Origin of the sequence: Serratia sp. BNK-23 (assembly GCF_047456145.1) — a bacterium.
GTDB lineage: Bacteria > Pseudomonadota > Gammaproteobacteria > Enterobacterales > Enterobacteriaceae > Serratia > Serratia nematodiphila.
Window position 1 is genome coordinate 3,518,319 of sequence record NZ_CP179900.1, and the last position, 110,706, is coordinate 3,629,024.

Genomic DNA, 110,706 nt, shown 5'->3' on the forward strand with positions numbered 1-110,706 from the left:
TTCCATCGTTATGGAACAAGGGGTTCAGCATGCTGAACCCCTTCATTCGGGCGGCCGAGGCAGCCGGGAATCAACGGTCGCCTTTGGTCAGCTCGCGCTTCATATCGATGATGGTCTGGTATTCCGCCAGGGTGGTGTCGCCGATGTGCTGTTTGCCGCCCATCGCTTTGATAAAGCACGCGTGATCGTCTTTATCCAGCTTCTTGATGGCGGTGACCACTTTGGCCTTAAAGTCGGCCGGCAGCGAGTTGCTCACCAGGATCGGGCCGTTCGGGATCAGCGGCGACCGCCAGATGATGCGGATCTGTTTCATCAGGTCCGGGTGATCCATGCGGATCATGCGGGTGAACGCGCCGCTGGTGTAGCCGGTGTTGTAGTCGCCGATCATCGACGCCCAGGTCACCGCGCCTTCAAACTGGCCGTTCAGCACGCCGAGGATGTCCTGCTCGTGGCCGCCGGAGAAGGTGACGCTGGAGAAGGTGTTGTTGTATTTGTTGTCGACCGTGCCGCCGAACAGCTTTTTAAACGCCTGGTTCGGGATCAGGAAGCCGGAGGTGGAGTCCGGATCGGCGAAGCCGATGGCCTTGCCCTTCAGGTCTTCCAGTTTCTGGTATGGGCTGCCGGCCTTCACCACCACCACCGAATGGTAGCCGCGCGACTGGTCGACGTCGTCGACCGCGATGCCGACGATGTCCACCGCTTTCGGATCCTTGATGTAGACCGAGGCGAACGACGACGGCGACATGCTGAGCACCAGGTCAATCTTGCCGCCCAGCAGGCCCTGGATCACGCCGGAATAGTCGGACGAGTTGCGCAGCTTGGTATCGACGTTCAGCTCTTTGTCCAGGAACTGCTTCACGCACTGGTTATCGCCGATCTGCTGGGTGGCGTTCTGGCCGCCGAGAATGCCCAGGTTCAGCTCTTTCGGCGCATCCGCTGCGGCAGCATTAAAGACCATCATCGCGCCGGCCATCAGGGTGGTCAGACTCAATACTTTTTTCATTAGGTGTGCCTTGTGTGTAAAGGGTAAAGGTCAAAAGTGCTTCAATGGATCTGATTGGCTTCTTCGCCATACAGCTGGTGCAGGATCCGTTCGTTCAGTTGCGAAGGATGCACGTCAAACACGATCTTCCCGTGGGCGATGCCGATCACCCGCGAGCAATACTCTTTCACCAGTTCGACCGAGTGCAGGTTCACCATCACCGCGATGCCGTCTTCGCTGATTTTCTGCAGCGCATCCATGATGCGGCGGGTGTTTTTCGGATCGAGCGACGCCACCGGCTCATCGGCCAGCAGGATTTGCGGGTTTTGCATCAGCGCACGGCAGATGGCGACGCGCTGCATCTGGCCGCCGGAGAGGTGCTCAGCGCGCTGCAGCGCATGCGGCAGCATGTTGAGCCACTGCAACAGCTCGATGGCGCGAGCGCGGTCGGCGTCATCGAACAGTTTGAAGAAGGATTTCAGGGTGGAGGTGTGGCTCAGGCGCCCCAGCAGCACGTTGGTCATCACGTCCAGCCGCGGCACCAGGCAGAAGTCCTGGAAGATCATGCCGCAGCGCGCGCGCCACTGGCGCATCTGGCGGCCGGCAAGCTGGGCGATATCCTGCGCCACGCCATCGTCTTCGAAGTGCAGCATCTCGCCGCAGCTGGAAGGAATGGTGCCGTTGAGGGTATGCAGCAGCGTGGACTTGCCTGCGCCGGAACGGCCGATCACCGCCACGAACTCGCCGGCGTGCAGATCGAAATTGATGTCATCCAGCACGCGCTGCTGCGCTTTGTAGGCCTTGCCGAGCCCCTTTACCGATAACACTTTGCGGGATGCGGCGGCGTGCTGCCCTGGGAACTCGTGCTGCGCCAATTTTAACAGTGCCTGAGCCATATGATTTCTCTGGTTTCAGTGGCTAATCATTATGGGCACCTATTAACGGATAAGTTTATGACAGTGGGATGATGGTTTTATGGCCGGGGCGTGACGCGTGCCGCCCCGGCGTGCGCATCATTCCAGGCTAAAGAAGTCCAGCCCCAGCGCCGCCTTGACCTGCTGCAGCGTCTGCTGGCTGACCTGATGCGCGCGGCGGGTGCCGTGCTGCAGGATGCGCGTCAGCTCGCCTTTATCGGCGATGAATTCGGCGCGGCGGGTGCGGATCGGTTCGAGCAGGCTCTGCAGGCAATCCTCCAGCAGCCGTTTGATTTTCACGTCCCCCAACCCGCCGCGCCGGTAGTGCGCCTTCAGCTCCGCCACCAGCGCGGCGTCGTCGCAGAAGGCGTCCAGATAGGTGAACACCATGTTGCCCTCCACCCGGCCGGGATCGCTGACGTTGAGATGACCGGGATCGGTGAACATGCTCATCACCGCCTTGTGCACCTCGTCGGCGCCGGCGCCAAGCGGGATGGCGTTGCCGCGCGATTTCGACATCTTGCCCTGCCCGTCCAGCCCCGGCAGACGCCCGACGTTGCTCAACAGCGGCTGGCACTCCGTCAGCACCGGTTGGCCGACGATGTGGTTGAAGCGCCGCACGATCTCGTTGGTTTGCTCCAGCATCGGCAACTGATCCTCGCCGACCGGCACGTGGGTGGCGCCAAAGGCGGTGATGTCCGCCGCCTGGCTGACCGGATAGATCAAAAAGCCGGCCGGCAGGCTGCGGGCGAAATCCTTCTCGGCGATTTCACTTTTCACCGTCGGGTTGCGTTCCAGCCGCGCCACGCTGACCAGATTGAGGTAGTACATCGTCAGCTCGGCCAACGCCGGCAGCGCCGACTGCAGGCAAATGGTGGTCTTGTGCGGATCGATGCCGACCGCCAGATAGTCAGCCACTACGTTGAGCACGTTGGCGCTGATTTTTTGCGGATTGTTGCCGTTGTCGGTCAGGCCCTGCAAATCCGCCACCATCACCGTTTGGTTATGCTGGTGCTGCAGTTCCACGCGCTGGCGCAGCGAGCCGACGAAGTTCCCTAAATGCAGTGGGCCGGTGGCGCGATCGCCGGTAAGAATGGTGTAGCTCATGACAGTGCTCCTGAAGGTCTGTAGACCGCCGGATCAACGCCACAAAAAATAATGCCGCCAAACCGGCGGCATTAAAAAGAGATGTGAATACTCGTGCCGCCTCAGAAGAGGCGCCACCATGACTGATTGTGGGTGGAGTGCATCGATATATTCATGGCATCAAGGTATACCCGCTGCGGCAGCGCGTCAATAACCCGCCGCCGATGCGTAAGACGACGTTACATTCCGGCATTTGCGTTCCTGGCTCGGCGCGCTAGGGTAAAACCTTCAACCTGAAAAAGGAGCGCATGATGAAGATCGGATTTGCCGGACTGGGTGGGATGGGCAGCGCCATGGCGGCCAACCTGTTGCAGGCGGGCTTCGCCTTAACGGTATGGAACCGCTCGCCGCAGGCGGCGCAGCCGCTGGTGAGCGCCGGCGCGCGGCAGGCCGAACGGCCGGAACAGTTGGCCGATGTCGACGTGCTGATCACCATGCTGGCCGACGATGCCGCCACGCAACAGGTGGTGGTGGACAGCGGATTGCTGCAACAGATGAAACCGGGCGCGCTGCATATCAATATGGCGACCATCTCGGTCGAACTCGCCAAACGCCTGACGACGCTGCATGCGGAACACGGCATCGGCTATCTCGCCGCGCCGGTGCTGGGGCGGGTCGACGTGGCGGCCGCCGGCAAGCTGAATATTCTGGCGGCCGGCGATAGCGAGCGGCTGAAGCAAGCGCAGCCGCTGTTCGATGCCCTTGGCCAGAAAACCTGGCACTTCGGTGCCGATCCGGCGCAGGCTAACGTGGTCAAAATCGCCACCAACTTTACCTTGGCCAGCGCCATTGAAGCGATGGGGGAAGGCAGCGCGCTGGTACGCAACTACGGCGTGTCCGGCGCCGACTACCTGCAGATGCTGAGCAGCACCGTCTTCGCCGCCCCGGCCTATCAGGGCTATGGCGCGCTGATCGCCGCCGAGAAGTATTCACCCGCCGGATTCCGGCTGGCGCTGGGGCTGAAGGACGTCGGGCTGGCGCTGGCCGCCGGCGCCGACAGCCATACGCCGATGCCTTTCGCCGGGGTGCTGAAAGACAACTTCCTCGACGCGATGGCGCAGGGGGATGCGGATCTGGACTGGGCGGCGCTGGCCAAGGTGGCGGCGCGGCGGGCGGGCCTGAAATAACGAACGGGGGCCTCGGCCCCCGTTTTTCCGTTATCAGAACACGATGTCCGCCGCGGGCACCGCGCGGATCGGCACGCCGAAGCTGTCGATGTTCGACAGCGTCTCGTTATGGTGGGTGCGGATCAGCAGGCCGTCGGCATAGGATTTGTCGTGGCAGGTATGCGCATCCGCCGCCAGCGTCACCGGATAACCGCGCGCCGCCGCGCTGCGCACCGTGGTATCGATGCAAAACGGCGTGGAGTAGCCGCACACCACCAGCTGCGATACGCCGTTGGCGATCAGTAACGCGCCGAGCGAGGTGCGCAGGAACGAGTCCGGCGTGGTTTTCTCCACCCGATGGTCGCCCGGCGCCACCGTCAGCGCCGCGAGCACTTGCCAGGCGGCGCTGCCGTGCGGCAACTCATCGTCCGGCGTATGGTGCTGAATGACGACAACCGGCGCACCGGCCCGGCGGGCGCGCTCGCTCAGCTGATTGATGCGCGCAACGGTGCCCGCGGCATCCGCCGGCGGCGGCGTAAACAACCCTTCCTGCACATCGATAATCAACAGCGCGGTGGTCATGGCGGCTCCTGAAGAAAAGATAAGCGCGTCAGCACACCGGCTGGCGCGGGCGGAAAATATGGTCGACGCCCTGCTCGCGCAGCCTGTGCACCAGATCGTGCCCGCCATTCGGCGTGGCGTGCGCCAATTGGCGCTCGGCGGTAAACACCGGGCTGGCCCAGAACAGGTTAACCGGATCGCCATACTGCTGCGGCAGAGCCAGGTGCGCGTGATGCGGGTAGAAGGACGACGATAGAATATAGCCCTCATAGCCCAGCGGCGCCACGTCGGACTCCAGCGTATGTCCTTCGCCGATCCAGGTCAGCCGCGCCCACGGCGCATGAGCGAAACCGGCCAGCGCGCTGGCCATCTGCACCGCGTTGTCTTCGGTCATGTATTGACTGTCGATGGCGATCGCCATCTCCATGCGGCGATAGCGCGAAGCCTCGTCGTTGAACAGGATCTCCACCCACGGCATCGGCCGGATGCTGACCCCCATGGTGAGGAAGTAATAGATGCCGTCGCGTTCGTGCTGGGTGATGGCCATCGGCGGCCACTTGCCCTGATCGATGGCGTAGTATTTTACCGAAGGGCCGAAATGCGGCTCATAGCGCGCCTGAAAATCGCGCTGCATCTTCGGCCACGGATTGCCCTCTTCACGCTGCCAGCTGCGCCAAAACTGGCGGGTGCTTTCCGCCAGCGCATATTGGGTGTTGGTCGAGGCCGAACCGAGCGGATAGGCCAGTGGGCTCTCCTTGATGCAGCTGGCCGAATAGCACACCGAATGGTCGATATACAGGCTCCAGCCGGGGATCACCGCCAACAGTTGGCCGTAATACCACAGAGCCGCGCCGTCGTCGCTTTCGCTCCACACCACCATCAGCCCTTCCGGGTTCAGCGGCGCTTCCCCTTCCAGGTTGCGGCAATACTCCGCCGCCAGCATCGGCGGCTGCCCTTGTTCCAGCGCGGCGCGATCTTCCTGCAGCGGCGCGGCGGCCAGATTGCGCAGCCAACAGGCGCGCACCTGATAGCGATCGCTGTAGGCTTCGGCGGGATAGATATAAAAATAGGCTGCCCGGTGATCTTGCTGAACCACCGCGACCAGCGTCTGGTTCTCATTGCTGACTTCAGCAAGTACGTATGACTCGTTCATATCACCTCAATAGGGTCAGGGCGCGGCAGAATCGGCTGCGCGCCAAAAATGGAATGTGGCTTTGCCCCAAGTGTAAAACGCATTACTGGCCGGATCACCCGTAAAAGTCTCAAAAACGGCCGTAAACGAAGATATACAAAGGCTAATTATAGCGGCTGCGGCTCATGACGGCTGAGTGATGCGCCGCACCGCACGCTGATAGGAACCGTTGCGCATCGACGCGCCCAGCACCTTGCCCAAACCGGCGGCGCCCGTTCGCACCAGCCGCCGCCGCAGCGCGCCCGGATGAAAACCAAACTGCCGCTGCGCCCAATCGGGTAACAGATCGATGCCCGCCTGCATCACCACCCCGCCGAGGGGGCGCGCCAATGCGCTCGGCGCCGGCGCCTTCAGCAGAATGCGCGCCACCTCTTGCGTGCGTTCATCGCACACCAGCTGCGGCCGCATCGCCTGCAGGTATTCTTCGACCTCCGCGCAGGACTGAGGAATTGCCGTCGCCCCCAGCGCGGCGGCCACGCGCGCCGCTTCACGATAGTATTGATCCTGCAAATCGCGGGAAAGATGGGGGTTACGGTAGCGCAGGTGGCTGGCCAGAAAGCGGCTGCTCTCCGCCACGTGCACCCAGGTCAGCAGCGCCGGATCGCTGGCGGCATAAGGCGTGCCGTCGCCGCCGACGCCGGTTACCCGCAGATGGATGGCTTTGACTTTGGCGATCAGCCGCTCCGCCTCGGCGGTCGGGCCGAAGGTGGTGACCGAAACGAACTGGCTGGTGCGGCGCAGGCGGCCGATCATATCGTCGCGAAAATTGGAGTGATCCCATACGCCGGCCAGCGCCAGCGGGTGCAGCATTTGCAGCAGCAAGGCGCTGACGCCGCCGCACAGCATCGGCGTGAAATCGCGATGTACCTGCCAGATGACAGACTGCGGGCCGAACAGCCCCGGATCGCCGGGCGGATTCTCAAAATCGACGCCGCCGAGCGCCAGCCCGGTCAGGCTGAGCACCTGTTTTTCTATCGCTGCGCGTACCGCTTCCATCCTGCCGCCCTCTTGCTGGTTCAGCGGCCAGTGTATCACGCGACGAACGCCTCATTGCGCCCTGCGGCGGTTGAAAGCATTAACTTGCTGAATTACAGTTGTTATACCGCTTGCGAGAAGGCGGGCCTATTCGATCCACTGCAGAGGCGCTTTGCAGGGCGTTAACCCACGTTAATTCGGCACTAACCCCACAAAACCTCTATCTAGTTTCTTTTCCTTCAACTTAGATAGCAGAGAGTTCGATGATTACCATCAGAGCACGCGCGGCGGAAGACAACGCGCAATTGGCAGATATCTGGCTGCGTTCGGTGCGCGCCACCCACCATTTTTTAACCGAAGACAACATCGCGCAGCTGTTCCCGCTGGTGCTGAACGACTACCTGCCGGCGGTCAACGTTTGGGTGGCCGAAGACCGACCGGGGCATCCCTGCGGCTTTATCGGCCTGAACGGCAACAAGGTGGAGATGCTGTTTATCGACGCCGATCAGCGCGGCCAAGGCGTGGGCAAAGCGCTGTTGACCCACGCGGAAACGCTGCACGATGAGCTGCAGCTGGACGTGAACGAGCAAAATCCGCAGGCCAGCGGCTTCTACCGCCACTACGGGTTTGTCATCACCGGCCGCTCGCCGCTCGACGGCCAGGGCAACCCGTTTCCGCTGCTGCACATGAAGCTGGACAAACGCTAGCCCTCCGCCGGCCGCCCTGCGGCCGGTCAGTCTATTGACAAAGAGGGGAAAAAGCGTGATTTTTCCCCTCTTTGTGGTGATCAGCCGAAAATCAATAAATTGATTTTCCTTGTTTTTTATTCGGTGCTCTCTGCCAACCCGGCAAGGGTATAAGGTTTGTCATCAATCTCGCCGGCCGCCCTGCGGCCGGTTTTCTTCCCCCGCCTCCCCCGCCGCCTTATATATCAAATCAGAATAAGTAATAGATTTTACATTCTTCCTGTCACTATCAACCCTCGGTAGGATTGCCCGGTATTCACCCGCAACAGAGGTTCCGTCAGCCGAAAAGCCGAACGATCTCTGTCCGGCGCACCGCGCTCTGGACGGAATGCTGTGATGTATCGATAAGGATCCGCTTCGCTATGATCGTTCTTTCGAACGTTTGCAAAACTTTTGACAGCACACAGGGCCGCGTCGTAGCGGTAGACAACGTCAGCCTGGCGGTAGAGGCCGGGCAAATTTACGGCATCATCGGCTACAGCGGCGCCGGCAAAAGCACCCTCATCCGCCTGCTCAACGGCCTGGAAACGCCCACCAGCGGCCGCATCGACGTCGGCGGTTTCGATATCGCCCGCGCCAAAGGCAGCCATCTGCGCCAGGCGCGGCTGAAAATCAGCATGGTGTTTCAGCACTTCAATCTGCTGTGGTCGCGCACCGTCAGCCAGAACATCGCGTTTTCCATGCAGATCGCCGGCGTGCCCAAGGCGCGGATTGCGCCGCGCGTGGCGGCACTGATCGCGCTGGTCGGCCTGCAGGGGCGCGAAAACGCCTACCCGTCGCAGCTCAGCGGCGGCCAAAAGCAGCGCGTCGGCATCGCCCGCGCGCTGGCCAATAACCCGAGCGTGCTGCTGTGCGACGAGGCCACCTCGGCGCTCGATCCGCAGACCACCGACGCCATTCTCGACCTGCTGTTGGACATCAACCGTCAGCTGAAATTGACCATCGTGCTGATCACCCACGAGATGCACGTGGTGCGCAAAATCTGCCACCGCGTGGCGGTGATGGAAAACGGCCGCATCGTCGAAGAAGGCCCGGTGCTCGACGTGTTCACCCGGCCGCAGCAGCCGATCACCCGGCAGTTCGTCAAACAGGTGTCGCAGTATGCGGACACCGAAGAGAGCTTCAACCCGCAGCTCACCGCCCACCTGCCGGGGGCGATTTTCAAGTTGACCTTCGTCGGCGTGCAAACCCATCAGGCGGTGATCTCTGAAGTGATTCGGCGCTACGCCCTGACCATCAACATTCTGCACGGCAAGATCAGCCACACCCTCAACGGTTCGTTCGGCGAACTGTACATCCACGCCGAAGGCAACGAACAACAAGTCGCCGACATGCTCAAGTTGCTGAACGAAAGAAACATCGCCGTCGAGGTTATCCAACATGATTGAATCCCTGTTCCCCCACCTGCGTCTGGACCAACTGTGGGACGCCACCTGGGAAACGCTGTACATGACCGGCATCGCCGGTTTGGCCACGCTGGTGCTGGGCATCGTGCTCGGCGTGCTGCTGTTTTTAACCTCGAAGGGCCAGCTGTTGCAGAACCGGGCGGTCTACTCGCTGATCTCCGTGTTGGTCAACGTCTTCCGCTCCATTCCGTTCATCATTCTGATCGTGCTGCTGATCCCGTTCACCAAGTCGCTTATCGGCACCATTCTCGGCGCAGATGCGGCCCTGCCGGCGCTGATCGTCGGCGCGGCGCCGTTCTATGCCCGGCTGGTGGAGATCGCGCTGCGCGAGGTCGACAAAGGAGTGATCGAAGCGGCGCGCTCGATGGGCGCCAAAAACCGCACCCTGATTTTCCGCGTATTGCTGCCGGAAAGCTCGCCGGCGCTGGTTTCCGGCATCACCGTCACCCTGATCGCGCTGGTGAGCTACACCGCGATGGCCGGGGTGATCGGCGCCGGCGGACTGGGCAACCTGGCCTATCTGGAAGGCTTCCAACGCAACCACAGTGACGTGACGCTGGTGGCGACGCTGACGATCCTGCTGATCGTTTTCGTCATTCAGTTCATTGGCGACACCCTGACAAGAACGCTCGATAAACGTTAATTAACCAAGGAAAACGATGATGAAAAAGCACCTACTGATGTTGGCTTTCGCCTCCGTCGCCACTCTGGCTTCTTTTGGCGCCGCCGCGGCGACCAAGCTGGTGGTCGGCGCCTCCAACGTGCCGCACGCCGAGATCCTCGAACAGGCTAAACCGATACTGGCGAAGGAAGGCATCGATCTGCAAATCAAGCGCTTCCAGGACTACATCCTGCCGAACACTGCGCTGGCCAGCCATGACATTGACGCCAACTATTTCCAGCACGTGCCTTACCTGAACTCGGTGCTGAAAGACCACGCCGACGACAAGAGCTACGACTTCGTCAGCGCCGGCGCGATCCATATTGAGCCTATCGGTATCTACTCGAAGAAGTACAAGAGCCTGAAAGATCTGCCGGAAAACGGCAAAATCATCATGCGCGACGCGGTGGCGGAAGAAGGCCGCATCCTGTCTATTTTTGAACGGGAAGGCGTGATCAAGCTGAAGCCGGGGGTGAGCAAAGTGGACGCGCGCATCACCGACGTGGTGGAAAACCCGAAACACCTGAAGTTCCAGGCCAACGTTGAGGGCGCGCTGCTGCCACAGATGTATAACAACAACGAAGGCGACGCGGTGGTGATCAACGCCAACTACGCCATCGACGCCGGGCTGAATCCGACCAAGGATCCGATCGCGGTCGAAAGCGGCGAAAACAACCCGTACGCCAACATCATCACCGTGCACAAAGCCGACGTGAACAAGCCGGAGATCGTGGCGCTGGTCAAAGTGCTGCACTCAAAACCGATTCAGGACTTTATTCGCGAGAAGTACCAGGGCGCGGTGATCCCGGTCAATCAGTAATGGGTTAAACGGCCCGGTAAAAGCCGGGCCGGTTGTCACACCTTATTGCCAATCTGGCTGAGCCGCGGCCACACCAGCATCAACGCCTCCAGCAACCGCAGCAGATCGCTGCGGCTTGCCCCTTCGCGCGCCTGCACCGACATGCCTTCAATGGTGCAAATGACGTATTTCGCCAGCAGCGCGGTGTCGGTCTTCGCCAGCAGTTCCCCCTGCTGCACCTTGCGATCGAAACAGGCTTTCAGCGCCGCTTCCTGGGCATGATGTTTTTTGCGCAGCATCTGGGCGACGTCGTCGGACGCGGACGACAGCGCGGCGGAGGCGCACACCATAAAACAACCTGACGGCGTATCGGGATCGGTAAACACTTCGACGGAAGAACGCACGTAGGCCTCGACGATCTCGGCTACCGGCAACGCCTGTTCCAACAGTTGGTTGGTGCAGGTGGTGTATTTTTGCAGATAGCGTTCCACCGCCGCGCGGAACATCCCTTCCTTGTTGCCGAATTCCGCATACAGCGTTGGCGCTTTGGCGCCGGTCACTTCCACCAGATCGGCCAGCGAGGTGGCTTCATAGCCGTGCCGCCAGAACAGATCGAGCGCGCTTTCCAGCGCCCGGTCGCGATCAAATTGTTTCGGCCTGCCACGGCTCTTTTTGCCGCAGACCTCTTCATTGATGCTCATCATTCTCTCCTGTCCCGCTCCACAGCAGGGTTAGCACAAATAACTTAACGATCATTATAAAAAAATATTGCGCCCTCGTCGAGAACCGATTAGCATTTAGTTATCGATCGTTAAGATAATTTAGCGAAGCGGATTAAACCCCTCTATTCACCGTTATCGGAAAGGAATTAACATTATGAAAAACTTAAAATTAACCTTAGCAGCCCTCACTCTGGCCAGCATTTCCTTCGGCAGCTTCGCCGCTGATTTGGTCCAGAACCAACCGGCTGACCAGCAGAAAGTGGGCGTCATTACCGTCAGCGGCGCATCCGATCTGACCTCGCTGGAAAGCAGCCTGGCCGCCAAAGCCGATCAGGCCGGTGCAAAATCCTTCCGTATCATCGGCGCCGGCGGTAACAACCAGCTGCACGGGACCGCAGAAATCTATCAATAACAATGAATTAAACCAACAGATCGCGATAAGTTGTGCTCCCGACGCCAGGGCGTCAAAAAAAATTAATTAACGAGCATTAAAAAAATACTTGCAATCCGTCAAACCGGCATCTAACATTAAATTATCGATCGTTAATTAATTTAACGACCTTACAAAACAAACATCGTAAAGAACAAAGATAGGAAATAAGACCATGAAAAACCTGAAAATGACCATCGCCGCCATCGCACTGGCTTCCGTCTCCTTCGGCAGCTTCGCCGCCGAACTGGTTAACGCACAACCCGCCGACCTGCAAAAAGCCGGCGTCGTCACCGTCAGCGGCGCGTCCGACCTGAGCAGCCTGGAAAACAAACTGGCGGCCAAAGCCGATGCGGCGGGCGCAAAATCCTTCCAGATCATCGCCACCACCGGTGACAATAAACTGCACGGCACCGCGATCATCTACAATTAATGGCCGGATCGGCAATCGTGCAAAAGGGCGGCTCAGGCCGCCTTTTGCTTGCTTTAACGCCAACGTTCTGTTGTAAGCTGTAGCGACCTTTTTCCGCTGAGCCGAGCAACGCCATGACTCCCCTGCTGTTCCACAAATATCACGGTCTGGGCAACGACTACCTGGTATGCCACCGTTCGGTCGCCGATCGGCTGAGCCATGAACAGATCCGCCTGCTGTGCCACCCGCATTACGGCATCGGTTCCGACGGCCTGCTGATCGACAGCGGCGACGCCGTCAATCCCACCTTGCGCATCATCAACCCGGACGGTTCCGAAGCGGAGAAGAGCGGCAACGGCCTGCGTATCTACGCGCGCTATCTGTTTGACAGCGGCCGCGTGGGCCATCAACCGTTTTTGGTGCACACCGCCGGCGGCGACGTGCGCTGCCAGGTGGCGCAAGACGCGCATCAGATAACGGTGGAAATGGGGCGCGCCAATTTCAGCCCGGCGGCGCTGCCGGCGTTGATCGATCTGCCGGAGGCGCTGAACTATCCGCTGCCCCTGAGGGAGGAGACGTTAAGCGTTTCGCTGGTGTCGATGGGCAACCCGCACTGCGTGGTGCCGGTGGAAAAACTGGATCTGGCGCAGGTGCATCGGCTCGGACCGCAGATTGAACGCCATCCGCTGTTCCCGAAACGCACCAATGTACAACTGGTGGAAGTGGTCGATCGCCAGACGCTGCGCATCGGCATCTGGGAGCGCGGCGCCGGTTTTACCCTCGCCTCCGGCAGCAGCAGCTGCGCCGCCGCCAGCGTGATGCGCAAGTTGGGACGAGTCGGCGATCGGGTTAGCGTGCGGATGCCGGGCGGCGAGCTGCAGATCGCCTTCAGCGGCGATTTTCAGGTCAGCATGCGCGGACCGGTGCATAAAATCGCCACTCTGACGCTGGACGAAGATTGTTTTGCCGGCGGCGCAGGGCTGTTTACGGGATCCACCCCAGCAGTCTGAACCACAGATAATCCAACGGCACCAGCAGCGCAAAGCTGAGCGCGGCCAACAGCAGGCACAGCTTCAGCCCCTCGCGCGCCGGCACTTTGCCCATCCCCATCGCCACCACGATCGGCGAAGCCTGATACGGCAGCAGCGGCGTGGCGTAACCGATTACCTGGGTCATCAGCACCGTCAGCAGCGGCAAGCCGCTGCCTGCGGACAACGCCTGCGCCAGCGGAGTAAACAGCGCCGGCACGCCGTTGGCGGTCACCACGAAATTCAGCAACGAGGTGATCCCCACCAGCGAACCGAACGCAGCGAACGGTTTGCCATGCAGATCCGGCATCATCGCCAGCAGCGCACCGCCCAACCGATCGCCGAGCCCCGAGTGGCTGACCAATGCGGTCAGCCCCAGGATCCCCGCCACGTAGATACAGGTGCGCACGTTAACCCCGGCGGCGAACTGCTCGCCGTTGAGAAACCCGATACGCGGCAACAGGCAGAAACACGCTGCCGCCAACCCCACCCAGGCGGGAGCGATGCCGTGCCAGCTGTCGGTCATCCACAACAGCACCGTGGCGCCCAACAGCGCGATCAGCCGCCATTCGGCGGCGCTGAGCGGGGTTTGCGCCGCCTCGGCCGCCACCGGCTGCGGCCGCGCACGGAACAGGCCGCAGATGCACAGCGTCAGCAGCGCGCCTTTGGCGATCCCGAGCACCGGGGCGTGCAACAGCAGGTAAGAAAGATAAGCGAAGTGGCTGCCATAGGCGCTTTCCGCCGCGCCGCTCATCACCAGATTGGGCACGTTGGCCGGCAGGATGCTGGCGGAGAGCTGGAAGGTGCCGAACCCCACCGCCAGCGCCAAACCGATGCGGCCGCGCGAGCCTTCCGCCAGACCGGCGCGATTGGCCAACGCCATAACGATCGGCATCAGCAGCGTAATCCGCCCCATATTGGATGGCATGACAAACGCCAGCGCGTAGCTTATCGCCACCACGCCGCCCACCAGCCGGGGCCAGGAACCGGCCAGATGCGGCAAGAGTCGGTTGGCCAGGCGATCCGCCAAACCGGTGCTGCGGATGGCGGAGCCCAGCACAAAACCGCTGAGCACCAGCCAGAATGCGGAAGACGCGAAACCGGAAAAGGTCACCGCGGCGGGCGCCAGCTGCAAGACCATCACCGCCGCAAAGAACAGCAGCGCGACCACATACTCCGGCAAGCGGGCGCTGGCCCATAGCGCGATGACCACCAGCGTGACCAGCGCGGGCAGCGCCATCGGATCCCCCAGCATAGTTTCCTCCCTGATAAAACGTTGTGATTGTTATCAAACGGTTAACAGGGTGACACAAGGCGCGGGCGCTAACCTTGAAACCGCTCACATATCGTCGCTCTGGAGATTTTTCAGCATGCATACGTTGCAGCCGTGGTGGCCGGTATTGCCGCGCCGTTCCGTCAACAGCGTGAACCCCAGCGCATAGTACAACCCGATTGCCTCTTTCAACTGTTCGGTGGTTTCCAGGTAGCAGTAGCGATACCCCGCCGCCCGCGCCGCCTTCAGCGCCTGCACCACCATATGGCGCGCCATGCCCAGCCCGCGCGCGCCGGGTTTGAAAAACAGTTTTTGCAGCTCGCAATAGCCGGGCTCTTCGCCGGCCAGCGGCGCCATGCCGACGCCCCCCACCACCTGTCCGTCCCGCTCCAGCACCCAGTAGTGGCCGCCGTTGTCGCGATACAGACCGGTCAGCCGATCGAGATCCGGATCGTGCAGACTGACCCCTTCCATTTTGTCCATGCCGTACTCGCGAAACACGTCGCGAATGATCGCCGCCATCGCCGCATCGTCGCGCTCGGCGATCGGCCGCACCCGCAGATTGGCGTCGCGCTGTTTGCGCGCGCTGCGCAGCGCCGCGGTCATCTTTTTCATCGCCGCAGTGGTGCTCGCCAGCTCATCGTCGTCCAACTGCGCCAGCGCCGCCTGCATAAAACCGTCGGCGTCGCTCTCGATGCCGGCCAGCGTCTTGCCGCCCTGTTTACTCAGCCGATGCAGGTTGTGCCGCTTGTCATCAGGATGATCCACCGTTTCTATCACGCCGGCGGCCACCAGGCTGCGCAGCGCCCGGCTGGCGCTGGCCTTGTCGATGCAAAGCCGGGCCGCCAGCTCGGTGACGCCCAGCGGCTGCTCGCTGACTTCGATCATCAGATGGATCTGCAGCGGCGAAAAGCGCGAGCCGTTGCTCTGCTTGTTCAACATGCCGAATTCTCTGACCAAATTGCGCGCCAATGCTCTGAAATCCCTGATGTTCACGGCGTTATGCTCCCCTGTTCTCCCACCTTCAGGCTACGTTGGATGGGTTATTGGTTGATAGTGTTATCTAATTTTGAACATAACGATAACGCATAAACAATTGCGAATGAATAACCAACCCGGCACCTGAATATGTCAAAATATTTCATATAACAGCATTTAAATCCAATTTAAAACAAATTAATAAAATTAAAAATCATACTAAGATTTAAAGTTGAAATAAAAATCCAATAAAAGTGAGCATAAAAACGGCAAAAGTGGGTAAAACAAAAAATAAAATAAATATCCATTTGAAATTTAAAAGATAAAATTTAAAACGTAAAAACTTGATAGCAACAACTCAAGCGCTACCTCGTCAACGTCGGTTACATATTTACGCCTGCCTTCGCGCGCTTCCCTGCACCATTGTCCCTTTTGCCAAAAGTAGCCCATGCTTTAACTGCTTCTCTCCTTCTGGCTAACCGGGACGCTGGCTCATGACGAAAAAAACCACCCTGCTGCAATTCTTCCACTGGTACTACCCCGACGGCGGCAAACTGTGGCAGGAGGCCGCCGAGCGCGCCCCGCACCTGGCCAAACTGGGCATCACCGATCTGTGGCTGCCGCCCGCCTGCAAGGGCGCTTCCGGCGGCTACTCCGTCGGCTACGATACTTACGATCTGTTCGATCTGGGCGAGTTTGACCAGAAAGGCAGCGTGGCGACCAAATACGGCGACAAGGCGGCGCTGGAACATGCCGCCAATACGCTGCGTGAACACGGCGTGGGCGTGCTTTACGATGTGGTGTTCAACCACAAGCTCGGCGCGGACGAGAAAGAACGGGTGCACGTGTTCAAGGTGGACGCCAACAACCGCAACGACATTGACGATCAGGGCTTCGACGCGCTGGCCTACACCCGCTTCACCTTCCCCGGCCGCCAGGGCGTGCATTCCGAATTTATCTGGGATTACAAATGCTTCAGCGGCGTCGACTATGTTGAGCAGCCGGACGACAAAGGAGTGTTCAAAATCGCCAACGATTATGGCGACGACGGCTGGAACGATCAGGTCGACGACGAGAAAGGCAACTACGACTATCTGATGGGCGCCGACGTGGAGTTCCGCAATACCGCCGTGACGGAGGAGCTCAAATACTGGGCGCGCTGGCTGTTGGAAACCTTGCCGTGCGACGGCTTCCGCCTCGACGCTGCCAAACACATTCCCGCCTGGTTCTTCAAAGAGTGGGCGGATCACGTGCGCGGCAGCGCGCAACGCGACCTGTTTATCGTTGCCGAATACTGGTCGCACGATCTCAGCGCGCTGCAACAATACATCGAGTTGGTGGACGGCAAGGTGATGCTGTTCGACGTGGCGCTGCACCTGAAGTTTCATCAGGCGTCGAAGCAAGGCGACGGCTTCGACATGGCGCAGATCTTCACCGATACCCTGACCGCCGCCGATCCGGCCCACGCGGTGACGCTGGTCGCCAACCACGATACCCAGCCGCTGCAATCGCTGGAAGCGCCGGTGGAACCCTGGTTCAAACCGCTGGCCTACGCGCTGATCCTGCTGCGCGAACAGGGCGTGCCCTGCGTGTTTTACCCCGACCTGTATGGCGCCAGCTACCGCGACAAGGGGCGCGACGGCGGTGAATACCAGATCGACATGCCGGCGATCCCGGAGCTGGAGAAGCTGATCGCCGCGCGCCAGCGCTTCGCCAACGGCCCGCAAACCGACTACTTCGACGACAGCCACTGCGTGGCCTTCAGCCGCGCCGGCACTGCCGAGGCTCCCGGCTGCGTGGTGGTGCTGACCAACGGCGGCGAGAGCGGCAAGACGGTTACGCTCGGCGCCGATCTCGCGCACACCGCCTGGCGCGATTTCCTCGGCAACCGCCCGGAGGAAATCACCGCCGACGACCAGGGCAGCGCCCATTTCCCGGTTAACGCCGGCAGCGTCAGCGTCTGGGTGCCGGCCGCCAGCCTCTGATCGCCCGCCGCCGCGTAATGATGACGCGGCGGCAAAACTAATGTTTGCCTTTCGGGTCTAACTTACGCTATCAACTGCGCAAGCCATTCACACCGGAGCCTAAATAAGGTACAAGGCTGCATGAAAATTCCAAAACGACTCCAGCCGCTGGTGGATGACGGGTTAATCGACGACGTCATCCGCCGGTTGAAAAGCGGCAAAGAAGCCGACGTGTTTATCGTGCGCTGCGGCGATGAGATCCGCTGCGCCAAAGTGTACAAAGAGGCCGAGAAGCGCAACTTCAAGCAGGCCGTCCACTATCAGGAAGGGCGCAAGGTGCGCAACAGCCGCGACGCGCGCGCTATGAGCAAAGGCTCCAAATTCGGCCGCCAGCAGCAGGAAGAAGCCTGGCAAAACACCGAAGTGGACGCGCTGTATCTGCTGGCCAAGGCCGGGGTGCGGGTGCCGCAGCCGGATATCTGCCTGGACGGCGTGCTGCTGATGGAGCTGATCACCGACGAAGAAGGCCTGGTGGCGCCGCGCCTGAGCGATGTCATCCTGACGCCGGAACAGGCGCGCGCCGATCACGCCCTGATGATGAACTACGCGGTGCGCATGCTGTGCGCCGGGCTGGTGCACGGCGACCTGTCGGAATTCAACGTGCTGATGGATAAAGACGGACCGGTGATCATCGATCTGCCGCAGGTGGTGGACGCCGCCGCCAACAACCACGCCAAAAGCATGTTCGAGCGCGATATCGGCAATCTGGCCGAATATTACGGCCAGTTCGCGCCGGAACTGCGCGACAGCCAATACGCCAAAGAGATTTGGGCGCTGTATCAGGAAGGCAACCTGACGCCGGACAGCGCCCTCAGCGGCCAGTTCAACGAAATCCAGAAGCGCGCCGACGTCGGCTCGGTGCTGGAAGAAATCCAGGCCGCCAGCGAGGAACACCAACGCCGCCTCATGGCGCGCAATACGGAAGAGTAACGGCCGCGCTATTCGACGCGAAACACCTCCGGCCGCTGCGGCGTCGCGGCCTCGTGATAAATATCCCCCAGATAGCCGGCGATCTCCTCTTCGCGCAGATCCGCCGGCAGCACGATATCGTAGCTGGGAGCATATTTGCGCTCCGGCAGCGTCACGCGGAACAGCCGCCATTCGTCCCCGATGCGCTTCACGCCCAGCAGACGGCCGAACACGTTAAAAATCATCATCCGCCATTCCCCCACTCGTCGCTTTCAGGCTATAACACTGTGATGCCGCCGCAGTGAAAAGGAAAGCGTATGAGTGAAAAAACGCCGCAGTTCTGGCGCGATCCGCAGTTGCCGTTCGTCGAAGCCCGCGCCATCGCGGATGGCCGCCAGGTGTGCTACAGCCTGCACAGCCACGAATTCTTTTCCATCGGCGCCATCACCGGCGGCGTCAGCACCTATGTCAACGGCGAACGGCGCATGCAGGTCAGCGCCGGCGATCTGGTTGTCATCAACCCGCAGCAGGCGCACGCCTGCAACCCCATCGCCGATCGCCGTTGGTCGTACGTCATGTTCTATCTCGATCTCGCCTGGCTCGGCGCGCTGCAGCAGGAGCTGCTCGGCGGCGAGGGCGACCGTTTTGTTCCGTTCAGCCAGCCGCTCAGCAGCGATCCGGCGCTGTTCCACGGGCTGAACCGGCTTTATGCGCTGCTGACGGATCCGCTATGCAGCGCGCTGGAAAAACAGATCGCCATGGTGGAGTATTTCAGCGCCCTGCAGCTCGGGCTGGGCGATGTCCGCCAGCCGGAGACGCCGCCGCATACCCGGCTGGAAGCGGCGGCGGCGTTTATCGACGCGCACTGCACCCGGCCGCTGACGCTGGACGACATTTGCCGCGCCGCCGCGCTGTCCCCTTCTTACCTGATCCGCGCCTTCCGCCAGCGTTACGGCATGACGCCGCACGCCTATCTGGTCAACCGCCGCGTACAGCACGGCCATCGGCTATTGAAAAGCGGCCTGCCGATCGCTGCGGCCGCCAGCGAAAGCGGCTTTGCCGATCAGGCGCACTTTCAGCGCACCTTCAAACAGCTGTTGGCCGCCACGCCCGGCCAGTATCAAAAACCCTCCGCCAACAGATAGCAAGCGCTGGCCGCCAGCAACGCCGCCATCGCGCGATTAAAGCGCTGTACGTTGCGCGCCTGCCTCAGCAGGCCGCGCAGCATCGCGCCGACATAGGCCCAGCAGGCTACCGAGGCATAGCAAATCACGAAGTAGAGCCCGGCGAACTGCCACAGCAGCCGAATGTCACCGTCGCCGACAAAGGCGCCGAGGCTGGCCACCGACGCCAGCCATGCCTTGGGATTCAACCATTGCATCAGCGCGCCGTACCAACAGGAAGGCGCCTGCGCCGCGCCGTTGCCCAGTCTGCCGTCGTCAAACGCCAACCGATAGGCCATAAACAGCAGAAAGGCCACGCCGGCCCACTGGATCAAGCGGGTCAGCCCCGGCCACAGGATCAGCAGTTGGTGCATGCCCAATCCCAGCAGCACCAGCAACAGGGTAAACCCCAGCGTGGCGCCGAACACATGGCGCTGGGTTGCGCCAAAGCCGAATTGCGCCCCGGCGCTCAATGCGACGATGTTGACCGGGCCGGGAGTGATGGAGGCCGCCAGCGCAAACGCGGCCATGGAAAGGTAGATATTCATGATGGACACCTGAGAAAATATTCACAGGCGCCAGAATGCCGACCGCCGCCGACAGCGTATTGAACAGAATTACCCTATTCGGTTTAGCGCACGGCGACGGCCCGGCGGCGCGGCAGCCCGAAGGTGTTGACCGCCATGCCGGCCAGCACCAGCAATGCGCCGCCGAACTGCGCCGGCGACAACGCTTCGTCCAGCAACAGCCAGGCGGCGAACAGCCCGACCAGCGGCACCAGCAGCGTCAGCGGCGCAACGCGCCAGGTTTCATAGCGCCCCAGCAGGCTGCCCCACACCGAATAACCGAACAGCGTGGCGGCGAACGCCAGATAGGCCACCGCCAGCCAGGTGCCAACCTGCACATGGCTCAGGCTGCTCAGCACCACCTCAGGGCCGTCGAACAGCCAGCTGCAGGCCAGGAACGGCACGACCGGGATCGGCGCGCTCCACACCACCAGCGATAAGATATTACGCTGCGGGAAACCGGCCAGGATCTTCTTGTTGGTCAGGTTGCCCAGCGCCCAGGAAAACGCCGCCGCCAGCGTCAACAGCAGGCCCGCCAGAGGGACCGCGCCGCTGCCCGGCTTATGCAGGCTGGCCTGCGCCAGCACCAGCATGCCGCCGCTGGCGATAGCGATGCCGACGAAATGGTTGATCCGCAGCTTTTCGCCCATCAGCACAACGCCCAACAGCAGGGTGAAGAACACCTGCGCCTGCAACACCAGCGAGGCCAGCCCCGCCGGCATGCCCACCTTGATGGCGACGAACAGAAACGCGAACTGCGCGAAGCTCATGGTCATGCCGTACAGCAGCAGCCATTTCCACGGAATAGTCGGGCGCGGGATAAAGAAGATCGCCGGCAACGCCACCAGTAAAAAACGCATCCCGGCCAGCAGAAACGGCGGCATACCCTGTAAACCGAACTTGATCACGACGAAATTCACGCCCCAGATCACCACCACCAACAGCGCCAACAGCCGATCGCGCAATGTCATCCTCGCCCCGCTTATCCCATTGAAAATTCGCTTTGCCTTGCAGGTTACAACCAAACCGGGCGCATGGACACCGGCAAACGCCGGCGATTATTCAGGCATCAGGCCGATAAAGGTGGTCTTCTTGCGCGGGCCGGTCATCAGCGCTTCCAGCTTCTCCACGCACTGCAGGTAATGCGGGGTCTGCTTGTGCGCCGCCACCGCCTGCTCGTCGCGATAGGCTTCGTAGATGTAAAACCGCGTCGGGATCTGTTCATCCTGCAGCACATCGAAGCGCAGGTTGCCCGGCTCTTCGATCGCGCCCAGGTGATTGGCGCGGAAAACATCGATAAATTCGTCGATTTTGTCTTGTTTAACGTTGATCTCAACCAATGTGACGTGCATGGCAACTCCTTGTTTAAACGGCGCGCCGTAACATGGCGCTTTCCAACCATAGGTTTATTCCCGTCGATTGCCCTGCCGCAACGGCAATTTTGCCGCCTGGCTCACAAATCGCGTCGGCGACGCCCACTCCTCCCCCGGCGGGGTAAGGCGGCGGCATCTATAGTTAACATTCCTCCCCCTGAGAGCATAGGCTATGGATAACTACTTGATGGCGCTGGACGCAGGAACGGGCAGCATTCGCGCGGTGATCTTCGATCTGGCGGGTAACCAGATCGCGCACGGCCAGGCGGAGTGGCAACACCTCGCGGTGCCGGGCGTGCCCGGCTCGATGGAGTTTGACCTCAGCCGCAACTGGCAGTTGGCCTGCCAGTGCATCCGCCAGGCGATGCAACGTGCAGGATTGAGCGCTCAGGCGATCCGCGCGGTGGCCTGCTGCTCGATGCGTGAAGGCATCGTGCTGTACGACCGCAACGGCGTGCCGATCTGGGCCTGCGCCAACGTCGACGCACGCGCCAGCCACGAAGTCAGCGAGCTGAAAGAGCTGCACAACCACGGCTTCGAACGCGAGGTGTACCAGCACTCCGGCCAGACGCTGGCGCTGAGCGCCATGCCGCGTCTGCTGTGGCTGGCGCACCATCGGCCGGACATCTACCGCCAGGCGGCGACGCTGACCATGATCAGCGACTGGCTGGCCAACATGCTGAGCGGCGAACTGGCGGTCGATCCTTCCAACGCCGGCACTACCGGCATGCTGGATCTGACCAGCCGCGACTGGCGGCCGGCGTTGCTCGACATGGCCGGCCTGCGCGCCGATATTCTGTCGCCGGTGAAAGAGACCGGCAGCGTGCTGGGGCGCGTCACCGAACAGGCGGCGCAGGAGAGCGGGCTGCTGCGCGGCACCCCGGTGGTGATGGGCGGCGGCGACGTGCAGCTCGGCAGCCTGGGGCTCGGCATCGTGCGCGCCGGGCAGACGGCGGTGCTCGGCGGCACCTTCTGGCAGCAAATCGTCAACCTGCCGGAGCCGGCCATCGATCCGGAGATGAACATCCGCATCAACCCCCACGTCATTCCCGGCATGGCGCAGGCAGAATCCATCAGCTTCTTTACCGGCCTGACCATGCGCTGGTTCCGCGACGCCTTCTGTGCGGAAGAAAAACTGCTGGCGGAGCGGCTGGGGGTCGACGCCTACAGCCTGCTGGAAGAGATGGCGGCCAGAGTGCCGCCGGGCGCCTACGGCGTGATGCCGATTTTCTCCGACGCCATGCATTTCAAAACCTGGTATCACGCAGCGCCGTCGTTCATCAACATGTCGATCGACCCGGAGCGCTGCAACAAACAGACGCTGTTTCGCGCGCTGGAGGAGAATGCCGCCATCGTCTCCGCCTGCAATCTGGAACAAATCGCCGCCTTCTCCGGCGTGCAGGCCCGTTCGCTGGTGTTCGCCGGCGGCGGGGCCAAGGGCAAGCTGTGGAGCCAGATCCTCAGCGACGTCACCGGGCTGACGGTGCGGGTGCCGGTGGTGAAAGAGGCCACCGCGCTGGGCTGCGCGATCGCCGCCGGCGTCGGCGCCGGGCTGTACGCATCGCTGGCCGAAACCGGCGAGCGCCTGGTGCGCTGGGAGCGCGAGCATCAGCCGGACATGACCCACCACGCGCTGTATCAGGAACAGAAAGAAACCTGGCGGCGGGTCTACGCCGATCAGTTGACGCTGGTGGACAACGGCCTGACCACCTCGCTGTGGAAAGCGCCGGGGCTGTAAGCGCCTCGCGGCATTCGGTCATAACCTTATGCCGTTTTATTCCTTTCCCCTCGGCGCGGCGCAAGCCGCGCTTTAACTCACTGCCGCGATTGTTCCCCCTCAGAAACAGTGTAACCACCGAAGATGGATTTATCCGCCGCTCTCGCCTGCCGTAAATTGTGATTTCGGTCACGCTGCGCCCCGCGCGCGGCCTGCGCATTCACCTGAGACGAGCGGCATTATGCTGAATAATAAAGATAACCCTGCATCATCCCCGTGGCCGGCGATCTTCTCGCTGACGGTTGCCTGTTTTGTCATGGTCACCACCGAGTTTCTGCCGATCGGTCTGCTGACCAACATCGCCCCCTCGCTCGGCGTCAGTACCGGCAGCGCCGGGCTGATGGTCACCATGCCCGGCATCGTGGCGGCGGTGGCCGCCCCCGCATTGAGCCTGATGTCCGGCCGCCTGGATCGGCGTTTATTGATGCTGGGGCTATCGTTGCTGCTGGTGGTATCCAATCTGGTGGCGGCGCTGGCCGTCAACTTTCCGATGATGTTGCTCGGCCGCGTGCTGCTGGGCGTCTGCGTCGGCGGCTTCTGGTCGTTCGCCGCCAACTATGGCCGCCATCTGGTGCCGGAAGCCAGCCAGGGGCGAGCCACCGCGCTGATCCTCAGCGGCGTTTCGGTCGGCGCGGTGTGCGGCGTGCCGATTGGCGCACTGGTCGGCGATCTGTTCGGCTGGCGCGCCGCCTTCTTCGGCGGCGCGGCGCTGGCGGTCGGCGTACTGTTGGCGCAGCTGCGCTTACTGACGTCGGTGCCGCCGTCCCGGCCGGTCACGCCGCGCGATCTGGTGCTGCCGCTGCGCCTGCCGATGGCGCGCATCGGCCTGATCGCCATCGTGCTGCTGTTCATCGGCCACTTCGCCGCCTATACCTATCTGCGCCCCCTGCTGCAGCAGGTGTTCGTGCTCAGCCCGTCGGCCATCTCGCTGCAGCTGTTGGCCTATGGTGCCGTCGGCCTGCTGGGCACGTTCCTCGGCGAACGCCTGGGGGAATACAGCCTGCGCGCCACCTTTATCCTGATCGCCGCCATGTTGGCAGGCATCCTGATCGTCTCACCGCTGCTCAGCGGCCTCGGCGGCGCCACGCTGATGGTGATGGTCTGGGGGCTGGCCTTTGGCGCCGTGCCGGTGTGCGCCACCAACTGGATGTTCGCCGCGGTGCCGCAGGCGCCGGAGGCCGGCCAGGCGCTGCTGGTGTGCGTCGTCCAGATCGCGCTGGCCTCCGGCGCATTGCTGGGCGGCGAGGTGGTGGACTGGCAGGGCGTCAGCAGCGCCATGCTGTTCGGCGGCGCGCTGATCCTCTCCGCCACGCTGGTGTTCGGCCTCAGCTTGCGCTCCGGCGCGATTGGCGCTAAACAGTGTTAATCATTATCTATCTGCAGAAACATGCCCCGGTCACCGCCGGGGCATGGCGTTGAGAACCCTATGGACCATCATTTGCTCGCTATCCGGGTATTTAACCGCGTGGTGGAAACCGGCGGCTTTACCCGCGCCGCCGATTCGCTGGGCATGCCGAAAGCGACGGTCACCAAGCTGATCCAAAATCTGGAGGATCACCTGCAGACCAAGCTGTTTCAGCGCACCACTCGCAGCGTGTCGGTCACCCGCGAAGGCGAATGCTATTACCAAAATACGGTGAAATGGCTGGCGGATTTGGAGCAGATGGAGGGCTGCCTGACCGAGTCGCAAAGTTCTCCGCAGGGCGTGCTGCGCATCGACACCGGCAGCGGCACCGCTCGCCAACTGCTGTTGCCGGCGCTGCCCGGCTTTTTGGAACGCTACCCGCAAATCCAAATCGATCTCAGCATCGGCGATCGCGTTATCGATCTGATCAGCGACAGCACCGACTGCGTGATCCGCAGCGGCCCATTGGCCGACTCCAGCCTGATCGCCCGGCGTCTGTTCGATCTGGACTGGGTCAGCTGCGCCACCCCGGCCTATCTGGCGCACCACGGCACCCCGCGCCACCCGTGCGATCTGGAACAGGGCTTTCCGATGGTGCACTACCGCCATCCGGTCAACGACCGCATCCATCCGCAACGCTATGTCGAGCGCGGCAAAGAGATCGCCATCCAGCAGCGCTACCCGGTCAGCATCAATGAAGGCAACGCGCTGCTGGCGGCGAGCCTGGCCGGATTAGGCATCATCCAGATTTATCGGTTTATGGCGCAGCCACACCTCGAGCGCGGCGAGCTGATCAGCCTGCTGCACGACTGGCAGCCACCGCCGGAGCAGATGTACGTGGTCTACCCGTCCAATCGCCACCTCAGCGGCAAGCTGCGGGCGTTCATCGACTGGGCGGTGGAGACGTTTCATTAACCGATCGCCCCGGCTATAGTGGCTTCTCTTACGGACAATAAAAACGGGCAAACCATGCATATCGAACCGCTGCTTGCACATCGTCAGCGCATTGACGAACTGGCCGAATTACTGCATCAGGAATGGGGCGCCTTTGCGCAGTGGAGCAACCGCGACGCCATCAGCCGGCGGCTGGCTGAACGCTGTGCGCCCGAGAGCCAAGGCGTCGTGTTGCTGGCGCTGTCGCCGCAGCAACAGATCGTCGGCACCGCCAGTTTGACGCGGTATGAATTGACAGATAAACCGGAGCGCCAATACTGGCTGAGCGAAGTCTTTACCCACCCGCAGCACCGCGGCCAAGGCATCGCCCGCAACCTGATCGCGCGCTGCATCGAGCACGGCCGAACCCAGAGCATCAGCGAACTGTATCTGTATACGCCCGACCAGCAGACGCTGTATCAGAAACTCGGCTGGCGCCCTCTGGAGCAACGCCAGGTCGCCGGTGAAACCGTCACGGTGATGAGCCGCACGTTGTAGCCGCACGCACTGTGGTATTATTGGCCGCATATTGATTCCCGACGGACGACCACCATGGCCTATATCCCCAAAAACTATGCGAAGCTGGAAACCGGCTACCGCGAAAAAGCGCTGAAACTGTTCCCCTGGGTATGCGGGCGCTGCTCACGCGAATTCGTTTATTCCAACCTGCGCGAGCTGACGGTGCACCATATCGATCACGATCACAGCAACAACCCGGAAGACGGCAGCAACTGGGAAATGCTGTGCCTGTATTGCCACGACCACGAACACTCGAAATACACCGAGGCCGATCAATACGGTTCGACGGTGGTGGCCGGTGAAGATGCGCAAAAAGATATCGGCGTCGCCACCCACAACCCGTTCGCCAACCTGAAGGCGATGATGAAGAAATAATGTCGACAACAGCTTAATGAGTCACTAACTTATTAAGCTGTTAAATTAATAAAATCCTCCTCCGCATCGCCACTTCCCAGAGAATTCCTACTTACCCATCCGGGCCATCCAGCGCAAAATAAGCTGCACAGTTAACGACATACTGGCTTGGCAAGCCGCCGCAGTTGGTGCATATTGTTCGCGAGTTGTTCTTGTTAACCTGTTTGATTATCAACCTAATAAGCACATTAACTTAATAAGTTACCTGCTTAATAACTTGAGAGATGGCAGCATGATTGTTCTGATTGGCTCGCAAAAAGGCGGTGTCGGCAAGTCGACGAAAGCGGTGAATATCGCCGGGTATCTGATTCTTAAGCAAGGCAAGACGGCGATCATCGTCGATGCCGACGACCAGAAATCGATCATGACCTGGTACAACGACCGTCAGAACGTCGAGGGGCTGCCGCACATTCCGGTGGTGGCCGCGTCGGGCAAAATCAAGGAAACGCTGCTGGAGCTCGATCGCCATTACGACTACGTGATCGTCGACACCGCGGGCCGCGACAGCGCCGAACTGCGCTCCGGCCTGCTGGCCGCCGATCTGTTCCTCTCGCCGCTGCGCCCTTCGCAGATGGATCTCGACACCATCGGCTACCTGTCGGAGATGTTCTCCACCGCGCAGGAATACAACGAGAAGGTCAAAGGCTACATTGTGCTGAACATGTGCCCGACCAATATCTTCATTAATGAAGCCAACGAAGCGGCGCAGGTGCTGAGCGAATACCCGGAGTTCACCCTGGTGAGCCACCGCCTGTGCGACCGCAAAATTTACCGCGACGCCTGGGGCGAAGCCATCACCGTGCATGAGGCGAACAACGAAAAGGCGCAGGCCGAGATCGAATGCCTGGTGAAAGAGGTGATCCTGTGAAGAAGCGCACCCCCACCCACCGCATGTCGGAAGATGAATTCATCAACAGCGCCACCTCACACACGTTGCCGGTTGCGGCGCCCGCGCCGGAAGCCAAGCCGGCCGGCCGCAAGCGCACCTATAAGGCGATTTCCGTCAGCCTGACGGACAACCACATCGAAGCCATCGATGAGGTGATCGTGCAGGCGGCGCGCAACGGCATCGTGCGCATCACCCGCTCCGACATCATCAAGCTCGCCATCGACGGGCTGGCGGAGAAAAGCGAAACGCAGCTGCTGGCATTGCTGAAAAAACTCTGACCGCACGGCAGCCGCCGGCTGACCACGCCGGCGGGCCGTTATCATCTTGAGTTCCCCGCGACCTCGCACCGGTAGTCCTGAATTTCGCCGGCCGAGCCCAGGTTCAGATCGGTCAGCTTCAAACGGTTCGCCAACAGCAGCATCTCGCCCTGCGGGCTGACCGCCAGCGCCAGGCCGTAATTGCCAATGCTGTCGCCCTGCTCGACCACATAGTTCTGCAGTAAACGGAAAGGATCTTCCTGGGTTAAATCGGTGCCCGCCAATTTTCTGGCCAGATATTGGTGACCGAGCAATTTCACCGCCAGCGGCCGCCACTGTTGATCTAATTGTTCCGCCTGCTGCCCCAGCGCGTTATAGACATCCTGGCGCAAGCAGGCAACGTGAATATGCAGCTGATTCTGAGAGCGACCATATTTCGAATTGACCGCCAGAGAAATCCACGCATCTTTTAACGGTTTACCCAGCTCGCCGGATATATGTTCACGGTTATTCCAGGCCTGGGCGAAATAAGGCGGCGCGTGCTCTGTCTGCAATGCCGGGCTCTCGATACCGCTGACCTTTTCGGTCGGCATCACCAGATCGTGATAGGGGCCTTTGCTGTCCTTAAACAGCACATAACCCTCGGTTAAATCAACCTTTAAACAAGGCGCCGGATCGTTGTTCTGCTGCTGATTGGGCACGCACTGTTGGCTGACGATTTGCCACAGCGCATTCGGATTGCCGCGCCCGAAGAACCACCACAGCACCGCCGTCAGCAGCAAAATGACAAGCAAAATAATTAATAGTCTGAAAAGTCTTTTCATCGCGACGCCCTGTTTATCTATTCCATACCGAAAGGAGCGACAGCATAAACCAAGGCTCCGCTCACCACCAAAATATTAGCCTTAGCGTCACCTTTTATTGACGTCTTGTTAGCAATGCAAATTAAAAAACCCGCGTCCACCTGAGTAATTTAAAGTAAATTAATACCGTGGGTTGAATATGAGTGTGATATAAGCAGCCGAACTCTCTTTATATAAGGAACCGACAAGATGCCAACGATGGGCAAATCCCTGCATTATCTCGACGTGGGCTCAGGCTTTCCGTTGTTGCTGGGCCACAGCTATCTGTTCGATCTGAACATGTGGGCACCGCAGTTCGAGGCGTTGGCGAAACGCTACCGCCTGATCGTGCCCGATCTCTGGGGCCACGGCGACTCCCCGGCGCTGCCGCCTGGGCGAAACAGCCTGTCGGATATCGCCGCCGATCATCTGGCGCTGATGGATCATTTGGATATTGCAGAGTTCGGCATCGTCGGCCTGTCCGTCGGCGGCATGTGGGGCGCGGAACTGGCGGCGCTGGCGCCGGAACGGGTGAAAGTGCTGGCGCTGCTGGACAGCTACCTGGGCGACGAAACACCGGAGGCGCGGCAGCGCTATATGGGCATGCTGGCCGCCGTGGAACAGGCCGGCGCCATCACGTCACCGCTGCTGGAATATATCGCGGCGCAGTTCTATTCCGACGAAGTGCCCGCTGCGCTGTCGCAGCCTTTGCTGGCCCATCTGCAAAGCCTGCCCGCCGATCGGCTGCGCGACAGCATCGTGCCGCTGGGCCGGATGATCTTCGGCCGCCCCGACAAGCTGGCGCTGCTGGAAAACATCACCGCCGCCAGCATCGTCATCACCGGCGCGCAGGATAAACCGCGCCCGCCGACGGAAGGCCAGCGCATGGCGGATCTTCTCGGCTGTCGGCATGTGCTGATCCCCAACGCCGGCCATATCAGCAACAAAGAAAACCCGACGGCGGTCAACGAAACGCTGCTGGCGTTTTTGGCTGAAAACACCACCCCGCTGTTTTGGTGAGATTCTCCGGGCCGTCAGGCCCGGAGATTCCCTTCAGACGAAGCCTTAGGGAGGGGGAGGCTACATCCGGCGTTTATTGGCCGATAGACGTCAGACCCTGGCGGATCCCTTCGTCAGCCTGCTGGCACCATGTCTGCAGACCCTGTGGCGCTTCCTTTTCCAACGCAACCACTTTGCCGTCGTCGTTCAGCACATTGCCTTCACGGCCCATCGCTTCACGCTTGTCACCGTCGCGGGTGTCGACACCGCCGGGAATGGCGGCCACGTAGGCCACCATTTTCTTGGCGTTGTCGATACTGTCCGCTTTCAGAAAACCTTTATCGACGCAGTAAGACATCAGCCCGCTGGTATTACGCGTAATGTCATAGACGTTTTTCAATGCAGCAGGGTCCATCCCTTCGGCATTAGCGGTATTGAACAGGCCCAGAGTCGCGGCAATCATGCCGGTCAGAATGCTCTTTTTCATTGTTATCTCGTTTTAATAATGAATTATTTAGCTTTGAATTATTCACAAAAAATAATGTGAACGTCGGTACGGTATAACGGCGGCTCAGATTAACACAACCCTAACGCGTTAATAACTGTGATTAAGTTAACCTCCAGTAAAATAAAAATGCATGATGGGGTTATTACTCCGCCCGACGTCAGTTTTTACGTTCGACATTAACCGTACCCCATTCAATTTTAAAATAGTATCACCAGGGAATTATTTACAACGTAAGCGTTGGCCTGCGGTCAATCGCGCCCCCGCCCTTTGCTAAAACCACAGGCGTAACATAGCCTGTTAAGACGCGCCATGCCTTAGTGGGAGGGGATTCACATGAACCATTCCGTCCGGCCGCCGCCATGCGACGACAAAACCATTCTCGATATCACGATGAATTTATATCTCTATCCGGCGGCGCTTATTGCGCACCGCCTGGGCATCTTTGAATTTATTGCATTGCGCCCCCGCAACCTGACCGATATATGCGCTCAGGCCAATGTGGAAAGACGCCCGGCAGAGACGCTGGTCATGGCGCTAGTGGCATTGAAATTGATAGACAGAGACGGCGAAACATTCTCTCTGACGCCGGAAGCGGAAACCTTTTTGATAAAAAACAACCCGCATTATTTCGGCTATTTTTGGGATTTGATGATTGAAAACAGCGAGATTTTCACGCTGAAAAACCTGGAAAGCGCCATCAGAAAGAATGCCTCGCAGGTGTACGGCGAGCAGGAGCTGTTTGAAACCCATACGCTCGACGCCGACAGAATGCGGCTGTTTACCCACGCCATGCACAGCCTGAGCATGGGCTCGGCCAGCGTTTGGCCTACGCTGTTGCCCCTCGGTGCCTGCCGCACGGCGCTGGATATCGGCGGCGCCTCCGGCGCCCATGCCATCAGTCTGGCGACCCACTGGCCGGCGCTCACGTGCACCGTGTTCGATCTGCCGGAGGTGTGCCCGCTCGCCGCCGACTACGCGCACGATCACGGCCTCAGTCAGCGCATCGGCACCCACAGCGGCGATATGTGGCGCGATCCCTACCCGGCGGCGGATCTGCACCTGTACTCCAATATTTTCCACGACTGGCCGATGAACAAGAACCGCTTCCTGGCGCAAAAGAGCTATGCGGCCCTCCCGCCCGGGGGCAGGATCGTGATCCACGAAGTGCTGTACAACGATGACGGCGACGGGCCGCCTGCCGCCGCGGGGTACAGCCTGATGATGATGGGATGGACGCAGGGCCGCCAATACTCCGGCAAGGAAATCGGCGACCTGCTGCGCGACGTCGGCTTCGGGCCCGCTCAGGTGCTGCCGTCGCTCGGCTATTTCAGCATCGTCACGGCGCAAAAACCCCAGGCTTAGCGGTTCACCGAGCGCGCCATGCGGCTGTAGGTGTGGCGCACGCCGCGGATCGCCACGCTGTAGGCGAAGATGTTTTCCGGCAGCGCCAGCCCCAGATAGCCGGTATCGCCGATATGGTGCAGGTCCGCCCCGGCCATTTTGCTCATCAGCGCAATCTGCCGCACGGTCTGCACGTCGGCCCCCTCTTGCGAGGTGCCGATCGCCGTCATCGCCAGCGCCCCCTGCCGCTGGGCAAAGGCGATCAGCGCCGCCACTTTCTCCTGCGACATGCCGGGAATGGTGCCCGGCGCCGGCAACAGCACGATGTCCGCGCCGTTCTCCACGAACAGCGCGATGTCCTGCTCGCCGATCAGTTGGCTGCCGCTTTCGCGCACGATGCCGGCGCCGTGCATTTTGCCGGTCACCAGCACCATCTCGTCGCCCACTTCCTCGCGGATCGCTTTCAGCGCGGCGGCGATCGCCTGATTGCTGACGCCGTTGTTCGGGTTGCCGGTCAGCACCAGCATGCGCGCGCCGAGCTGATACAGCTTGCGCGCATTCTCGGCGGTGGCGGCGCGGCCCGCCGTCACCTGCCAGAAGTCGTTATGTTCGATGGCGAAGGCCGGATCGACGGCCTCCAGATTCACCCCGATCACTCGCCCGGTCAGCCGCTGCAGCGTGCGTAGCGCCTCCTGCGGCGGCACGTCGGCGGGCAGGCCCGCGATATGCGGATGATCGACGTCGAACAGGTTCAACAGCAGCAGATCGGCGCCCTGGCTGGCCGCCAGTTCGGCGTTGGTGACGTTATTGAGCAGCGGCTGAGTGACCGCAATGGTTTCGCTGACCAGAATGCGCCCTTCACTGGCGCGGATGGCATAGAGCAGATCGGCTTTGCCGATATCGGCCAGATCGCTGGCGCTGCAGTCCAGATACCGTTTCATGAGGCAAGCTCCGGTGACATGAGCGGAAAGGGATAGTGCCCCTCTCCCACCGCAGTGAAAGAGGGGGAAAAGGTTACTTCAGGGTAAAACTTTGCGCCTGCACGTTGTCGGAATCCAGGCCGACGAACACGTTGAATTTTCCCGGCTCCGCCCCCCATTTCAGGCTGGCGTTGTAGAACTTCAGATCCTCTTCGCTAATCGGCAGCTCAACCTGCTGCGACTGGCCGGCCTTCAGCGTCACTTTCTTGAAGTTGCGCAGCTCTTTCACCGGCCGGCTGACCGAGGCGGTGACGTCCTGCAGATACAGCTGCACCACCGTGGCGCCGTCGTACTTGCCGGTATTCTTCAGCGTAACGCTGGCGGTTAGCTTGCCGTTGCGCGCCATCGTCGGGCTGGACAATTTCAGATCCGACAGGCTGAAGGTGGTGTAGCTCAGGCCGTAACCGAACGGATACAGCGGGCCGTTCGGCGAATCGAAGTAGCGTGAGGTGTACTTGCCCGGATTCTCCTTGCCGAACGGACGGCCGGTGTTCAGGTGGTTGTAGTACATCGGGATCTGGCCGACCGAGCGCGGGAAGGTCATCGGCAGCTTGCCCGACGGGTTATAGTCGCCGAACAGCACGTCCGCCACCGCGTTGCCGCCCTCGGTGCCGCTGTACCAGGTTTCCAGCATCGCGTCCGCCTGCTCGCTCTCCCAGCTCAGCGCCAGCGGCCGGCCGTTCATCAGCACCAGCACCAGCGGCTTGCCGGTGGCTTTCAGCGCGGCGATCAGATCGCGCTGGCTCTGCGGGATCGTGATGTCGGCGCGGCTGGAGGCCTCATGCGCCATGCCCTGCGATTCCCCCACCACCGCCACCACCACGTCGGCCTTGTTCGCCGCCTGCACCGCTTCGTCGATCATCTGCTGCGGCGAGCGGGTGTCGAACGCCACCGCCGGCTCATACTCGTTGAGATAGTCGATGATGCCTTTATCCTGCGTGACGTTGGCGCCCTTGGCGTACAGAATGCGCGCCTTGTCGCCCACCGCCCGCTCCAGCCCTTCGCGCAGGGTGACCGACTGCTTGACCACCCCGGCGGCTGACCAACTGCCCATCACGTCGCGCTGGCTGTCGGCCATCGGCCCGACCAGCGCAATGGTCGCCTGCTTGCTCAGCGGCAGCGTCTGCTTATCGTTCTTCAGCAGCACCATCGTCTTGCGCGCCACCACCCGCGCTTCGGCGCGGTGCAGGCGGCTTTCGGCGTTGGTGTCCTGCGGATCGGAACCCGCCGGGCCCAGATGCACATACGGATCCTTGAACAGCCCCATGTCGTATTTGGTGTTGAGCACGTCGCGGCAGGCGCGGTCGATATCGCTTTCAGGCACCAGCCCGTCCTTCACCAGACCCGGCAGGTATTTGTCGTAGAACTCGTCGCTCATGCTCATGTCAACGCCGGAGGTGATCGCCAGGCGCACCGCGTCGCGCGCATCGGCGGCCACGCCGTGCTTAATCAGTTCCTTAATCGCGCCGTGGTCGCTGATGGTGATGCCTTTAAAGCCCCACTGCTCGCGCAGCAGATCTTTCAGCAGCCACGGGTTGGCGGTGGCCGGTACGCCGTTCACCGAGTTGAGCGACACCATCACCCCGCCGCTGCCGGCGTCCACCGCCGCTTTATAAGGCGGCAGATAGTCCTGATGCATGCGCAGCGGGCTCATGTCGACCGTGTTGTAATCGCGGCCGCCTTCGACGGCGCCGTACAATGCAAAGTGCTTGACGCTGGCCATCACCGAACCGGGTTTGGCCGGGTCGCCGTTCTGGAAACCGTCGACCATCACCTTGGCGATTTTCGATACCAGCCAGGTGTCTTCGCCGAAGCCTTCGGAGACCCGGCCCCAGCGCGGATCGCGGGTGATATCGACCATCGGCGCGAAGGTCATGTTCAGGCCGTCGTCGCTGGCCTCCTGCGCCGCCACGCGGGCGCTGAGCGCGATGGCTTCCAGATCGAAGCTGGCCGCCAGCCCCAGGCTGATCGGGAACACGGTGCGCTGGCCGTGCACCACGTCATAGGCAAAGAACAACGGGATTTTCAGGCGGCTGAGCTGCATCGCCTGATCCTGCATCACCCGGATATCCGGCCGAGTGACGGTATTGAAGATGGCGCCGATCTGCCCTTTGCGGATCCCCTCGCGGATCGCTTCTTTCGGGTTATCCGGCCCGACGCTGATCAGCCGCAGCTGGCCAATCTTCTCTTCCAGCGTCATCTGCTTCATCAAATGGGACACGAAGGCGTCGCGCTGCTGGACGTGAATGCCCTGCGTTATCGGCGTTTCCTGCGCAAAAGCCGGGCTGAGGGCCAGACCGGACAACATACTCACCACACAAAGCCATTTCATCTTGTTTTATCTCAGGCGTGTTTCCGCCGCCAACGCCGCGGAGTTTAATCGGAGTGAAGAAACAGTTTGCCACACTCTGTTTCATCGCCAAGGGAATTCGCATCGCTAATGTTTACAAAGCATTACAGGTTATCGGCAGGTAATTCTGCAGCCGGGCGCGGCTGTCGGCGGCCTCCGCCGCCAGAAAATCGACCAGCGCGGTTAACGTCGGCGGCGCCACCGTGCGTTCAGGATAGACCAAATAATAGGCCGCGCCGCTGCTGACGCAGAGCGGGAACGGCGTGACGATGCGCTGCGCCTGAATATCCTCCTCCAGCAGGCACAGATCGCCGATGGCGATGCCGAATCCCTGCAGCGCGGCGCTCATCGCCAGATCGAGGGTATCGAAATGCTGGGCCTTGCCGGACGGCAACGCATCGGCGCCCGCCGCCTTCAGCCAGCGCAGCCAGTCGCGCCGATCGCGCGTCGGGTGCAGCAGAGTTTTGTCCGTCAAGTCCGTCAACCGGGCCGCCGGCGGCAGAAACGTCGGCGTGCAGACCGGCGTGAGAATTTCATCGAACAGCAAGTGCGCGGTCAGCTTTTTACCCGGCGGCCGGCCGAATACCACCGCGGCGTCAAACTGCTCGGTACTGAAATCCAGGCCGTGCGACACCGAGGCGGTCAGCTCGATATGCATGTCCGGCCGTTCATTTTGCAGGCGAATGATGCGCGGCAGCACCCAGCGCATGGCGCAGGTCGGGCATTTGATGCGCAGCGCCCCCGGCGGAGCGGCGGCCCGCGTCAGGGCTTCATCCAACTGCCCCAGCGCCTGCTGTACCGGCGCCAGCAGCTGCGCGCCCTGCGGCGTCAGCGCCAGACCGCGCGCCTGGCGGCTGAACAGCGGATAGCCCAGACGCTGTTCCAGCCCGAGGATTTGCCGACTGACCGCCCCCTGCGTCAGGTGCAGCTGCCGGGCGGCATGGGTAAAGTTGAGGCGTTGCGCCACCACCACGAAGGTTTTCAACACGTCGAGCGACGGCAGGGATATCGGCATAGCGAGCCTCGATTAGCTATGATCACAGTGCATGGCAAGTATGACAAACTTTCCCTTGTCCGCCTACGCCGGCTGATGCTTAATCGCTCAACACTTCCCTGTTTGCCTGGAGCCCATCATGCAGAGCGCCTGCTCATCCCGCTCGAAGCTGCCGGACGTCGGCACCACTATCTTCACCGTCATTGGCCAACTCAGCGCCGAACATCAGGCCCTCAACCTGTCGCAGGGCGCGCCCAACTTCGCCGGTGACCCGCAGCTGATCGAGGCAACGGCGCAAGCCATGCGCGCAGGTCATAACCAATACGCGCCGATGAGCGGCGTGGCGGCGTTACGTGCTGCCCTGGCGGAAAAAGCTGAACGATTGTATGGCGCGCGCTATGACGCCGACGAAGAAATCACGGTGATCGCCAGCGCCAGCGAAGGGCTGTACTCGGCGATCAGCGCGCTGGTGCATCCCGGCGACGAGGTGATCTATTTCGAACCGGCATTCGACAGCTATGCGCCGATCGTGCGCCTGCAGGGCGCCACGCCGGTGGCGATCAAGCTGTCGCTGCAGGACTTTCGCGTCGACTGGGACGAAGTGGCCGCCGCCATCAACGGTAAAACGCGCATGATCATCGTCAACACGCCGCACAACCCGACCGGCGCGGTGTTTGACGAGCACGACATCGAACGCCTGACCGCCCTGACCCGCGACACCGACATCGTGCTCCTGTCCGATGAGGTCTACGAGCACGTGGTGTTCGACGGCGATATTCACCACAGCATGGCGCGCTACCCGCAGTTGGGGGAACGCAGCGTGATCGTGTCGTCGTTCGGCAAAACCTACCACGTCACCGGCTGGCGCGTCGGTTACTGCCTGGCGCCGGCGGCGCTGATGGACGAGATCCGCAAGGTGCACCAATTCATGGTGTTCTCCGCCGATACGCCGATGCAGCACGCCTTCGCCGCCGCGCTCGCCAACCCGCAGAGTTACCTGGGGCTGGCGGCGTTTTACCAACAAAAGCGCGATCTGCTGGCCAGCGCCCTGCAGGATTCGCGCTTTGAGCTGCTGCCCAGCCGCGGCAGCTTCTTCATGCTGGCCCGCTTTAGCGGCTTCAGTCACGAAAGCGACAATGATTTCGCCGTGCGCTTGATCCGCGAAGCGAAGGTGGCGACGATCCCGCTGTCGGCGTTCTACAGCGACGGCACCGATACCGGCCTTATTCGGCTGAGTTTTTCCAAAGATAACGAGACCCTGCTGGAAGGCGCGCGCCGCCTGAGCCAGGTGTAATTTTTTGTCCGACCATGGGAAAGGGGCACTGCCTATGAAAGCTTTGAAAACGCTGTTCGCCGCCGGATGCCTGCTGGCCGCCGGCTCTTCTCTGGCGGCGGAAAACAGCCTGCGCTTCGGTCTGGAAGCGCTGTATCCGCCGTTCGAATCCAAATCCGCCAGCGGCAAACTGGAAGGGTTCGACATTGAACTGGGCGATGCGGTGTGCGCCGCCGCGCAGTTGCAATGCAGCTGGGTGGAAACCTCGTTCGACAGCCTGATCCCGGCGCTGCAGGCGCGCAAGTTCGACGCCATCAACTCGGCGATGAACGTGACCGAACAGCGGCGCCAGGCGATCGCCTTTACCGACGCCATCTATCAAGTGCCGAACCGCCTGATCGCCAAGGCCGACAGCGGCCTGCTGCCGGACGCCAAAGCGCTGGCGGGCAAACACGTGGGCGTGCTGCAAGGCTCAATTCAGGAGATCTACGCCAAAACCCATTGGGCGCCGGCGGGCGTGGATGTGGTGTCTTACCAGGATCAGAATCAGGTGTATCTCGATCTGGCGGCCGGTCGGCTCGACGCCACGCTGGTGATGGCGCCGTCGGGGCAAAGCGGCTTCCTGTCGCAGCCGGACGGCAAGGGCTTCGCCTTCGTCGGCGAGGCGGTGCGCGACGACAAAATCCTCGGTGAAGGCATTGCCTTCGGCCTGCGCAAAGGGGATGAGGCGCTGAAGAAGAAACTGGATGCCGCCATCGCCAAAGTGAAACAGCAAGGCACGGTGGCGGCGCTGTCGAAGAAGTATTTCGGCGATATCGACGTGACGGTGAAGTGATGGACGGGGGCGGCACCGCCGCCCCCTGCCGCGTTTAGCGATCGAACACCGAGCTGTTCAGCGCGCGATCCTGCTGGTGGCGCTCCAGCGCCAATTCGATCAGGCGCGTGATCAGCGCCTGGTAGCTGACGCCGCTGGCAGCCCACAGCTTGGGATACATGCTGATGTTGGTGAAGCCCGGCAGCGTGTTGATTTCGTTGATTACCACCTGGTTGTCCGGCGTCAGGAACACATCCACCCGCGCCAACCCGAAGCACTCCAGCGCGCGGAACGCCTTCAGCGCCACCTCGCGGATGTGGTCGCTCACTTCCGGCGCGATCGCCGCCGGCACCACCACCTGAGCGCCCTGCTCATTGATGTATTTGGTGTCGTAGGAGTAGAAAGCGTCGCTCAGCACGATCTCGCCGCATACGCTGGCCTGCGGATCGTCATTGCCCAGAACCGCACACTCGATCTCGCGGCCGACGATCGCCGACTCCACCAGCACCTTGTGATCGAAACTGAAGGCCAGCGCCACCGCCGCGTCAAACTCGGCGCGGTTTTCCACCTTGCTGACCCCGACCGACGAGCCCTGGTTGGCCGGCTTGACGAACAGCGGCAGGCCGAGGCGCTCGCTCAGTTGCTCAAACGTGAACCCGGCGCGATTGGCGCGGGTCAGAGTGACGAACGGCGCCACCGCCAGCCCGGCGTCGCGCAGCAGGCGCTTGGTCACGTCTTTATCCATGCTGACCGCCGAGCCGAGCACCCCGGCGCCGACGAACGGCATATTGGCCATGCGAAGCAACCCCTGCAGTGAGCCGTCTTCCCCCAGCGTGCCGTGCACGATCGGGAAGATGACGTCGAGCTGGCCCAGCGCGCCGGCGCTGCCCGCTTCGATCAGCTGCTGTTTTTCCTGGCCCGGGATCAGCGCCACGTTCTTGTTCGAGCGGTTCAGCGCGATCAACGCCGGGTTCTCGGCATTGAGCAGATAGTTGGAGGCGTCGTTGATGTGCCACTGCCCCTGTTTGTCGATCCCCAGCAGCGTGACGTCAAACTTCTCTTTGTCGATTGCATCCACAATGTTTTTGGCCGACTGCAGCGACACCTCATGCTCCGCCGATTTACCGCCAAAAATCACCCCAACACGTAGTTTAGTCACGCCTTAAATCCTTCTGAAAAATCATGGCAAAAAAGTCGTTTATCACAATAAACGCATTGCCTGGCGGCGGCAATCGTTGTTGCCAGAATCTTCTTACGCCACAGAATGCCACATCGCGACCATCCAAAACGTATACACTTCGTATATTGTTAATTTATGGAGACGCCGATGGGCATCGTAAAAATTTCGGACGCGCTGCATGACGATCTGCGCCTCGCCAGCCTGACCATGACGCGTTCGATCAACGCGCAGGCCGAGTACTGGATCAAGATCGGCATGCTGGCGGAGTTCCATCCGGAACTGACTTACCCGCAACTGGTAAAAAAAATGATGAAAGATAACGCGCTGACGCTGAAGGAGATTGTCGGGTGAAACAGATTGTGATTAAAACGCCGGAAGAGATTGCCAAAATGCGCCATTCCGGCGCTCTGTTGGCTAAAGTGTTTGCTATGCTCGATGAGGTCATCGTCGAAGGCATCTCCACCATGGAGATCAACGACCGCGCCGAGGCGTTTATCGTCGAAGAGCTGAAGTCGCGCCCGGCCAGCAAGGGGCAGTATGATTTCCCCTATGTGCTCAACACCTCCGTGGACGACGTGGTGTGCCACGGCGTGCCGTCGGCCAGCAAAATCCTGCGTTCCGGCATGATCGTCAACGTGGATATCACGCTGGAAAACGGCGGCTACATCGCCGACTCCAGCAAAATGTACTGCATCGGCCAGGTGACGCCGCTGGCCAAACGGCTGGTGAACAACGTCTATGAATCGATGTGGCAAGGCATTCGCGCAGTCAAACCGGGCGCCACTCTGGGGGATATCGGCCACGCCATCCAGCGACACGCCGAACAGGCCGGCTACAGCATCGTGCGGGAATATTGCGGCCACGGCATCGGCCGCGACATGCACGAAGAGCCGGCGGTGCTGCACTACGGTCAACCCGGCAGCGGCATGGCGCTGCAGGAAGGCATGGTGTTCACCATCGAGCCGATGATCAACCAGGGCGACCGCCGCATCAAGCAGAAGAAAGACGGCTGGACGGTGGTGACGCGCGACAAAAAACTGTCGGCGCAGTGGGAGCACACCGTGGCGGTCACCGCCGACGGCGTGGAAATCCTGACGCTGCGCGACGAAGAGCGCCGGGCCGGCTACGCCGAGCGCTACTAAACCCACAAGCCATTAGCTTAATAAGCTGATGGCTTAATAAGTTATTTAATTGATAGCCTCTTAGCTTATTGCGCGGCACCCCGGCGCCGCGGTTAAGGCGACGGGGATGACAGGGAGACAGGCAGCATGCAGTCAGGCAATCAGACGTTTATCAATCAGCTCAAGGACATCGTCGGCGGCCCGCAGCTGTTGACCGGCGATCGCAACACCGAACGGTATCGCAAGGGCTTCCGCTCCGGCGAAGGCCAGGCGCTGGCGGTGGTGTTTCCCACCAGCCTGCTGCAGCTGTGGCGCATTCTGCAGGCCTGCGTGGCCGCCGACAAAATCGTCATCATGCAGGCCGCCAATACCGGCCTGACCGAAGGCTCAACCCCCAGCGGCAACGACTATGATCGCGATATCGTCATCGTCAGCACCCTGCGCCTCGATCATATTCAGGTGCTGGACAACGGCAAGCAGGTGGTCGGTTTTCCCGGCAGCACCCTGCACCACCTCGAGAAATTGCTCAAACCCTACGGCCGCGAACCGCATTCGGTGATCGGCTCTTCCTGCATCGGCGCCTCGGTGATTGGCGGCGTGTGCAACAACTCCGGCGGCTCGCTGGTGAAACGCGGCCCGGCCTATACCGAAATGGCGCTGTACGCCCAGCTAGGGGAAGACGGCCAGCTGCGCCTGGTGAACCATCTGGGCATCCGGCTTGGCGACACGCCGGAAGAGATCCTCACCCGGCTGGAAAAAGGCGACTATCGCCCGAGCGACGTCGAATACGGCGAGCTGCGCGCCTCGGATAACGAATACGCCAGCCGGGTGCGCGACGTCGATGCCGACACCCCTTCCCGCTTCAACGCCGACAAACGCCGCCTGTACGAGGCCTCCGGCTGCGCCGGCAAGCTGGCGGTGTTCGCGGTGCGGCTTGACACCTTCGAGAAAGAGGGCAAAGAGCAGGTGTTCTATATCGGCACCAACGACACCGCGGTGCTGACCGAACTGCGCCGCCACATGCTGAGCAAATTCGAAAACCTGCCGGTGGCCGGTGAATACATGCACCGCGATATCTTCGACATCGCCGAGGTGTACGGCAAAGACACCTTCATGATGATCGACAAGCTCGGCACCGATCAGATGCCGCGCTTCTTCACCCTGAAAGGCCGCATGGACGCCAGCCTCAACAAGCTGCCGCTGCTGCCGCACAACCTGACCGATCGGCTGATGCAGGGCCTGAGCCATCTGGCGCCGAGCCACCTGCCGAAACGCATGAAGGAATACCGTGAACGTTTCGAACACCATCTGCTGCTGAAGATGGCCGGCCCCGGCGTGGAAGAGGCCCAGCGCTACCTGACCGACTATTTCGCCCAGGCCGAAGGCGCCTTCTTCGCCTGCACGCCTGACGAAGGCAAAAAGGCCTTCCTGCACCGCTTCGCCGCCGCCGGCGCCGCGGTGCGCTACCACGCGGTGCACGCCGACAAGGTGGAGGATATTCTGGCGCTGGACATCGCCCTGCGCCGCAACGACACCGACTGGTTCGAAACGCTGCCGCCGGAGATCGACAGTCAGTTGGTGCATAAGCTGTATTACGGCCACTTTATGTGCCACGTCTTCCACCAGGACTACGTGGTGAAAAAAGGCGTGGACAGCCATGCACTGAAAGAAAAGATGCTCGAGATCCTCAACCGGCGCGGCGCCGAGTACCCGGCGGAGCATAACGTCGGCCACCTGTACCACGCCAAACCGGATCTGCAGGCGTTCTACCGCACCGCCGATCCGACCAACAGCTTCAACCCCGGCATCGGCAAAACCAGCAAACGCAAAGGCTGGGCCGAAGACCCCCGCTAAGAGCGCCCGATTGGCCTGCCGAGGCGGGCCACCTCACCTTCCTGTTGACCTTCAATGGCCCATTCAGCGTTCCGCACGCAGCAGCAAGGAGACGATGAACGCGCCCCCCAGCCCCGCCGTAATGATGCCGATGGGCAGCTCCTGATTGGGGATCAGGCTGCGGCTGAGCATGTCGCCGCCGGTCAGCAGCATCGCCCCCAGCAGGCCGCACATCGGCACGGACAAGCGGTGGCGCACGCCCACCAGGCGCCGTGCCAGATAAGGCACCATCAGCCCGACAAAACCGATCACGCCCGTCAGCGAAACGAGAAACGCCGTGGACAGTGCGCAGCACAGAAAGGTCTCGGTGCGCAGGCGCGCGACGTTGACCCCCATCGAATGGGCGGTGTGCTCGCCCGCCAGCAGCGCGTCCAGCGCCCGCCAACGCAGCGCCGTAAACCCGGCCAGCAGCACGAAACTCGCCAACGGAATGAACAGATTATCCCAACGCGCCAGCCCCAGCCCGCCCAGCGACCAGAACAACACCGAGCCGGCCGCCCGCTGATCGCCGGAAAACACCAGGTAGCTGGTGAGCGCGCTGAACAAAAACGAGACCGCCAGGCCGCAGACGATCAGCTGCTCGGCGCGCCTGACCCGGCTGACGCGAAACAGGATCATCACCGCCATCGCGGACAAAATGCCGCCGGCGAAAGCGGACAGCGGCAACGTCAGCGCGCCCAGCGCATCGCCGAAGCGCGTGATGACCAGCACCGCGCCGGCGGAGGCGCCGGAGGAGAGCCCAAACAGAAAAGGATCGGCCAGCTCATTGCGGGTGGTAGTCTGCAGTAACGCGCCGGTCATCGCCAGCCCGGCGCCGGTCAACGCCGCCAACAGGGCTCTGGGCATTCGCAGTTGCACGACGATGGTATCCAGCATGCCGGAGAGGGGCGCCGAACCGAGCCCTAACGCCGCCAACGCCTGCCGCCATGACAGCGCAACACTGCCCAGCTGCAGGCTCCAGACCATTAATCCGCACAACGTCAACAGCGCCAGCGGCGCGAGCAGCATAAATCGCCGGGTCGGCGAGTTCATTCAGCCTCCGGCGCGTACAGCGCCCGCGCCAGCTTTTCCACCGCGCCGATGTTGGCCGGCCCCGGCGTCAGCTCCGCATACTGCAGTTTCAGATAACGGTGGTGCCGTACCGCGGGGGTCAATTTCATCAACGGGTGAGACTCGAGGAAACGCCGCAGCACATCGGCCCCCGAACCGGTCTGGTAATCCAGCAGAATAATGAAGTCGGGCTCGGCCGCCGCCACCGCCTCCCAGGACGCCGTCGTCCAGCTCGCCGGCAAACCGTCCATCACGTTGCGGCCGCCCGCCGCTTCGATGATCGCCGTCGGCATGGCGTATTTGCCGCTGGTAAAAGGCTTCTCCCCCCCGAGTCATAGACGAACACCTTGAGCGGCGTCTGACCCGCCGTCCTGACTGGCAGCGCAGCCAACCGGCGGCGCCAGCCTTCAACCAACGCGGCTGCCTCTTGCGGCTTGCCGAAAATCTTGCCGAGCTTTAGCTCATCGTCATACAGCAGGTTCATATCGGCCTTCTGCGGCCGCCCGCCGGCCTGCACGCAGCTCTCGCTCAACACCAGCGTTTTGATTCCGAACGGGGCGAGCTTCTCCGGCGTGACGTCGCCGCCGATCTTCATGCCGTAATTCCAGCCGGCGAAGAAGAAATCCGGCTGCGCCGCCAGCAACGTTTCCAAAGCGGGATATTTCGGTGCCAGTTCGGGAATGGCGCCCATCGCGGCCTTGAAGTCGGGCGTCAGTTTGTACCAGCCGGTGATGCCGGTCAGCCCGACAATGCGATCCTGCAGATGGAGCGCAAAGACCATCTCGGCCATGTTGATGTCGTTGATGACGGCGCGTTGAGGCGCCTGGTTGAAGGTGATCGGCGAACCGCAGCTGTCTACGGTGACGGGAAATTTTTCGGCCGCCGCCGCCCCGCCGGCCAGCAGCAGGAGCAGGGGGAATACGCGTGTGTTCATATTTCTCTCTGGTTTATCAAGCGCAATGGGGAACGTCAAAAATACGCAGCGTTTTCCCGCTGACGGGGTGCGCCACCTTGAAACTGTTCATGCCGAACACCGGCAGAATAACCGGGGTCTGCAACACCGCCTCGGGCGTACCACAGGCTACCTGGCGGCTTTCGTTGAGCACCAGGATCCGATCGGCAAACGCCTCCGCCACGGGCAAATCGTGCAGCACCGCAATCACGGCGATATCTTTATTTTTCACTAACGACAGCAGCGCCGAGCGCCCGCGCGGATCGAGATGATTGGTCGGTTCATCCAGCAACAACAGCTCGGGAGACTGCGCCAACGCCCGGGCCAGTGCGGCGCGCTGGCGCTGGCCGCCCGAGAGCCGCCCCAACGGGTGGTGCCTGAGCGGCGCCAGCCCGGTTTCCCCGATGGCCTCATCAACGATGCGCTTTCCCGTCGCAGAGCGTTCGCCATGCGGTAAACGGCCCAACGCCACGTAATCCTCAACCGAAAGCCGCAAATCCGGCAGATCGTTTTGCGCCAGAAAGGCGATGCTTCTGGCGCGCTCCGCCGCCGGCCACGCGGACAAGGCGCGCCCTCGCCAGTAAATGCCGCCGCTGTCCGGCCGCGTTTCGCCGATCAGGGTGCGCAACAGGCTGGACTTGCCGCTGCCGTTGGGGCCGATCACCGCCAGCTTCTCACCGGCGCGGAGCGCGAAATGGATGTTGTCGAGTATCAATGCCCCGCCGTGGCCGGTCAGGCTAACTCCATCAACATGGAGGATGTCGTGAGCTGAATTCATCATGCATGAATTGTTATATTATAACATATCAGTGTTTTTACCACGATTGCTCGCCTTCTGCAAAAGCGAATCGCAAACTCTTATGCCGCACGCGCTGCGTGAAGCAAGGCAGAGGGCAAGCCGCGCCCTGCGTCAAAACGGCGTGGTTAAAGCAACATAGCACACCTTTTTATTAATGATAATGATTTTCATTATCATTAATGTCTCTGTGATTTCCGATTGCACGCCCCGCTGAACTTGGTTATGTTTGAAGCGATTCGTCTCATTCCCGATTTTCAGGAACTCACATGACCTACCTGGCGCACAGTACAGATCCGACAAACGCGACCGTTCCGGCCGTCGTTTTGCTGTGTGCTTCCTCCGCCCCACCCGCCGTTTCTTCTGTCGTTTCTGCGGTTGCCGCTTACCCGCCACGCCTTGTGGTTGTGCGTTAAGCCAAACCGACTTTTTACCTCCGGCTTAGTGATCTGTTGCGTTCAGGCGTAGACCGCCGCGCGCGCCGGAGCCTGTAATTTTCACGACAGGTGAAATTGATATGCGATTACCTTCTCTCTGGGCCAATGCCGGCCTGGCTACGCTGTTCGTCCTGCTCTGGAGCAGCGGCGCGATCTTCTCCCGTTGGGGATTGGAGCACGCCTCCGCCTTCGCTTTTCTGTTCTTCCGCTGCGCCATCGCGCTGGCGGTGCTGTTGGCCATCGGCCTGTGGCGGCGCCAGTGCCTGCCCGCCCCCGGCACCCGCCGGCGCGTCGCGCTGATCGGCGTGTTGATGATCGGCAGCTATCAGATCTGCTATCTGCTGGCGTTGGAACAGGGCATTACGCCCGGCGTGCTGGCCACATTACTCGGCGTACAGCCGATCCTCACCCAGTTCATCACCGAACGGCGCTGCACCGGGCTGCGCGCATTCGGGCTGGCGCTGGCGATGGCCGGGCTGACGCTGGTGGTGTACCAAAGCCTGATGGTGGCTCATTTCTCGCCGAGCGGCATGCTGTTCGCCTTTATCGCATTGGGGAGCATGACCGCCGGTACCCTGCTGCAAAAGGGCATGACACAGCCGCCGCTGGCGGTCTTGCCGCTGCAGTATGCCATCGGGCTATTGATGTGTACGCTGGCGCTGCCGTTTGAGCCGCTGCGGGTCGACTGGCGGCCTGAGTTCGTGCTGCCGCTGCTGTGGATGGCGGTGGTGATCTCGGTGCTGGCGACGTTCTTGCTGTATCGCCTGATCCAGCGCGGCAACCTGGTGCAGGTCACCAGCCTGTTCTATCTGATCCCGGCGGTGACCGCCCTGCTGGATTATCTGCTGCTCGGCCACGCGCTGGCCGCGCTGAGCCTGTTGGGGATGGCGGGCATCGTGCTCGGCGTGATGCTGGTTTTCCGCCGCGCATAAAAGCAAAAGCCCCCGCGCCGTTCCACCGGCGCGGGGGCGACAACAACAGCCGTTAACTCAGAATAACCAGGAACCGTACCCCCACAGCAGCACCGTCACCCCAAGCAGCAGCTCGAGCAACAGGATGCCGATAGCGAAGGTCGAGCTGGAGAAGATGAACCCTTCCTTACTGTCGATATTCAGGAAGTGCGGGATCCCCAGATTCAGCAGATAGCCCGAATAGCACAGGCCGATAATGCCGACAAACAGACACAGCCAGACGACCGGATAGAGCGCCACAATCCCGCTGAGGAACATCGGGGTCGCCACGTAGCCGGCGAACACCATGCAGCGGTGCAGGCTGGGGCGCGATTCATAGCGCCGCGCCATCCAGTGAATGACTTTCCCCATGGCCGCTACGCCCGCCAGCATCAGCAGGTAGAACGCCACGGCGGTATAAAGCGCGGTAAACATGTCGAGCCTGATGGCATGTCCCTCGCCGGAGAGCCAGCCCAACTGGGTGGTGCCGATAAAGGCGCAGACCACCGGAATGGCTGCCAAGAGCAACACGTGATGGGTGTATAGGTGCGAGACGCTTTCATTCTCGCTTTTGATCTGTTCGAACTCGGCGCTGGGATGCGCCAGAAGTCCCCAAACATGACTGACCATGAGACACCTCCAATCTCGCCGTAGGCCGCGATCGGCGAACGAATTTCACACCTCTGACGGACTGCTACCCGTGCGAGGATTGCGGCCACGGGGCTCTCTCCCCTGTACTAATTATAGTCTTTCGGCGAAAAAACGTGCGGAAAGCGCAACGCCGCGGCGCTTTGTCTTATACTCCCACCATGAAAACCAGGCTGTGAGGAAGGTCATGTCATCCGTTATCACCACCCGCCAGGCGGGGATCGTCGACGTCGAAGCCGGGCGCAACGTTACCGTGATCGAACCCTGCAATCTGTACGGTTGCCGGCTCGGTGACGATGTCTTCGTCGGCCCGTTCGTCGAGATCCAGCGCCACGTCAGCATCGGCGCGCGCAGTAAAATTCAGTCGCACAGCTTTATCTGCGAATACGTCACCCTCGGCGAAGCGTGCTTTGTCGGCCACGGCGTCACCTTCGCCAACGATCTGTTCAAAGACGGCGCGCCCAATGCCGATCCGGCCAGCTGGGGGCGCACCTGCATCGGCGATCGGGTGTCCATCGGCTCCGGCGCCACGATCCTGGCGGTGGAGATCTGCAGCGACGCGGTGATCGGCGCCGGGGCGGTCGTGACCCGCGACATCACCCGCAAGGGGATCTACGCCGGCAACCCGGCGCGTCTGCTGCGGGAGCTGCCGTAATGACCCCGGCCATCCGCATCGCGGCCATTGAGACGTTGCCCGACGATTATCTGGCCCGCGGCGATTTCAGCTTCACCATCGCCTGTTACGCCCTGCCGCAGTTCGACAGCCCGGTCGACAGCTGGCCAACCCGCCCGGTGGCACCGTTTCGCAAACGCTATCCCCTGGCGCCGTTCGCCAACGAAGACAGCGTGACCTTCCTGGCGTATCGCCAGGACGACGCCGTTGGCCATATTACGCTGAGCAAAAACTGGAACGGTTACACCCTGATCGACGAGATCGCGGTCAGCGCTGACGCGCGCCGTCAGGGCATCGCCGGGGCGCTGCTGGACTGCGCCAAACAGTGGGCGCGGCAGCAGGAAACCTCAGGTATGATGCTCGAAACGCAGAACAACAATCTGGCGGCCTGCCGCTGCTACCAGCATTACGGGTTTATTCTCGGCGGCATCGATCGTTTGCTGTACCGCGCCGAGCCGGAGATCGCCGATCACGAAATCGCGCTGTTCTGGTATTTGCCGTTCAATAGCGAAATCGGTTACTGATTTATCGATTGCCATTGAGGCTATGTTTACTTTTTAACCCCTACCATCGGATGAGAACTGTTATCACTTACTCTGATAAACCAGCGACACCCAGGGAGGGCCGTATGAACAAGAACAAGGCTGTTTTACTGATGTTAGCTATCGCCATGAGCGGATGCGCCGATCGCCCCACCGCCGTCACCCCCGCAACGCCGCCGACCGACGCCGCCGTTTCGCCGCCGAACCTGCAACCGCAGATAGACGCCAGCACCCGCAGCAAGCTGCGTGAGATCCTCGCGCTGCGCGCCGGTTGGCCCGCCGCGCAGCCGCATGGCCGCACCGTCGATTTGATTTCGCGTGAATTCCTCGGCACGCTCTACCTCGCCAACCGCCTGATCGGCTCGCAGAGCACGCCCGAGCAACTGGTGATCGACTTCCGCGGGCTGGATTGCTTCACCTACATCGATTATGTGGAAGCGCTCAGCACCGCCCGCAGCGAGACCGAGTTCGTTCAGCGTCTGGTAGACATTCGCTACGTCGACGGCAAAATCGCCTTCCCGCAGCGCAAACACTTCTTCACCGACTGGGCGCAGCGGCCGAAAAAAGTGGCCGAAGACATCACCGCCCAGCTCAGCCCACACGCCGTCACCCTCGTGAAAAACCTCAACCAGAAGGCGGACGGCAGCAGCTACCTGCCCGGTTTGCCCAACGTACAGCGCAGCGTGACCTACATTCCCAGCGACCGCGTCGACGACAAGGTGCTGGCCCAACTGCGCACCGGCGACTACATCGGCATTTACACCAACCTCGCCGGGCTGGACGTGACCCACACCGGCATCTTCGTGATGACCGACAACGGCCCGGTGCTGCGCAACGCCTCTTCGCGCAAAGCCAACATGCGGGTGGTCGATTCGCCCTTTATGGATTACGTGATGGCTACGCCGGGCATCGTCGTGCTGCGTTCGCTCAGCCGATAACTCCCCGCTGCATAACGGCTATAAGCTATAGCCGTTTATGCTGAACGAGCGTTTGACTTCATCGGCGGTTCAGGCTTAGCTGTAAGAACAAAAACCAACTGATTTTATTGTTCTTTTCAGGGAGACTTCGATGACCTTACGCTGGCGTATCACCCCTCTGGCGGCGGCCTTCGCCGCCGTATTGGCGCTGCAGGGCTGCGATCAAAAAACCGACCAAAACCATATCAAAGTCGGCGTCATCAACGGCGCGGAACAGGACGTGGCGGAAGTCGCCAGGCAGGTGGCGAAAGAGAAATATGGGGTGGACGTCGAGCTGGTCGGCTTCAGCGGCTCGCTGTTGCCGAACGACGCCACCGACAAGGGAGAACTGGACGCCAATGTGTTCCAACACCGCCCATTCCTCGAACAGCAAAACAAAGATCACGGCTACAAGCTGGTGGCGGTCGGCAATACCTTCGTCTTCCCGATGGCCGGCTACTCCAAAAAGATAAAATCGCTGAAAGAGCTGCCGGACGGCGCGGTGATCGCCATCCCGCTCGATCCGACCAACCTGGGGCGCGCCCTGCTGCTGCTGGAAAAAACCGGGCTGATTAGCCTGAAGCCTGGTAAGGGGCTGCTGCCTACCGCGCTGGACATCAGCGCCAACCCGCATCGTTATCAGATCATGGAGCTGGAAGGCGCGCAGTTGCCGCACGTGCTGGACGATCCGAAAGTCACCGTCGCCGTCATCAGCACCACCTACATCAACCAGACTGGCCTGTCGCCGACCAAAGACGGCATCTTCATCGAGGATAAAGACTCGCCGTACACCAACATCATCGTCACCCGCGAAGACAACAAGGACGCGCCGAACGTGCAGAACTTCATCAAGGCCTATGAGTCGGATGAAGTGGCCAAAGCCGCCGAAAAAATCTTCAACGGCGGCGCGGTGAAAGGCTGGTAAATTCGGCCACCATCAAGGCGGATTCTGCGTACGAATCCGCAATATTTCACTTTCATTCCCCGTTTCCTTACGCCACACCTTTCTCTAAAAGCAAAACGCCCGCATGCTCATTCCTCCATAACACGGATTGTTCACAACAAAGGAGTGTCTCGATGCCGATCAAATTTGCCCCCAAGGTCGGGGAAATTCTTGAGTGCAACTATGGCAACTATCCCCTATCAGTCTGCCAACCGCATGAAGCCGGCTTTTATGATGGCCACATTCCACCAGAAATGGTGAAGAACCGTTTAGTTGTTGTGTTAAATGGCAAAATTAACGGCAACGCCTGCATTATCGTACCGCTGTCGACCACCAGAGATTCGAACAAGATCGAACGGGGATTGCACATCGAAATTACGCGTGAACTCATCGAAGATATGAGATTCTTTCATCCGCAAACCCGCTGGGCAAAGGGCGATCTGGTGCAGCAAGTCAGCCGCCAACGGCTGAACAGAGCCCGTAAAGAGAGAGGCTTTCTTACCCAGTGTCTGTCGCGCGAGCTTGTTGCTGACATACAACGCGCCGTCATTAAGTCGATCAACGCCAAAAATATGCTGTTCTGACCAGTACGCTGTTGTTGACAAAACAGACAAATCAGGTGAAATTGTCGCCGTAGCCGATAAAGGCCCTTATGTTATACCCTCCCTTTCAGGGACCTGCGAAGCCCAGCCATCCAGCTGGGCTTTTGCCTATCAAGCGCCCACCGATTTTTAAAACGTCATCTTTTCTTCCCGCTCTTGACCCTTACGTGGCGTCAGGCTTTAGTATCCTGGCACGCACAAGGGAGGAGCTACATATGTTATTGAAAGTCGGCGAACTGGCGCGCCGTTCCGGCATTACCGTTCGCACACTGCATCACTACGACAGCATTGGCTTGCTGGTCCCTTCTGCGCGTTCCGACGCCGGTTATCGTTTATACAACCGGGCTGACATCACCCGCTTGCACCACATCCAGGCGCTGCGCCGGATGGGCGTTTCGCTGGCGGAAGTCGGGGCAATTCTGGCGCGTTCAGGGCTGGCGCTTCCGGCGGTGATTGAGCAGCAGATCGCCATGTTGGACCAGCAGTTGGCACAGATCGCCGCATTGCGCGGCCGGCTGCAATACATGCATGCCCAACTCTCCGCCGGGCACGAACCAGAACTGAACGACTGGCTAACTACGTTGGAGTTAATGACCATGTACGATAAATACTTTACCGCCGATGAGCTGGCGCAACTGCCGTTCTACCAGGCCGATCCCACCCGCAATCAGGAATGGGCTGCATTGGTGAGCAGCGTGGGACAACTGATGGCGGAAGGCGTCGAACCTCAGGCGCCACAGGCACAGGCGCTGGCGCGCCGCTGGATGCTGATGCTGGAGCGCGACACCGCCGGCAACCCGGCCTTTCTCACCCGGCTGAACGCCATGCACGCCGACGAACCGTCGATGCGCGAACAGACCGGCATTACACCGACGATGACGGACTACATCACCCGCGCCTTTGCCGAAACCAAGCTGGCTGTCTATCAAAAATACCTGTCGGCGGAAGAGTACGCCTATGTGCGTCAACACTATTTCACCCGCCTGCAGGAGTGGCCGGCTCTGATCGCTCAATTCCATCAAGCGATGAACGACGGCATACCGTCCGATTCGCCGGAGGCAGTGCGATTGGCGGCCAGTTGGCTGGCGCTGTTCCAATCCTATGCAGGCACCAACCCGGCGACGCAAATGAAGATCCGCGAAGCGATGGAACGGGAACCCTCGCTGACCGAGGGCACCTGGCTGACTCCGCCGCTGCTGGCCTATCTGCGCCAGGCCGTGACCCGGCTGATGCGCGGTTGACGACCCCATAGGGTTTTCTTATCTCACCATAAGAAAACCCGATTTACCCCGGCGGCAAGCGGCGCGCATAATGGCGTTTATCCGCTGATTTTCAAGGTAAACAGCCATCACCATGACGCTCTCCGCTCCCGTACTCAGCCTCCTTGACGCCACACCGGACGATATGGCCGCCGTGCAGCGTATTTACACCCACCACGTGCTGCACGGAGCCGCCTCGTTTGAAGAACAACCGCCGACGCTGGCGGAAATGCAGCTGCGGCTGGCCAAGGTGCAAGCAGCCGGGCTGCCCTGGCTGGTGGCGAAAAGTGAAGGCCGTATTGTGGGCTACTGCTATGCCACGCCGTATCGCCCCCGGCCGGCTTACCGCTTTACCGTGGAAGACTCGGTGTACATCGCCGAAGGGCAGCAGGGCAAAGGCGTCGGCAAGGCGCTGCTGAGCGCACTGATCGCCCGCTGCGAGCAAGGCCCCTGGCGCCAGATGCTGGCGATCGTCGGTGATTCCGCCGCCAACCGCGGCTCGCTGGCGCTGCACCAGTCGCTCGGCTTTACCAGCGTCGGGACGTTAAAGGCCGTGGGATTCAAGCTGGGGGAATGGCGCGACACCCACATCATGCAGCGCGCGCTGGGCGCGGGCGACAATCAGCATCCTTGAAGGCATGGCGACGCACGATAGGGAGTTAGCGTCTATAGTGAAGAGTGATTTCATTGAGTTAGCGCCAATCGCACGCCACCTTTAACCGGTAAGGGAGAATCAAATGAAAATTATTCTGTGGATAGTCGCCATCATCTTTATCGTGGGTTTGTTGACGATTACCGGCGTTCTCAAACTGATCTTTTAATGCGCTTAATACGTCCCGCCCCTTCCGGGGCGAGACTTTTCATCATGCCTTGAAACGCGCGCGTACCGCCCCCAGCGCCGATACCACCGCCAGCACCACGCCGCCGGCCACCAGCCCGAACGCCACGTTCAGCAGGGCCGGAACCACACCCTGCAAAAGATGGCCAAACGTCGGCACCACGGTGGTGTACGAGGCCCAATCTTCGAACAGGTGATGCACCGGCGGCAGACCGTGGGTCAGAATACCGCCGCCGACCATAAACATGGCGACAGTGCCGACGATCGACAGCGTTTTCATCAGATAAGGCGCGGCGCGCACGATGCCGCTGCCGATGGCGCGCGCCAACGCGCTGCCTTTGCGGCTCAGGTACAGCCCCAGATCGTCCAGCCTGACGATGCCGGCGACAATGCCGTACACACCGAGCGTCATCACGACGGCGATGCCGCACAAGACGATCACCTGCTGGCTGAAGGTGGCGCCGGCGACCGTGCCCAAGGTGATGGCGATAATCTCGGCGGACAGCACAAAATCGGTGCGTATCGCCCCTTTCACCTTGCGCTTCTCATAGGCTGCGGCATCCTCATTGGCGCCGGGCCCGTCCGATTTTTCCTCCTGTGCCGCCTTGCCGTGGCTCAGGCTGTGAAACACCTTTTCGAACCCTTCGTAACACAGGTAGGCGCCGCCCACCATCAGCAGCGGCGTAATCGCCCAGGGCGCGAAGGCGCTGATCAAGAGCGCCAACGGCACCAGGATCGCCTTGTTGATCAGCGAGCCTTTAGCGACGCTCCACACCACCGGCAGCTCGCGGTCGGCTTTAACGCCGGTGACCTGCTGCGCGTTGAGCGCCAGATCGTCCCCCAACACCCCGGCGGTTTTTTTCGCCGCCATCTTGCTCATTAAAGAGACATCGTCCAGCAATGAGGCGATGTCGTCGATAAGGGTAAGTAAACTACTTCCTGCCAAAATGATTCATCCTTTTCATATTCACGGGCCATTCTATGTTTAGCATAGCGGTAAAGCGTCATAAAAGGATATGGGAGGATCTCGGAAAACGCCGGGTGGACGTTAAAACCTCTCGCCTGACAGCCTCTCATCGGATCCGATAGCGAACGCGCGCGAGATATGTTGAAGGACAAGGCGATGGGCATCAAAGACGCACGATAAATGCGTACTCCCCTCAAGCAAACCCAATGCCACATGCACGCTGCCATGCTGTTCAACGAAACGCTGCATCGCCTGCGCATTGAACAACTCGTCCTGCGCGGCCGCCAGCAGCAAAGTCGGTAATCGCAGCGCCGCCAGTTGCTTGGCCGGGGCGCGAGGCGTCAACGCGTTAGCCATATTGACACTGTATTGGCAGACAAAATCGGGGGAGGCGGCCAGCACGGCCGGGGGAAAATTCAGGCTGACCGCCCGAGATTGCCCGAACCATCGCCCACCGCTAAGCGCATTGGCCACAAAAGGCCATTGACGCACCTGGGCAAAACGAGCCGCCGCCAGATCGCGGGCTATGCCGGAAAATGGCCCCAGCTCCGGCGCCAGCAGGATCAGGCTGTCCGCCTGCTGCTCGCCAGGATAGCGGGTCAGGTAGTTGAGCAACATCCCGGCGCCGCTCGAATGGCCCAGCAGGTGCCTGCGCGCCAACGGAAACCGGCGGCGCATTTCCGCCAGGATGACATCGACATCGCGCCAAATACGCTCAGGCCGCTCAACCGTCCCCCGCTCTCCCGTGGAATCGCCATGTCCGCGAATATCGACCAGGCACACCGCGAGCGTTGGCTCGGCCGCCAACTGGCGCGCAAGAACGTCATACCCGGCGGCGCTGTTAACCCCGCCGCCGTGATACACCACCATCACGTCTTCATTCGCGGCAGTTTGCCGATACAGGCGATAGCTCAATCCCTCAACGCGACCGGACGACATCTCCACATGCCCGCCCGGCCACTCGCCGTAAGACTTCGCTTGCTCAACATAGCGGTCAAAATCAATCAAAGCGCACCTTTCCATGAATGTTGTCGGTATTGCCCACGGCAGAACTCCCTGCCACCACGGGGGTAAGCATATGAAACAACCGCAGGCGCTACCATCCCTTTTGCACGCCCTTGGCGTCAGGGCAGATCGCCCGCCGGCACATTGAGCTGCCAGGAGAGGCCGAAACGATCGTTCAGCCAACCGAACCGGGCGCTGAAGCCGTAGTCATCGAGCGGCATCAGCACCTTGCCGCCTTCCGCCAGCCGGTGGAACGCCCGCTCCAACGCTTCTTCGTTAGGCAGGTTGATGAACAGCGACACCGCCGGGGTGAAGCTGAAGTCATGGCTGATCGGGCTGTCGATGAACACCAGGTTCTGCCGGTCGAAATCGATGGACGCATGCTTGATCAACCGCCGGCCGTCCGGCGTCGGATCGTAATGCTGCACCTGCATGAGCCGAAAACGCTCGAACACCTGGCTGTAAAGGTCGATCGCCCGCTGCGCCTCTCCCTGGAACATGACAAAGGTCGAAACCTGACTCATAACATCCCCTCCGACAATCGTTGTGGTATTAATGGAGGATAGCGGATTACCGTTGAAGCGGCGGAAAGGAGCAATCATGAGCATCATTCATCGCCTGGCGCAGCCGGACGATCTCAACGGCCTGTTAGCCTTGTATCGCGAGCTGCGCCCGCAGGACGCGCCGCTGCGCGCCGACGACGCGCGCCGTGCCCTGCAACGCCTGCTGGACGATCCGGCGATCCGCCTGGTGGTGGCGGCGGACGAGGAACAGCCGATCGCCACCTGCATGCTGGCGCTGATCCCGGGGCTGGCGCATCAGGCGCAGCCGTTCGGCGTCATCGAGCACGTGGTGACGGCGGAGCCCTATCGCGGCCACGGCGTGGCGCTCGCGATGGTCGAATACGCGCTGCAGCTGGCCTGGCGCAAGGGCTGTTACAAGGTGATGCTGCTGTCGGGACAGCAACGCACCGGCGCGCACCAGCTTTATCTCAAAGCGGGTTTCGACGGCGATCGCGAGCGGGGATTTGTCATCAGGCGGCCCGAGGGCCGATAGCGGCCTGCAGCAAAAGAGCAGGCCGCCAGGCGGGTTATTCGCTGTCGTTCTTCGCCAGACGGGCGTCTTTTTGGCGGCGATAGTCACGCGCGGCGGCCGGGATCGGCGTCACCTTGCCGGTTTCAATCCAACTGCGCAGACGGTTGGCGTCGGCGAAATGGGTGTATTTGCCGAAGGCGTCCAGCACCACCAGCGACACCGAGCGGTTACCGATCACGGTGCGCATCGCCAGGCAGTGCCCCGCCTGGTTGGTGAAACCGGTCTTGGTCAGCTGAATGTTCCATTTCGGGTTGTACACCAGGTGATTGGTGTTGCGGAACGGCAGCGTGTAGTTCGGATCCTTGAAGCTGGCCATGCGCTCGGTGGTGGTGCTGAGCTGGCCGATCAACGGATATTGCTTGGTGGCGATCAGCAGTTTGGTCAGATCGCGCGCCGTCGACACGTTATGAATAGAGAGCCCGGTCGGTTCCACGTAATGGGTGTTGGTCATACCCAGCGCCCTGGCCTTGGCGTTCATCGCTTTGATGAAGGCGTTGTAGCCCCCCGGATAGTGGTGCGCCAGGCTGGCGGCCGCGCGGTTTTCCGACGACATCAGCGCCAGCAGCAGCATATCTTTGCGGCTGATTTCACTGTTCAGCCGCACCCGTGAATACACCCCTTTCATCTCCGGCGTCTGGTGGATGTCCACCGACAGCATCTCGTCGAGCGGCAGGTGCGCGTCCAACGTGACCATGGCGGTCATCAGCTTGGTAATCGAGGCGATCGGCACCACTTCATCCGGGTTGCGCGCGTACATCACCTTATGGGTTTGCATATCGACGACCATCGCGCTGCCGGAGGCCAGCTCAGGCTGGGTGGCGTGCAGGGCGGCAGCGTTGCCGCTGGCCAGCGCGCGCGGCGCAAAGCCTGCGCCCGCCTGCAAAGCGAGCAGGGTCAGAACCAAAACACGTATTTTCACAGGCATTACTCTGAAATGGGGGCTTGAACTCAGCGAATTATATGTGAGGGTTCAGCGCTTGGCACTGGGATTATAGGGCGGATTTGTGACAAATTCTGTCGGCCGAAAATCGGCACAGCCCGCGGGCGCTCTGGGATGAACGCCCGCGTAGAAAAAGTTACAGCGCCGGCTGCCAGGCCGACTGCGGCAACAGGTACAACCCCGGCGTTTGCCGCGCCCCTGCACCGACGATATGGCCGATGCCGGCCGCCATCACCGCCAGCGTGACGTCGAAGGCGTTGAGGCTGTCGCCGTAGCCGGCGGTCAGGTTGAACATCGAACCGTTGGCCAGCAAATAGACCGTCTTCTCATTGAGTTGGTAAGCGTTCACATAAGGCATCGGCTCGTGGTGCGGCAGGCCTTTGAGGAAGCCGACGTCGATCTCTTCCGCCACGTGGCCGACGTTGAGGATAAACACGCCGTACTGCGCCTGCTGCAGATGCTGCGCCGAGAGCACGTTTTTCGCGCCGGTCGCGGTGGCGATCACGTCCGCCTGCGCGACCCCGCTCGCCAGATCCACCACCTGCCAGCCGTCATAACGCGCCTGCAGCGCACGCGCCGGATCGATTTCCGCCACCATCACCTGGCCGCCGTAGGCCCTGGCCGCGGCCGCCGTCCCCTGCCCGACCAGGCCGTAGCCAATCACCAGCACGCGCTTTTCATGCAGCGTCAAATGGGTGGTCTGGAAGAAGGTGTGCCAGGCGGTCAGCCCAACCATATGCCGATTGTGCAGCCCTTCTTTCACCGGCAGATCGTCCCAGTTGAAGATCGGGTAGCGCGGCGCCACGCCGTTTAACCGATTGATGCCCGATCCGGTGGCCTCCAGCCCGGCGACGATCTGCGGGCCGTTCGGCGATTGGTGCAAACGGGTGGTCAAATCCGCTCCCATTTCGCACAGGTGGGTCGGCTGCCAGGCCAACGCGCGATCGAAAGATTCCGACCATTCGCCGGCGCTCATGTCACGCCAGGCATAGGCCTGCGCGCCCCGCCGTTCCAGCCAGGCCACCACGTCGTCCTGCACCGTAGTGGGATTGCAGGTGGTCAGAAAGATCGCCGCGCCCTTGTCCAGCAGGCCGGCCACCAGCGGCGCCATTTTCAGATCCAGGTGCATATTGCACGCCAGCCGCACCCCGTGCAGGTCCGGCAACGCCGCCACCGCCGCCCGGGTGCGCGGCATATGACGCATCGCCCAGCTCAATTCACTGTCAAAATCCTGATACATCCGTTGCTCCTCTGGTGTGCCCCGCCGCCAGGCGTGGCAAAAAAGTTATCCCGCGCGGCCGAGCCGGCGGATCGCCTGCGGCGACAGGCCAAATACGCGGATAAACGCCCGCCTCATGCGTTCCGGATCGCTGAACCCCACCGAGCGGGCGATCGCTTCCAGCGGCTCGGCGCTCTCTTCGATGCGCACCCTGGCCGCCTCTACCCGCAATTGCTCGACCACCTTGGCCGGCGTCTGCCCGGTTTCAGCGCGGAACAGCCGGCCGAATTGCCGCTCGCTCAGGCAGGCGGCGTCGGCCAGATCCGCCACCGACAGCGGCTGGTGCAAATGTTCACGCGCGTACGACAGCGCGGCGCGCATGCGATCCGACGACGGGTTCAACGCCAGCAGCAGCGAGTACTGCGACTGCCCGCCGGGGCGGCGGTGATAGACCACCAGCTGCCGCGCCACGGCCGCCGCCAGGGTGGCGCCCAGATCGTCCTCGATCAGCGCCAGCGCCAGATCGATGCCGGCGCTGATGCCCGCCGAGGTCCAGATATCGCCGTCGCGGATGAAAATGCGGTTGCTGTCGACGCGGATACGCGGATAACTCTGCTGCAACCGCGCCGCATGATACCAGTGAGTGGTGGCGCGTTTGCCGTCCAGCAGCCCGCAGGCCGCCAGAATAAACGCCCCGGTGCATACGCTGGCGATACGCCGCGCTCGTCGGCTTTGGTTGGCCAGGAACGCCACCAGCGCCGGTGACTGCGCCGCCATCACGTTGCCGCTGCCGCCGGCCACTACCAACGTATCGAAACGCTCGTCGCCGCACGGCTGCGTGGCGATTTCCACCCCGGCCGAGCTGGCGACCATACCGCCCTGCGGCGAGATCGCCACGCAGCGGTAGGCCGGCGGGTCAGTGAACTGGTTGACGTTATCGAACGCCGCCAGCGGGCCGGCAAAGTCCAGCAGGTTGAAACCGGGAAAAACCACAAAACCGATCGTTTTCATGATGGCGCTTTTTGAGGGTTATCTGTCATATCAGCCAAATGCAGGGCGGCTATTATGGCTCAGGTCCAACGATAAAAATGAGGCGAATGTCATGTCTGAACCACTCGTGATTGTATTTCCCATCTATCAAGGCGTCACCCAGCTCGATTTCACTGGCCCACTGCAGTTTCTGCGCCGCATGCCGGGCGCGGAAATCATCGTCGCTTCAGTAGACGGCGCGGATGTCGAGTCGGAAGGCTTGCACTTCACCCAGCTGCGCCCGCTGCCGGAGATCGCACGCTGCGATGTGCTGTGCGTGCCGGGCGGCAGCGGCTGCACCCAGGCGCTGCAGGATAAAGCATTCATGCAGCAAATCCGGCGGCTGGGCGCCGATGCCCGCTATCTGACTTCGGTATGCACCGGTTCGCTGATCCTGGCCGCCGCCGGCCTGCTGCCGGGCAAACGCGCCGCCTGCCACTGGTCGATGCGCGACAGCCTGAAGCTGTTCGGCGCCATACCCAGCGCTGCACGCGTAGAGCGCGACGGCAACGTGATCAGCGGCGGCGGCGTTACCGCCGGCATCGATTTCGCGCTGGCGCTGATCGCCGAACTGCACGGCGAAGACACTGCCCAAACGATCCAACTCTATCTGGAATACGCCCCGGCCCCGCCGTTCACGGGCGGCACGCCGGAACTGGCCCCGCCGCACATTTACGCCAGGGTACAGGCACAAATGGCGGAAAGTCTGGCGCAGCGCAGAGCGTTGGTGGCCCAGATCGCCCAAGGCTAGCGATCGGGCGTATACTTGCCCTTATGCGTCAGTCACATAAGGAGTAAGGAATGACCGATTTGGCCCACTACATTACGGACTATGGCTACTGGGCGTTGTTTATCGGCTGCCTGGCTGAGGGGGAAACCATCACGCTGCTGGGCGGCATCGCCGCCCATGAAGGGCTGTTGCACTGGCCGTGGGTGATCGCAGTAGTGGCGCTCGGCGGCATGATGGGAGACCAACTGTTGTACTTCGCCGGCCGCCGGTTCGAAGGCAAAGTCATCTCGCGGCTCAAGGGGCAGGAAAAGCGCATCGCGCGCGCCAGAAGGCTGATCGCCCGCCACCCGATGCTGTTCGTTATCGGGGTGCGCTTTATGTACGGTTTCCGCATCATCGGCCCGGTGCTGATCGGCGCCAGCCGCCTGCCGCCGTCGCGCTTCGTGCCGCTGAACATCCTCGGCGCCATTTTATGGGCGACGATCTTCGTCATGCTCGGCTATTTTGGCGGCCAGGCGATCGAACGCTTCGTTACCGGCTTCGACAAAAAGCTCTCCAGCCTGCTGTTTGTCGCGCTGGCGATCGCCGCTATCCTGCTGGTGCGTTTCTGGTGGCGTAAACGCCACCCGGAGTAAGCAAACGCAGCGGGCGTCAGCTTTCCTGCGGCGCCGCGCGCATCAGCGCGACCAGTTCGCGCGCCGCTTTGTCCAACGGGCGATTCTTAAGCCAGATCAAATGCATCGGCAAGCGCAGCTCGTTCTTGGTGTTTTTGAACTTCAGCCGCACCAACCGCCCCTGCGCCAGCAGCGGCTCGGCCAACGACAGCGGAAAATTGCCCCACCCCAGACCCGCTTCCACCATGTTCAGCGCCATCGGCAGGCTGTCGGTGCGCCAGTAAGCCTCCGCCACCTGCGGACGCAGATCGCCGATCGGCAGATCGCGGCTGGCCACCATGATCTGCCGCACGTTGACCAGATCCTCGAGAAACAGCTCGCCCGCCGCACCGTCCAGCGCCGGGTGCTGCGGTGACAGCATCGCCACCAGCGACTCCGCGCCGACGAAGTGGAACTGTTCCGCGCTGTTGACGTTCAGCCCGCCGAACGCCAGACAAACGCCGATGCGCCCCTCGTGCAGCATGTGCAACACGTCGTCCTGCGGCGCGCTGAGCACTTCGATGTTCAGCAGCGGATAACGCTGCGACAGCGTTTTCACCGCCGCCAGCAGGCCGGCGCCGTTGATATCCGACGCCACGCCGATCGAAAGCCGACTCTCCAGCCCCTGGGACAGTTCGATGGCGTGCACCTGCAACTGCTTGAGCTGCCCGGCGATCAGGCGGGCGTGCGGCGCCAGAGCCAGCGCCAGCGCAGTCGGCGTCGGTTCACGGTGAGAACGGTCGAACAAGGTAAAACCGAGCTCCGCCTCCATGTTGGCGATGGCCATGCTGACGGCGGAGGGCACGCGCCGCAGCGCGCGGGCGGCGGCGGAAAACGAGCCGCGATCGAGCACCGCCAAAAACAGTTCGATATTGTCGCTGGAAAAATTCATTGTTTTATCTGTCAGTAAAACTGACAGCTCCTGACTTTTTCTATCAATGTAATTGACGTTATCTTAGCCGCCGTCGCCACAGAGGCAACTAAAAACAGATCGGGAGAAAACGATGCAAGGCGTCAAACGCAAACTGGTGTATGTCACCGCTTATGAAATCATCGGCATGGCGATCTCGGCGCTGGGGTTGGCGCTGCTGTCGGGTCATGCGCCGAGCAGCACCGGGCCGCTGGCGGTGGTGATCACCACCATCGCGGTCAGCTGGAACTTTATTTACAACTATTTATTCGAGTGGTGGGAAAGCCGCCAGGTGTCGCGCACCCGCACGCTCAAACGCCGCATTTTGCACGCCGTCGGCTTTCAGCTGACGCTGGTGGTGTATCTGATCCCGCTGATCGCCTGGTGGATGGGCATCACGCTGTGGCAGGCGCTGCTGCTGGATATGGCGCTGATCGTCATCATTCCTTGCTACACCTTCCTGTTTAACTGGGCGTTCGACAAGCTGTTCGGCCTGCCCGCATCGGCCCTGCCGGCCGGTGAATCGGCCTAAGACTCGTTACGCCCCCACCGACCCGTTGCTTATCCCATTTTCTGCGCGGGTCGCCATTTCCTTCCTCTTATTTCTCGTCGCGAAATATAAGAACAACACCCTGTAATTTGCACGGTAATTATTATTTTGTGATTTTAATCACTTTTTATTCTTCGATATTTCCGTCTTGATAAAACATCACATCTTTTTGAATAATATATCCTTTTATATTTGGATTAAAAAATAAACACACTTGTTCACGTTTTATGCACAGTATTTTTTGCCACCATTACGGAGAAAAGGTAGCATGCTTCGCCGTTATTTTAATGATGGCTGTATACACAATAAACAGCGGAATGATGCCACGACCTCATTCTCATGACGATTGGTCATAGCAATCGTTTGCTCTCGGTAAGAGCAGGGTTAACATAGACAGGTAAACAGGACGGATAATGCACTCACAAAAACAGTCGGCGGATGACAAACACGCCGCCAGAAGACGCTGGCTAGACTCTCATGAATCCGGTTATCACAAAAGCATGGGCAACCGGCAAATCCAAATGATCGCCATCGGCGGCTCCATCGGCACCGGCTTGTTCCTCGGGACCGGGGGCCGTCTTGAGTTGGCCGGGCCGGCGCTGGCGCTGGTCTATCTGGTGTGCGGGATCTTCTCTTTCTTCATCCTGCGCGCGCTGGGCGAACTGGTGCTGCATCGCCCTTCCAGCGGCAGCTTCGTTTCTTACGCCCGCGAATTCCTCGGCGAAAAAGCCTCTTACGTCGCCGGCTGGATGTATTTCCTCAACTGGGCAATGACCGGCATCGTCGACATCACCGCCGTGGCGCTGTACATGCACTACTGGGGCACCTTCGCCGACGTGCCGCAATGGCTGTTCGCCCTCGGCGCGCTCGGTATCGTCGCCACCATGAATATGATCGGCGTGAAGTGGTTCGCCGAGATGGAGTTCTGGTTCGCGCTGATCAAGGTCGCCGCCATCGCGCTGTTCCTGATTGTCGGCGTCGTCTTCCTAGGCACCGGCACCCCGGTCGCCGGCCACACCACCGGCATGCACCTGATCACCGAAAACGGCGGCATGTTCCCGCACGGCCTGTTGCCTGCTCTGGTACTGGTGCAAGGGGTGATCTTCGCCTTCGCCGGCATCGAGCTTATCGGCACCGCCGCCGGCGAGTGTAAAGATCCGGCCAAAATGATGCCTAAAGCGATCAATAGCGTGATCTGGCGTATCGGCCTGTTCTACGTCGGCTCCGTGGTGCTGCTGGTGCTGCTGCTGCCGTGGAACGCCTATCAGGCCGGCCAAAGCCCGTTCGTCACCTTCTTCAGCAAGCTGGGCGTGCCTTACATCGGCACCATCATGAACATCGTGGTGTTGACCGCCGCGCTGTCCAGCCTCAACTCCGGCCTCTACTCCACCGGCCGCATCCTGCGTTCACTGGCGATGGGCGGCTCCGCGCCGAAGCTGATGGCCAAAATGAGCAGCCAGCAGGTGCCTTACGCCGGCATCCTGGTCACCTGCGGCATCTATGTGATCGGCGTGGTGCTCAACTACCTGGTGCCGGCGCAGGTGTTCGAGATCGTGCTGAACATCGCCTCGCTGGGCATCATCGCCTCCTGGGCGTTTATCATCGTTTGCCAGATGCGCCTGCGTAAAGCCGTGCGCGAAGGCCGCGCGCAGCCGGTGTCGTTCAGAATGCCGGGCGCGCCGTTCACCTCCTGGCTGACGCTGGCGTTCCTGCTGGTCGTGGTGGTGATGATGGCCTTCGACTACCCGAACGGCACCTGGACCATCGCCACCATTCCGGTGTTGGCGGTGCTGCTGACGCTGGGCTGGTTCGGCCTGCGCAAACGCGCGCAGGAAGTGAAGCTGGAACAGCAGGCTCACGAAGAACAGAGCCAACGCTGAATCGACAAACCGCCCTCCGGGGCGGTTTTTTTTATCCGCTATAACCGCCCGTAGAACGTCATTCTGGCGCTTTCCGACAGCATCACGTCCGGCTGCGCATTGTAGGCCAACACCACCAGCATGCGCGTGGTGTCGCCTTCGGTCGGCGTCACCCGGTGCATGGCGTTGCGCCCGCGAAACAGCACCAAATCCCCCTCCTCCATCGCCAGCTGTTTGACCGCCCGCTCGCCGTCGAGCACCTGCGTGACCCCGGCATAGTTCATCTCGCCGCGATCGGCGTCGCGCAGGTTCTCCACGTATTCGAAGCGCCCGCCCGCCTGCGGTTTCTGGATCAGCAGCGTGATGGCGAACGAGGAGTTGTCAAAATGCCAGCCCAGCTCCTGACCGGTATGGGCGTAATGCAGATTGATCGACGACAGCCGATCGGCGTAGGGGTAGAGCTGCGCCTCGCCCAGCACCGCACACAGGAACGCGCGAAACGCCGGGGCATCGTACAGCGCGCGCAACGGCGACTGCGGCGGAATATCCTCGTCGGTAATGCACCCCTTGGACGACACCACCAGCCGGTTGCGCGCGTGATCGGCCGGCAGCGCGTCGTCCTGCGGCCGTAGATACACGTTGTGTTTGCTGGTGGCGTAAAACGCCGCATGGTGCTGTTCAGCGCCCTCCAGCCGCACCGTCGCCAGCGCGGCTTCACGCAGAAATCCCGGCAGCACCAGCGCGCCGGCGCGCGCCAGCGTTTGTCGGCAGCGGGCGCGGAACGCGGCGTCATCGATGGGATGGGCGGACAGATCGATAATATCGGCAAGTGGCGGCATGACGTTCCCCTCGTGTGCGAAAGCCGGATGCCTCTCACTGTAGCGAATGCCGCATTGCCGCCATAACAAAAATACGTTATGGATAAGCTAACGAATTCTTAGCGATAAGCCCTGCTCATGCACTCACCGTCCCGTGCGCGCTTGCCCAAGCTGAGCGCCATTCTGGCGTTCGAAACCGCCGCTCGCACCGGCAGCCTGGCCCGCGCAGCGGATGCGCTGGCGCTGACCGCCGCCGCCGTCAGCCAGCAGATCCGCCAGCTCGAACAACATCTGGGCATCACATTGTTCATTCGCGCCAAAAGCGGCGTCACGCTGACCGAACAGGGCGCGGACTACCTGGCCTATGTTCAGGAGGCGTTTGAAACGCTGCGCGTGGCGCAGCAACACGTCGAACGCCAGCGCGGCAAACAGGCGCTGACGGTGTTCGCCCTGCCGGCGCTGGCGTCTAAATGGCTGAATCCGGCGCTGGGCGACTGGCTGGCGCAGTGCCCCGACGGCGATCTACGGCTGCACGCGACCCATGCGGCGGTCGATTTCGCCCATTCGGCGGCGGATTTCGCCCTGTGCTTCGGCGATCAGGATTACCCGCTGCTGGAAAAGGTGCAGCTGTTTCAGGATCGGGTGCAGCCGGTATGCAGCCCGGCGCTGCGCGATCGCGGCGACTGGACGCAGCTGCCGCTGATCCACGTCGACTGGGGCAAGGAGAGCCAGTTTCTGCCGGGCTGGCACGAGTGGTTCACCGCCGCCGATCGGTCGCCGCCGCCGCGGCGCGGGCTGACCTATAACCTGACCTCGCTGGCCATCGACGCCGCCGTGCAAGGGCGCGGGGTGCTGCTCGGCCAGCGGCGGCTGATCGCCGGTGAACTGGCGGAAAGCCGGCTGGTCACCCTGGCCGAACCGGCGCTGCCGCTCAGCAAACCCTACTACGTGGTTTACCCGCCGCGCACGCTGGAAAAACCCGGCGCAGCGGCGTTTCTCCGCTGGCTGCAGGCGCTGGCTCAGCACGCGGTATAACCGCCGTCGATGCTGTAAAATGCACCGGTGGTGAAACTGCTGTCGTCCGAAAGCAGGAAAGCCACCGTTTTCGCCACTTCTTCCCGCGTCGCCATTCTCCCCATCGGGTGCGAAGCGGCCATCTGCGCCCGCGCCGACGCCGGCAGTTCCCCCATCGCCGGCGTATCTACATAACCCGGCCCGACGGCGTTGACGCGCACGCCGCGCGTAGCGAATTCCAGCGCCGCCGAGCGCGTCAGGCCCAGCACGCCATGCTTGGCGGCGGTATAGGGCGCAATCCCGGCAATGCCCACCACGCCGTTGGCGGAAGAGAGGTTCACCACTGCCCCGCCGCCGCCGGCGACGATCGCCGGCAGGCCGTACTTCATGCCGAAAAACGTGCCGCTCAGGCAGGTGGCGATCACCTCATGCCAATCTTCGACCGCGTACCGATCGATATCCACCTCGTGCGGGCCGGTGATCCCGGCGTTGTTGACCAGCAGATGCAGCGCGCCGCAGCGCCGCACGATCTCTTCAATACCCTGTTGCACCGACTGCGCGTCGCGCACGTCCATTCGCAACGTCATCAACCGCCGGCCGTCGGGATCGAGCCGCGCGGCGGCGGCGGTGAGAGGCGCTGTGTGGCGGCCGGTCATCACCACCGTGGCTCCGCGCCGAAACAGCTCGGCGGCGATCGCTTCGCCAATGCCGGTGGACGCGCCGGTCACCAGCGCCACCCGATGTTTGAAATCTTGCATAGCCGTTCTCCTGCAACGTTGAACTCAGGGGGACAGGCTAGCGCCGGCAAGTGACAGTTTGCGGCAGCAGTGATGCCCAACACGGCGAGGAATAAAAGGAATAATGCTTATCAATATTTTATCTATACGATGGAAGTAAATTGTATAACCATTTTATTTTCATCATTAAATGTATAATGCGCACCCGCTCTGATGCCAAAACTCATTATAACTTTTTATATATTAGTTAGATTAAACCCCTATTTTCCCCGCTGTCACAAAACTGTCATAGATAAATGCATCTTAACTTTTCGGAGCATTTATCATGGCAAAGACTCGCATTATCGCTACCATCGGCCCCGCCTCTCGCCATATCAACACGTTGGCAGCGCTGGAAAAAGCCGGCATGTCCGTCGCCCGATTGAACGGTTCGCACAACACGCTCGACTGGCATGCGGAAACCATCGCCCTGCTGCGTAAAACGTTGCCGGATACGCCGGTGCTGTTGGACATTCCCGGTAGAAAAATCCGCACATTGCAACTGAAACACGAACCCTCATTCACTAAAGGGCAAACGCTGATCCTCACGACCGATACCTCACATAACGGGGAGGAAAAAGTCCCGGTGGGGTACGGCCGGTTGCATGAACGGCTGACGGTGGGTGATAAGGTTTTCGCCGATGATGGCACCCTCTCGTTCCAGGTCGTTGACATCGTCGATCGGGACATCTACCTGCAGGCCGACATGGACGGCCAACTGAAAAGCCGCAAAGGCATCAATGTGCCTGGCATCGATCTCGGGCAGGCGCTGATAACGGAGAAAGATCGCGACATGATCGCCTTCGCCAAAGCGCATCAAGTGGACTACATCGGCATAAGCTTCGTCGAAAGCGCGGCACACATCAACGCGATCAGAACGCTGATCGGAGGCGATACGCCCCGCATCGTGGCGAAAGTGGAAAACAGCGGCGGCATAGAGCATCTGGAGGAAGTCATCGCCGCCGCCGACGTTATCATGATCGATCGCGGCGATCTGGCGGTGGAAACCTCGATCGACCGCGTTTCTCTCTACCAAAAACAGATCCTCCGAGCCGCCTCCCATGCGGGCAAACCCACCATCGTAGCGACGGAATTGCTGCACAGCATGATAGAGAACCCACTGCCAACCAAAGCGGAGGTCAGCGACATCACCAACGCGGTGCTGGATGGCGCCGCGGCGGTGATGCTCTCCGGTGAAACCGCCGTAGGCCGCTATCCTCTGGAGGCCGTTGCCCGTATCGCCAGCGTAGCCCATCAGGCGGAACAGCATTTAGCGCATGCGCCCCACTCATCCCCCCCTGCGCAGGTTGACGATATTCGACAGGCTGTCGGCGCCCTTATCCGCGCCTTGCCGATCTCCCGGGTGGTGGTGTTTTCTCGCACAGGTTACAGCGTGCGCATCGCCGCCATGGCCAACATCGGCATCCCGATCGTCGCATTCGGCAACGATGCGGCGACGGTGCGCAGCTGGAATATGCTGCCAGGCATCACCGGCCTGACATTGCCTCGGATCGATCTGACACAGCCGGAAACCGAGCGTTTGGCTCTGAATGTCCTGTCAGACAATGGATTGATAAATCGGCACGATGTTTTGCTGCTGGTCAGCGCCCAGCAAGACAATCAGCATATCAGCGGGAATATCTTGCGCACGCTCAGCGCCGATGCCTACCTGCAATCTGACGCGGCGCGGGAACCCTACCGGAAAGAAGAGGTGGCCTGATGGATAATCATGCGTTGTTCTATCTGGTGATTGCGCTATTTGCCGTGATCCAATCGGTTTTCGGCATGGGCATCTTGGTATTCGGTACACCGACGCTATTAATGCTGGGCGTTGATTTCTCCTCCGTACTTGGGCTGCTGCTGCCGTCGTCGGTGCTGATCTCTCTGACGCAGACGCTTGGCGCCCGACGAATTGCTTTTCCCGCTCGCGAAAAGGTCAATATGCTGATTTGCGCCATTTTCGTCATTCTGGCGCTGAGCCTGGTCTTGCATTCGACGGTGAAGATGAATGTCGATCTGCTGGTGGGCGCCATCCTGCTGTTTTCCGCCTTGATGCGCTTTCGTCTGTCACTGCAGGAAACCGTGAAGCGTTATCTCGGCAAACATCAGCGCGCTTATATCGCAGTCATGGGCCTGATACATGGCGTCACCAACATGGGTGGCGCCTTGCTGGCACTCTACGCTACCGCCAGCCATCGCGAGAAACTGGAGATAAGAACCACCGTCTCCCGTTATTACCTGATGTTCGGTTTAATCCAATTGGCCACGCTGGCCTGCATTAAATGGCAAGCCCTGAACCTCGACGGTTTCGCCGCGGCACCGCTGGCTCTGCTGGTGTATCTGGTCGTCGGCAATCTGCTGTTCAAGAGAACCAGCGCTCCCGTTTATGAAAAAATGGTAACCGGCTTTATTGCCTTCTATGGCGTGGCCGTTCTCACTAAAGGCTATTTATAGGCTCCCCATGACGACGACTCTCTTTTCTCTGATCCCGGTGATATTTTTAATCGCCATGGGATTCACTCTGCGGCACAAAAACCTGATCGATCGGGCTTTCTGGCTGCCCTGCGAGAAGCTGAACTACTTTTATCTCTTCCCGGCGCTGATGTTTATTCAGGTCGGCAAAGCCGACCTGAGCCAGTTTCCGGTACGGCCGATCGCCCTGTCGGTCCTGGGCGCCGTGTTGATCGGCGCCTTGTCGTTGTACCTCTGGCGAATCTGGCTAAAACAGCCCGGGCCGGTTTTCTCTTCCGTCATACAGGGCGCTCTGCGCCCCAATACCTACATCGGGGTTGCCGCAGCGGCGGCGACTTTCGGCCACACCGGCCTGACGGTGACCTCAATCAGCATCGCCGTCGCCATCCCGCTGTTGAACGTGGCCTCGATTGTCATACTGATGCATTACGGCCAGGGCTCCCGCCCCGGCGGCAGACAGATCGCCAAAGCGCTGGGGAAAAACCCAGTGATCCTTTCGGTCTTGGCCGGTCTGGCCTTCAATGCCAGCGGCTGGTCGCTCGGCACGGCGCTGGAGAACATTCTCACCATTCTCGGCGGCGCCTCTCTGCCGTTGGGGTTGCTGGCGGTCGGCGCGGGGCTGGATATCAAAGCGGCGCGTACGGCACAGGGCCCCGTACTGCAATCGACCTTCGTCAAGTTACTGCTGGTACCGCTGTTGACGCTGGGAATCGGCATCACCCTGGGCATCTCCGGCCCGGTGCTGGCGACTATCGTCCTGTTTAACGCCTTACCCTGTACACCTTCCGCCTACATCATGGCGAAACTGCTGGGCGGCGATCATCGCTTGTCGGCCGGTATCATCACGATCCAAACGTTGCTGGCGGCGGTCACCATTCCTGTTATTTTGCTGCTGACCCAGTTTTCAGCTCATCCAGCTTAAGATGGGCCTCATACTTCCGCCACAACGCGTCGAACCAGCCGTCGTCTCCATGACGATCGTTGATGCGCTCGATCGCTTCCGCACACTGTCGGCGGGCCAAGGCCAACAGGCCGGCCTCGCCCGCCGATAAAACAGCCAATAAGCGCGCCATTTCCACCAGATAGTGACGGGCAAAGGAGACATCGTAATCGGTAATGTTTTTGCTGTTGTCAATCAAGTCGCACAGTTTGATGGTCTGCGCTTCCGCACAGGCCTGCGCGCTGTGCTGCAGATTGGCATTTTTACGGTGCAGACGCTCACCGCCGTAGCTGCGAGGCTGCACGTCGGTCAACATTTCCACATAACGCTCGACCGTCGGACCGAATTCTCGCCGGATATCCGCCAGGGTCACCGCCGTATCTTCTACCGTATCATGCAGCCAGGCAGCGGCGACCATTTCTGGCGTCGGCTCAGCCCGCTGCAGCAAATCCACCACCGCCGCGGGGTGCACGATATACGGCTCTCCGGTGAACTTGCGCCGCTGATTGCAGGCATGGTGAGCGTCATTGGCAAATCGCTGCGCTTTCAAGGTTAAATCCATACTTTCTCCTTATCCATATCGATTCAGTGTAACGGCAGCCATGCTGACATCTGAGTCGATTTGGTTATGAGTTATGCCAACAACGCAGCACGTAATGCGCTCACAAACGCCGCAAAGCCCGCTATTTTATGCCTACTTTTTCTCATGCGAGACACCCTGTGGATACCCAACGCTACCTGCAGCATATCGGCTTTGCCGGCACCGCCCGCCCTGACCTCCCCACGTTGCAACAGCTGCACCATCGCCACATGCTGAGCGTACCGTTCGAGAACCTGAGCATTATTTATCATCAGGGCATTCAGCTGGCGCCGGAGGCGCTGTTCAGCAAGGTGGTCGAGCGTAACCGCGGCGGTTTCTGTTATGAGCTGAACACGCTGTTCGCCCTGCTGTTGCGGGAGATCGGTTTCAAGGTGAGCTTCATCTCCGGCGAGATCCGCACGCGCGACGGCCATTTCGGCCCGCCCTACGACCATCTGGCGCTGCGGGTGGATCTGGCGGGGCAGGCCTGGCTGGTGGATGTCGGTTTCGGCGATTCCTTCCTGACGCCGCTGAAGATCGTCGTCGCCGAGCCGCAACCGCAGGCCAGCGGCACCTTCCACCTGGAGCGGGAAGGCGAGTATTACCTGCTGGAGCGCCGCAACGGCGACCAACGCTCGCATGCCAAAACGCTGTATCGCTTTACCGTTCAGCCGCGCGAGTTGCACGAGTTCGACGAGATGTGCCGATTCCACAGCACCTCGCCGCAGTCGCACTTCACCCAGCGCCTGGTGTGTTCACGGCCGACGGACCACGGCCGGGTGACCCTCAGCGACATGAAGCTGATCGTGACCGAAGATCACCAGCGCCACGAAACGACGTTGCATTCGGAAGAGGAACGGCGCGCCGTACTGTGGCAGCATTTCGCCATCGATGTGGATCGTTAACGCCGCCAGCGGCGTAATGCTGATCAGTTAGCGTTTTTCTGAACGTATTTGTGCAGTTTTCGGTCGATAAAGGTGAGATGCGCCATGAGGCTCATACGCCTCGACCGAGCCAGGGGCCGAAGGCGCGGCCCCTGGCAACCCGCGCCTTTGCCCTATCAGACGGTTGGCTTTGCCAACGTCCCTCTCTCCGCCATACCGCATTGAGGCCGGTTGCGACAGGCGTCCCTGCCTGTCTCACCTGAAACCGCCGTCCATGGAGGTTTCGCCTAATACGCTATGCCTGCGTTCGGCGTCTTCAAGGGCATCCAATACCGCGCTCATCTCCGATTCCTCTTCTCTGCCATGACCTCATAAAGGGCGGGAGCTGCTAGCACGGGGTTGACCTTTGGCGCGCATCACCGGCTGCCGAGCAAGACAGCATTGTCAGGGGCAACCGGCCAGGGAAGGCCGGTTGAGGCGAGACTAACAGGGACGTTTGTCGCAGCCGACCCGCCCGACAATGCAGACGCTGCGAGGGTATCCGCGCAGCGGACAGACGGTGTTAAGCGAAGGCGCGGGTGGAGGGGCCGCGCCTTCGGCCCCTCCAATTGCCGTTCATTGTGGTAACAGAAAAATTCAGGGTATTTACGGCAATTCATCCTGCACATCACGTAAAGATACTGGATAAAAAATACCAGTCAGGCTTAAGTAACCAGCATTACACCGGCGGCGCCCTTTTATTACGATTCTGTTACACCGATTGCATAACCGCGCTTGGCTGATTGCCAGCACCGCGGCGGCAGGCATCATAGGGCCATGATTCGGCAACAGAGTGCGAAAAATGATCCGTGTGATACTGGTGGATGACCATGTGGTGGTGCGCTCCGGCTTTGCGCAATTGCTCAGCCTCGAGGACGATCTCGACGTGGTGGGGCAATACAGCAGCGCGGCGGCGGCCTGGCCGGCATTGCTGCGCGACGACGTCAGCGTCGCGGTGATGGACATCGCCATGCCGGATGAAAACGGCCTGAGCCTGTTGAAACGCCTGCGGGCGCAGAAGCCGCAGTTTCGCGCGATCATCCTCAGTATCTATGACTCCCCGACCTTCGTGCAGAGCGCGCTGGATGCCGGCGCCAGCGGCTATCTGACCAAACGCTGCGGGCCGGAAGAATTGGTGCAGGCGGTGCGCTCCGTCGATATGGGCGGCCATTACCTGTGCGCCGACGCGCTGCGGGCGCTGCGCGGCGGCGAGCAGCCGGCCACGGCGCTGGAAGCGTTGACCCCGCGCGAGCGCGAGATCTTCGATCTGCTGGTCAAAGGCGACAGCGTAAAGGAGATCGCTTTCAAGCTCGATCTCAGCCACAAAACGGTGCACGTGCATCGCGCCAACGTCCTGGGCAAGCTGCAGTGCAGCAGCACCATTGAACTGGTGCATTTCGCCCTCGACCATCAGCTGCTGGCGGGGCATTGATGTCGCCCCGCTTCCGGCCCTGGGTTATCTCGCTGTTTATCCTGTTGGCCTGGGGCAGCGGCTGGCTGATGCTGTGGACGCTCGGTTTCTACCTGACCCACAACGGCAATCAGGCGGCGCTGTTTCTGCCTCACGGCGTCTATCTCGCGCTGCTGATCCTGCTGGCGCGCCGCTATTGGCCCGCCCTGATAATACCGCCGGAGCTGCTGCTGTTCTGGCTGCACGGCGAACGCCTGCTGAGCGGCTACAGCCTGCTGGCCGCGCCGTTCATCACCCTGCTCCCGGCCGCGCTCGCACAGCGATTCTGGCGCCGTTTTCCACTCTACTGGCAGCGGCTGACGCTGCTGCTGGCCGCAGTGACCGCCGCCTCGCTGCTCAATACCGCCCTGCTTGCGCCTTTCGCGCACAGCCCGGCGATGCTGCTCGGCCTGGCGTCATTTACCGGCGGCGTCTTGCTGACCCCGTTCGTCTACCTGATTTTTGAATTTCTGCGCCAGCAGCACCGCTACCATCTGCTGGGGCTGGACACCAGCAACCCGCCGCTGCGCGCGTCCTTAATCATCTGGTGCAGCCTGTTTTTCGTTATCGGCATCGGCACCCAGATGGTGCTGTCGCCGGAAATCGAACGCCTGCTGCTGATCGTGGTGTTTTTGCCGAACGTGGTGATGGCGTGGAAGTTCGGCTGGCAGGGCGGTGTGCTGTCCGGCCTGCTCGGCAGCATGATGATCACCCTCGCGCGGCAGGTCGGCGTGGGGTTCGGCAATCTGGTCGAGCTGGAAATCTTTCTGGCGACGCAGGCGCTGCTTGGCATCGGTCTGGGCATCGCCATCAGCCGTCAGCAGCACCTGGCGCAAAACCTGCACCACTATCGCCGACGGCTGGAAGAAGAGCTGGCGGCGCGGCGGGCGTTGACCGAAAAACTGATCCACACCGAAGAAGACACGCGAAAGAACCTGGCGCGCGAGCTGCACGATGAAATCGGCCAGAACATCACCGCGATTCAAATTCAGTCGCAGCTGGTCAAGCGGGCGCGCGATCCGGCGCAAACCCAGGCCGCCGCGAACCAGATAGCCGATCTCGCCCGGCGCATACATCACTCCACGCGCCAGCTGCTGCGCCAGCTGCGCCCGCCCGCGCTGGACGAGCTGGCGTTCAAAGACGCGCTTCACCACCTGCTGAATGAATTCGCCTTCAGCGAACGGGGCATCCGTTGCCGTTTCGACTACCGGCTCATCGACACGCCCGCCGGCGAGACGGTGCGCTTCACCCTCTACCGGCTGCTGCAAGAGCTGCTCAACAACGTGTGCAAACACGCCGAAGCCAGCGAAGTCGCCATCGTTTTGTATCAACAGGGGGCACTTTTGCACCTCGAGGTGCGGGACAACGGCATCGGCATCCGGGCGGACAAGGCGCCCGGCCTCGGCATTCAGGGAATGCGCGAACGGGTCAGCGCGCTCGGCGGCGAACTGACGCTGGACACGCAGCGCGGCACGCGGGTAATTGTTAACCTGCCCACAAATTTGCAACAAACCGCCGACTAACTAGGAAAAAGTCTTAGCCAGTCCGGACTTTCTCTCATCCCCTTTCCCTTTCACCTTCTTATAGTCATCACCAGGGAGGCGGCTATGCAGACACGCTCGGCATCTGAAATCGATCATCGTTACCGCGCGCTGCGCCCGCGACTGTTGCTGTACATGGTCATCGGCTACGCCGCCTTTTACCTGACGCGCAAAAGCGTGAATTACGTGCTGCCGGCGCTGCAAATGGATTTGGGGCTGGATAAAGGGGACATCGGCCTGCTCGGCTCGCTGTTTTATCTGAGCTACGGCCTGTCGAAATTCAGCGCCGGATTGTGGCACGACGGCCACGGGCAGCGCAGGTTTATGGGGATCGGCCTGTTCGCCACCGGCGTGCTGAACGTGGCGTTCGCCTTCGGTGAATCGCTGACGCTGCTGTTGGCGGTTTGGGCGCTGAACGGCTTCTTTCAGGGCTGGGGCTGGCCGCCCTGCGCGCGGCTGCTGACCCACTGGTATTCGCGCAACGAGCGCGGCTTCTGGTGGGGCTGCTGGAATATGTCGATCAACCTCGGCGGCGCGATCGTGCCGCTGATCAGCGCCTTCGCCGCCCAGCGCTGGGGCTGGCAGGCGGCGATGTTGATCCCGGGGGCCGTCAGCATGGTGTTGGGCCTCTGGCTCACGCGGCGGCTGACAGGCACGCCGCAGGAAGAAGGCCTGCCGTCGGTCGGCCGGTGGCGCCACGATCCGCTGGAGCTGCGCCAGGAACAGCAAAGCCCGCCAATGGGGCTGTGGCGGATGTTGCGCACCACGATGCTGAAGAACCCGATGATCTGGCTGCTGGGCGTCTCTTACGTGCTGGTCTACCTGATCCGCATCGCGTTGAACGACTGGGGCAATCTGTGGTTGACGGAAAGCCACGGCGTCAACCTGCTCAGCGCCAACGCGACGGTGATGCTGTTCGAGATAGGCGGCCTGCTCGGCGCGCTGTTCGCCGGCTGGGGATCGGATGTGCTGTTCGGCGGGCAGCGCGCGCCGATGATTTTGCTGTTCACGCTCGGGCTGATGGTTTCCGTCGCCGCGCTGTGGCTGGCGCCGGTGCATCACTACGCGCTGCTGGCGGGCTGTTTCTTTACGGTGGGCTTTTTTGTCTTCGGCCCACAGATGTTGATTGGCCTCGCCGCCGTGGAATGCGGGCACAAAGGCGCCGCGGGCTCCATCACCGGCTTTCTCGGCCTGTTCGCCTACCTGGGGGCGGCGCTGGCGGGCTGGCCGCTGTCGCGGGTCATCGAAGGCTACGGCTGGTCGGGCATGTTCAGTTTGCTGTCCATCGCCGCCGTTCTTATGGGTTTATTGCTGATGCCGCTGCTGATGGCGAGCGTTACCACCTCTACCGAGAGAAGGATAAAACAATGAAAAAAACGTGGGTCACTACCCTGATAGCGTCCGGCATCGCGCTGGCGACGCTGAGCGGCGCCGCGCACGCCAAGGGCCGCCTGGTGGTCTACTGCAGCGCCACCAATGAAATGTGCGAAGCGGAAACCAAAGCCTTCGGCGAGAAATATGACGTGAAAACCTCGTTCATCCGCAACGGCTCCGGCAGCACGCTGGCGAAAGTGGACGCCGAGAAGAAGAACCCGCAGGCGGACGTCTGGTACGGCGGCACGCTCGATCCGCAATCCCAGGCCGGTGAAATGGGGCTGCTGCAGCCGTACAAATCGCCGAACCTCGAACAGGTGATGACGCAATTCCGCGATCCGGCCAAGCTGAAAGGCAACTACTCCTCGGCGGTCTACGTCGGCATTCTCGGTTTCGGCGTCAACACCCAGCGCCTGAAAGAGAAAAACCTGCCGGTGCCAAAATGCTGGAAAGACCTGACCAAGCCGGAATACAAGGGCGAGATTCAAATCGCCGATCCGCAAAGCTCCGGCACCGCCTACACCGCGCTGGCGACCTTTGCCCAGCTGTGGGGAGACGATCAGGCGTTCGATTACCTCAAGCAGCTGAACGCCAACGTTTCGCAGTACACCAAGTCCGGCATTGCCCCGGCGCGCAACGCCGCCCGCGGTGAAACGGCGATCGGCATCGGTTTCCTGCATGACTACTCGCTCGAAAAGGAACAGGGCGCGCCGCTGGAGCTGATCTCGCCTTGCGAAGGCACCGGCTATGAAATCGGCGGCGTCAGCATCCTCAAAGGCGCGCGCAACCTCGACAACGCCAAGCTGTTCGTGGATTGGGTGCTGTCGAAAGAGGCGCAGGAGCTGGCGTGGAAGCAAGGCAAATCCTATCAGATCCTGACCAATACCACCGCCGACACCTCGCCGAACTCGCTGAAGCTCGACGACCTGAAGCTGATCAACTACGACATGGACAAGTACGGCTCGACCGAGGTCCGCAAGGCGCTGATCAACAAATGGGTCAGCGAAGTCAAGATGGGTAAATAAGCCCACATTCTGCGCCTGTTGCCGGGTAAGCCTCACGGTTTGCCCGGCCTGAACATCCGGGAAACTTATGTCACATACACATGCACTCCATCTCGTGAAAAAACGAGATGCGATATTCCTTTGGGTTTTGCTCGGCTGGCTGGCGTTCGCCCTGCTGCCGAGCTGGAGCCTGGATTACGGCCTGCTGGAGTCCACCGGCGAAGAGATCCTCGCGGCCTACGGCTGGTCAAATCGCAATATCAGCTGGCTTTGGTGCCTGCTGCCGAGCCTGCTGCTGCTGCGCCCTTACGCTGCGGCGGGCGGTGAACGGCGGCGGCGCCACGCGTTCGACGCCGGCTGGGCGCTGCTGTGCATGGCCTTTATCGTCGTCAGCGCCACGCTGGCGGGGCGCGGTTTAGGCTACGCCACCCTGGTGCAGTTGACCGCGCTGGGCGCCATCATGACGTTGGCGCTGACCCGCCTCGACTGGCTGGGCGGCGACCGTTTCGTTATCGGCGCGCTGGTCACCATCGTGGCGCTGATCGGCGTCTTCATCGTCTGGCCGAGCATCGCGATTTTCATTCCGATGTTCACCGACCAGACGGGCGCTTTCGCGCCGCTGGCGTTTATGAATGTGCTGTCGCAGGCGCACATCGTCCAGGTGATCCTCAACTCCATCGCCCTGTCGATCGCGGTAGGCGCCGGCTGCACCTTCTTCGGCCTGGTGCTAGCGATTTACACCACCCGCATCGCCAGGCGCAGCGCCATTATCGGCCGCATCTTCTCCATCCTGCCCATCGTCACGCCGCCGTTCGTCGTCGGCCTGGGCGTCACGCTGATGATGGGGCGCTCCGGCTACGTGACCGAGTGGATGGTGGCCTGGTTCGGCCTGACCAACACCAACTGGCTGTACGGCTTTACCGGCATCTGGCTGGCGCAGGTGCTGGCGTTCACCCCGATGGCGTTCATGATCCTCGACGGCGCGATCAAGACCATTCATCCTTCGCTGGAAGAGGCCTCCTACACCCTGCGCGCCAGCCGTTGGCAAACCTTTAACGGCGTGTTCGTGCCGCTGCTGAAACCGGCGCTGGCCAACGCGTTTCTGATCGTGGTGGTGCAATCACTGGCCGACTTCAGCAACCCGCTGGTGCTCGGCGGCAACTTCGACGTGCTGGCGACGCAAATCTATTTCTACATTACCGGTTCACAGCTCGATTATCAGGCCGCCAGCACCCTCGGCGCCTTCCTGCTGCTGTTCTCGCTGTTGGTGTTCTGCATCCAGTATATGTGGATCGGCAAGCGTTCCTACGTCACAGTGTCCGGCAAATCCTATCGCGGCGACGTACAGCCGCTGCCGGTCACGCTGGTATGGAGCGTGATCGCGCTGCTGGCGGTGTGGGTAGCCTTTAACGCCCTGCTTTACGGCAGCATTTTCTACGGCAGCTTCACCGTCAACTGGGGGGTGGATTACACGCTGACGCTGGATAACTTCATCAAGCTGTTCGGCCAGGGCATGAGCGACGGCGCGTGGCCTTCGCTGCTCGATACGCTGCTGTACGCCGGGATCGCCGCGCCGATCACCGCCGCGTTCGGCCTGCTGATCGCCTGGATCGTGGTGCGCCAGCAGTTCAAGGGCAAAAAGACCATCGAGTTCACCACCATGCTGTGCTTTGCGGTGCCGGGCACCGTGGCGGGCGTCTCTTACATTCTCGCCTTTAACGGCGCGCCGGTGTACCTCACCGGCACGGCCGCCATCGTGATTATCTCGATGGTGATGCGCAACGTGCCGGTGGGCATTCGCGCCGGGATCGCCGGGCTGGGCCAGATAGACAAATCGCTGGACGAAGCCTCGCTCAGCCTGCGCGCCGGCTCGCTGCGCACCATCACGCACATCCTGCTGCCGCTGCTGCGCCCGGCGATCCTGTCGGCGCTGATCTACAGCTTCGTGCGCGCCATCACCACCGTCAGCGCCATCGTCTTCCTGGTGACGCCCGATACCCGCGTGGCCACCGCCTACATCCTCAACCGCGTGGAAGACGGCGAATACGGCGTGGCGATCGCCTACGGTTCAATTCTGATCGTGGTGATGCTGGCGATTATTTTCCTCTTTGACTGGCTGATCGGCGAGGCACGCATCTCCCGTTCAAAAGCCAAAAACCAGGCGTAATGGAGCCCATGATGAGCCAGAAAAATTTCGTTGAACTGCGCAACGTCTCCAAACGGTTCGGCAACAACACGGTAATCGATAACATCACGCTCACCATCCCGCGGGGGCAAATGGTGACGCTGCTCGGCCCTTCCGGCTGCGGCAAAACCACCATTTTGCGCCTGGTCGCCGGGCTGGAAAAGCCGAGCGACGGGCAGATATTCATTGATGGTGAAGACGTTACCCATCGTTCCATCCAGCAGCGTGATATCTGCATGGTGTTCCAGTCTTATGCCCTGTTCCCGCATATGTCGCTGGGGGAAAACGTCGGCTATGGCCTGAAGATGCTCGGCATCCCGCGCGCCGAAGTGAAAGCGCGCGTGCAGGAAGCGCTGGCGATGGTGGACTTGGCGGGGTTTGACGATCGCTATGTCGATCAGATCTCCGGCGGCCAACAGCAGCGCGTGGCCCTGGCGCGCGCGCTGATCCTCAAGCCGAAAGTGCTGCTGTTCGACGAGCCGTTGAGCAACCTCGACGCCAACCTGCGCCGCAGCATGCGTGAAAAGATCCGCGAGCTGCAAAAGCAGTTTGATATCACGTCGCTGTACGTCACCCACGATCAGAGCGAGGCTTTTGCGGTCTCCGACACCGTACTGGTGATGAATAAAGGGCATATCATGCAGATGGGCTCGCCGCAGGATCTCTATCGGCAGCCCGCCTCGCGCTTTATGGCGAGCTTTATGGGGGACGCCAACCTGTTCCCGGCCAGCTTCAGCGCCGACCATGTCGATATCAGCGGCTATCGTCTGCCGCGCCCCGCGCACTTTGCCGCCCAGGGCGCCGGCACGGTGGGCGTGCGCCCGGAGGCGATCACGCTGAGCGAGCATGGCGATGAAAGCCAGCGCTGCGTGATCGAACATGTCGCCTACATGGGGCCGCAGTATGAGGTAACGGTGGCGTGGCACGGGCAGCAAATTTTGCTGCAGGTTAACGCCACCCGCCTGCAACCGAACGTCGGCGAGCAGTATTATCTGGAAATTCACCCCTACGGCATGTTTATGCTGGCGGACGCGGCATAATAAGCATCACTCTTAAGCGTTAGAATAACGGTCATCCCGTATGGGATGGCCGAAAATAATCGCCAAAAACACCGTATTTATCTATTTTTACAATTCCACCCAAGTCCTTGTTCAGCCGAACAATAAATATAGCCACACCCACTCAAAAATAACCACCCAGACCACTCAGGGTGATATTTTTATTTAAATAGGGTAAGCTTGATCCCGCAGTCGAAATTATTTAACGGCCAACTCAAGGAGAAATTCATGAGCAACAATGCAAATGCACAGGCGCAGCTGGATAATTTACGCAACGTCGCTTCCCAGCTGAAGGAAATGCGCCACTACGCGCAGTCGAATATCGAGACGCTCTCCGCACACTGGCTGGCCTTCGATCAGGGGGAATGCAAAAATAAGGCATTCGCCGAAGCCATTAACGACCTGTTGAATAAGCAGGGCGCCTGTCTGGAAGGACTGGAAAAAACCATTCAGGATATCGAGATAGAATTAAACCGTCTTGATAAAGCCGCCTGATAATGCCGATTTAAATAAACCCGCCGCGCGCGGGTTTATTTTCAGCTGCGGCAGATGACGCGCGCAATATCCCCGGACGTCGTCAGCGCGCGTATTTCGCTGAACAGTTCGGTGGCTTCGTCATATTCTTTGCGCAAATAGCCTAACCACTGTTTGATGCGCGCCACGTGATACAGGCCGGTGTCGCCCTGCTTTTCCAGATGGACGTATTTTTGCAGCAGCTCAACCACCTGCGGCCAGGGCATGCGCGGTTCGTTGTACTTCACCACCCGGCTCAGGTTCGGCACGTTGAGCGCGCCGCGCCCCAGCATGATGGCGTCGCAGCCGGTCGCCTGCAGGCAATCCTGCGCGCTCTGGTGATCCCAGATCTCGCCGTTGGCGACAACCGGGATGCTCAGCCGCTGACGGATCTCGCCGATCGCCGCCCAGTTGATGCGATCCGCCTTGTAGCCGTCCTCTTTGGTGCGGCCGTGCACCGTCAGCTCACTGGCGCCCGCCTGCTGCACCGCATCGGCGATTTCAAAGCTGCGATTGGAGGAGTCCCAGCCCAGGCGCACCTTCACCGTGACCGGCAGATGGGCCGGCACCGCCGCGCGCATCGCTTTGGCGCCCTGGTAGATCAATTCCGGATCTTTGAGCAGCGTCGCCCCGCCGCCGCTGCCGTTCACCAGCTTGGACGGGCAGCCGCAGTTGAGATCGACGCCGTAAGAGCCCAATTCCACCGCACGCGCGGCGTTTTCCGCCAGCCACTGCGGATACTGCCCCAGCAGCTGTACCCGCACCAGCGTGCCCGACGGCGTGCGGCTGACGTGACGCAGCTCCGGGCACAGCCGGTAGAACGACTTGGCCGGCAGCAGCTGATCGACCACGCGCAAAAATTCGGTGATGCACAGATCGTAGTCGTTCACTTCGGTGAGTAACTCACGCACCAAAGAATCGAGAACGCCCTCCATCGGAGCCAATAATACGCGCATGACCAATCCCAGCTAAAAAAAGACCCGCAATGATACGGGTGAATGCCCGCGCCAGACAAGCCTCAGCGGGCATTAAAAATGCCGTCAGCCCAGCCGGCGGATCGGTTGGCCGGCAAGGAACGCCGCAATGTCCTCGACCGCCTCGGTGAAGTAGGCGCGGTAATTGTCGTCCGCCACATAACCCACATGCGGCGTCGCCAGCACGTTGGGCAGCTGGCGAAACACGTCGTCGGCCGGCAGCGGCTCCGTCTCGAACACGTCCAGCCCGGCGCCGGCGATCTTACGCTGTTGCAGGACGTCCACCAACGCCGCCCGATCGACGATGCCCGCGCGCGAGGTATTGATCAGGTACGCGGTGGGCTTCATCGCCGCCAATTCATCACGCCCCACCAACCCGCGGCTGCGATCGCTCAGCACCAGGTGAATGGAGACAAAGTCGCTCTGCTCAAACAGCGCCCGCTTGGACGGCGCCAGCTCAGCGCCCTCCTGCGCCGCCCGTTCCGCCGTCAGGTTCTGGCTCCAGGCCAGCACGCGCATGCCGAACGCCTGCGCCACCCGGGCCATCTGGCCGCCGATCTTGCCCAGCCCCAGCAACCCCAGCGTCTTGCCCTGCAGCGTGACGCCTAAGCCCAGCTGCCACGGGCCATTGTTTTGCAGCCCGACGCTTTCCGGCACGATATGCTTCGCCAGCCCGAGCAGCAGCGCCCAGGTCAGTTCCATCGGCGCGGCCGAGCCGCTGGCGGTGCCGCACACCACCACGCCGCGCTCGGCGGCGGCGGCCAGATCGATAGCGGCGTTGCGCATGCCGGAGGTGATCAGCAGCTTCAGCTTCGGCAGCCGCGCCAGCAGCGAGGCGGTCATCGGCGTGCGCTCGCGCATGATGACCAGAATGTCGCACTCCTGCAGATGCACCGCCAGCTCCGCTTCATCGGTAAAGTGCGCGCTGATGGCCGACACCTCCACCCGATCGGCCAGCGCCGACCAGTCCGCCATCTTGAGCGCCACCTGCTGGTAATCATCGAGAATTGCGCACTTTAATTTCATCTCCGTCTCCTGGAATCTAGGGGTAGCCACCGTCCAGCCTAGTACGAAAATGCCGTTCCGCCAGGCAAAAAAAAAGCCGCCCGTATCGGCGGCTTACTCTTTGAGCAATCAGGCTTATTCGGCTGGTTTGCGGTTGCGCGGGCGGCGCGAAGACGGCGCGCCGGAACGACGCTGGCCATCACCCTGCGGGCGGGCGTTACCGTTGCCACGGTTTTCACGCTGGCCGCCGTTCGCGTTACCGCTGCGCTGACCGCCGCCGTTACCGGAACGCTGGCCGCCGCCGTTGCCGCGCGGCGCGCCGCGCCCGCCACCCTGACGGCCGTTGATGATCGGCTCGGCCTTGATGGTCGGATCCGGCTCGTAGCCCGGCAGCGCAATGCGCGGAATTTCACGCTTCAGCAGACGCTCGATGTCGCGCAGCAGCTTGTGCTCATCCACGCACACCAGCGAGATAGCCTCACCGGTACGCTCCGCGCGGCCGGTACGGCCGATACGGTGCACATAGTCTTCCGGCACGTTAGGCAGCTCGTAGTTCACCACGTGCGGCAGCTGGTCGATATCCAGACCGCGCGCCGCGATGTCGGTCGCCACCAGCACGCGGATGCGGCCGTCTTTGAAATCGGCCAGCGCGCGGGTACGGGCGCCCTGGCTCTTGTTACCGTGGATCGCCGCGGCGGTGATGCCGTCTTTGTTCAGCTGTTCCGCCAGATGGTTGGCGCCGTGCTTGGTGCGGGTAAACACCAGCACCTGTTTCCAGTCGCCTTCGCCGATCATCTGCGACAGCAGTTCCCGCTTACGCTTCTTGTCGACGAAGTGCACGCTCTGCTCAATCTGCTCGGACGCGGTGTTGCGGCGCGCCACTTCCACCGAGGCCGGGTTATGCAGCAGCTTGTTGGCCAGCGCCTTGATGTCGTCGGAGAACGTGGCAGAGAACAGCAGGTTCTGACGCTTGGCCGGCAGCTTGGCCAGCACGCGGCGGATGTCGTGGATAAAGCCCATGTCCAGCATGCGGTCCGCTTCGTCCAGCACCAGAATTTCGATTTTGGACAGGTCAACCGCGTTCTGATGCTCCAGATCCAGCAGACGACCCGGCGTCGCCACCAGGATATCGACGCCGCCGCGCAGCTTCATCATCTGCGGGTTGATGCTCACGCCGCCAAACACCACCAGCGAACGCAGGCGCAGGTGTTTGCTGTAGGCATCGACGTTTTCGCCGATCTGCGCCGCCAGCTCACGGGTTGGCGTCAGGATCAGCGCGCGCACCGGGCGACGGCCCTTGACCGGATGGTCATGCTTGCTCAGCAGCTGCAACAGCGGCAGGGTAAAACCGGCGGTTTTACCAGTGCCGGTCTGGGCGCTGGCCATCAGGTCACGACCTTCAAGCACGACAGGGATAGCCTGACGCTGGATTGGCGTCGGTTCGCGATAGCCCTGTTCTTCAACAGCGCGCACAATTTCAGCACTTAAGCCGAGGGTTTCAAATGACATAAAGAGAAAAACTCCAGATCCCCCCTAACCTAACGGTGTTCGGTGCAGTTTCCTGGGAGGATGATCAGACGGGGCATTAAGCATGACCACGAGGGATTGGCACAAACTGCAGTGCACCAGGCGGCGATTGTAACAGAAGTCGCGCAATAAAAAGCACTTTTACGCACCCAGAGCACAATCTGCCGTAAATTCAGCATTGTCTGAAGCCGATCACATAACTCATTGTGGTTAGCGGTTGCGTTTTAGACAATCTGGCATAAAGTTAATCATATGATTGATTAACTTCGAGCGTGACCCATGCCAGCTTCCGTACCTCATCAGGCCGCCGGCCGGGCGCGCGGCGAGCAAACGCGCCGGCAACTGCTCGCCGCGGCGACCGAACTGTTCGGCGAATTCGGCCTGCAGGGCGCCACCACGCGCGATATCGCCCAGCGCGCCGGCCAGAACATCGCCGCCATCACCTACTACTTCAGCTCCAAAGAGGGGCTGTATCTGGCCGTAGCGCAGTCGCTCGCCGATTTCATTCAGCAGGCGTTCGCCCCGTTGGCCGAAGAGGTCGATCGCTTTGGGCAAGAAGTGCCCGAACAACGCTCACCCGACGCGGCGCTACGCTTGCTGCAGCGTGGCCTGCTGGCCTTCAGCGAGCTGATGACCCAGCCGCACACGCTGAACCTGAGCAAAATCATGTCGCGCGAACAGCTCGCCCCGACCGAGGCCTATCCGCTGATCCACCGCCAGGTGATCGCGCCGATGCACGAGCGGCTGTGCCGCCTGCTGTCGGCCGCCACCGGCATTGACGAGCACGCCACTCGCCTGGTGCTGCATACCCACGCGCTGATCGGCGAGGTGCTGTCGTTCCGCGTAGCGCGAGAGACCATCCGCCGTCAGGCCGGCTGGCAAGAGATTGGTGAAAGTGAAGCGGCGCAAATCGCGGCGGTGCTGAGCGAGCATATCGAGATTTTGGTTATTGGGCTGCGCCAACGTCACGGCGCGTAAATTCAGGCAGGGAGTGTTATGAACAAAAAACGCAGTGCCTTGATCGTGTTGTTAATTCTGCTGATCGCGGCCGCCGCTTACGCGGTCTGGCATTACCAACAGCAGCAGGATAAGCCGCTGACGCTGTACGGCAACGTCGATATCCGCACGGTCAACCTCGGCTTCCGCGTCGACGGCCGCCTGGCGTCGCTGACGGTGGATGAAGGCGATGCCGTTCAGCCGGGCCAGCTGCTAGGCAAACTGGACGATGCCCCCTATCGCAACGCGCTGCAGCAGGCCGAGGCCAACGTCGGCAGCGCGCGTGCCAAACTGTCGCTGCTGCAGGCCGGCTATCGCACCGAAGAGATCGCCCAGGTGCAGTCAGAAATGGCGCAGCGCCAGTCCGCCTTCGCTTACGCCGACAGCTTCCTGAAGCGCCAGCAAGGGCTGTGGGCGAAAAACGCTACGTCCGCCGACGCGCTGGAGGATGCGCGCACCGCCCGCAATCAGGCGCAGGCCAACCTGCAGGCGGCGAAGGACAAGCTGTCGCAATACCGCAGCGGCAATCGCCCGCAAGAGATTGAACAGGCCAAGGCCGACGTGGCGCAAAGCGAAGCGGCGCTGGCGCAGGCGCAATTGAATCTGCAAGACGCCACGCTGGTCTCCCCGTCCGCCGGCACGGTGCTGACCCGCGCGGTGGAGCCGGGCACCATGCTCGGCGCCGGCGGCACAGTATTCACCCTGTCGCTGACCCGGCCGGTGTGGGTGCGCGCCTACGTCAACGAGACCAGCCTGAACCAGGCGGTGCCCGGCACCGAGCTGGAAATTTACACCGACGGCCGCCCCGACAAGCCTTACCACGGCAAGATCGGTTTCGTCTCGCCGACCGCGGAATTCACGCCGAAAAGCGTTGAAACGCCGGATCTGCGCACCGATCTGGTGTATCGCCTGCGGGTGATCGTCACCGACGCCGACGACGCGCTGCGCCAGGGCATGCCGGTCACCCTGTGCTTCGCCAAACCCTGAGGCCGGCCATGGAACAGGCGCACACCATCGAACTGGAAGGGCTGGAAAAGCGCTTTCCGTCGCTTGAGAAACCGGCGGTCGCCAGCCTGACCACCACCCTGCGCAGCGGCGCGGTCATCGGGCTGGTCGGCCCGGACGGCGCCGGCAAAACCACCCTGCTGCGCATGCTGGCCGGGCTGCTGCAGCCCAGCAGCGGCAAATTGCGGGTCGCCGGGCTGGATCCGATCGCGCAGGATCGTCAACTGCACGCGATCCTCGGCTACATGCCGCAGAAGTTCGGGCTGTATGAGGATCTGACGGTGATGGAGAACCTGACGCTGTACGCCGATCTGCGCGGCGTTACCGGCGATCTTCGCCGCCAGACCTTTGAACGGCTGTTGAAATTCACCGATCTGACGCGCTTCACCGAGCGCCTGGCGGGCAAGCTGTCCGGCGGCATGAAACAGAAGCTCGGCCTGGCCTGCACGCTGGTCGGCGAACCCCAGGTGCTGTTGCTGGACGAGCCGGGCGTCGGCGTCGATCCTATCTCGCGCCGCGAGCTGTGGCGCATGGTGCACGAGCTGGCCAATGACGGCATGTTGATCCTGTGGAGTACCTCTTATCTCGACGAGGCCGAGCAGTGCCGCGAAGTGCTGTTGCTCAACGAGGGTGAGCTGCTGTTCAGCGGCGCGCCGCAGGATCTGACCCAGCGCATGGCCGGGCGCACGGTGTTGATCGCCGCGCCGCCGGGCAGCCATCGATCGTTGCTGCAGCGGGCGATCTGCCTGCCGGCGGTCACCGACGGCGTGATCCAGGGCAAGTACCTGCGCCTGATCCTGAAAGAAGGCGAAGATCACCGGCAGCTGCTGCAGGCGCTGGATCTACCGGACGCCGAACTGGACGAAGCGGATCCGCGCTTCGAGGATGCGTTTATCGATCTGCTCGGCGGCGGCCCCAACCATCGCTCGGCGCTGGCGGAGATCATGCCGACCGTCAACGGTGAAAGCGGCGAAACGGTGATCGAAGCGGTGCAGCTGACCAAAAAATTCGGCGACTTCGCCGCCACCGATCACGTCGACTTTCAGGTGCGGCGCGGAGAAATCTTCGGCCTGCTCGGCCCGAACGGCGCCGGCAAGTCCACCACCTTCAAAATGATGTGCGGCCTGCTAGTGCCGTCCGGCGGCAAGGCGCTGGTGCTGGGGATGGATCTGAAGACCAGTTCCGGCAAGGCGCGCCAACGCCTCGGCTACATGGCGCAAAAATTCTCGCTGTACGGCAACCTGACGGTGGCGCAGAACCTGAAGTTCTTCTCCGGTGTCTACGGCCTGAGCGGCAAGGCGCAGCGCGACAAAATCGACGAAATGTCGCGCGCCTTCAACTTCACGCCGATCCTCGATCAGACGCCGGACGCGCTGCCGCTCGGCTTCAAACAGCGCCTGGCGCTGGCCTGCGCGCTGATGCACGAACCGGATATTCTGTTCCTCGACGAACCGACTTCCGGCGTCGATCCGCTGACGCGGCGCGAGTTCTGGCTGCACATCAACGGCATGGTCGACAAGGGCGTCACGGTGATGGTGACCACCCACTTTATGGACGAGGCGGAATACTGCGACCGCATCGGCCTGGTGTATCGCGGCAAGATCATCGCCGCCGGCACGCCGGACGATCTCAAACAACAGGTGGCGCGCGACGACAATCCCAGCCCTTCGATGGAGCAGGCGTTTATCGAGCTGGTGCAGGGCTACGACGAGGAGGAAACGCGGTGAGCGATAACCGACCCCCAATCGACGACGGCGGCTTCTCCTGGCGCCGGCTGCGCGCGCTGTGCCTGAAGGAGACGCGGCAGATACTGCGCGATCCCAGCAGCGGCCTGATCGCCTTCGTCATCCCGCTGATGCTGCTGTTTATCTTCGGCTACGGCATCAACCTGGACTCCAGCAAGCTGCATCTGGGCATTCTGATGGAACAACAGAGCGAAGACGCGCGCGATTTGGCCCACGCCTTCGCCGGTTCGCTCTATATCGAACCGACCATCAGCGATAACCGCCAGCAGCTGATCCAGCAGATGCAGGCCGGCACGATCCGCGGCCTGGTGGTGATCCCGGTGGATTTCGACCAGCGCATGGCGCGCCCGCACGACAGCGCCCCTATCCAGGTGATCACCGACGGCAGCGAGCCGAACACCGCCAACTTCGTGCAGGGCTATGCCCAGGGCGTATGGCAAGTTTGGCAACAGCAACGCGCCGCCGATCGGGGGAGCAGCGACCAGCCGCTGATTGACGTGCAGATGCGCTACTGGTTCAACCCGGCGGCCATCAGCCGGCACTACATCATTCCCGGCGCCATCACCATCATCATGACGGTGATCGGCGCCATTCTCACCTCGCTGGTGATCGCCCGCGAATGGGAGCGCGGCACCATGGAGGCTCTGCTGTCCACCCAGGTGACGCGCAGCGAGCTGCTGCTCTCCAAGCTGATCCCCTATTACTTCCTCGGCATGATCGCCATGGCGCTGTGCATGGCGGTGGCGGTGTGGGTGCTCGGCGTGCCCTATCGCGGTTCGCTGCCGATCCTGCTGCTGATCAGCAGCCTGTTCCTCGCCAGCACCCTCGGCATGGGCCTGCTGATCTCCACCCTCACCCGCAACCAGTTCAACGCGGCGATGGTGGCGCTGAACGCCGCCTTTCTGCCGTCGATCATGCTGTCCGGCTTCATTTTCCAGATCGACAGCATGCCGGCCATCGTGCGCGCGGTGACCTACATCATTCCGGCGCGTTACTTCGTCAGCACGCTGCAAACGCTGTTCCTGGCGGGCAACGTCGGCACCGTGCTGGCGATCAATCTGCTGTTCCTGATCGCTTCCGCCGTGGTGTTCATCGGCCTGACGGCCTGGAAAACCCAGCGCCGGCTGGATTAAGGAGAAAGAGCGATGTTTCACCGTCTGTTGACGCTTATCATCAAGGAAATGCAGGCGCTGCTGCGCGATCCGCAAACCCGCGCCATCCTGATCATGCCGGTGATCCTGCAGGTGCTGCTGTTCCCGTTCGCCGCGACGCTGGAAGTCACCAACGCCACCATCGCGGTCTACAGCGAGGACAGCGGCCAGGCCTCGGTGGAGCTGACCCAACGCTTCGCCAAGGCCAAAGCCTTCTCCCATGTGCTGCTGCTGCGCAATCCTCAGGAGATAAAGACCACCATCGACAACCAGCGGGCGCTGCTGCTGATCCGCTTCCCGGCGCAGTTCTCGCGCGATATCGCCGCCGGCCACACCGCGCCGCTGCAGCTGCTGCTCGACGGGCGCAACTCCAACAGCGCGCAGATCGCCGCCAACTACGTGCAGCAGATCGTGCAGGAATATCAGAACGAGCTGCTCGGCAACCGCGCCAAACCCAACAACAGCGAACTGGTGGTGCGCAACTGGTATAACCCGAATCTGGACTACAAATGGTTTGTGGTGCCGTCGCTGATCGCCATGATCACCACCATCGGCGTGCTGATCGTCACCTCGCTGTCGGTGGCGCGCGAACGCGAACAGGGCACGCTGGAACAGCTGCTGGTCTCGCCGCTCACCACCTGGCAGATCTTTATCGGCAAGGCGGTGCCGGCGCTGATCGTCGCCAGCTTCCAGTCCAGCATCGTGCTGTTGATCGGCATCTTCCTGTACCAGATCCCGTTCGCCGGATCGCTGTTGCTGTTCTATGCCACCATGCTGCTCTACGGGCTGTCGCTGGTCGGTTTCGGCCTGCTGATCTCGTCGCTGTGCGCCACTCAGCAGCAGGCGTTTATCGGCGTGTTCGTGTTCATGATGCCGGCGATCCTGCTCTCAGGTTACGTCTCGCCGGTGGAGAATATGCCGGTGTGGCTGCAGGATCTGACCTGGGTGAACCCGATACGCCACTTCACCGACATCACCAAGCAGATCTACCTGAAGGACGCCAGCTTCATCATCATCTGGCGCAGCCTGTGGCCGCTGCTGGTGATCACCGCCACCACCGGCAGCGCCGCCTACGCGCTGTTCCGCCGCAAGATCGCATAAAAAAAGCTCTGCATATCACATGCAGAGCTTTTTGATCGCCAGATACCCTAAGGCTTGAAAGACGACGGATTTAGCGGCGGTTGCCGAAGATGCGCAGCAACATCAGGAACAGGTTGATGAAGTCGAGATACAGCGTCAGCGCGCCGACGATGGCGTACTTGCGGAAGCCGTCTTTATCATCGGCGTTCAGCTGCTCGCCCATCGCCTTGAGTTTTTGCGTGTCGTACGCGGTCAGACCGACGAACACCACCACCCCAATGTAGGTAATCGCCCACATCAGCGCGGTGCTTTTCAGCCAGATGTTCACCAACGAGGCCAGCACGATGCCGATCAGCGCCATGAACAGCATGCTGCCAAAGCCGCTCAGATCGCGCTTGGTGGTGTAGCCGTACAGGCTCATGGCGCCGAACATGCCGGCGGTGACCACGAAGGTGCTGGCGATCGAGCTGTAGGTATAAGCGATGAAGATGCTCGACAGCGTCAGCCCGGTCAGCGCCGAGTAGAGCATGAACAGCGAGGTGGCCACCGCGCCGCTCAGGCGGTTGACCATGCCGGAAATCACGAACACCAGCGCCAACTGGGCGATGATCAGACCGAAGAAGGTGATCTGGCTGGAGAAGATGAAGTTAAGGATCGCGGGCGTATTGGCCGCATACCAGGAAACGAACGCCGTCAGCAGCAGACCGCAGGTCATCCAGCCGTAAACCTGCGCCATGTAGGCCTGAATGCCGCTGTTGGCACGTTCGACGATTGAACCATTAGAGCGTGGATATCGGTCCATGACGGTTACCTTTTGCGTTGTAAACAAGATTCCGAAGCCCCGCGAACGGGGCTTCGCCTGCTATAAGCGTACCACAGAATAGGCCGCGCGAAAGCGGCAAAGGTCTTGATTTGTTTCCGCTGTTGAGGCGTTATTTAGCCGCGTCGTGCCAGCGCTGCGCGGCCTCGCGATCGCTGTCGCGAGCGTCCACCCAACGATCGCCCTGGCCGGTCGCTTCGCGCTTCCAGAACGGCGCGCGGGTCTTCAGGTAGTCCATGATGAACTCGCTGGCGGCGAACGCCATGCCGCGGTGCGCGCCGGTCACGCCAACGAACACGATCTCGTCGCCGGGATACAGCGCGCCAACGCGGTGGATCACCGTCACGCGCTGCAGCGGCCAGCGGCTGCGCGCCTCGGCCACGATCTCCGCCAGCGCCTTCTCGGTCATGCCGGGGTAGTGTTCCAGCGTCAGCGCGCTGACGTCGTCCCCAAGGTTATGGTTGCGCACCTTGCCGGTGAAGGTCACCACCGCGCCGTCGGCATCGCACTGCGCCAGCCACTGATACTCGTCGCCGACGTTGAACGGCGCTTCGCCCACGCGAATGCGGGTGTTTTCCATGCTTACCCCCCGGTGACCGGCGGGAAGAAGGCCACCTCATCGCCGGCGCGCAGCGGATGATCCGCCGCCACCAGCGACTGATTGACCGCCGCCAGCAGTTTGCCGGACTCCAGCGCCAGCGCCCAGCGATCGCCGCGCGCGCACAGCGCCTGGCGCAGCGCCTCGACGGTCGGGTAATCCGCCGGCATCGACAGCGCGCCGGTACCCACCAGTTCGCGCACCTGCGCGAAGAAAAGAATATCGATCATGCGTTCACCTTAAAATCGCCGGATTTGCCGCCGCTTTTCGCCAGCAGGCGCACCGGGCCGATCACCATGTCTTTCTGTACCGCTTTGCACATGTCATAGATGGTCAATGCCGCCACCGAGGCGGCGGTCAGCGCCTCCATCTCGACGCCGGTTTTGCCGGTCAGCCGGCAGCAGGTTTCGATGCGCACCCGGCTGTGCTCCGTTTGCGCCTCCAGCTGCACTTCGACTTTGCTCAGCATCAGCGGGTGGCACAGCGGGATCAGCTCCCAGGTGCGTTTGGCCGCCTGAATGCCGGCGATGCGCGCCGTGGCGAACACGTCGCCCTTGTGATGGCTGCCGTCGACGATCATCGCCAGCGTGGCGGGCAGCATCTCGACGAAGGCTTCGGCGCGCGCCTCGCGCACCGTTTCGGCCTTGGCGGAAACGTCGACCATATGGGCTTCGCCGGCGGCGTTAATGTGGGTTAGCTGTGTCATGACTCAGGGCTTCTTTAAATGGGGCTGGAAGTTGCATGGCCGATGGCGCGCGTCCAACTGCTCTTCGATAATCCGCTCCCAGGCGGTGCGGCAGGCGCGGGTGGAACCCGGCATGGCGAAAATCACCGTGCGGTTGGCCAGGCCGGCCAGCGCGCGCGACTGGATCGTCGCGGTGCCGATCTCTTCGTACGACACCATGCGGAACAGTTCGCCGAACCCTTCCACCTCTCTGTCGAACAGCGGCAACAGCGCTTCCGGCGTGTTGTCGCGCGCGGTAAAACCGGTGCCGCCGGTGATCAGCACCGCCTGCACGTTGTCATCGGCGATCCACGCGGAAACCCGTGCGCGGATCTGGTAAATGTCATCTTTGACGATGGCGCGATCCACCACCTGATGGCCGGCTTCCCGCGCCGCGTCCTGCAGATATTGGCCGGAGGTGTCTTCCGCCGCGCCGCGGCTGTCGGACACGGTCAGGATGGCGATATGCGCCGCAATAAACTCGCTGCTCGCATGGCTCATGGTTCAATAAGCTCCTATTGGCTGTCAGCCGCCGATAAACGACAGGTTCTGGGTGATCCCGCTGTTGCCCTGATGCAGGAAATGGGTCTGCTTCTTGCTCAGCAGCCCGCTCTGGATGCGCGCCTTCAGCGCATCGAGCTGGCCGTCGTCCGCCAGCAGATCGCGCAGGGGCACCCCCTGCTCGCCGAACAGGCACAGGTGCAGATTACCGATGGAAGAAACGCGCAGCCGGTTGCAGCTGGCGCAGAAGTCTTTTTCATACGGCATGATAAGACCCACCTCACCCTGGTAGTCCGGGTGGCTGAACACCTGCGCCGGGCCGTCGCTGCGGCCGCGCGCCTGGCGCTGCCAGCCCTGCTGTTCCAGCTGCCGGCGAATCACTTCGCCGGAAACGTGGTGTTTGCGAAACAGCTCGCCGCCCTCGCCGGTTTCCATCAGTTCGATAAAACGCAGCTGGATCGGCCGATCCTTGATCCAGGCGAGAAAGGCGCCGAGCTGCTGGTGATTGACGTCGCGCATCAGCACGGCGTTGACCTTGACCTTGCTGAAACCGGCGCTGAAGGCGGCATCGATGCCGTCCATCACCTGGCGGAACTTGTCCTGACCGGTGATGGCGTGAAACTGACGGGGATCCAGGCTGTCGATGCTGACGTTGATCGCCGTCAGACCGGCGTCACGCCAGGCGGCGACGTCGCGCGCCAGACGGTAGCCGTTGGTGGTGACCGCCAGCGTGCGGATGGCCGGGTTTTCCCGCACGGCGGCGATGATCTCGGCAAAATCACGGCGCAGCGAAGGCTCGCCGCCGGTCAGGCGCACCTTTTCGGTGCCCAGTTCGGCGAACGCGCGGCTGACGCGGCGGATTTCATCCAGCGACAGGAAGCTTTTCGGGCTGCCGCTCGGCTTGTAGCCATCGGGCAGACAATAGGTGCAACGAAAGTTACACACGTCGGTGATCGACAAGCGCAGGTAATAGAACTTGCGCTCATAAGCATCAATGAGTTGCGGTACCATAACACCTTTCCAAAGTCGGGAGATGCGAGCGTTTCCCCTCTGCACCCTGGTGGCTGACTTCGCCACGGCCCAGGCGCCATATCGTTCCGGATGAACAACGTAGGCGCAGGGGCTAGGAGTTTGATTTCTCTTCCCGCTACCTTGAGTAGCCGGAATGAAACCGTGGTTTTCAGCAGAATTCTAGCGCTAATCGGCAACGATAGCCAACGCGTTAATTCGCTATATAATTGTCTATACAGCGTTTTTAGACGCCGTCTATTCGGGTAAACCATGATAAACATCGCTTGCGTGGACGAATTGACCAGAATCACGCAAATGACACTCTTTATCGCGTTTTTATGCCGGATCCGCTACCTTATGCGGGCAGTTCAGCCCCTTTGTAAGGAAATTTATGCGTAATCGTACCCTGGCCGATCTCGACCGCGTGGTGGCGTTGGGCGGCGGACACGGTCTGGGCCGTGTGATGTCGGCCCTGTCGTCCTTAGGCTCCCGCCTGACCGGCATCGTCACCACCACCGACAACGGCGGTTCCACCGGCCGCATCCGCCGTTCGGAAGGCGGCATTGCCTGGGGCGATACCCGCAACTGCCTCAACCAGCTGATCACCGAGCCGAGCGTCGCCTCGGCGATGTTCGAATACCGCTTCAGCGGCAACGGCGAACTGGCCGGCCATAACCTGGGCAACCTGATGTTGAAAGCGCTGGATCACCTGAGCGTGCGCCCGCTGGAAGCGATCAACCTGGTGCGCAGCCTGCTGAAGGTGGACGCGGCGCTGATCCCGATGTCGGAGCAGCCGGTGGATTTGATGGCGCACGATCACGAAGGCAACCATGTTTACGGTGAAGTGAATGTTGACCAACTGACTCTTATGCCGCAGGAGCTGATGCTGTCGCCCCCGGTCAACGCCACGCGCGAAGCGCTGGACGCCATCGCGCAAGCCGACGTGATCCTGATCGGGCCGGGCAGTTTCCTCACCAGCCTGATGCCGCTGCTGCTGCTGGACGATCTCACCCAGGCGCTGCGCCGCAGCAGCGCCAGCATGATCTATATCGGCAACCTCGGCCGCGAACTGAGCGTGGCCGCCGCGGCACTGTCGTTAAAGGATAAGCTAACGCTGATGGAAGAGAAGATCGGCCGCCGGATGATCGATGCGCTGATTGTCGGCCCGGCGGTGGACACCAGTGAAGTGCAGGATCGGGTGGTGATTCAACAGCCGCTGGAAGCGAGCGACATCCCCTACCGCCACGATCGCCAGCTGCTGCGCCAGGCGCTGGATCACGCGCTGGTGGAGCTGGCTGCCCGCCGCTGACCGAATTTAGCCGTCGCGCCCGCGCAGCCAGGGGTTATCGCTGGCCGGGGCGGGATGGCTGACCATATCGATATACAGATCTTCCACCTCTTTGCGCGCCCAGGGCGTGCGACGCAAAAACTTCAGACTGGACTTGATGCTCGGATCGCTGCGGAAACAGTTGATGCGAATGCGCGCGCCCAGTTCGGACCAACCGTAGTGATCCACCAGTTTATTCAGCAGTTGCTCCAGCGTCACGCCGTGCAGCGGGTCTTTAGACTGGTGTTGGCTCATGTTCGGTACTCTTCGTGGTCAAATCGGGCCGCACACCATAACAGCTTTGACGCGGCCGACAAGGAATTTTGACGCCCACAGCGCGGGCGCCGTCCAACGATCAGGAAATCGCGATGAACTGCTCGCGCAGCTGGTGGATTTCGTCGCGCAGCGCAGCCGCCTGCTCGAACTCCAGGTTCTGCGCATGGGTGTACATCTGCGCCTCCAGATCGCGGATTTTCTGATCCAGCGCTTTCGGCGTGAGGTTCTGCAACTGAGCGCCACCGTCCGCCGCCTTGCTCCTGCCTTTCCCCTTGGCGCGGTTGACCGGCTGGCCGATCTGCAGAATATCGCCGATCTTCTTGTTCAGCCCCTGCGGCACGATGCCGTTGGCTTCGTTATAGGCCTGCTGCTTGGCGCGGCGCCGCTCGGTTTCACCGATCGCCTTGGCCATCGAATCGGTGATGCGATCGCCATACAGGATCGCCTTGCCGTTCAGGTTACGCGCCGCGCGGCCGATGGTCTGGATCAGTGAACGCTCGGAACGCAGGAAGCCTTCCTTGTCGGCGTCCAGAATCGCCACCAGCGACACCTCAGGCATGTCGAGGCCCTCACGCAGCAGGTTGATGCCCACCAGCACGTCAAACTCGCCCAGACGCAGGTCACGGATGATTTCGACCCGCTCCACGGTATCGATGTCCGAGTGCAGGTAGCGCACGCGCTCGCCATGCTCTTCCAGGTATTCGGTCAGGTCTTCCGCCATGCGTTTGGTCAGGGTGGTCACCAGCACGCGCTCGTTGATCGCCGCGCGCTTGCGGATCTCGGAGAGCAGATCGTCCACCTGAGTGGCGACCGGCCGCACTTCCACGATCGGATCCAGCAACCCGGTTGGCCTCACCACCTGATCGATCAGATCGCCGCCGGATTTCTCCAGCTCATATTTGCCCGGCGTGGCGGAAACATAGATGGTCTGCGGCGCCAGCGCCTCGAACTCCTCGAAGCGCAGCGGGCGGTTGTCCAGCGCCGACGGCAGACGGAAGCCGTACTCCACCAGCGTTTCCTTGCGCGCGCGGTCGCCTTTGAACATCGCGCCGATCTGCGGAATGGTGACGTGGGATTCGTCGACCACCAGCAGGCCGTCCGCCGGCAGGTAGTCGAACAGCGTCGGCGGCGGCTCGCCCTCGGCACGCCCGGAAAGGTAGCGCGAGTAGTTTTCGATGCCCGAGCAGTAGCCCAGCTCGTTCATCATCTCCAGATCGAACTGGGTGCGCTGCGTCAGGCGTTGCTCTTCCAGCAGCTTGTTGTTGGCCAGCAGCACCTTGCGGCGGTCCGCCAGATCGACCTTGATCTCTTCCATCGCCTGCATGATCCGCTCGCGCGGCGTCACGTAGTGCGACTTCGGGTAAATGGTAAAACGCGGCACCACCTGCTCAATCTGCCCGGTCAGCGGATCGAACAGCGACAGCCGTTCCACTTCTTCGTCGAACAGCTCGACGCGCAGCGCCAGCTCGTCCGATTCCGCCGGGAAGATGTCGATCACCTCGCCGCGCACGCGGAAGGTGGCGCGCTGGAAAGCCTGATCGTTGCGGGAATACTGCAGCTCCGCCAGGCGGCGCAAAATGGAGCGCTGATCGATGATCATCCCCTGGGTCAGGTGCAGCATCATCTTCAGGTAAAGATCCGGATCGCCCAGACCGTAGATCGCCGACACCGACGCCACCACCACCACGTCGCGCCGCTCCAGCAACGCCTTGGTGGCGGAAAGACGCATCTGCTCGATGTGCTCGTTCACCGAAGCGTCTTTTTCAATGAAGGTGTCGGAGCTGGGCACGTAGGCTTCCGGCTGGTAGTAGTCGTAGTAGGAGACGAAGTATTCCACCGCATTCTCAGGGAAAAACGCTTTCATCTCGCCGTACAGCTGCGCCGCCAGCGTCTTGTTCGGCGCCAGCACCATGGTCGGCCGATTCAGATCGGCTATCACGTTGGCGATGGTGAATGTCTTGCCCGAACCGGTGACCCCCAGCAGCGTCTGGTGCGCCAGGCCGTCTTCCAGCCCCTCTTCCAGCTTGCGGATGGCTTCCGGCTGATCGCCGGCCGGTTTGAACTCGGAATGCAGTTTGAAAAGTTTACTCATTGCTCGGCTACCCTGTGGAGATGCGCGCGCTCAGGCGGCCAGCCGGCTCTGCGCCGGATATGGCCCCTAATTATGGAAAGTGTCGGCGATTTGCGCCAGTGCCCATGATACTGGATATAAAACCAGCTTCAAGCGGATTCGTCGCTGCGCCCGGCACGGCGGCGATGCCGTTGCACCGTGAGGTTACAGCCGGGTGACATTTTTATTGTCAATAACAGATTTATCCCCAGAACTTGCCGAAAATTAACTTATTGATAGCACCGCGTCGAAAAATCATACATAGAGACCTGATCAATACCCTTGTGTATTGATTTTAATTAATCTATTGATATATAACATTTTTAATAAAAAGACGAGAATGCGGGCAAAGCGAACAGAACCCGCGTCCGCTCTCGCTTTACAGCGTTTTTCTAAATCTAATGCACAAGGTTATCCACAGGAATAGTGGATAACTCTCACCGCCCCGCCCGGGGCGGGAGTTACAGAAAGAAAGCTTTTCGCCCTTTACACTCGCCAAAATGGCTTTTTTAGTTATTTTTTCATAAAAATATCGCTTTGTTTATGCCGATTAATACTAAAAATCCCCATTGCCAAAATCGCATCGGCCCCTTTCTCGCGGATCGCGCTTGACGGCGGCGCAATGCCTTGCACCACGCCCTCACCGCAGAGCACCACAAGAGTGCAAAAAACGTCCGGGTTAACTTCCCCGCGTATTTTCAGGCCGCCGCGGCAGAGCGCGTCAGGCCTGATTAGCGGTTAACAAGGCGATAACAATCCCCGTTTTCACCCGGCGGTAAAACTGGCCTGAGAGTTGCTTTATCTTCCTGCGTATCAATGCGGTGCGGCGGCGTGATGCGCTGCCAGCCACAGCGTGTACCCCTCGCGGTGCTATCGCCAGTAAAAGCGCAAGAACGACACCAAGTCGTCACAAGCGTCGTTTTTAACAACATATTGACTGTCATTCCGTCCACCGTAGACCTTGCTCTGGCTCATCGGACGGACGGCATCTTGTTCCAGACATTGCCACACTCGGGAAATTCGCCGCGCATGCGGCCTTTGCTGTCCCCCGCCAACGAGTGAAACGAGCGTCTATGAGGAGAATGCCAAATGCTGAGCCTGAGATCGGTCAATCAATTCTACGGTCAAAACCACACCCTGTGGGACATCAACCTGGAGCTGCCGCGCGGCCAGTGCACCGTGCTGCTCGGGCGCAACGGCGTGGGCAAGACCACGCTGGTCAACTGCATCATGGGGCATTTGCCGGTAGTGAGCGGCAGCATGACCTGGCAGCCGGCAGATCAGCCGCCGCAAAACCTTCTGCTGCAACCGATGGAGCGCCGCGCCGCACTCGGCATCAGCCACGTCCCGCAAGGGCGGCAACTCTTCTCGCAGCTGAGCGTGGAAGAGAATCTGCAGGTGGCGCAGATGGCCGTGCGCGGCGCCCCTCGCCGCATTCCGCCGCTGATCTACAGCCTGTTTCCCAATTTGCGCCAGATGCGTACCCGCCGCGCCGGCGATCTGTGCGAAGGCGCCCAACGCCAGTTGGCGATCGGTCGTGCGCTGGCGCAGGAACCGGCGCTGCTGATCCTCGACGAACCCACGGCGGGCGTGCCGCCGTCGATCGCCGCCGACATCGGCAACGTGATCCGCAGGCTCAACTATGAATTGGGCATGACCATTTTGCTGGTAGAGCATCAGTTGCCGTTCGTGCGCCGGGTGGCGGACCGCTTTTGTCTGCTCGATAGCGGGCGCACCGTGGCGCACGGCGCGCTGACGCAGTTGGATGAAGCGCTGATCGGCGCCGGGCTGACGGGACAGGACGGAGGATGAGGGAGCAAAGCTCCCTCATTGAGAGTTTATAACAGGCTGATATCCAGATATTGCCCCAACGGCGCCCGTTCGGCCTGCGGCAGGTGCGGGATTTCGCCCAGCAGCGGCGCCGGCAGCATGCGGCGCAGCGTGGCCAGGTATTCCTGATGCCGTCGCCCCGGCGGCGCCACGTCGTTGGCGATCCAACCGGCCAGCGTCAGCCCCGCCTGTTGCACCGCCTGCGCCGTCAACACCGCATGGTTGATGCAGCCCAGTTTGATACCCACCACCAGGATCACCGGCAGTTGCTCCTGCTGCACCCAGTCGGCGAAGGTGTACTGCGCCGACAGCGGAGTAAACCACCCGCCGGCGCCCTCGACCAATACCCAGTCGGCGCGCTGTTCCAGCCGGCGCAGGCCGTCGGACAGCCGCGCTGCATCTATCGGCCGGCCTTCATCGGCGCTAACGATATGCGGCGAAGTCGGTTCGGCAAAAACGTAAGGGTTCACTTCGTCGTACCCCAGCGCCACGCCGCTGTTGGCCTGCAGCGCCAGCGCGTCGCCGTTGCGCAGCCCCTCGGCGGTCATCTCGCTGCCGGAAGCCACCGGCTTATAGCCGGCGCTGCGGTAGCCCGCCAGATTGGCGGCCTGCAGCAAGGCGCTGCTGGCGACAGTTTTCCCGACCTCGGTGTCGGTGCCGGTCACGAACCAACGTTTAATCACGATAAATCACTCCATAAGCCAGATGATAGCTGAGCGGGAACTGCCCCTGCCGGCACGGGTAAGCCGCCTGCAGCGCGGCGAGGCGGCCGCGCGACATCAGGCCGCCCTCGCGTCCCTGGTGCAGATGCGTCGCCCCGATGCCCTTGAGCGAACGCATCAGCGTCATCACGTCCGGGTAATTCAGGGTGCGCAGCTCCGTCACCAGCTCGTGTCGATAGTCGGCGCAGGCGGCGCGGATCTGCGCCAGCGGCAGGAAGGCGTTCACATGACGTTCGCCGTCCACCTGTTGCCAGGCGTCCCCCAATTCCTGCAGCGAGCCCGCCGCCAGCGTGGAGAACAGGATCACACCGCCGGGCCGGGTCACGCGATACAGCTCCGCCAACGCGGCGGGCAGATCGCTGCACCACTGCACCACCAGGCTGCTGAAACAGATGTCCATCGCCGCGTCGGGCAACGGCACCTGCTCGATATCGCCCAGCAGATAATGGTGCGCCGCCTGTTGCTGGCGGGCGAATGCCAACATCCCCGGCGCCAGATCGAGCGCCGTCACCTGCTTGCCGCGCTCGCGCCACAGACGGCTGAAATAGCCGGTGCCGCAGCCAGCGTCCAGCAGCCGTTCGCCCGGGTGGGAACTCCCCATCCCCAGTAAGCGCTCGCCAACGTCACGCTGCAGCACGGCGGCGGCGTCGTAGCTGCCGGCCGCGCGGCTGAAGGCCGAGGCGACCGCCTGTTTGTTCACTGTGTCATTGGCTGACGTCATGCAATACCTCCAGCAGGCGATCGATATCCTGCGGCTGGTGCGCCGCCGTCAGGGTAATGCGCAGCCGCGCGCCGCCCGGCGGCACCGTTGGCGGACGGATGGCGCTCACCCACAGGCCGCGATCGCGCAGACGGGTCGCCAGATCGAGCGCACGCTGATTGTCCCCCACCAGCAGCGGCTGGATGGCGGTGTCGGAATCCGTCAGGGTCAGCGCCAGCGGCGCCGCGCCCTGGCGGAAACGCCGGATGTTGTCCTGCAGCCGGGCGCGCAGTTCATCGCCCTCTCGAATGCAGGCCAGCGCCGCCTGCAGCGCGCAGGCCTGCGCCGGCGGCATCGCGGTGCTGTAGATCAGATGGCGAGCGAACTGCAGCAGATACTCGGCGGTCGCCTCATCGCACAGCACTGCCGCGCCGCTGACGCCGAACGCCTTGCCGAAGGTCGCCACCAGCAGTTCAGGACGCACGCCCTGCTGCCAGCAGCTGCCGCGGCCTTGCTCGCCGCGCACGCCGACGCCGTGGGCATCGTCCACCATCAGCCAGGCGCCCGCCGCGCGGGTTAGGCGATGCAGCTCCGCCAACGGTGCGCCGTCGCCGTCCATGCTGAACACCCCTTCGGTCACCGCCAGCCGCTGCCCGTCGCAGGGTTTGGCCAGCAGATCCGCCAGCGCCTGCGGCTGATTGTGCTGGAAGCGGCGCAGCTCGGCCGGCGACTGAGCCGCCGCCTCCAGCAGCGAGGCATGGCTGAGGCGATCGGCCAAAATGCGATCGCCCTTCTGCATCAACGCCGCCAGCACCGCCTGGTTGGCGGCGTAACCGGAGATGAACAGCAGCGCGCGCGGATAGCCGAGCCACGTCGCCAGTTGCTCTTCCAGCGCCTGATGCGCCGCGCTAAAGCCGGTGACGTGGCCCGAACCGCCGCTGCCGACGCCGTAACGCTGCGCGCCCTGCTGCCAGGCGGCGATCACCCGCGCATCCTGGCTCAGCCCCAGGTAGTCGTTACCGGAGAAGTTCAGGTAGAGACGATCGCCAAGCCGGATCTGGCGGCCGTTGCCGCCCTCGGTGGCCTGTCGGCGACGGTAGGCGGCGTTGAGGCGCCGTTCCGCCAGCGCCTGCTCGATGCGTTGTGGCCAGCTCATCACGGCGCCGCGTTGTAAAACTCGGCGGTATCGGCGTTCAGCAGTTGCTTGGCCAGCACCTGCTGTTGCTGGTTGTCGCCGTGTTCGGTGGCGGTCTGCTGCGGGTTCAATCCCAGCTTGCGGAACAGCTGCAGATCCTTATCTTCTTCCGGATTCGGCGTGGTCAGCAGCTTGCAGCCGTAGAAGATGGAGTTGGCGCCGGCCATGAAGCACATCGCCTGCGTCTGTTCGTTCATCTGTTCACGGCCGGCAGAGAGACGGACATAAGAGGCCGGCATCATGATGCGCGCCACCGCGATAGTACGGATGAAATCGAACGGATCGACGTCATCGTTATCCGCCAGCGGCGTGCCTTTCACCTTCACCAACATGTTGATCGGCACGCTCTCCGGCGGTTTCGGCAGGTTGGCTAGCTGCACCAGCAGCCCGGCGCGGTCGCGCACCGTTTCACCCAGCCCGACGATGCCGCCGGAGCACACTTTGATGCCGGCGTCGCGCACTTTGTCGAGCGTATCCAGGCGTTCCTGGTAGCTGCGGGTGGTGATGATGCTGCCGTAGAACTCCGGCGAGGTGTCGAGGTTATGGTTGTAATAATCCAGCCCGGCCTCCGCCAACCGCTCGGCCTGAGTACCGTCAAGCGTGCCCAGCGTCATGCAGGTTTCCATGCCCATCGCTTTCACGCCCTGCACCATCTGCTGCAGATAAGGCATATCGCGCTCGTGCGGGTTCTTCCACGCCGCGCCCATGCAAAAACGGGTCGAGCCGTTCGCTTTAGCTTTGCGCGCCGATTCCAGCACCTGCTCGACCTGCATCAGCCGCTCCGACTCCAGGCCGGTCTTGTAGCGCGAGCTTTGCGGGCAGTATTTGCAGTCTTCCGGGCAAGCGCCGGTCTTGATCGAGAGCAGCGTGCTGACCTGCACCTGACGCGGGTCGAAGTGCTGACGGTGTACGGTTTGCGCTTCGAACAGCAGTTCCAGCAGCGGTTTATCAAACAGGGCCTGGGCTTGCCCTACTGTCCAGTGAATGCGGTCGGCCATCATGGCGTCTCCAAAACGAAAAAGTGTCGCCAGTTTAAATATTGTGGATATACTGTCAACCAATCTTAATTCAATTTGGTTTACAAGTATGTCTGTCACCGCTTCCGACCTGGCGTTTGACCAACGTCATATCTGGCACCCCTACACCTCCATGAGCCGCCCGTTACCCTGTTACCCGATCGAGTCGGCCAGCGGCGTCGAGCTGCAGCTGGCGGATGGCCGGCGCCTGGTGGACGGCATGTCCTCCTGGTGGGCGGCGATCCACGGTTACAACCATCCGAGTCTGAATCAGGCCGCCAGCCAGCAGTTGGAGAAGATGTCGCACGTGATGTTCGGCGGCATCACCCATCCGGCCGCCATCTCGCTGTGCCGTCGGCTGGTGGAGATGACGCCGGAAGCGCTGCAGTGCGTGTTCCTGGCAGATTCCGGTTCGGTGGCGGTGGAAGTGTCGCTGAAGATGGCGCTGCAGTACTGGCAGGCGCGCGGCGAGCGCCGGCAGCGCATCCTGACGCTGCGCCATGGCTATCACGGCGATACCTTCGGCGCGATGTCGGTCTGCGATCCGGACAACTCGATGCACAGCCTCTATCAGGGCTATCTGGCGCCGCATCTGTTCGCCACCGCGCCGCAGTGCCGCTTCGACGAGAAATGGCGCGAAGAAGACATTGCGCCGTTCGCCGCGCTGCTGGAGCAGCACGCCGGTGAAGTGGCGGCGGTGATCCTGGAACCGGTGGTGCAAGGCGCCGGCGGCATGCGCATCTACCACCCAACCTACCTCAAGCGGGTGCGCGAGCTGTGCGATCGTCATCAGGTGCTGCTGATCGCCGACGAGATCGCCACCGGCTTCGGCCGCACCGGCAAGCTGTTCGCCTGCGAACACGCGCAGGTGGTGCCGGACATTCTCTGTCTGGGCAAGGCGCTGACCGGCGGTTACATGACCCTGTCCGCCACCCTGACCACCCGCCACGTGGCGGAGACCATCAGCAACGGCGCGGCCGGCTGCTTTATGCACGGGCCGACCTTTATGGGCAACCCGCTGGCCTGCGCGGTAGCGGACGCCAGCCTGGCGCTGCTGGCGGAAAATCGCTGGCAGGCGCAGGTGAGCGCCATCGAAGCCCAGCTGAAGCAAGAACTGCTGCCGTTGGCGGCGCTGCCGAAGGTGGCGGACGTGCGGGTGCTGGGGGCTATTGGGGTGGTGGAGATGCGCGAACCGGTGGATGTCGCCGAGCTGCAGCGCGGGTTCGTCGAGCGCGGGGTGTGGATCCGGCCATTCGGCAAACTGATTTACCTGATGCCGCCTTACATCATCGAAGCGGAACAGCTCAGCCGCCTGACCGCCGCCGTGGCCGCCGCCGCGCGTTAATGCCTTACCAATGCTGGTCCAGATAGCGGGCCAGCAATCCCAGACACAGCAGCCAGAGTAAAATGATCATCGCCGCCGCCATGCGGCCGGTGGGGTTGTCGACGCGCTGTTGCGCCTTCTCGCGCAGCTCGGCCATCAGCGGCTCGGGGATCAGGCGCACCGCCAGCATGATGCCCAACGGCACGATAATCACATCGTCCAGATAGCCCAATACCGGAATGAAGTCCGGGATCAAATCGATTGGCGAGATCGCATAGCCGGCCACCAGCAGCGCGATCAGCTTGGCGTACCACGGGGTGCGCTTATCACGGGCGGCCAGCCACAGCGCGTAGATATCGCGCTTGATGCCTTTGGCCCAACGGCGCAGCCAGCCGAACCACGGCGTGCGTTTTTTCAGTGAAATCATGATTACTTCATATAAGAACGTAAAACGGTCATCAATTGCTCGATGTCCTGCTCGCGCTGCTGCGGCGTAGCGTCTGCGGCAGCCAGATGTTCGCGCACATGCCCTTCCAGCACCTGCGCCATTAAACCGTTGACCGCGCCGCGCACCGCCGCGATCTGCTGCAGCACAGCAGAACATTCGCCGCCGCTCTCCAGCGCGCGCTCCAGCGCTTCGGCCTGCCCTTTAATGCGGCGCACCCGCGCCAACAACTTCTTTTGATCTCTGAGGGTATGGCTCATTATTTCCGCCTGATTGTTATTTACTATACTGGGGTATAGTATATTTCAGCACACTACCTTTTGCTGAGGAACTTCACCATGACGTCTCACGCGCCCGCTTTGCACCGCGAGCACAGCCACGTTTTTGACGATGGTAACCCATTGGCCGAAAGAAACACCAGATGGGCGGTGATACTCACCGCCAGTATGATGGTCATCGAGATAGCCGGGGGCTGGCTGTTTAACTCGATGGCATTGTTGGCCGACGGCTGGCACATGAGCTCGCATGCGCTGGCTCTGGGCTTGTCGCTGCTGGCTTACGGCGCCGCACGCCGGTTGGCCAAGGATCGCCGCTTCAGCCTCGGCACCTGGAAGATAGAAGTGCTGGCCGGTTACACCAGCGCGGTGTTGTTGGTGCTGGTGGCAGCGCTGATGCTGTTTCAGTCAGCGCAGCGGCTACTGAATCCCAGCCCGATTCATTACAACGAAGCCATCGCCATCGGTACGATCGGGCTGGCCGTCAATCTGCTTTGCGCCTGGCTGTTGCGCGGCGGCGGCCACCATCACCACCACGAGGATCACCACGATGACCATCATCATGACCTCAACCTGCGCTCCGCCTATATCCACGTCATCGCCGACGCCGCCACCTCGGTGTTGGCCCTCGTCGCGCTGTTCGGCGGCAAGCTTTGGGGCGCCGCCTGGCTCGATCCGTTGATGGGCATCGTCGGCGCGATGATGGTGGCCGCCTGGGCCTATAGCCTGATGCGCGATAGCGGGAAGATTTTGCTGGATGCCGAAATGGACGCCCCCGTGGCGCAAGAGATACGTCAGACCCTGGCCACCTCCGGCCACCCACTCACGCTGACCGATTTGCATTTAGGCCGCATCGGTAAAGGAAAATATCATTGCGTCCTCGCCCTGAGCAGCGCCGATCGCGCCCTCACCGCCGACCGGGTGCGCCAACTGTTGGCCGTTCATCCCGAACTGGTGCATGTTACCGTCGAGATCAACCGCCCGCCGCTGGCGCAAGGGGTTGTATTGTTCCACCAAAAAGATCTAGCTTAAGGGCTCTGCTTTTATCGCAACTGGGAGTCATTATGGCTTTTCGTTTGTACAGCAACGATCTGCAGGACGGCGGCACAATGCCGCAGACGCAGGTCTTCAACGGCATGGGCTACCACGGCGATAACCTGTCGCCCCACCTGGCCTGGGACGGCGTGCCCGAGGGCACCAAGAGCTTCGTCGTCACCCTGTACGATCCCGATGCCCCTACCGGCTCCGGATGGTGGCACTGGGTGGTGGCCAATATTCCGGCCGACGTGCGTGAGCTGCCGCAGGGCGCAGGCTCCGGCAAAGCGCCGCTGCCGAGCGCCGCGCTGCAAACCCGCACCGACTTCGGCTCGGCCGGTTACGGCGGCGCCGCGCCGCCGAATGGCGAAAGCCACCGCTATCAGTTCACCGTGCATGCGTTGGACGTGGAGCGCATTGACGTGGATGAGGGTTCCAGCGGCGCGCTGGTGGGCTTCAACGTCCATTTCCACAGTCTCGGCAGCGCCACGCTGACGGTGATGTTCAACTGATCCCCCGCCAATAAAAAAGCGCGGTCAACCGCACCGCGCTTTCCACTCGAGTCTGGCTGACGAATTACTTCGCCAGCACGCTCACCCACATCGGGCCCTTGCCCACCGGATAACGCGCCAGCATGGTCAGCTCGCCGCTGCTCTGGTCAATTTCATGCACCGCGATGTGATCGGACTTCTGGCCGGACGAAATCACGAAGCGGCCGCTGTGATCGATATTGAAACCGCGCGGCTGCGTTTCGGTCGGATAATAGCCGGCCACGCTCAGCGTGCCGCCGTCTTCGGAAACGCTGAAGAGGGTCAGAATGCTGGCGGTGCGATCGCTGGTATACAGGAAGCGGCCGTTCGGCGTGATATGAATGTCCGCCGCCCAGCGGGTGCCGTCGAAATCGCTCGGCATGATGTCCAGCGTCTGCGTCACACTGTATTTGCCGCCGTTTTCCGAAATGGCCAGCACGTCTACCGTGCCGTTCAGCTCATTGACGCAGTAGGCGAACTTGTCGTTGTGGTGGAACGCCATATGGCGCGGGCCGGCGCCGGCGGCGATATCCACCGCGTCCTGCGCGTGCGGCGTCAGCTGGCCCGCCAGGCTCAGGTTAAACAGACGGATGCGGTCTTCTTTCAGACACGGCACCAGCACCAGCTGGTTGGTCGGATCGATGTTCGCCGAGTGCGGCGCGTTCAGGCCGTCGATCTGTTGGATCGGCGCCGTGACCACGCCGTCGTGGCCGATCGGGCTGATGCTGGCGCAGTTGCCGCTGTAGGAAGCGGAGAACAGGTAACGCCCCTGCAAATCGGTCGAGATATGGGTCGGGCTGCCCGGCAGCGGCGCCATGCCGGCCTGCTGCAACGTGCCATCCGCCTCGATGCGATAGCTGACGATACCGAATGCCGGACGCACGCCGACGTACAGGTGAGTCTTGTCCGGATGAAGGGTCATCGGCTGCACCTGGCCCGGCACGTCAACGGTTTGCAGCAGCGCCAGCGCGCCGGCGTCGTCCAACTGCCAGACGTGGATCTGCTGGCTCTCCGGGCTGGCGACATAAACGATTTGCTTCATGTGTTCTCCTTGCAAAGGGTAAAAGAGGAACCGGTTTCAGGCCGTTCGCTTGCCCCTAGCTTACCGCACATCCGTCGCATGGCAACCCTGCTTAGCACCGGAAGCTCACGCGGTTTTCTCCATAGGCTATCCGGTGTACCATCGGATTAATTTTATGGCTAACGATAACGAGAACCCTATGAGCTACCGCGTCATCGCCCTCGATCTTGACGGCACCCTGTTGGACAACCAAAAACGCATCTTACCGCAGTCGCTGGAAGCGCTGGCGCAGGCGCGCGCCGCCGGCGTCCAGGTGGTGGTGGTCACCGGCCGCCACCACGTCGCCATCCATCCGTTTTACCAGGCGCTGCAGATAGATACCCCGGCCATCTGCTGTAACGGCACCTACCTGTATGATTTTCAGCAGAAAAAGGTGCTGGCCGCCGATCCCTTGGCGAAGGAGCAGGCCAAACAGGTGCTGCAGATGCTCAAACAGACCGACATTCACGGGCTGATGTACGTTGACGACGCCATGCTGTATCAGGAACCGAGCGGCCATGTGATTCGCTCGCTGGCCTGGGCCGAAACCCTGCCGGCGGCGCAGCGCCCGACGCTGCTGCAGGTCGGCAGCCTGACGCAGGCGGCCGACGACGCGCAGGCGATCTGGAAATTCGCCACCTCGCATGCCGATATCCCCGCGCTGCGCGAGTTTGCCGACACGGTGGAGAAAGAGCTGGGGTTGGCGTGCGAATGGTCCTGGCACGATCAGGTGGATATCGCCAAAGGCGGCAACAGCAAAGGCAAACGCCTGCGTCAATGGGTAGAGTCGCAGGGGCTGAGCATGGATCAGGTGGTGGCGTTCGGCGACAACTACAACGACATCAGCATGCTGGAAGCGGTCGGGTTGGGCGTGGCGATGGGCAATGCCGATGACGCCATCAAGGAACGCGCCGATCTGGTGATCGCCGATAACCTGCAGCCGGGCATCGCCGAGGTGATCCGCACCCGCGTGCTGTAATCTTTTCGCCCTCCCGCCGGGAGGGCCTGTCTTAGCGGCTCTCGCGGCTGATAGACACGCTCTTCACCTGCGCATACAGCCACTGCCCGGGGCGGATCGCCAGTTCATCGCGCGCCCAGGGCGTGATGCGCGCCCACAGCACGTGTTCCCCGACCGCCAGCTTCACTTCCACCTGCCCGTCCACGTCCAGACACTCGCTCACCTTGGCCGGCAAGACGTTGCGAATACTGCTGTTGACCGGCGGCTGCAGCACCAGCGAGACGTCGGCGGCGTTGATGCGAATGCGCAGCTGGGTGCCCAGTTCGGCGTCGAGGCCGCTGACCCACAGCCTTTGATCGCCAAGCGCCAGCGCGGTCATGGCATAACGTTGATGATGCTCAATCACGCTGACGCGCAGCACGCTGCTCTGATCTTCACGCTGCAGCCACGGCCGCAGCGCGCTGCTGGCCCAGACGTCTTCCAGCCCGCCGAACGCACGCACTTCGCCGCGATCCAGCACCATCACCTGCTCGGCCAGGCGCAGGATCTCGTCCAGGCTATGGCTGACATAGAGGATGGGAATGTTCACGTCCTGCGCCAACCGCTCCAGATACGGCAGCAGCTCGCGTTTGCGCGGCAGATCGAGCGAGGCCAGCGGTTCGTCCATCAGCAGCAGTTCCGGCGCCGTCAGCAGCGCGCGGCCGATCGCCACCCGCTGTTTTTCACCGCCGGAGAGCGTCAGGGGCAGCCGATTAAGCAGCGGCCCGATGCCCAGCAGCTCGACGATGGTGTTGAACTGCGCGCGCATGCCGGCCGCCATGCCGTACTGCAGGTTGCCGCGCACCCGATAGTGCGGGAACAGGCGCGCATCCTGAAACACATAGCCGATACGGCGCTTTTCCGGCGGCAGGCAGAGGCCGGTGGCGGTATCCGCCAGCGTGCGGCCATTGAGCGCGATACGCCCCTGCTGCAGGCGGGTCAGGCCGCCGATGGCGTTGATCAATGAAGTTTTGCCCGCGCCGGACAGGCCGAAAATCGCGGTGATGCCCTGCGCCGGCAAATCGGCGCGGACGTTGAGATTGAGGTCGCCCAGCTGCTGCGAGAAATCCAGCTCCAGCATTTACACCCCCATCCGTTTGCGGCCCCAGCGGGCCAGCCATTCGGACACCATCAGCGAAGCCAGCGACAGCACGATGGCGATCACGCACAGACGCGCGGCAGCGGCCTCCGCCCCCGGCGTTTCAATCAGCGTATACATCGCCAGCGGAATGGTGCGGGTTTCACCGGGAATGTTGGAGACGAAGGTGATGGTGGCGCCAAACTCCCCCAGCGAACGGGCGAAGGCCAGCACCACGCCGACAATGACGCCGGGCAGCGACAGCGGCAGCGTGATGGTGAAAAACACCCGCCACGGATTGGCGCCCAGCGTGCGCGCCGCCTGCTCCAGCCGGGTATCCACCGCCTCCAGCGCCAGCCGGATGGCGCGCACCATCAGTGGAAACGCCACCACCGCCGATGCCAGCGCGGCGCCGCGCCAGCTGAAACTGAAGCTGAAACCAAACCAGTCGTACAGCCACTCGCCGATAACGCCGCGCCGCCCCATGGCGATCAGCAGCAAATAGCCGACCACCACCGGCGGCAGCACCAGCGGCAGGTGAATGACGCCGTCCAGCAGCGCCTTGCCGGGGAAGCGGCAACGCACCAGCACCCAGGCCATCAGAATGCCGAACGGCAGGCTGCAGACCACCGCCAAACCGGAGACTTTCAGGCTCAGCTCAACCGCCTGCCACTCGTACTCACTCAGAATCATTTACGCGGGGTGAATCCATAATGTTCGAAAATAGCGGCCGCTTCCGGGCTCTTCAGATAGGTATAGAAAGCGCTGACCGTCGGTTTTTGACGATCTTTCACCATCGCCATCGGATATTCAACCGGTTTGTGGCTGTCTTCCGGGAACACGCCCACCACTTTCACCTTGTCGCTGGCGACCGCGTCGGAGCCGTAGACGATGCCGAGCGGCGCTTCACCGCGCTCCACCAGCGCCATGGCGCTGCGCACATTGTTGGCGCGTGCCAGTTTCGGCTCCAATGCGCTCCAGGCGCCCAGGTGTTCCAGCGCTTCCTTAGCGTAGATGCCGGCCGGCACATGATCCGGATCGCCCACCGCCAGGCGGCCGCCGTTGAGCAGCTTGGCCCAGTCGGTCTGCTTGTCGATGGCGATCTTGTCTTGCTTATCGCTCTTGGCGGCGATCAGCACCAGTTCGTTGCCCAGCAGCGTGTAACGGGTGTCTTTCACCATCTGCTGCTTGTCGATGGCGTAATCCATCCACTGCTGATCGGCGGAGATAAACAGATCGGCCGGAGCGCCCTGCTCAATTTGGCGCGCCAGCGTCGAGGACGACGCAAAGGAGGAAACCACCTGCACGTCCTTGCCTTTTTGATATTGGGTGGCGATGTCCTGCAGCGCGTTGGTCAGCGACGCGGCAGCGAACACGGTGATCTTTTCCGCCGCCGAAGCCTGAGCCACCAGGCCCGATGCCAGAACGATCCCGCCAACCCATTTGGTCCATTGCTGTTTCATTGTTTTTCTCCGCAAGTTAACGTGCATTATCACTCTTCGTTATATAAAAAATAATATAACGTTGCGCGAAAGCTTGTCAT

At 61.5% G+C, this 110,706-nt stretch carries 114 protein-coding genes, 1 pseudogene and 1 riboswitch; of the genes and pseudogenes, 61 read left to right on the forward strand and 54 right to left on the reverse strand.

Features of this window, described 5'->3' with window-relative positions; genetic code table 11:
• Positions 1 to 70: 70 nt before the first annotated feature.
• The 3 genes from phnD to trpS form a co-directional block, all read right to left on the reverse strand.
• On the reverse strand, positions 71 to 1,003 hold the full coding sequence (phnD, locus tag ACMGF9_RS16720; protein WP_118892319.1) for a phosphonate ABC transporter substrate-binding protein: 933 nt from the start codon (positions 1,001 to 1,003) through the stop codon (positions 71 to 73).
• Between the two features lie 41 nt (positions 1,004 to 1,044).
• Complete coding sequence (gene phnC, locus ACMGF9_RS16725; protein WP_414160327.1) at positions 1,045 to 1,878, reverse strand: phosphonate ABC transporter ATP-binding protein; 834 nt, start codon at positions 1,876 to 1,878, stop codon at positions 1,045 to 1,047.
• A 117-nt stretch (positions 1,879 to 1,995) separates the two neighbouring features.
• Positions 1,996 to 3,003: a tryptophan--tRNA ligase gene (trpS, locus tag ACMGF9_RS16730; RefSeq protein ID WP_414160328.1), complete on the reverse strand. Its 1,008-nt coding sequence runs from the start codon at positions 3,001 to 3,003 to the stop codon at positions 1,996 to 1,998.
• Between the two features lie 290 nt (positions 3,004 to 3,293).
• On the opposite strand from trpS, the gene ACMGF9_RS16735 reads away from it, so the two are divergent.
• On the forward strand, positions 3,294 to 4,169 hold the full coding sequence (locus ACMGF9_RS16735; RefSeq protein WP_015377092.1) for an NAD(P)-dependent oxidoreductase: 876 nt from the start codon (positions 3,294 to 3,296) through the stop codon (positions 4,167 to 4,169).
• A gap of 33 nt (positions 4,170 to 4,202) precedes the next feature.
• Here the strand turns inward: ACMGF9_RS16735 and ACMGF9_RS16740 are convergent, their stop codons facing one another.
• From ACMGF9_RS16740 to ACMGF9_RS16750, 3 genes are all read right to left on the reverse strand, one after another.
• Positions 4,203 to 4,730 (reverse strand): cysteine hydrolase family protein, encoded by a 528-nt coding sequence (locus ACMGF9_RS16740; RefSeq protein WP_015377091.1) that lies wholly within the window; start codon positions 4,728 to 4,730, stop codon positions 4,203 to 4,205.
• A gap of 28 nt (positions 4,731 to 4,758) precedes the next feature.
• A complete protein-coding gene (locus tag ACMGF9_RS16745; RefSeq protein WP_082996965.1) occupies positions 4,759 to 5,862 on the reverse strand; it encodes a suppressor of fused domain protein in 1,104 nt (367 codons plus the stop codon).
• Between the two features lie 162 nt (positions 5,863 to 6,024).
• Positions 6,025 to 6,897: an oxygenase MpaB family protein gene (locus ACMGF9_RS16750; RefSeq protein WP_015377089.1), complete on the reverse strand. Its 873-nt coding sequence runs from the start codon at positions 6,895 to 6,897 to the stop codon at positions 6,025 to 6,027.
• A 242-nt stretch (positions 6,898 to 7,139) separates the two neighbouring features.
• Between ACMGF9_RS16750 and ACMGF9_RS16755 the strand changes: the two genes are divergently transcribed.
• From ACMGF9_RS16755 to ACMGF9_RS16770, 4 genes are all read left to right on the forward strand, one after another.
• Positions 7,140 to 7,583, forward strand: a complete 444-nt coding sequence (locus ACMGF9_RS16755; protein WP_004939500.1) for an acetyltransferase — start codon at positions 7,140 to 7,142, stop codon at positions 7,581 to 7,583.
• A gap of 401 nt (positions 7,584 to 7,984) precedes the next feature.
• Positions 7,985 to 9,010: a methionine ABC transporter ATP-binding protein gene (locus ACMGF9_RS16760; protein WP_414160329.1), complete on the forward strand. Its 1,026-nt coding sequence runs from the start codon at positions 7,985 to 7,987 to the stop codon at positions 9,008 to 9,010.
• Positions 9,003 to 9,671, forward strand: coding sequence for a methionine ABC transporter permease (locus tag ACMGF9_RS16765; protein ID WP_004939505.1), 669 nt, complete (start codon positions 9,003 to 9,005; stop codon positions 9,669 to 9,671). The genes ACMGF9_RS16760 and ACMGF9_RS16765 overlap by 8 nt, the downstream gene beginning before the upstream one ends.
• 19 nt (positions 9,672 to 9,690) lie before the next feature.
• Entirely contained in the window at positions 9,691 to 10,509 is an 819-nt protein-coding gene (locus tag ACMGF9_RS16770) for a MetQ/NlpA family ABC transporter substrate-binding protein (protein ID WP_004939506.1), read from the forward strand.
• 35 nt (positions 10,510 to 10,544) lie between these two features.
• Here the strand turns inward: ACMGF9_RS16770 and ACMGF9_RS16775 are convergent, their stop codons facing one another.
• Positions 10,545 to 11,189, reverse strand: coding sequence for a TetR/AcrR family transcriptional regulator (locus ACMGF9_RS16775; protein WP_004939509.1), 645 nt, complete (start codon positions 11,187 to 11,189; stop codon positions 10,545 to 10,547).
• Between the two features lie 175 nt (positions 11,190 to 11,364).
• On the opposite strand from ACMGF9_RS16775, the gene bhsA (ACMGF9_RS16780) reads away from it, so the two are divergent.
• The 3 genes from bhsA (ACMGF9_RS16780) (at position 11,365) to dapF (ending at position 13,062) form a co-directional block, all read left to right on the forward strand.
• Positions 11,365 to 11,622 carry a multiple stress resistance protein BhsA gene (bhsA, locus tag ACMGF9_RS16780; protein WP_015377085.1) on the forward strand — a complete coding sequence of 86 codons (258 nt, stop codon included), beginning with the start codon at positions 11,365 to 11,367 and terminating at the stop codon, positions 11,620 to 11,622.
• 193 nt (positions 11,623 to 11,815) lie between these two features.
• Entirely contained in the window at positions 11,816 to 12,073 is a 258-nt protein-coding gene (gene bhsA / locus ACMGF9_RS16785) for a multiple stress resistance protein BhsA (RefSeq protein WP_004939517.1), read from the forward strand.
• Between the two features lie 113 nt (positions 12,074 to 12,186).
• Positions 12,187 to 13,062 carry a diaminopimelate epimerase gene (dapF, locus tag ACMGF9_RS16790; protein ID WP_015377084.1) on the forward strand — a complete coding sequence of 292 codons (876 nt, stop codon included), beginning with the start codon at positions 12,187 to 12,189 and terminating at the stop codon, positions 13,060 to 13,062.
• Here dapF and ACMGF9_RS16795 read toward each other — a convergent pair.
• Complete coding sequence (locus ACMGF9_RS16795; RefSeq protein ID WP_015377083.1) at positions 13,037 to 14,335, reverse strand: SLC13 family permease; 1,299 nt, start codon at positions 14,333 to 14,335, stop codon at positions 13,037 to 13,039. The two genes, dapF and ACMGF9_RS16795, sit on opposite strands and share 26 nt — an antisense overlap.
• An 84-nt stretch (positions 14,336 to 14,419) precedes the next feature.
• Positions 14,420 to 15,325, reverse strand: a complete 906-nt coding sequence (locus ACMGF9_RS16800) for a helix-turn-helix domain-containing GNAT family N-acetyltransferase (protein WP_041922195.1) — start codon at positions 15,323 to 15,325, stop codon at positions 14,420 to 14,422.
• Between the two features lie 500 nt (positions 15,326 to 15,825).
• Here ACMGF9_RS16800 and amyA point away from each other — a divergent pair, with 500 nt between their 5' ends.
• A complete protein-coding gene (amyA, locus tag ACMGF9_RS16805; protein ID WP_118892322.1) occupies positions 15,826 to 17,316 on the forward strand; it encodes an alpha-amylase in 1,491 nt (496 codons plus the stop codon).
• A 120-nt stretch (positions 17,317 to 17,436) separates the two neighbouring features.
• Entirely contained in the window at positions 17,437 to 18,285 is an 849-nt protein-coding gene (locus tag ACMGF9_RS16810; protein WP_118892323.1) for a PA4780 family RIO1-like protein kinase, read from the forward strand.
• 8 nt (positions 18,286 to 18,293) lie between these two features.
• Here the strand turns inward: ACMGF9_RS16810 and ACMGF9_RS16815 are convergent, their stop codons facing one another.
• Positions 18,294 to 18,512 (reverse strand): hypothetical protein, encoded by a 219-nt coding sequence (locus tag ACMGF9_RS16815; protein ID WP_015377079.1) that lies wholly within the window; start codon positions 18,510 to 18,512, stop codon positions 18,294 to 18,296.
• A gap of 69 nt (positions 18,513 to 18,581) precedes the next feature.
• On the opposite strand from ACMGF9_RS16815, the gene ACMGF9_RS16820 reads away from it, so the two are divergent.
• A complete protein-coding gene (locus tag ACMGF9_RS16820) occupies positions 18,582 to 19,409 on the forward strand; it encodes an AraC family transcriptional regulator (protein WP_261440709.1) in 828 nt (275 codons plus the stop codon).
• Here the strand turns inward: ACMGF9_RS16820 and ACMGF9_RS16825 are convergent.
• The 3 genes from ACMGF9_RS16825 to lsrG all read right to left on the reverse strand — a co-directional run bounded on the left by ACMGF9_RS16825 (position 19,385) and on the right by lsrG (position 21,345).
• Positions 19,385 to 19,975: a LysE family translocator gene (locus tag ACMGF9_RS16825; RefSeq protein WP_015377077.1), complete on the reverse strand. Its 591-nt coding sequence runs from the start codon at positions 19,973 to 19,975 to the stop codon at positions 19,385 to 19,387. The two genes, ACMGF9_RS16820 and ACMGF9_RS16825, sit on opposite strands and share 25 nt — an antisense overlap.
• 83 nt (positions 19,976 to 20,058) lie before the next feature.
• Positions 20,059 to 20,964 carry an EamA family transporter gene (locus ACMGF9_RS16830; RefSeq protein WP_021503964.1) on the reverse strand — a complete coding sequence of 302 codons (906 nt, stop codon included), beginning with the start codon at positions 20,962 to 20,964 and terminating at the stop codon, positions 20,059 to 20,061.
• An 87-nt stretch (positions 20,965 to 21,051) separates the two neighbouring features.
• The gene (lsrG, locus tag ACMGF9_RS16835; RefSeq protein ID WP_004939559.1) at positions 21,052 to 21,345 is read right to left on the reverse strand and encodes a (4S)-4-hydroxy-5-phosphonooxypentane-2,3-dione isomerase; all 294 of its coding nucleotides are present in this window, start codon (positions 21,343 to 21,345) and stop codon (positions 21,052 to 21,054) included.
• A gap of 193 nt (positions 21,346 to 21,538) precedes the next feature.
• Here lsrG and lsrK point away from each other — a divergent pair, with 193 nt between their 5' ends.
• The 7 genes from lsrK (at position 21,539) to ACMGF9_RS16870 (ending at position 27,581) form a co-directional block, all read left to right on the forward strand.
• Positions 21,539 to 23,104 (forward strand): autoinducer-2 kinase, encoded by a 1,566-nt coding sequence (gene lsrK, locus ACMGF9_RS16840; protein WP_033645833.1) that lies wholly within the window; start codon positions 21,539 to 21,541, stop codon positions 23,102 to 23,104.
• Between the two features lie 220 nt (positions 23,105 to 23,324).
• Entirely contained in the window at positions 23,325 to 24,509 is a 1,185-nt protein-coding gene (locus ACMGF9_RS16845) for an MFS transporter (RefSeq protein WP_118892326.1), read from the forward strand.
• 60 nt (positions 24,510 to 24,569) lie between these two features.
• Positions 24,570 to 25,463 carry a LysR family transcriptional regulator gene (locus ACMGF9_RS16850; protein ID WP_414160330.1) on the forward strand — a complete coding sequence of 298 codons (894 nt, stop codon included), beginning with the start codon at positions 24,570 to 24,572 and terminating at the stop codon, positions 25,461 to 25,463.
• Between the two features lie 54 nt (positions 25,464 to 25,517).
• Positions 25,518 to 25,979, forward strand: coding sequence for a GNAT family N-acetyltransferase (locus tag ACMGF9_RS16855; RefSeq protein WP_075685272.1), 462 nt, complete (start codon positions 25,518 to 25,520; stop codon positions 25,977 to 25,979).
• 54 nt (positions 25,980 to 26,033) lie between these two features.
• Complete coding sequence (gene yajD / locus ACMGF9_RS16860; protein WP_004939576.1) at positions 26,034 to 26,375, forward strand: HNH nuclease YajD; 342 nt, start codon at positions 26,034 to 26,036, stop codon at positions 26,373 to 26,375.
• Positions 26,376 to 26,646: 271 nt separating this feature from the next.
• Positions 26,647 to 27,282: an AAA family ATPase gene (locus ACMGF9_RS16865; RefSeq protein WP_015377071.1), complete on the forward strand. Its 636-nt coding sequence runs from the start codon at positions 26,647 to 26,649 to the stop codon at positions 27,280 to 27,282.
• Complete coding sequence (locus ACMGF9_RS16870) at positions 27,279 to 27,581, forward strand: hypothetical protein (protein WP_004939584.1); 303 nt, start codon at positions 27,279 to 27,281, stop codon at positions 27,579 to 27,581. The genes ACMGF9_RS16865 and ACMGF9_RS16870 overlap by 4 nt, the downstream gene beginning before the upstream one ends.
• Before the next feature lie 41 nt (positions 27,582 to 27,622).
• On the opposite strand, the gene ACMGF9_RS16875 is transcribed toward ACMGF9_RS16870, so the two are convergent.
• The gene (locus ACMGF9_RS16875; RefSeq protein ID WP_015377069.1) at positions 27,623 to 28,384 is read right to left on the reverse strand and encodes a CDP-diacylglycerol diphosphatase; all 762 of its coding nucleotides are present in this window, start codon (positions 28,382 to 28,384) and stop codon (positions 27,623 to 27,625) included.
• Between the two features lie 237 nt (positions 28,385 to 28,621).
• Here ACMGF9_RS16875 and ACMGF9_RS16880 point away from each other — a divergent pair, with 237 nt between their 5' ends.
• On the forward strand, positions 28,622 to 29,422 hold the full coding sequence (locus ACMGF9_RS16880) for an alpha/beta fold hydrolase (protein ID WP_080062472.1): 801 nt from the start codon (positions 28,622 to 28,624) through the stop codon (positions 29,420 to 29,422).
• Between the two features lie 73 nt (positions 29,423 to 29,495).
• On the opposite strand, the gene ACMGF9_RS16885 is transcribed toward ACMGF9_RS16880, so the two are convergent.
• Positions 29,496 to 29,888, reverse strand: coding sequence for a hypothetical protein (locus ACMGF9_RS16885; RefSeq protein WP_004939596.1), 393 nt, complete (start codon positions 29,886 to 29,888; stop codon positions 29,496 to 29,498).
• A gap of 354 nt (positions 29,889 to 30,242) precedes the next feature.
• On the opposite strand from ACMGF9_RS16885, the gene ACMGF9_RS16890 reads away from it, so the two are divergent.
• The gene (locus tag ACMGF9_RS16890) at positions 30,243 to 31,271 is read left to right on the forward strand and encodes a methyltransferase (RefSeq protein ID WP_015377067.1); all 1,029 of its coding nucleotides are present in this window, start codon (positions 30,243 to 30,245) and stop codon (positions 31,269 to 31,271) included.
• Here ACMGF9_RS16890 and ACMGF9_RS16895 read toward each other — a convergent pair.
• From ACMGF9_RS16895 to ACMGF9_RS16905, 3 genes are all read right to left on the reverse strand, one after another.
• The gene (locus tag ACMGF9_RS16895; protein WP_118892327.1) at positions 31,268 to 32,191 is read right to left on the reverse strand and encodes a haloacid dehalogenase-like hydrolase; all 924 of its coding nucleotides are present in this window, start codon (positions 32,189 to 32,191) and stop codon (positions 31,268 to 31,270) included. The genes ACMGF9_RS16890 and ACMGF9_RS16895 overlap by 4 nt on opposite strands.
• A gap of 73 nt (positions 32,192 to 32,264) precedes the next feature.
• The gene (gene bglX / locus ACMGF9_RS16900; RefSeq protein ID WP_075685280.1) at positions 32,265 to 34,562 is read right to left on the reverse strand and encodes a beta-glucosidase BglX; all 2,298 of its coding nucleotides are present in this window, start codon (positions 34,560 to 34,562) and stop codon (positions 32,265 to 32,267) included.
• A gap of 112 nt (positions 34,563 to 34,674) precedes the next feature.
• Entirely contained in the window at positions 34,675 to 35,595 is a 921-nt protein-coding gene (locus tag ACMGF9_RS16905; protein ID WP_015377064.1) for a LysR substrate-binding domain-containing protein, read from the reverse strand.
• A gap of 118 nt (positions 35,596 to 35,713) precedes the next feature.
• Between ACMGF9_RS16905 and ACMGF9_RS16910 the strand changes: the two genes are divergently transcribed.
• Both ACMGF9_RS16910 and ACMGF9_RS16915 read left to right on the forward strand, forming a co-directional pair.
• Positions 35,714 to 36,868 carry a pyridoxal phosphate-dependent aminotransferase gene (locus ACMGF9_RS16910; protein WP_414160331.1) on the forward strand — a complete coding sequence of 385 codons (1,155 nt, stop codon included), beginning with the start codon at positions 35,714 to 35,716 and terminating at the stop codon, positions 36,866 to 36,868.
• Positions 36,869 to 36,902: 34 nt separating this feature from the next.
• Positions 36,903 to 37,682, forward strand: coding sequence for an ABC transporter substrate-binding protein (locus ACMGF9_RS16915; RefSeq protein ID WP_015377062.1), 780 nt, complete (start codon positions 36,903 to 36,905; stop codon positions 37,680 to 37,682).
• Between the two features lie 34 nt (positions 37,683 to 37,716).
• On the opposite strand, the gene ddlA is transcribed toward ACMGF9_RS16915, so the two are convergent.
• Positions 37,717 to 38,820: a D-alanine--D-alanine ligase gene (ddlA, locus tag ACMGF9_RS16920; RefSeq protein WP_015377061.1), complete on the reverse strand. Its 1,104-nt coding sequence runs from the start codon at positions 38,818 to 38,820 to the stop codon at positions 37,717 to 37,719.
• A 168-nt stretch (positions 38,821 to 38,988) separates the two neighbouring features.
• On the opposite strand from ddlA, the gene ACMGF9_RS16925 reads away from it, so the two are divergent.
• The 3 genes from ACMGF9_RS16925 (at position 38,989) to dld (ending at position 41,816) form a co-directional block, all read left to right on the forward strand.
• On the forward strand, positions 38,989 to 39,192 hold the full coding sequence (locus ACMGF9_RS16925; protein ID WP_006324220.1) for a ParD-like family protein: 204 nt from the start codon (positions 38,989 to 38,991) through the stop codon (positions 39,190 to 39,192).
• Positions 39,189 to 39,983 (forward strand): type I methionyl aminopeptidase, encoded by a 795-nt coding sequence (gene map / locus ACMGF9_RS16930; RefSeq protein WP_033642282.1) that lies wholly within the window; start codon positions 39,189 to 39,191, stop codon positions 39,981 to 39,983. The genes ACMGF9_RS16925 and map overlap by 4 nt, the downstream gene beginning before the upstream one ends.
• Positions 39,984 to 40,109: 126 nt before the next feature.
• Positions 40,110 to 41,816, forward strand: a complete 1,707-nt coding sequence (gene dld / locus ACMGF9_RS16935) for a D-lactate dehydrogenase (RefSeq protein ID WP_118892330.1) — start codon at positions 40,110 to 40,112, stop codon at positions 41,814 to 41,816.
• A gap of 63 nt (positions 41,817 to 41,879) precedes the next feature.
• Here dld and ACMGF9_RS16940 read toward each other — a convergent pair whose 3' ends face one another.
• From ACMGF9_RS16940 to ACMGF9_RS16950, 3 genes and pseudogenes are all read right to left on the reverse strand, one after another.
• Positions 41,880 to 42,887, reverse strand: a complete 1,008-nt coding sequence (locus ACMGF9_RS16940) for a FecCD family ABC transporter permease (protein ID WP_118892331.1) — start codon at positions 42,885 to 42,887, stop codon at positions 41,880 to 41,882.
• Positions 42,884 to 43,839, reverse strand: a pseudogene (locus tag ACMGF9_RS16945) (ABC transporter substrate-binding protein). The gene ACMGF9_RS16940 and the pseudogene ACMGF9_RS16945 overlap by 4 nt, the downstream one beginning before the upstream one ends.
• Before the next feature lie 16 nt (positions 43,840 to 43,855).
• On the reverse strand, positions 43,856 to 44,572 hold the full coding sequence (locus ACMGF9_RS16950; protein WP_118892333.1) for an ABC transporter ATP-binding protein: 717 nt from the start codon (positions 44,570 to 44,572) through the stop codon (positions 43,856 to 43,858).
• A gap of 598 nt (positions 44,573 to 45,170) precedes the next feature.
• Here ACMGF9_RS16950 and ACMGF9_RS16955 point away from each other — a divergent pair.
• The gene (locus tag ACMGF9_RS16955; RefSeq protein ID WP_015377055.1) at positions 45,171 to 46,022 is read left to right on the forward strand and encodes a DMT family transporter; all 852 of its coding nucleotides are present in this window, start codon (positions 45,171 to 45,173) and stop codon (positions 46,020 to 46,022) included.
• A gap of 57 nt (positions 46,023 to 46,079) precedes the next feature.
• Here the strand turns inward: ACMGF9_RS16955 and ACMGF9_RS16960 are convergent, their stop codons facing one another.
• Positions 46,080 to 46,670 (reverse strand): Yip1 family protein, encoded by a 591-nt coding sequence (locus tag ACMGF9_RS16960; protein ID WP_004939641.1) that lies wholly within the window; start codon positions 46,668 to 46,670, stop codon positions 46,080 to 46,082.
• A gap of 205 nt (positions 46,671 to 46,875) precedes the next feature.
• Here ACMGF9_RS16960 and ACMGF9_RS16965 point away from each other — a divergent pair, with 205 nt between their 5' ends.
• From ACMGF9_RS16965 to ACMGF9_RS16995, 7 genes are all read left to right on the forward strand, one after another.
• Complete coding sequence (locus ACMGF9_RS16965) at positions 46,876 to 47,343, forward strand: acyltransferase (RefSeq protein ID WP_004939644.1); 468 nt, start codon at positions 46,876 to 46,878, stop codon at positions 47,341 to 47,343.
• A complete protein-coding gene (locus ACMGF9_RS16970; RefSeq protein ID WP_118892334.1) occupies positions 47,343 to 47,885 on the forward strand; it encodes a GNAT family N-acetyltransferase in 543 nt (180 codons plus the stop codon). Before ACMGF9_RS16965 ends, ACMGF9_RS16970 begins: the two co-directional genes overlap by 1 nt.
• Before the next feature lie 104 nt (positions 47,886 to 47,989).
• Entirely contained in the window at positions 47,990 to 48,841 is an 852-nt protein-coding gene (locus ACMGF9_RS16975; RefSeq protein ID WP_118892335.1) for a DUF1460 domain-containing protein, read from the forward strand.
• A gap of 130 nt (positions 48,842 to 48,971) precedes the next feature.
• Complete coding sequence (locus tag ACMGF9_RS16980; protein ID WP_118892336.1) at positions 48,972 to 49,784, forward strand: MetQ/NlpA family lipoprotein; 813 nt, start codon at positions 48,972 to 48,974, stop codon at positions 49,782 to 49,784.
• Between the two features lie 152 nt (positions 49,785 to 49,936).
• Positions 49,937 to 50,386 carry a type II toxin-antitoxin system PemK/MazF family toxin gene (locus ACMGF9_RS16985; RefSeq protein ID WP_004939660.1) on the forward strand — a complete coding sequence of 150 codons (450 nt, stop codon included), beginning with the start codon at positions 49,937 to 49,939 and terminating at the stop codon, positions 50,384 to 50,386.
• Positions 50,387 to 50,619: 233 nt separating this feature from the next.
• Positions 50,620 to 51,645 (forward strand): MerR family transcriptional regulator, encoded by a 1,026-nt coding sequence (locus ACMGF9_RS16990; RefSeq protein ID WP_015377050.1) that lies wholly within the window; start codon positions 50,620 to 50,622, stop codon positions 51,643 to 51,645.
• A 112-nt stretch (positions 51,646 to 51,757) separates the two neighbouring features.
• Positions 51,758 to 52,297, forward strand: coding sequence for a GNAT family N-acetyltransferase (locus ACMGF9_RS16995; protein ID WP_033645837.1), 540 nt, complete (start codon positions 51,758 to 51,760; stop codon positions 52,295 to 52,297).
• Between the two features lie 229 nt (positions 52,298 to 52,526).
• Here the strand turns inward: ACMGF9_RS16995 and ACMGF9_RS17000 are convergent, their stop codons facing one another.
• From ACMGF9_RS17000 to ACMGF9_RS17010, 3 genes are all read right to left on the reverse strand, one after another.
• Positions 52,527 to 53,447 (reverse strand): DUF808 domain-containing protein, encoded by a 921-nt coding sequence (locus ACMGF9_RS17000; protein ID WP_004939666.1) that lies wholly within the window; start codon positions 53,445 to 53,447, stop codon positions 52,527 to 52,529.
• Positions 53,448 to 53,549: 102 nt separating this feature from the next.
• Positions 53,550 to 54,476 carry an alpha/beta fold hydrolase gene (locus tag ACMGF9_RS17005; RefSeq protein WP_226882943.1) on the reverse strand — a complete coding sequence of 309 codons (927 nt, stop codon included), beginning with the start codon at positions 54,474 to 54,476 and terminating at the stop codon, positions 53,550 to 53,552.
• Positions 54,477 to 54,592: 116 nt separating this feature from the next.
• Positions 54,593 to 54,997, reverse strand: coding sequence for a VOC family protein (locus ACMGF9_RS17010; RefSeq protein WP_015377047.1), 405 nt, complete (start codon positions 54,995 to 54,997; stop codon positions 54,593 to 54,595).
• A 76-nt stretch (positions 54,998 to 55,073) separates the two neighbouring features.
• Here ACMGF9_RS17010 and ACMGF9_RS17015 point away from each other — a divergent pair, with 76 nt between their 5' ends.
• Complete coding sequence (locus tag ACMGF9_RS17015; protein ID WP_015377046.1) at positions 55,074 to 55,529, forward strand: GNAT family N-acetyltransferase; 456 nt, start codon at positions 55,074 to 55,076, stop codon at positions 55,527 to 55,529.
• A gap of 34 nt (positions 55,530 to 55,563) precedes the next feature.
• On the opposite strand, the gene pbpG is transcribed toward ACMGF9_RS17015, so the two are convergent.
• The 3 genes from pbpG to ACMGF9_RS17030 form a co-directional block, all read right to left on the reverse strand.
• Positions 55,564 to 56,493, reverse strand: coding sequence for a D-alanyl-D-alanine endopeptidase (pbpG, locus tag ACMGF9_RS17020; protein WP_031299718.1), 930 nt, complete (start codon positions 56,491 to 56,493; stop codon positions 55,564 to 55,566).
• A gap of 151 nt (positions 56,494 to 56,644) precedes the next feature.
• Positions 56,645 to 57,748: an adenosylhomocysteinase gene (locus ACMGF9_RS17025; RefSeq protein WP_414160332.1), complete on the reverse strand. Its 1,104-nt coding sequence runs from the start codon at positions 57,746 to 57,748 to the stop codon at positions 56,645 to 56,647.
• Positions 57,749 to 57,793: 45 nt separating this feature from the next.
• Positions 57,794 to 58,738, reverse strand: coding sequence for a GlxA family transcriptional regulator (locus ACMGF9_RS17030; RefSeq protein WP_015377043.1), 945 nt, complete (start codon positions 58,736 to 58,738; stop codon positions 57,794 to 57,796).
• Between the two features lie 91 nt (positions 58,739 to 58,829).
• On the opposite strand from ACMGF9_RS17030, the gene ACMGF9_RS17035 reads away from it, so the two are divergent.
• Together ACMGF9_RS17035 and ACMGF9_RS17040 are read left to right on the forward strand one after the other, a co-directional pair.
• The gene (locus tag ACMGF9_RS17035; RefSeq protein ID WP_021503986.1) at positions 58,830 to 59,507 is read left to right on the forward strand and encodes a DJ-1/PfpI family protein; all 678 of its coding nucleotides are present in this window, start codon (positions 58,830 to 58,832) and stop codon (positions 59,505 to 59,507) included.
• Between the two features lie 50 nt (positions 59,508 to 59,557).
• Positions 59,558 to 60,121 carry a DedA family protein gene (locus tag ACMGF9_RS17040; RefSeq protein ID WP_004939690.1) on the forward strand — a complete coding sequence of 188 codons (564 nt, stop codon included), beginning with the start codon at positions 59,558 to 59,560 and terminating at the stop codon, positions 60,119 to 60,121.
• 16 nt (positions 60,122 to 60,137) lie between these two features.
• On the opposite strand, the gene ACMGF9_RS17045 is transcribed toward ACMGF9_RS17040, so the two are convergent.
• On the reverse strand, positions 60,138 to 61,031 hold the full coding sequence (locus ACMGF9_RS17045; protein ID WP_118892339.1) for a LysR family transcriptional regulator: 894 nt from the start codon (positions 61,029 to 61,031) through the stop codon (positions 60,138 to 60,140).
• A 112-nt stretch (positions 61,032 to 61,143) separates the two neighbouring features.
• Here ACMGF9_RS17045 and ACMGF9_RS17050 point away from each other — a divergent pair, with 112 nt between their 5' ends.
• Together ACMGF9_RS17050 and ansP are read left to right on the forward strand one after the other, a co-directional pair.
• Positions 61,144 to 61,581, forward strand: coding sequence for a PACE efflux transporter (locus ACMGF9_RS17050; RefSeq protein WP_004939694.1), 438 nt, complete (start codon positions 61,144 to 61,146; stop codon positions 61,579 to 61,581).
• 431 nt (positions 61,582 to 62,012) lie between these two features.
• On the forward strand, positions 62,013 to 63,479 hold the full coding sequence (gene ansP / locus ACMGF9_RS17055; RefSeq protein ID WP_118892340.1) for an L-asparagine permease: 1,467 nt from the start codon (positions 62,013 to 62,015) through the stop codon (positions 63,477 to 63,479).
• A 38-nt stretch (positions 63,480 to 63,517) separates the two neighbouring features.
• Here ansP and ACMGF9_RS17060 read toward each other — a convergent pair whose 3' ends face one another.
• On the reverse strand, positions 63,518 to 64,297 hold the full coding sequence (locus ACMGF9_RS17060) for a 2OG-Fe(II) oxygenase (protein WP_118892341.1): 780 nt from the start codon (positions 64,295 to 64,297) through the stop codon (positions 63,518 to 63,520).
• Positions 64,298 to 64,414: 117 nt separating this feature from the next.
• On the opposite strand from ACMGF9_RS17060, the gene ACMGF9_RS17065 reads away from it, so the two are divergent.
• Positions 64,415 to 65,311, forward strand: coding sequence for a LysR substrate-binding domain-containing protein (locus tag ACMGF9_RS17065; RefSeq protein ID WP_118892342.1), 897 nt, complete (start codon positions 64,415 to 64,417; stop codon positions 65,309 to 65,311).
• Here the strand turns inward: ACMGF9_RS17065 and ACMGF9_RS17070 are convergent.
• Positions 65,296 to 66,048, reverse strand: a complete 753-nt coding sequence (locus ACMGF9_RS17070; RefSeq protein WP_004939703.1) for an SDR family NAD(P)-dependent oxidoreductase — start codon at positions 66,046 to 66,048, stop codon at positions 65,296 to 65,298. The two genes, ACMGF9_RS17065 and ACMGF9_RS17070, sit on opposite strands and share 16 nt — an antisense overlap.
• Before the next feature lie 304 nt (positions 66,049 to 66,352).
• On the opposite strand from ACMGF9_RS17070, the gene pyk reads away from it, so the two are divergent.
• Genes pyk through ACMGF9_RS17085 form a run of 3 tightly spaced genes read left to right on the forward strand, consistent with a single transcriptional unit; the run spans position 66,353 to position 69,460 of the window.
• Positions 66,353 to 67,786 (forward strand): pyruvate kinase, encoded by a 1,434-nt coding sequence (pyk, locus tag ACMGF9_RS17075; RefSeq protein ID WP_075684760.1) that lies wholly within the window; start codon positions 66,353 to 66,355, stop codon positions 67,784 to 67,786.
• The gene (locus ACMGF9_RS17080) at positions 67,786 to 68,520 is read left to right on the forward strand and encodes a TSUP family transporter (RefSeq protein WP_015377037.1); all 735 of its coding nucleotides are present in this window, start codon (positions 67,786 to 67,788) and stop codon (positions 68,518 to 68,520) included. Before pyk ends, ACMGF9_RS17080 begins: the two co-directional genes overlap by 1 nt.
• 7 nt (positions 68,521 to 68,527) lie before the next feature.
• Positions 68,528 to 69,460 carry an AEC family transporter gene (locus tag ACMGF9_RS17085; RefSeq protein ID WP_015377036.1) on the forward strand — a complete coding sequence of 311 codons (933 nt, stop codon included), beginning with the start codon at positions 68,528 to 68,530 and terminating at the stop codon, positions 69,458 to 69,460.
• Here the strand turns inward: ACMGF9_RS17085 and ACMGF9_RS17090 are convergent.
• Positions 69,420 to 70,040, reverse strand: coding sequence for an HD domain-containing protein (locus ACMGF9_RS17090; RefSeq protein ID WP_021503991.1), 621 nt, complete (start codon positions 70,038 to 70,040; stop codon positions 69,420 to 69,422). The two genes, ACMGF9_RS17085 and ACMGF9_RS17090, sit on opposite strands and share 41 nt — an antisense overlap.
• A 158-nt stretch (positions 70,041 to 70,198) precedes the next feature.
• Here ACMGF9_RS17090 and ACMGF9_RS17095 point away from each other — a divergent pair, with 158 nt between their 5' ends.
• The 8 genes from ACMGF9_RS17095 (at position 70,199) to ACMGF9_RS17130 (ending at position 80,088) form a co-directional block, all read left to right on the forward strand.
• Entirely contained in the window at positions 70,199 to 70,963 is a 765-nt protein-coding gene (locus ACMGF9_RS17095; protein ID WP_015377034.1) for an arylamine N-acetyltransferase family protein, read from the forward strand.
• Between the two features lie 820 nt (positions 70,964 to 71,783).
• The gene (locus tag ACMGF9_RS17100) at positions 71,784 to 72,413 is read left to right on the forward strand and encodes a response regulator transcription factor (protein WP_015377033.1); all 630 of its coding nucleotides are present in this window, start codon (positions 71,784 to 71,786) and stop codon (positions 72,411 to 72,413) included.
• Positions 72,413 to 73,954: an MASE1 domain-containing protein gene (locus tag ACMGF9_RS17105; protein ID WP_414160333.1), complete on the forward strand. Its 1,542-nt coding sequence runs from the start codon at positions 72,413 to 72,415 to the stop codon at positions 73,952 to 73,954. Before ACMGF9_RS17100 ends, ACMGF9_RS17105 begins: the two co-directional genes overlap by 1 nt.
• Before the next feature lie 66 nt (positions 73,955 to 74,020).
• Positions 74,021 to 75,343, forward strand: coding sequence for an MFS transporter family glucose-6-phosphate receptor UhpC (uhpC, locus tag ACMGF9_RS17110; RefSeq protein WP_254925156.1), 1,323 nt, complete (start codon positions 74,021 to 74,023; stop codon positions 75,341 to 75,343).
• Positions 75,340 to 76,371: an ABC transporter substrate-binding protein gene (locus ACMGF9_RS17115; protein WP_015377030.1), complete on the forward strand. Its 1,032-nt coding sequence runs from the start codon at positions 75,340 to 75,342 to the stop codon at positions 76,369 to 76,371. Before uhpC ends, ACMGF9_RS17115 begins: the two co-directional genes overlap by 4 nt.
• A gap of 67 nt (positions 76,372 to 76,438) precedes the next feature.
• Entirely contained in the window at positions 76,439 to 78,517 is a 2,079-nt protein-coding gene (locus tag ACMGF9_RS17120) for an ABC transporter permease (protein ID WP_033633862.1), read from the forward strand.
• Between the two features lie 11 nt (positions 78,518 to 78,528).
• Positions 78,529 to 79,575 (forward strand): ferric ABC transporter ATP-binding protein, encoded by a 1,047-nt coding sequence (gene fbpC, locus ACMGF9_RS17125; RefSeq protein WP_015377028.1) that lies wholly within the window; start codon positions 78,529 to 78,531, stop codon positions 79,573 to 79,575.
• A gap of 246 nt (positions 79,576 to 79,821) precedes the next feature.
• A complete protein-coding gene (locus ACMGF9_RS17130; RefSeq protein WP_033642249.1) occupies positions 79,822 to 80,088 on the forward strand; it encodes a hypothetical protein in 267 nt (88 codons plus the stop codon).
• A 41-nt stretch (positions 80,089 to 80,129) separates the two neighbouring features.
• Here ACMGF9_RS17130 and dusC read toward each other — a convergent pair whose 3' ends face one another.
• The 3 genes from dusC to rhlE form a co-directional block, all read right to left on the reverse strand.
• Positions 80,130 to 81,062, reverse strand: a complete 933-nt coding sequence (gene dusC / locus ACMGF9_RS17135) for a tRNA dihydrouridine(16) synthase DusC (RefSeq protein ID WP_414160334.1) — start codon at positions 81,060 to 81,062, stop codon at positions 80,130 to 80,132.
• Positions 81,063 to 81,146: 84 nt separating this feature from the next.
• Positions 81,147 to 82,106: a D-2-hydroxyacid dehydrogenase family protein gene (locus ACMGF9_RS17140; protein ID WP_015377025.1), complete on the reverse strand. Its 960-nt coding sequence runs from the start codon at positions 82,104 to 82,106 to the stop codon at positions 81,147 to 81,149.
• 114 nt (positions 82,107 to 82,220) lie between these two features.
• The gene (rhlE, locus tag ACMGF9_RS17145; protein WP_075684764.1) at positions 82,221 to 83,594 is read right to left on the reverse strand and encodes an ATP-dependent RNA helicase RhlE; all 1,374 of its coding nucleotides are present in this window, start codon (positions 83,592 to 83,594) and stop codon (positions 82,221 to 82,223) included.
• A gap of 297 nt (positions 83,595 to 83,891) precedes the next feature.
• On the opposite strand from rhlE, the gene cecR reads away from it, so the two are divergent.
• The 5 genes from cecR to ACMGF9_RS17170 are packed head-to-tail and all read left to right on the forward strand — an operon-like array spanning position 83,892 to position 89,610.
• Positions 83,892 to 84,590 (forward strand): transcriptional regulator CecR, encoded by a 699-nt coding sequence (gene cecR / locus ACMGF9_RS17150; RefSeq protein ID WP_015377023.1) that lies wholly within the window; start codon positions 83,892 to 83,894, stop codon positions 84,588 to 84,590.
• 18 nt (positions 84,591 to 84,608) lie between these two features.
• A complete protein-coding gene (hlyD, locus tag ACMGF9_RS17155) occupies positions 84,609 to 85,595 on the forward strand; it encodes a secretion protein HlyD (RefSeq protein WP_414160335.1) in 987 nt (328 codons plus the stop codon).
• Between the two features lie 8 nt (positions 85,596 to 85,603).
• Positions 85,604 to 87,340, forward strand: coding sequence for an ATP-binding cassette domain-containing protein (locus ACMGF9_RS17160; RefSeq protein ID WP_414160336.1), 1,737 nt, complete (start codon positions 85,604 to 85,606; stop codon positions 87,338 to 87,340).
• Complete coding sequence (locus ACMGF9_RS17165; protein ID WP_414160337.1) at positions 87,337 to 88,491, forward strand: ABC transporter permease; 1,155 nt, start codon at positions 87,337 to 87,339, stop codon at positions 88,489 to 88,491. The genes ACMGF9_RS17160 and ACMGF9_RS17165 overlap by 4 nt, the downstream gene beginning before the upstream one ends.
• 12 nt (positions 88,492 to 88,503) lie before the next feature.
• Positions 88,504 to 89,610, forward strand: a complete 1,107-nt coding sequence (locus tag ACMGF9_RS17170) for an ABC transporter permease (RefSeq protein ID WP_414160338.1) — start codon at positions 88,504 to 88,506, stop codon at positions 89,608 to 89,610.
• A 70-nt stretch (positions 89,611 to 89,680) separates the two neighbouring features.
• Here ACMGF9_RS17170 and ACMGF9_RS17175 read toward each other — a convergent pair whose 3' ends face one another.
• From ACMGF9_RS17175 to moaA, 6 genes are all read right to left on the reverse strand, one after another.
• The gene (locus ACMGF9_RS17175; RefSeq protein WP_004939761.1) at positions 89,681 to 90,391 is read right to left on the reverse strand and encodes a Bax inhibitor-1 family protein; all 711 of its coding nucleotides are present in this window, start codon (positions 90,389 to 90,391) and stop codon (positions 89,681 to 89,683) included.
• A 130-nt stretch (positions 90,392 to 90,521) separates the two neighbouring features.
• A complete protein-coding gene (gene moaE, locus ACMGF9_RS17180; RefSeq protein ID WP_033633871.1) occupies positions 90,522 to 90,989 on the reverse strand; it encodes a molybdopterin synthase catalytic subunit MoaE in 468 nt (155 codons plus the stop codon).
• A 2-nt stretch (positions 90,990 to 90,991) separates the two neighbouring features.
• Positions 90,992 to 91,237, reverse strand: coding sequence for a molybdopterin synthase sulfur carrier subunit (moaD, locus tag ACMGF9_RS17185; RefSeq protein WP_004939768.1), 246 nt, complete (start codon positions 91,235 to 91,237; stop codon positions 90,992 to 90,994).
• Positions 91,234 to 91,713 (reverse strand): cyclic pyranopterin monophosphate synthase MoaC, encoded by a 480-nt coding sequence (gene moaC / locus ACMGF9_RS17190; protein ID WP_004939770.1) that lies wholly within the window; start codon positions 91,711 to 91,713, stop codon positions 91,234 to 91,236. Before moaC ends, moaD begins: the two co-directional genes overlap by 4 nt.
• 3 nt (positions 91,714 to 91,716) lie before the next feature.
• Positions 91,717 to 92,232: a molybdenum cofactor biosynthesis protein B gene (gene moaB / locus ACMGF9_RS17195; RefSeq protein WP_021503999.1), complete on the reverse strand. Its 516-nt coding sequence runs from the start codon at positions 92,230 to 92,232 to the stop codon at positions 91,717 to 91,719.
• A gap of 24 nt (positions 92,233 to 92,256) precedes the next feature.
• Positions 92,257 to 93,243 (reverse strand): GTP 3',8-cyclase MoaA, encoded by a 987-nt coding sequence (gene moaA / locus ACMGF9_RS17200; protein WP_075684767.1) that lies wholly within the window; start codon positions 93,241 to 93,243, stop codon positions 92,257 to 92,259.
• A riboswitch (molybdenum cofactor riboswitch) is annotated at positions 93,230 to 93,374 on the reverse strand. Its footprint overlaps the gene before it by 14 nt.
• A gap of 260 nt (positions 93,375 to 93,634) precedes the next feature.
• On the opposite strand from moaA, the gene ACMGF9_RS17205 reads away from it, so the two are divergent.
• Positions 93,635 to 94,552, forward strand: coding sequence for a gluconeogenesis factor YvcK family protein (locus tag ACMGF9_RS17205; RefSeq protein ID WP_004939781.1), 918 nt, complete (start codon positions 93,635 to 93,637; stop codon positions 94,550 to 94,552).
• Positions 94,553 to 94,558: 6 nt separating this feature from the next.
• On the opposite strand, the gene ACMGF9_RS17210 is transcribed toward ACMGF9_RS17205, so the two are convergent.
• Together ACMGF9_RS17210 and uvrB are read right to left on the reverse strand one after the other, a co-directional pair.
• Complete coding sequence (locus ACMGF9_RS17210) at positions 94,559 to 94,825, reverse strand: VF530 family DNA-binding protein (protein ID WP_004939783.1); 267 nt, start codon at positions 94,823 to 94,825, stop codon at positions 94,559 to 94,561.
• Between the two features lie 100 nt (positions 94,826 to 94,925).
• On the reverse strand, positions 94,926 to 96,938 hold the full coding sequence (uvrB, locus tag ACMGF9_RS17215) for an excinuclease ABC subunit UvrB (RefSeq protein WP_004939786.1): 2,013 nt from the start codon (positions 96,936 to 96,938) through the stop codon (positions 94,926 to 94,928).
• 1,107 nt (positions 96,939 to 98,045) lie between these two features.
• Here uvrB and ACMGF9_RS17220 point away from each other — a divergent pair.
• Entirely contained in the window at positions 98,046 to 98,768 is a 723-nt protein-coding gene (locus ACMGF9_RS17220) for an ATP-binding cassette domain-containing protein (protein WP_021504002.1), read from the forward strand.
• A gap of 26 nt (positions 98,769 to 98,794) precedes the next feature.
• Here ACMGF9_RS17220 and bioD read toward each other — a convergent pair whose 3' ends face one another.
• The 4 genes from bioD to bioB are packed head-to-tail and all read right to left on the reverse strand — an operon-like array spanning position 98,795 to position 102,401.
• Positions 98,795 to 99,469, reverse strand: coding sequence for a dethiobiotin synthase (bioD, locus tag ACMGF9_RS17225; protein WP_021504003.1), 675 nt, complete (start codon positions 99,467 to 99,469; stop codon positions 98,795 to 98,797).
• A complete protein-coding gene (gene bioC, locus ACMGF9_RS17230) occupies positions 99,462 to 100,229 on the reverse strand; it encodes a malonyl-ACP O-methyltransferase BioC (protein ID WP_242141485.1) in 768 nt (255 codons plus the stop codon). Before bioC ends, bioD begins: the two co-directional genes overlap by 8 nt.
• Complete coding sequence (bioF, locus tag ACMGF9_RS17235; RefSeq protein ID WP_015377012.1) at positions 100,213 to 101,364, reverse strand: 8-amino-7-oxononanoate synthase; 1,152 nt, start codon at positions 101,362 to 101,364, stop codon at positions 100,213 to 100,215. Before bioF ends, bioC begins: the two co-directional genes overlap by 17 nt.
• On the reverse strand, positions 101,364 to 102,401 hold the full coding sequence (gene bioB, locus ACMGF9_RS17240) for a biotin synthase BioB (protein WP_025160023.1): 1,038 nt from the start codon (positions 102,399 to 102,401) through the stop codon (positions 101,364 to 101,366). The genes bioF and bioB overlap by 1 nt, the downstream gene beginning before the upstream one ends.
• 88 nt (positions 102,402 to 102,489) lie before the next feature.
• Here bioB and bioA point away from each other — a divergent pair, with 88 nt between their 5' ends.
• Complete coding sequence (gene bioA / locus ACMGF9_RS17245; protein ID WP_015377010.1) at positions 102,490 to 103,764, forward strand: adenosylmethionine--8-amino-7-oxononanoate transaminase; 1,275 nt, start codon at positions 102,490 to 102,492, stop codon at positions 103,762 to 103,764.
• Positions 103,765 to 103,768: 4 nt separating this feature from the next.
• Here the strand turns inward: bioA and ACMGF9_RS17250 are convergent, their stop codons facing one another.
• Positions 103,769 to 104,170: a YkvA family protein gene (locus ACMGF9_RS17250; RefSeq protein ID WP_176325947.1), complete on the reverse strand. Its 402-nt coding sequence runs from the start codon at positions 104,168 to 104,170 to the stop codon at positions 103,769 to 103,771.
• Positions 104,171 to 104,172: 2 nt separating this feature from the next.
• On the reverse strand, positions 104,173 to 104,448 hold the full coding sequence (locus tag ACMGF9_RS17255; RefSeq protein WP_004939805.1) for a metal/formaldehyde-sensitive transcriptional repressor: 276 nt from the start codon (positions 104,446 to 104,448) through the stop codon (positions 104,173 to 104,175).
• Positions 104,449 to 104,526: 78 nt separating this feature from the next.
• Here ACMGF9_RS17255 and dmeF point away from each other — a divergent pair, with 78 nt between their 5' ends.
• Together dmeF and ACMGF9_RS17265 are read left to right on the forward strand one after the other, a co-directional pair.
• Positions 104,527 to 105,495: a CDF family Co(II)/Ni(II) efflux transporter DmeF gene (gene dmeF / locus ACMGF9_RS17260; RefSeq protein WP_088381340.1), complete on the forward strand. Its 969-nt coding sequence runs from the start codon at positions 104,527 to 104,529 to the stop codon at positions 105,493 to 105,495.
• Between the two features lie 32 nt (positions 105,496 to 105,527).
• Positions 105,528 to 106,010 carry a kinase inhibitor gene (locus ACMGF9_RS17265; protein WP_015377008.1) on the forward strand — a complete coding sequence of 161 codons (483 nt, stop codon included), beginning with the start codon at positions 105,528 to 105,530 and terminating at the stop codon, positions 106,008 to 106,010.
• A gap of 64 nt (positions 106,011 to 106,074) precedes the next feature.
• Here the strand turns inward: ACMGF9_RS17265 and pgl are convergent, their stop codons facing one another.
• Positions 106,075 to 107,070, reverse strand: coding sequence for a 6-phosphogluconolactonase (pgl, locus tag ACMGF9_RS17270; RefSeq protein WP_015377007.1), 996 nt, complete (start codon positions 107,068 to 107,070; stop codon positions 106,075 to 106,077).
• Positions 107,071 to 107,248: 178 nt separating this feature from the next.
• Here pgl and ACMGF9_RS17275 point away from each other — a divergent pair, with 178 nt between their 5' ends.
• On the forward strand, positions 107,249 to 108,067 hold the full coding sequence (locus ACMGF9_RS17275; protein ID WP_004939809.1) for a pyridoxal phosphatase: 819 nt from the start codon (positions 107,249 to 107,251) through the stop codon (positions 108,065 to 108,067).
• A 31-nt stretch (positions 108,068 to 108,098) separates the two neighbouring features.
• Here the strand turns inward: ACMGF9_RS17275 and modC are convergent, their stop codons facing one another.
• From modC to modA, 3 genes are read right to left on the reverse strand one after another with little or no spacing between them, the layout of a single operon-like run.
• Positions 108,099 to 109,166 carry a molybdenum ABC transporter ATP-binding protein ModC gene (modC, locus tag ACMGF9_RS17280; RefSeq protein WP_075685565.1) on the reverse strand — a complete coding sequence of 356 codons (1,068 nt, stop codon included), beginning with the start codon at positions 109,164 to 109,166 and terminating at the stop codon, positions 108,099 to 108,101.
• Positions 109,167 to 109,856, reverse strand: coding sequence for a molybdate ABC transporter permease subunit (modB, locus tag ACMGF9_RS17285; protein WP_015377003.1), 690 nt, complete (start codon positions 109,854 to 109,856; stop codon positions 109,167 to 109,169).
• Entirely contained in the window at positions 109,853 to 110,626 is a 774-nt protein-coding gene (gene modA, locus ACMGF9_RS17290; RefSeq protein WP_414160339.1) for a molybdate ABC transporter substrate-binding protein, read from the reverse strand. The genes modB and modA overlap by 4 nt, the downstream gene beginning before the upstream one ends.
• Positions 110,627 to 110,706 lie beyond the last annotated feature (80 nt).

Coding starts and splice junctions, on each gene's coding strand:
- phnD (WP_118892319.1), bottom strand. CDS start 1,003: ATGAAAAAAGTATTGAGTCTGACCACCCTGATGGCCGGCGCGATGATG.
- phnC (WP_414160327.1), bottom strand. CDS start 1,878: ATGGCTCAGGCACTGTTAAAATTGGCGCAGCACGAGTTCCCAGGGCAG.
- trpS (WP_414160328.1), bottom strand. CDS start 3,003: ATGAGCTACACCATTCTTACCGGCGATCGCGCCACCGGCCCACTGCAT.
- ACMGF9_RS16735 (WP_015377092.1), top strand. CDS start 3,294: ATGAAGATCGGATTTGCCGGACTGGGTGGGATGGGCAGCGCCATGGCG.
- ACMGF9_RS16740 (WP_015377091.1), bottom strand. CDS start 4,730: ATGACCACCGCGCTGTTGATTATCGATGTGCAGGAAGGGTTGTTTACG.
- ACMGF9_RS16745 (WP_082996965.1), bottom strand. CDS start 5,862: ATGAACGAGTCATACGTACTTGCTGAAGTCAGCAATGAGAACCAGACG.
- ACMGF9_RS16750 (WP_015377089.1), bottom strand. CDS start 6,897: ATGGAAGCGGTACGCGCAGCGATAGAAAAACAGGTGCTCAGCCTGACC.
- ACMGF9_RS16755 (WP_004939500.1), top strand. CDS start 7,140: ATGATTACCATCAGAGCACGCGCGGCGGAAGACAACGCGCAATTGGCA.
- ACMGF9_RS16760 (WP_414160329.1), top strand. CDS start 7,985: ATGATCGTTCTTTCGAACGTTTGCAAAACTTTTGACAGCACACAGGGC.
- ACMGF9_RS16765 (WP_004939505.1), top strand. CDS start 9,003: ATGATTGAATCCCTGTTCCCCCACCTGCGTCTGGACCAACTGTGGGAC.
- ACMGF9_RS16770 (WP_004939506.1), top strand. CDS start 9,691: ATGAAAAAGCACCTACTGATGTTGGCTTTCGCCTCCGTCGCCACTCTG.
- ACMGF9_RS16775 (WP_004939509.1), bottom strand. CDS start 11,189: ATGAGCATCAATGAAGAGGTCTGCGGCAAAAAGAGCCGTGGCAGGCCG.
- bhsA (WP_015377085.1), top strand. CDS start 11,365: ATGAAAAACTTAAAATTAACCTTAGCAGCCCTCACTCTGGCCAGCATT.
- bhsA (WP_004939517.1), top strand. CDS start 11,816: ATGAAAAACCTGAAAATGACCATCGCCGCCATCGCACTGGCTTCCGTC.
- dapF (WP_015377084.1), top strand. CDS start 12,187: ATGACTCCCCTGCTGTTCCACAAATATCACGGTCTGGGCAACGACTAC.
- ACMGF9_RS16795 (WP_015377083.1), bottom strand. CDS start 14,335: ATGCTGGGGGATCCGATGGCGCTGCCCGCGCTGGTCACGCTGGTGGTC.
- amyA (WP_118892322.1), top strand. CDS start 15,826: ATGACGAAAAAAACCACCCTGCTGCAATTCTTCCACTGGTACTACCCC.
- ACMGF9_RS16810 (WP_118892323.1), top strand. CDS start 17,437: ATGAAAATTCCAAAACGACTCCAGCCGCTGGTGGATGACGGGTTAATC.
- ACMGF9_RS16815 (WP_015377079.1), bottom strand. CDS start 18,512: ATGATGATTTTTAACGTGTTCGGCCGTCTGCTGGGCGTGAAGCGCATC.
- ACMGF9_RS16820 (WP_261440709.1), top strand. CDS start 18,582: ATGAGTGAAAAAACGCCGCAGTTCTGGCGCGATCCGCAGTTGCCGTTC.
- ACMGF9_RS16825 (WP_015377077.1), bottom strand. CDS start 19,975: ATGAATATCTACCTTTCCATGGCCGCGTTTGCGCTGGCGGCCTCCATC.
- ACMGF9_RS16830 (WP_021503964.1), bottom strand. CDS start 20,964: ATGACATTGCGCGATCGGCTGTTGGCGCTGTTGGTGGTGGTGATCTGG.
- lsrG (WP_004939559.1), bottom strand. CDS start 21,345: ATGCACGTCACATTGGTTGAGATCAACGTTAAACAAGACAAAATCGAC.
- lsrK (WP_033645833.1), top strand. CDS start 21,539: ATGGATAACTACTTGATGGCGCTGGACGCAGGAACGGGCAGCATTCGC.
- ACMGF9_RS16845 (WP_118892326.1), top strand. CDS start 23,325: ATGCTGAATAATAAAGATAACCCTGCATCATCCCCGTGGCCGGCGATC.
- ACMGF9_RS16850 (WP_414160330.1), top strand. CDS start 24,570: ATGGACCATCATTTGCTCGCTATCCGGGTATTTAACCGCGTGGTGGAA.
- ACMGF9_RS16855 (WP_075685272.1), top strand. CDS start 25,518: ATGCATATCGAACCGCTGCTTGCACATCGTCAGCGCATTGACGAACTG.
- yajD (WP_004939576.1), top strand. CDS start 26,034: ATGGCCTATATCCCCAAAAACTATGCGAAGCTGGAAACCGGCTACCGC.
- ACMGF9_RS16865 (WP_015377071.1), top strand. CDS start 26,647: ATGATTGTTCTGATTGGCTCGCAAAAAGGCGGTGTCGGCAAGTCGACG.
- ACMGF9_RS16875 (WP_015377069.1), bottom strand. CDS start 28,384: ATGAAAAGACTTTTCAGACTATTAATTATTTTGCTTGTCATTTTGCTG.
- ACMGF9_RS16880 (WP_080062472.1), top strand. CDS start 28,622: ATGGGCAAATCCCTGCATTATCTCGACGTGGGCTCAGGCTTTCCGTTG.
- ACMGF9_RS16885 (WP_004939596.1), bottom strand. CDS start 29,888: ATGAAAAAGAGCATTCTGACCGGCATGATTGCCGCGACTCTGGGCCTG.
- ACMGF9_RS16890 (WP_015377067.1), top strand. CDS start 30,243: ATGAACCATTCCGTCCGGCCGCCGCCATGCGACGACAAAACCATTCTC.
- ACMGF9_RS16895 (WP_118892327.1), bottom strand. CDS start 32,191: ATGAAACGGTATCTGGACTGCAGCGCCAGCGATCTGGCCGATATCGGC.
- bglX (WP_075685280.1), bottom strand. CDS start 34,562: ATGAAATGGCTTTGTGTGGTGAGTATGTTGTCCGGTCTGGCCCTCAGC.
- ACMGF9_RS16905 (WP_015377064.1), bottom strand. CDS start 35,595: ATGCCGATATCCCTGCCGTCGCTCGACGTGTTGAAAACCTTCGTGGTG.
- ACMGF9_RS16910 (WP_414160331.1), top strand. CDS start 35,714: ATGCAGAGCGCCTGCTCATCCCGCTCGAAGCTGCCGGACGTCGGCACC.
- ACMGF9_RS16915 (WP_015377062.1), top strand. CDS start 36,903: ATGAAAGCTTTGAAAACGCTGTTCGCCGCCGGATGCCTGCTGGCCGCC.
- ACMGF9_RS16925 (WP_006324220.1), top strand. CDS start 38,989: ATGGGCATCGTAAAAATTTCGGACGCGCTGCATGACGATCTGCGCCTC.
- dld (WP_118892330.1), top strand. CDS start 40,110: ATGCAGTCAGGCAATCAGACGTTTATCAATCAGCTCAAGGACATCGTC.
- ACMGF9_RS16940 (WP_118892331.1), bottom strand. CDS start 42,887: ATGAACTCGCCGACCCGGCGATTTATGCTGCTCGCGCCGCTGGCGCTG.
- ACMGF9_RS16955 (WP_015377055.1), top strand. CDS start 45,171: ATGCGATTACCTTCTCTCTGGGCCAATGCCGGCCTGGCTACGCTGTTC.
- ACMGF9_RS16960 (WP_004939641.1), bottom strand. CDS start 46,670: ATGGTCAGTCATGTTTGGGGACTTCTGGCGCATCCCAGCGCCGAGTTC.
- ACMGF9_RS16965 (WP_004939644.1), top strand. CDS start 46,876: ATGTCATCCGTTATCACCACCCGCCAGGCGGGGATCGTCGACGTCGAA.
- ACMGF9_RS16970 (WP_118892334.1), top strand. CDS start 47,343: ATGACCCCGGCCATCCGCATCGCGGCCATTGAGACGTTGCCCGACGAT.
- ACMGF9_RS16975 (WP_118892335.1), top strand. CDS start 47,990: ATGAACAAGAACAAGGCTGTTTTACTGATGTTAGCTATCGCCATGAGC.
- ACMGF9_RS16980 (WP_118892336.1), top strand. CDS start 48,972: ATGACCTTACGCTGGCGTATCACCCCTCTGGCGGCGGCCTTCGCCGCC.
- ACMGF9_RS16985 (WP_004939660.1), top strand. CDS start 49,937: ATGCCGATCAAATTTGCCCCCAAGGTCGGGGAAATTCTTGAGTGCAAC.
- ACMGF9_RS16990 (WP_015377050.1), top strand. CDS start 50,620: ATGTTATTGAAAGTCGGCGAACTGGCGCGCCGTTCCGGCATTACCGTT.
- ACMGF9_RS16995 (WP_033645837.1), top strand. CDS start 51,758: ATGACGCTCTCCGCTCCCGTACTCAGCCTCCTTGACGCCACACCGGAC.
- ACMGF9_RS17010 (WP_015377047.1), bottom strand. CDS start 54,997: ATGAGTCAGGTTTCGACCTTTGTCATGTTCCAGGGAGAGGCGCAGCGG.
- ACMGF9_RS17015 (WP_015377046.1), top strand. CDS start 55,074: ATGAGCATCATTCATCGCCTGGCGCAGCCGGACGATCTCAACGGCCTG.
- pbpG (WP_031299718.1), bottom strand. CDS start 56,493: ATGCCTGTGAAAATACGTGTTTTGGTTCTGACCCTGCTCGCTTTGCAG.
- ACMGF9_RS17025 (WP_414160332.1), bottom strand. CDS start 57,748: ATGTATCAGGATTTTGACAGTGAATTGAGCTGGGCGATGCGTCATATG.
- ACMGF9_RS17030 (WP_015377043.1), bottom strand. CDS start 58,738: ATGAAAACGATCGGTTTTGTGGTTTTTCCCGGTTTCAACCTGCTGGAC.
- ACMGF9_RS17035 (WP_021503986.1), top strand. CDS start 58,830: ATGTCTGAACCACTCGTGATTGTATTTCCCATCTATCAAGGCGTCACC.
- ACMGF9_RS17040 (WP_004939690.1), top strand. CDS start 59,558: ATGACCGATTTGGCCCACTACATTACGGACTATGGCTACTGGGCGTTG.
- ACMGF9_RS17045 (WP_118892339.1), bottom strand. CDS start 61,031: ATGAATTTTTCCAGCGACAATATCGAACTGTTTTTGGCGGTGCTCGAT.
- ACMGF9_RS17050 (WP_004939694.1), top strand. CDS start 61,144: ATGCAAGGCGTCAAACGCAAACTGGTGTATGTCACCGCTTATGAAATC.
- ansP (WP_118892340.1), top strand. CDS start 62,013: ATGCACTCACAAAAACAGTCGGCGGATGACAAACACGCCGCCAGAAGA.
- ACMGF9_RS17060 (WP_118892341.1), bottom strand. CDS start 64,297: ATGCCGCCACTTGCCGATATTATCGATCTGTCCGCCCATCCCATCGAT.
- ACMGF9_RS17065 (WP_118892342.1), top strand. CDS start 64,415: ATGCACTCACCGTCCCGTGCGCGCTTGCCCAAGCTGAGCGCCATTCTG.
- ACMGF9_RS17070 (WP_004939703.1), bottom strand. CDS start 66,048: ATGCAAGATTTCAAACATCGGGTGGCGCTGGTGACCGGCGCGTCCACC.
- pyk (WP_075684760.1), top strand. CDS start 66,353: ATGGCAAAGACTCGCATTATCGCTACCATCGGCCCCGCCTCTCGCCAT.
- ACMGF9_RS17080 (WP_015377037.1), top strand. CDS start 67,786: ATGGATAATCATGCGTTGTTCTATCTGGTGATTGCGCTATTTGCCGTG.
- ACMGF9_RS17085 (WP_015377036.1), top strand. CDS start 68,528: ATGACGACGACTCTCTTTTCTCTGATCCCGGTGATATTTTTAATCGCC.
- ACMGF9_RS17090 (WP_021503991.1), bottom strand. CDS start 70,040: ATGGATTTAACCTTGAAAGCGCAGCGATTTGCCAATGACGCTCACCAT.
- ACMGF9_RS17100 (WP_015377033.1), top strand. CDS start 71,784: ATGATCCGTGTGATACTGGTGGATGACCATGTGGTGGTGCGCTCCGGC.
- ACMGF9_RS17105 (WP_414160333.1), top strand. CDS start 72,413: ATGTCGCCCCGCTTCCGGCCCTGGGTTATCTCGCTGTTTATCCTGTTG.
- ACMGF9_RS17115 (WP_015377030.1), top strand. CDS start 75,340: ATGAAAAAAACGTGGGTCACTACCCTGATAGCGTCCGGCATCGCGCTG.
- ACMGF9_RS17120 (WP_033633862.1), top strand. CDS start 76,439: ATGTCACATACACATGCACTCCATCTCGTGAAAAAACGAGATGCGATA.
- fbpC (WP_015377028.1), top strand. CDS start 78,529: ATGAGCCAGAAAAATTTCGTTGAACTGCGCAACGTCTCCAAACGGTTC.
- ACMGF9_RS17130 (WP_033642249.1), top strand. CDS start 79,822: ATGAGCAACAATGCAAATGCACAGGCGCAGCTGGATAATTTACGCAAC.
- dusC (WP_414160334.1), bottom strand. CDS start 81,062: ATGCGCGTATTATTGGCTCCGATGGAGGGCGTTCTCGATTCTTTGGTG.
- ACMGF9_RS17140 (WP_015377025.1), bottom strand. CDS start 82,106: ATGAAATTAAAGTGCGCAATTCTCGATGATTACCAGCAGGTGGCGCTC.
- rhlE (WP_075684764.1), bottom strand. CDS start 83,594: ATGTCATTTGAAACCCTCGGCTTAAGTGCTGAAATTGTGCGCGCTGTT.
- cecR (WP_015377023.1), top strand. CDS start 83,892: ATGCCAGCTTCCGTACCTCATCAGGCCGCCGGCCGGGCGCGCGGCGAG.
- hlyD (WP_414160335.1), top strand. CDS start 84,609: ATGAACAAAAAACGCAGTGCCTTGATCGTGTTGTTAATTCTGCTGATC.
- ACMGF9_RS17160 (WP_414160336.1), top strand. CDS start 85,604: ATGGAACAGGCGCACACCATCGAACTGGAAGGGCTGGAAAAGCGCTTT.
- ACMGF9_RS17170 (WP_414160338.1), top strand. CDS start 88,504: ATGTTTCACCGTCTGTTGACGCTTATCATCAAGGAAATGCAGGCGCTG.
- ACMGF9_RS17175 (WP_004939761.1), bottom strand. CDS start 90,391: ATGGACCGATATCCACGCTCTAATGGTTCAATCGTCGAACGTGCCAAC.
- moaE (WP_033633871.1), bottom strand. CDS start 90,989: ATGGAAAACACCCGCATTCGCGTGGGCGAAGCGCCGTTCAACGTCGGC.
- moaD (WP_004939768.1), bottom strand. CDS start 91,237: ATGATCGATATTCTTTTCTTCGCGCAGGTGCGCGAACTGGTGGGTACC.
- moaC (WP_004939770.1), bottom strand. CDS start 91,713: ATGACACAGCTAACCCACATTAACGCCGCCGGCGAAGCCCATATGGTC.
- moaB (WP_021503999.1), bottom strand. CDS start 92,232: ATGAGCCATGCGAGCAGCGAGTTTATTGCGGCGCATATCGCCATCCTG.
- moaA (WP_075684767.1), bottom strand. CDS start 93,243: ATGGTACCGCAACTCATTGATGCTTATGAGCGCAAGTTCTATTACCTG.
- ACMGF9_RS17205 (WP_004939781.1), top strand. CDS start 93,635: ATGCGTAATCGTACCCTGGCCGATCTCGACCGCGTGGTGGCGTTGGGC.
- ACMGF9_RS17210 (WP_004939783.1), bottom strand. CDS start 94,825: ATGAGCCAACACCAGTCTAAAGACCCGCTGCACGGCGTGACGCTGGAG.
- uvrB (WP_004939786.1), bottom strand. CDS start 96,938: ATGAGTAAACTTTTCAAACTGCATTCCGAGTTCAAACCGGCCGGCGAT.
- ACMGF9_RS17220 (WP_021504002.1), top strand. CDS start 98,046: ATGCTGAGCCTGAGATCGGTCAATCAATTCTACGGTCAAAACCACACC.
- bioC (WP_242141485.1), bottom strand. CDS start 100,229: ATGACGTCAGCCAATGACACAGTGAACAAACAGGCGGTCGCCTCGGCC.
- bioF (WP_015377012.1), bottom strand. CDS start 101,364: ATGAGCTGGCCACAACGCATCGAGCAGGCGCTGGCGGAACGGCGCCTC.
- bioB (WP_025160023.1), bottom strand. CDS start 102,401: ATGGCCGACCGCATTCACTGGACAGTAGGGCAAGCCCAGGCCCTGTTT.
- bioA (WP_015377010.1), top strand. CDS start 102,490: ATGTCTGTCACCGCTTCCGACCTGGCGTTTGACCAACGTCATATCTGG.
- ACMGF9_RS17250 (WP_176325947.1), bottom strand. CDS start 104,170: ATGATTTCACTGAAAAAACGCACGCCGTGGTTCGGCTGGCTGCGCCGT.
- ACMGF9_RS17255 (WP_004939805.1), bottom strand. CDS start 104,448: ATGAGCCATACCCTCAGAGATCAAAAGAAGTTGTTGGCGCGGGTGCGC.
- dmeF (WP_088381340.1), top strand. CDS start 104,527: ATGACGTCTCACGCGCCCGCTTTGCACCGCGAGCACAGCCACGTTTTT.
- ACMGF9_RS17265 (WP_015377008.1), top strand. CDS start 105,528: ATGGCTTTTCGTTTGTACAGCAACGATCTGCAGGACGGCGGCACAATG.
- pgl (WP_015377007.1), bottom strand. CDS start 107,070: ATGAAGCAAATCGTTTATGTCGCCAGCCCGGAGAGCCAGCAGATCCAC.
- ACMGF9_RS17275 (WP_004939809.1), top strand. CDS start 107,249: ATGAGCTACCGCGTCATCGCCCTCGATCTTGACGGCACCCTGTTGGAC.
- modC (WP_075685565.1), bottom strand. CDS start 109,166: ATGCTGGAGCTGGATTTCTCGCAGCAGCTGGGCGACCTCAATCTCAAC.
- modB (WP_015377003.1), bottom strand. CDS start 109,856: ATGATTCTGAGTGAGTACGAGTGGCAGGCGGTTGAGCTGAGCCTGAAA.
- modA (WP_414160339.1), bottom strand. CDS start 110,626: ATGAAACAGCAATGGACCAAATGGGTTGGCGGGATCGTTCTGGCATCG.